Origin of the sequence: Paracoccus sulfuroxidans, assembly GCF_007830335.1 — a bacterium.
In the GTDB taxonomy this organism is placed as follows: Bacteria; Pseudomonadota; Alphaproteobacteria; order Rhodobacterales; family Rhodobacteraceae; genus Paracoccus; species Paracoccus sulfuroxidans.
Map to the genome: position 1 here is coordinate 1 of NZ_VLKU01000010.1, position 113,389 is coordinate 113,389.

Genomic DNA, 113,389 nt, shown 5'->3' on the forward strand with positions numbered 1-113,389 from the left:
TGAACCGCGCCGGGTTTACCGGAGGCTTCAACTCCTGAGTAGGATGGAGCATCATGAGCAAGACAACGAACAAGCTTTCCCCCGAAGTGCGCGAACGTGCGGTGCGCTTGGTCCTCGACAATGAGGGTCAGCATGGATCGCGCTGGCAGGCAGCCATGTCGATCGCGGCGAAGATTGGCGATGCGCCCCAGACCCTGAACGATTGGGTCAAGAAGGCCGAGGTCGATAGCGGCAAGCGGCCGGGAGTTTCGAGTGAGATGTCGGATCGCATGAAGGCCCTGGAATGTGAGAACCGGGAACTGCGCCAAGTCGAGCCATGGGAACGCCACTGGTCCGAGAGACCATGGCGAGGGAGATCCTGCGCAAGGCGAGCGCATATTTTGCGCTGGCGGAGCTCGACCGCCGGTCGAAGTGATGGTGTCGTTCATCGACGCGCACCGGGGAATGCATGGGGTCGAAGCGCCCATAGATTCAGCGCCAGCGCGGCGGCACTGAACCCTGCCATCGCCCCGAAAGCCGTGCGCCAGCCGAGGAAATCTCCCATCATCGTGCCCACCGGCACGCCCAGAACCGACGCCGCCGCGACCCCACCAAAGATGAGCGCCGTGGCAGGGCCGATGGATTGCTCGGGGACCAGCCGTGGTGCAAGGCTGCCTGCAATGGCCCAGATGCCGCCGATGCAAAGCCCGACGGTCACCCGAGCGGCAAGAAGCAATCCGATGGAGGGGGCAAGCGCCGAGGCGAGATTCGCAAGGACCAACAGTCCCAACAGCCCCGCCAGAATGCGCCTGCGGTCGATGTTCCCCGCAAGGATGATGACGACGGGCGCAAAGAAAGCCGCAAGGATCGCGGGAAGCGAGATCATCAGGCCCGCCGTTCCCACCGAGGTGCCCAGCTCACTGGCGATTGCGGCCATCAATCCGACCGGCAGCATCTCGGTCGTGACGACCGCAAAGGTGGATGCGGCGATTGTAAGTACGGGGACGAATGCCCTGCGGTCGGTCGCGGGGATGGTCACGGAGATGGAGGTCACGGGCTGTCCTTTGTCTTGGGTCAGACAGGCTATTTACTCGGGCAATATTGGAGTTAAACAGTCAATATCGGGCATCATATGGAACGGATTGGACCCAATGCTGGATCACTTTGGCGATGTGCTGGCCTTCGTTCGCGTGGCCGACACGGCAAGCTTCACGAAGGCTGCCGACGGGTTGGGCATGACACGCTCTGCCGTCGGGAAATGTATCACCCGGCTCGAAGAGGGGCTGAACACGCGACTTGTCCATCGCACCACCCGCAGCGTGAGCCTGACCGAGGAGGGGCGGCTCTTCTACGACCACGCCCTGCGCATTCTGGACGAGGTCGAGGATGCCGAAGCGATGCTGGACGAGCGCCGGTACGAACCGAAAGGGCGGCTGCGCATCGATCTGCCGGTGGCGTTTGGTCGCATCCATGTCATGCCGGTGGTGCGCCGCTTTCTGGCACAATGGCCCGATCTGGAGGCTGACGTCACCTTCTCGGACGACTATCGCGATCTGGTCTGCGAGGGGATCGACATCGCGATCCGCATTGGCGGCCCGACAGAAAGTGGCCTGATCCGCCGGGTTCTTGCGCCGCACCGCTTCGTCATCTGCGCCGCCCCTGAATATCTCGAGCGGAAGGGCGTTCCCCGAACGCTCGAAGATCTTCAGCACCACGACAAGGTCGTGTTTACTCAGGTCAATTGCGGGGTGCCGTGGCGAGTGCGTATCGGCGCGACCCCGCGTGACGTCGAGGTGCGCGGCACCCTGCGCTTGAGCAACTCCGAGGCGATACGCGATGCGGCGCTGGCAGGCTTCGGCCTCGTACAGCTTGGCGCGTTTCTGGTCGGCGAGGACATCCGGCATGGTCGCCTCATACCTGTTCTTGAGCAGTTCGCCGCAGAACAGCCACCTATCTGTGCAGTCTATCCGACCCGCCGCCATGTCTCGCCCAAGGTGCGTCGGTTCGTCGAAATGCTCTGCGCGGAATGGTCAGGTGAGAGGCCGTGGGGGTGAAGATTATCACACACCTTCACTTTACATAGGCCTAGGCGTCAGCTTCGTGCTGCATCGATGTCAGGCTGTGCACGAGATCAACGCACTGAGCCCGTCGCCGACATTTCTGCTCAGGCCGTCAGCCTATCAATCAGCAGTTGGCTCGCGGCTGCATAACCTGCGCGAAGCTCGCGGAGCACCGCCGGGTCCTTTTGCGCAACACCTGCGAGAAGGTATCCATGGGCATGGTCAACGACGATATCCCTCATCAGCACGGCATCGTCTGCACTGCGTCCGGCCCTGAGCAATGCTTCCAGCATCTGCTGCGACAGCTTCACCGCCTCATCACTCTTGGCATCGGGTTCGCTGAGAAACGCCATGAAGACCTGTGGGTTATGCGTCACCAAATCCCCGTAGAAATACGCGAGATCAGCAAAAGAGCGACCCTGCAGGCCGATGCTCGCTCTATTGTCGCGTTCGATCAAGACCATATCCAGCACCAGACCCAACAGGTTCGCGCGATCCCCCGTGTGACGATAGAGCGCCATCGGGCTTACCCCTAAGGCCTTTGAGAGGCTGCGCATGCTGAAGCTCTGCGCCCCCTGCGTCTCGATGAGGTCGCGTGCCGCCTCAATGATCTTCCTTTTGTTAAGTCGGCTGGCCTTTGCCTCGTCCGCGTCACTCACGGCGCAATCTGATAGTGGGATTGCACGAGCCCCGAGGGGAAGCTTTCGCTGCGCAAGTGCTTCAAGGGCAATGCTTTTGGAAGACTGCCGAAAAGCGGCAGGCCAGAGCCCAGCAAAACCGGTATCCTTGTCAGGATCATGTCCTGGACCAACCCTTCGGCCAATGCGGATTGGATGAGCTTGCCACCGTCAATATAGGCTCTCGACCAGCCCTCAGCCGAGACCCTGCTCATGGTCTCGGGAAGTGACGCGTTCCAGATGCGCACAGCCTTTTGCTGCGCGGCGGGAACATGCGCTTGCGTCAGCGATCCGGACAGCACGATGACCGGCTTGTCGAATGGCCATGGGTCAAAGCGCGAGACGACCTCCCATGTGCCGCGCCCCATGATGATACCGTCAACGCTGTCATAGAAGCTGTTGTAGCCGTGGTCTTCATTTTCGGCACCGTTTGGTGTCAGCCAGCTTACGTCCCCATCGCGCGTTGCAATGAAGCCATCAAGGCTGGCTGCGATAAAGACATGCGCTGTAGTCACAGCATTCTCCTAAAAAATATACGCCGTATACTTTCATGGGAGTGCCTGCAGATCAACGGCGACTTTGTCCCGCATACCTGCCGAAGCTGGTTCTGCTGCGCAGGAGGTCGGTGTGACCGTAGCGAGATCGATACGAAGAGCCCTAAGCGGTCGGTCGCCTTGCTGCTGCGAGAAGCGCGCCGAATGCAATCATGGTGCTGCCGCTGACACGGTTGATCCAGCGCAGGCCACCCGCATTCCGGATCAGCCCTGAAAGCCGGGTTCCGGCATAGGCGTAGAGGGCGATGGCCAGCATTTCCAGAACGAGGAAAATGACCCCGAGGATCATAAAGCTGCCCCAGTAATTCGTCGCATCCACAAATTGCGGAAAGAAGGCCGTGAAGATCAGGATCGCTTTCGGGTTTCCAATGGCGACCAGAAATTCCTGTCGGATAAACCCACGCACCCCAGACCTGCCAAATTCCGGATCTTCCGCAGGCAGTTTCGCCTCGGAGCGCAGGATCTTGATGCCAAGCCAGACCAGATAGGCTGCGCCCAGAAACTTCACGACTGTAAATGCGATTTCGGAAGCCATCAGCAATGCGCCCATGCCAAGCGCTGTAACGACGATCATCATGGTGAACGCGACGAGGCGACCCACCGCAGCGAACAAGGCGGTCGGCAGACCATTGCGCGCGCCGATTGTTATTGAGAGCAGGTTGTTCGGCCCGAACGCCATGTTCAGGGCAAAACATGCGGGCACAAACAGAAGAAGGGTTTCCAGGGGCATCGCGTTTCCGTCAGCTTTTGACGATCATTCCTAAAATTTCTTCGATTTGTCCACGTCGCTGTGTCCCGCATAGCAGTCATCATGGCCAGGATTTGCGAGGCCTAGCCTCAGGACCCATAGCCAGTAGATGACGAGTGCGGCGAGTGCGATGGCTGAGAGGAAGACCTTCGGGCATCTGTCGTATCGGGTTGCCACACGCCGCCAATCTTTCAGCCTGCCGAACATGATCTCGATCCGATTGCGGCGTTCGTAGCGGCGCTTGTCGTATCTGATCGGTTTTTTCCGCTGTTTCCGACCGAGAATACACGCGCGTATCCCTTTGTCTTTCAATGCTTCCCTGAACCCGCCGGCGTCATAGCCGCGGTCCCCGAGGAGCCAGTCAGCATTCGGCAGGCTGCTCAGCAACGCCCGTGCCCCGATGTCATCGCTGACCTAACCCGCAGTGACGAACAAATTGAGTGGCCGGCCCTGGCTGTCGCAGATGGCATGCAGTTTGGTGTTCATGCTGCTTTTGGTACGGCCAATCAGACGTCCACGCCCCCCTTTTTAACGCCCATGCTGGTCGCGGTGCGGTGTGCCTTCAGGTACTTGCGCAGGCTCACTCGAACGCATGGCGTTCGCCTGCTCACTTCGATCATCACGGTCTTCTCTTTGCCGTGGTCGGCGGCCAGACCGGTCATCATCCGGGCGAAGATGCCCTTGTTCGCGGCTGCGCTCCAACCGATGGCGCGCGGCCGCTCACCTCCAGCGTTTCCAACGATTGTACAGCCTTTCCGGGGCCACGGTCCCCTTCAAGCGTGCGGGCCATATTCCTTCGGCGCATCTCGCCAGCGCAAGCCATTGCGATTGACGTCAATTATCCCATTCAGAACCCGTCGGCCGCCGACGCGCGGCTTACCATGGCTTTGGTGAAAGAGGGCCCCGAGCCGCGCGTCGGCCTGCCCGAAAAGATTGCTCATCGATCGGTCTTCTTACGGAGCATGAGGTGCGCAACCAGGCAGATATCAATGGGTCCTGACCTTCATCTCGGTCGTCCATGCCTCCGCTTTCGGGCCTGCAAGGTACTCGGCCGGTCGCCCCCAATCGCCGCGAAAGCCAAGTTGAACTCTACGGAAGAGCACACGCACTACGAGAAAAATCATCTTACCGAGCGGTGTTTCGCGTGATAAATGTAACTTTAAGCATTCCCCTCCTCGAATCATAAATCAACGGACGGTGCACGTGGCAGTCGGTTACCTGGTCTCGCTTGGAAGCGATCTTTCGGCCTGGAATGGCGATACCATCGCCTTGACTCAGACGACATTTACGCCCGTACGCGCCCTAGGGACAGACACCGCGACCGTTGGTTCCGGCACCTGGTCGGTGACCGGCGTCCTCAGCGACGGGACACAAGTCACCAATCAGATTCTGGGCGGAACCTATCAGACTGATTCGGCTGGAAATCTGTATTTCGTGCCGGATGTTTCCATGACCAGCATCACCAGTGCGACCGTGGGAACCTCGCCGATCTACAACGGTCCGACCACGTTGCAGCAGGGGAATAGCTTTTCCAACATCATGACTGGAGGCACTACTCCCAATACCCTTGATGGGCTTGGCGGCAACGATTCCCTTCTCGGTAGTTCTGACTTCTTGCCTGGCGGGGGGGACGACAGAGACGTGTTGAACGGCGGGGCGGGCAACGACACCCTGCGCGGCGGCAACGGCAATGACCGCCTGACCGGCGGGACAGGAAACGACTCGCTGCAGGGCGGCGCGGGTGCGGATATTGCGGATTATTCCGGCGCGACCTCGGGCGTGAATATTACCCTGCCTTCGGGCGGCGCGGCGCAAACTCTGACCAACACCCAGACAGGCGGAATGGGTCAGGACACCCTTCAGGGCATGGATGGTCTGATTGGTTCGGCCTTCGCCGATACGCTGATCGGTTATGACGGGCACGGCACCGATCCTGACGGCAACACCTATACCAACCATCTGGATGGCGGAGCAGGCAACGACTACATCGACGGCAAGACCGGTGGCGACTATCTTTTCGGGGGCTCGGGCGATGACACGGTCATCGGCGGTCTGGCGAACGGGACCCAAATTGGTGCCTATGACGATCAGATTTTCGGCGGCGACGGCAATGATGTCCTGTATGGCGATGACACGCTTGGCACGGATCCGGGTGGTGGCAACGACCTGATCCAGGGCGGCGCGGGCAATGACTCGATCATTGCCGGTGCAGGGAACGATCTGGTCTTTGGTGACGCTGACAACGATACGATCCGTGGTGGAGCGGGCAACGACACGATCTATGGCGGGACCGGCAACGACTCGCTGTTTGGTGACGCGGGCAATGACGTCATTCATGGCGGCGACGGGGCCGATACCATCCAAAGCGGCTTGGGCGATGACCTTGTCCATGGTGGGGCGGGCGGCGACCACATCACCAACGAGGGCGGCCGGGATACCATCTACGGCGAAGCCGGCAATGATACCATCCTGTCCGGAGGCTCGGGCGCGGCTTATGGCGGCGACGGCGATGACGAGCTTCAGGTGGCGCCGGGTGGAAGTGCGACGCTTTTCGGAGACGCCGGCAACGACCGCATGATCGGCCATGACACCACCAACGACCTGATGTACGGCGGCGACGGCGACGACGGCATGGTCGGCAATGGTGGCGATGACAGCCTGTATGGCGACGCCGGAAACGACACGATCAATGGTTTTTCTGGCAATGACTTCCTTTACGGCGGTAGCGGCAATGACCTGATCGGCGGCGGGATTGGCAATGACAGCATCGAAGGCGGGACCGGCGACGACACCCTGTATGGCGACAGTTATCTGGGGCCTGACACCGTCAGCGGTGGCGATGACACGATCCGCGGAGACGAAGGCAACGACCTGATCTATGGTGGCGCGGGTCAGGATCTGATCTATGGCGGTGCCGACAACGACACCATCCATGGCGGCGACGGCAACGATACCCTGCATGGTGACGCGGGCAATGACAGCATCCTGGGCGGCGCCGGGAATGACAGCATCCTCGGTGGTGCCGGGAATGACTATATCGAGGGCGGCACTGGCCGCGATACGATCGACGGCGGGGCTGGCAACGACGTGATCAGCGGCGGCGCCCCCGGTGCGGATGACAATCAGGCGGATATGCTGACAGGCGGTGAGGGTTTTGACACCTTCATCGCGGGCAATGGCGACACCATCCTGGACTTCAACACTGGTGCTGGTCAGAATATTTCCGACAACTCCCAGACCAACAACGATTTCGTCAACCTCTCGGGCTATTACAACACCCAGAATCTGGCGATCTATAACGCTTGGGCGCAGGCGAACGGGCAGAAGGTCTATGCCACTCCGCTTGGCTGGCTGCGTGGCGACCAAAGCGACGGGGTTCTGAACGACATCTCGACCGGGCATGGGTTCGGTCAGAACTTCACCTTCACGATTCAGACAAACGGAACGCAAACCGCAGGTAACAACCTCACCTGGGACAACACCAGCGTAGTTTGCTTCGGCTCGGACGCGCTGATCGAGACGCAAAACGGGCCGGTTCCGGCCGGTAAGCTGCAAGTCGGTGATCTGGTGCGCACCCAGGACGCGGGCCTTCAGCCGATCCGCTGGATCGGCAAGCGCAGCCTGGATGAGGCCGCGTTGAGCGAAGCGGCGCGTCTGCGCCCCATCCGCATCCGCGCGGGCGCGCTTGGCGACGGCCTGCCCTCCAGCGATCTGATCGTGTCGCCGCAACACCGGATGCTGGTGCGCTCGAAAATCACGCGCCGCATGTTCGGCTGCGATGAGGTGCTGATCGCGGCCAAGCAATTGCTGCAGATCGACGGGATCGAGGTGGCCGAGGATCTGACCGGGGTGACCTATGTCCACTTCCTGTTCGACGCCCATCAGATCGTCTTCGCCAATGGTGCGGCAAGCGAGTCGATGCATACCGGCGAACAAGCGCTGAAATCGATCGGCCCCTCTGCGGTCGCCGAAATCCATGAGCTGTTCCCGGAGCTGCGCAATGATGAGCGCCAGACTGCCCGATTGGTTGTGCAGGGCCGCACTGCCCGGAAACTGGCCGAGCGGCATAGCATCAACCGGAAGTGTCTGGTCAGTTAGACCAGCAGATTCTCGGGGCTTTCAGCTACGGCGGCGCGGATGCTTGCATGCGAGCTGCTTCAGCAGCGGTCATCCTACCCCTAATATGTAGCGTCGCGAACCGGACCTTCTGCGGGAGGGGAGCCCCAGCCCGTTTGATGTCCTTCTTTTGAAGGAAGGAATCCGGGGATGTCACCAAGGGCGAGTTGGAAAGGTGAGCCGAAGGTTCCTGCGCGGCCACCACCGGCGATTGCGGGCCGAAGATCCGCGCATTCAGGAACAAACCGCGCCCTGCGCGGTTGGTCCCGGATTACGCCACATGCATTAAAGAGGTTCAAATGAAGCAGTTTTCGATGATTTTTACCGCTGCGCTTTTCCCTATCGCAGCTCTGGCCCAAGACGCCACGGCCAAATTCGTGAACACCGACGGCGCCGAGATCGGCAGCGCCAGCCTGACGCAAACCGCAGCGGGCGTGCTGATCAAGGCCGAGATCGGAGAGCTTCCGCCCGACAGCTGGGTGGCGTTCCATATCCATGAAACCGGCAGCTGCGATCCCGCGACCAAACATGACTCGGCGGGCGGTCATTTCAATCCGACCGGGGTCGAGCACGGCTATCTGTCCGAGACTGGTCCTCATGCCGGTGACATGCCCAATCAGCGCGTCGATGCGACCGGCATGGCCCGGTTCGAGGTATTCAACCCGTCGGTGACCCTGACCGAGGGAGACAAGAGCATTACATCCCGCGCCTTGATGATCCACGCCAAGGCCGACGACTACTCCAGCCAACCTTCGGGGGCGGCTGGTGACCGCCTGGCCTGCGCGGTCATCGAGTAGCGCCTTGCCGGCACCGCTTCACAGGCCAGCATGAACAATCGGCGCTCCGAGCAGTTTTCCTCATGTGATTTCCAGAGGAATAGCGGCATGGAGCGCCTGCTCACCCGCGTCGCTGGTCAAATCGCTTATTGGGCCTGTTCGCCTATCGGACGTGTCACGAGCAGGGCGCAGGGCGGCAATCATACTGCACGATATCAATATGCCCGCCCGGTTCTGCGATCATATCGCCGCAATCAGGGGTGGCAGGCTGGCCATGCAGGGTGTACCCCTGCCAATCTGATGCGCCCCGAGACGCTTGAGCAGATCTATGGCCTGCCGATGCAAGGACTGACCCACGATGACGGACGGCACGTCGCCAGCCCCGTCGAACCGCAGAACCCACAAGGACGACCATGCTACGCCAGTTTTTCTCCTATTACCGCCCGTTCATGGGGTTGTTCTGGCTTGATTTCGGATGTGCCGTTCTGTCGGGCCTGCTTGAGTTGGCGTTTCCTCTGGCGATCACGGCCTTCATCGATCATCTGCTGCCACAGGGCGATTGGACGCTGACGGTCGCCGCCGCCATCGGGTTGCTGATCCTTTACGCCGTAAATTCAGGGCTGCTGGTCATCGTGATCTATTGGGGCCACAAGCTGGGCATCAACATCGAAACCGTCATGCGGGCGAAGGCGTTCGATCACCTGACCCGGCTGTCCTGGCGCTGGTACGACCGCGCCCGCACAGGCAAGCTCGTCGCGCGCGTGACGCGAGATCTGGAAGAGATCGGCGAGGTCGCCCATCATGGCCCCGAGGACGCCTTCATCGCCATCATGACGTTTTTCGGTGCCTTCGCGCTGATGTTCTGGGTCAACCCGCAGCTTGCGGTGATCGTGGCGCTGATCGTTCCGGCCATGCTCGCGCTGGTCATCATCTATGGCGGCCGGATGACTCGGACCTGGCGCAACATCTATTCCCGGGTCGGCGATTTCAACGTCCGCCTGGAAGAGACCCTTGGCGGCGTCCGCGTCGTCCAGGCCTTCGGCAACGAGGCACATGAAAACCACCTATTTGCCGCAGACAATGCCCGCTACCGTCAGGCCAAGCTTGACGCCTATCGCGTCATGGCGGCCTCGAACGCGCTGCAATACATGGGTCTGCGGCTGGTGCAGGTCATCGTGATGGTTGTCGGGGCGGGCTTTGTCCTGAACGGGAAGCTGACAACTGGTGGCTTTGTGGGGTTCCTGCTGCTCGTCGGCGTGTTTTACCGGCCGCTTGAAAAGATCGCTGCGGTGATTGAGACCTATCCGCGCGGTATCGCCGGATTTCGACGCTATCAGGAACTGCTCGCGACCGAGCCAGAGATCGCGGATTCCCCCGATGCCGTCGAGGCCCCTGCCCTGCGCGGCAATATCAGCTTTGAAGGCGTAAGCTTTGAATATGATGCCGATCGCCCGATCATTCGTGACATCGATCTGACGATCCGCGCCGGTGAGACAATCGCTTTTGTCGGCCCGTCGGGCGCGGGCAAGACGACATTGTTGGCGCTGCTGCCGCGCTTTTATGAGCCGACCTCCGGCCGCATCACGGTGGACGGAATGGAGCTGTCGCATATGCGGCTGAACAGCCTGCGCAAGCAGATCGGCTTGGTCTCGCAGGACGTCTTCCTGTTCGGGGGGACGCTGCGCGAAAATATCGCCTATGGTCGGCTCGGCGCAACCGATAGTGAAATCCGCAGCGCTGCGGCGCAAGCGCAATTGACAGCCCTGATAGACAGCCTGCCCGAGGGGCTGGACACAATCGTCGGAGAGCGTGGCGTGATGCTGTCAGGGGGGCAAAAGCAGCGCGTGGCCATCGCAAGGGCGTTTCTCAAGAACCCGCCGATCCTGATCCTGGACGAGGCGACCAGCGCGCTCGACAGCCACACCGAGCGCGAAATTCAGGATTCGCTGGATCGTCTTGCCGTGGGTCGCACCACGCTGATCATCGCCCATCGACTTGGCACGATCCGCAATGCCGACCGCATCGTTGTGCTGAATCAGGGCAGCATTGCCGAAATCGGCAATCATGAGGAGCTGCTTGGTCGCGGCGGAATCTACGCGCAGCTTGCCAGCTAGGAGGTCCGGTTCATCCAGCGCGGGGCAAACGCGTAGTTCAGCGAAAGTTCTGCTGCCTGCGGGCGTTCAGCTCCAATAGGCAGAGGCCCCCTGCCCCAACAGGTGCGAACAGGCAGCGCTGTCTCATCACCGCGCGACATCGCCAGAGCCCGAACCTCGCTCGGATCTACCGGGCTCCCGCGCGAGGCTGTTCAGAAATGCCAGCGCCTTGCGAAAGCGGCAGGCCACTATATCTCAACGCCTGATCAAAGGGTCACGCCGTGGCGGTCTGATAGCTCTGCAGCATCTGGATCCAGCTGTCGAAGTCGATGTCATTCCCGGCCGTATAAGGGGCAAAGCGGGTGACATATCCCACGGCAAACGAGCCGTTCCGCACCTCGACAGTCCTGCCTTTTCCGGGTCGGCAGAGACATAAAGGAAACGGGATTTTCCCCTCGACGAAATCGCGGAAGCAAGTCGCTCGACAAGCGCGTCAGACACACCCACGTTGCACTTGTAAATGAACGTCTTTTCGCCACTCTCCAAAAGGCTGTTGAGCTTGTCGCGCAGGTAAGCGATCTTTCCGACTTCAGCTTCGTGTATTTCACGACGCGCGCTCTCGTCATGGTCGAACACGCCATCTGTTGAGGTCATCTTGCTGTGAAATTCAAGCCCGCTTTTGCGGTCGTCGACCATCTTTGGCGCGAATGGTGTGAGATTGTCGAATTCATAGATCCCCTCGAACCGCTGCTCCAACGCGTCAGCAAGCACCTCGGGCGGAGAGACTGTCCAGCGCAAAAGCCCGCCCGGCTCGACGCCTGAGTGGCGCTGGACAAAGCCGAACTCGCAATTGTCCCCAAGGCTTTCAAACTGGCTGAGCAGATCGCCATTAGTTCATCGACTTTGACTCCATCTCAGGCTCGCTTGCTTGATCCTCCCCGGACAGTGCCGGTGATGACGCCAGGGCGGCGCGATCCCTCCGAAAGAAGGCGGCCCATCACCGGTGCCCGCCTGCGAGGTTTACTTGCTCCGACACTGCTTCCTATACCAATATCTGCCAGAATTCTTCATCCACGACGACCATGCCGCACCCTGCCATCACCGCCTATCCCCTCATCCCAGCCCGCGTCCATGAAGCATGCGGCCCTGCAGCGGCCAGCTTTGCGCTGCGGACCGCGCATCAACTCGGGGTGGATCTGCTATGGGTGCGCGAGGATTGGCAGCCGGAAAAGCTGAACCCTCGCGGGTTCGAGGGGCTTGATCCCGCAAGGCTGATCATGGCGCGGACCAAGGGACAGGTCGATACGCTGGCCGTGGCCGAGGAGGCGTTGCGGGACGGCGCCCTTGGCCTTGTGGTGCTGGAGATCACCTCGCCGTTGTCTCTGACCGCCGGGCGGCGCTTGCAGCTTGCGGCCAGGGCGGGCGGGTCGACCGGGCTGTGCCTGATCCCCGAGGACATGGGCAGTCCCGCCGCCGAGACGCGCTGGCACTGCGCGCCTGTGTTCGACATGGGCGACTCGACTCTGCAACGTTGGCAGCTTATCAAGAACAAATCAGGAACACTTGGGGTCTGGAATGTTCGATGGGATCCAGAGACGCGTCGTGTCGCTGTGGTTCCCCCGGCTGGCCACCGACCGGGTTCTGCGGACGCGCCCGGTTGATGGCCCCTTTGTTCTGACGCTGAAGGAAAGCAACGCCAATCGCGTGCATTGCCTGAATGACGCGGCCGAGCGGCAGGGCCTCTATCGCGGCATGAGCTTTTCAGATGCGCGGGCCTTCTGCCCCGATCTGATCAGCCTGCCCGCGCGCCCGGATCAGGAAATGCGCTTTCTGGCCAGCCTGCGTCGCTGGGCCATGCGCTGGTGTCCCTGGGTCGGCTTCGAGGGGCGAGACGGGCTGGTTCTGGACATCACCGGCTCGGCGCATCTTTTCGGGGGTGAGGCGGCGATGCTGGGGGCCATGCGCCAGCGTCTGAGCCGCGCGGGACTGTCGGTGCGGGTGGGCCTTGGCCAGACGCGCGGGGCTGCCTGGGCACGGGCGCATTACGGCGAGGGGGCGGCTTTGGCCGATCTGCCGGTGGCTGCGTTGCGGCTGGACCCCGATACCGTTACCGGGCTGGAACGGATGGGGCTGCGGCGCATCGGCCAGTTGCGCGACACGCCGCGCGGGCCCTTGGCGCGGCGCTTCGGGGCGGGGCTGCTGATGCGCCTCGATCAGGCGCTTGGCGATCAGCCCGAACAGATCAGCCCGGAAACCGAGCCGCCCCATTATGCCGTGCGCCTGACCCTGCCCGAACCGATCGGGCTGGAGACGGATGTGATGGCGGCAACGGACCGGCTGCTGGCCCGCCTCTGCGAGAAGCTGGCCGACCGTCAGGCGGGCGCGCGAATCCTGTGCCTCAGCCTGCGCCGGGTCGATGCCGCCTCGCAGCAGGTCGAGCTGCGTTTGGCCCGCCCCATGCGCGACCCGGCCCGCATCCTGCCACTGTTCCAGCGCGGCGTCTCCGAGGTCGATGCGGGCTTCGGCATCGATCAGTTGCGGCTTGAGGCGGTGCAGGTCGAGCCCTTGCCCGCCCAGCAGCTGGCCCATTCCGGCCCGCGTGATCCAAGGCGTCTGGACGATCTGATCACCCGGATCGGCACAAGGATCGGGCTGGAAAACGTCCAGCGTTTCCTGCCCGCCGACAGCCACATTCCCGAACGCAGCTTTCTGATCGCGCCTGCCGCCTATTCGCAACCCGAGGGCGGTTGGGTCAATCTCAGCCCCCGACCGGTGCGGATTTTTGCGCCCGAGCCGATCACGGCCGCAGGCTCATCCCCGCCCGAACGGTTCCGCTGGCGGCGCATGGAGCTGACCCTTGGGCGCGCCACCGGGCCGGAACGGATCGCGCCGGAATGGTGGCTGGACGATCCGAACTGGCGCAGCGGGCTGCGCGATTACTGGCGGGTCGAGACGCGGCAGGGACGGCGGCTTTGGATGTTCTACACGCCGCAAAACCCCGGCTGGTTCGTGCAGGGGGAGTTCGCATGAGCCCCGACCCGCATCTGCCGCGCTATGCCGAGCTTTGCGTGACGACGAATTTCACCTTCCTGACGGGGGCCTCGCATCCCGAGGAACTGATGACGCGGGCTGCCGAACTGGGGCTGTCGGCCATCGCCATTACCGATCGCAATTCGCTGGCGGGCGTCGTTCGCGCCTATCGTGCCTTGCAGATTCTGCGCGAAGAGGCCGAGAAGAGCGTCGCTATCCGCTCGCAGCACCGAACCGACACTTGCTCGCGGCAAGAGATCGGTAATCCCGAGGATATTCCCCGGCCCTTGGTGCCGCATCTGCCGAAGCTGATCGTGGGCACGCGGCTGGTTCTGCGCGACAGCGGGGTCGAGTGGGTGGCGCTGCCGACTGACAAGGCGGCCTATCAGCGGCTGACCCGGCTTTTGACCTTGGGCAAGCGCCGCGCGGACAAGGGCGAATGTCATCTGGACAGGGCCGATCTGCTGGAAGGGTGCCGTGGCATGATCCTGATCGCGCTGCCAGGCGATATGGTCCGCGCTGTTCCCGATATCCAGCAGATGCGGCGCTGCTATCCCGGCCATATCTTTGTCGGGGCCGCGCCGCGCTATGACGGCTCGGACCAGCAATATCTGGCGGCCTGCGCAGAGCTGGCGCAGCGGACCAGCGCGCCGATGGTGGCCGTGGGCGATGTGCTGATGCACCGCGCAGCGCGTCGGCAACTGGCCGATGTGCTGACCTGCATGCGCCTTGGCTGCACCATCGACCAGATCGGCCGCAATGCCCTGCCGAATGGCGAACGCCGTCTGAAGGGGGCGGCGGATATGGGGCGCCTTTTTCACCATCACCCCGCCGCCCTGCGCCGCACGGTCGAGATCGCCAATCGCTGCGCCTTCGATCTGAGCCAGCTCAGCTATGACTACCCCGATGAGATCGCGGATGGGGAAGCGCCGATGGCCCGCCTGACCCGTCTGGCCGAGGAAGGGCTGGCGCGGCGCTATCCGGCGGGGGCCACCGGCCGAGCGCGGGAATTGATGGCCAAGGAATTGGCCGTCGTAGAGGAACTGAACTATCCGGCCTATTTCCTGACCGTCCACGACATCGTGCAATACGCCCGCAGTCAGGGGATACTCTGCCAAGGCCGCGGCTCGGCGGCGAATTCGATCCTGTGCTATCTGCTGGGCATCACCGATGTGAAACCCGAGATGATCGGCATGGTCTTTGAGCGTTTCATCTCGCGCCATCGCGGCGAGCCTCCCGATATCGACGTAGATTTCGAACATGAGCGGCGCGAGGAGGTGATCCAGTGGATCTATCAGAAATACGGCCGCCACCGCGCCGGGCTCTGCGCGACGGTGATCCATTTCCGCTCTCGCGCGGCGATCCGCGAGGTCGGCAAGGTCATGGGCCTGTCGCAGGACGTCACCGCCGGTTTGTCGGGGCAGATCTGGGGCTATTCCAATGAGGACCCGGACCTCGACCGCGTCCGCGAGCTGGGGCTGGACCCGACCGACCGCCGCCTTGCGCAGACCCTGCGCCTGATCGGTGAGATCATCGGTTTTCCCCGCCACCTTTCGCAGCATGTCGGCGGCTTTGTCATCACCAAGGGCCGGCTGGATGAGCTGGCGCCGATTGAAAATGCCGCGATGGAAGATCGCACGCTGATCGAATGGGACAAGGATGACATCGACACGCTGAAGATCCTCAAGGTCGATGTTCTGGGGCTTGGGATGCTGACCTGCATCCGCAAGGCCTTTGACCTTCTTGAGGATCATGAGCGTCTGGCCCTGACGCTGGCCAGCGTTCCGGCTGAGGACGCCACGACCTACCAGATGCTGCAAATCGCCGATGCGGTCGGCGTCTTTCAGGTCGAAAGCCGGGCGCAGATGAATTTCCTGCCCCGGATGAAGCCGAAGGAATTTTATGATCTGGTGATCGAGGTCGCCATTGTCCGCCCCGGTCCCATTCAGGGCGGCATGGTCCAGCCCTATATCCGCCGCCGTCAGGGACTTGAGAAACCCGAACCTTTTGGCCCTGCGTTGGAGGCCGTCACCAAGCGTACCCTCGGCGTGCCGCTTTTTCAGGAACAGGCCCTGCAAATCGCCGAGGTCGGCGCGGGCTATACCGCCGAAGAGGCCGACAAGCTGCGCCGTTCTCTGGCCAGTTTTCGCCGCATGGGCACGATTGGCGAGCATCGGGACAAGTTCATCGCGGGCATGATCGCCAATGGCTACAGCCCCGAAATTGCCGCCCGCTGTTTCGGCCAGATCGAAGGTTTTGCCGATTACGGCTTCCCCGAAAGCCATGCGGCGGCATTCGCGCTGCTGGTCTATGTCTCGGCCTGGCTGAAATGCCACCACCCGGCGGTCTTTGCCTGCGCGCTTCTGAACAGCCAGCCGATGGGCTTTTACGCGCCAGCGCAGATCGTGCGGGACGCGCGCGATCATCAGGTCGAGGTGCGGCCGATCTGCGTGAACCACAGCGCGTGGGACAATCAGCTGGAACGCCGCGCCGATGGGGCGCTGGCCCTGCGGCTGGGCTTTCGTCAGATCAAAGGCTTCAAGGAAGAGGACGCGACCTGGATCACCGCTGCCCGTGGCAACGGCTATCGCGACCCCGAAGCGGTCTGGCTATGCGCGGGGGTGGCACCCGCTGTGCTGGAACGTCTGGCCGAGGCTGACGGCTTTGCCGGGATCGGCCTGACGCGGCGGGACGCCTTGTGGCAGATCCGCGCCATCCGCGCGCCGGGGGTGCTGCCGCTCTTCAACGACCCGATCGACGGCGAGGCGATTGCCGAACCCGCCGTCACCCTGCCCCCCATGCAGATGGGCGAAGAGGTGGTCGAGGATTACGTCGCCACCCGCCTGACCCTGCGCGCCCATCCGATGGAGCTGCTGCGCCTCTCGCTGCCCGGTCTGACCCGCCATGATGCGCTGGTCGACGCGCCGCTGCGTCGCACCACAGTCTGCGGCCTCGTCATCACCCGCCAGCGACCCGGCACCGCCTCGGGCGTGGTCTTCCTGACGCTTGAGGATGAGACCGGCGTCAGCAATATCGTCGTCTGGAGGAAGATCTTCGAACAGAACCGCCGCGCGGTCATGGGCGGGCGGCTGTTGCAGGTCACGGGCAGGTTGCAGCGAGAGGGCATCGTCACCCATCTGATCGCCGAGACGATCACCGATGTCTCGCACCGCCTGTCCGATCTGGGCCACCCGATGGAAAGCGCCATCGGCCAGACCACCCCGCAAACCGACAACGCCCCCCGCCCGCTTCCCGCCCCCCGGGCCATGCACCCCCGGGATCAGGCGAAACGCCTGTTCCCCAGCAGGGATTTCCATTGAGGCGGGTCACAGCAGGCCATTGGCCAGAACCAGAGGTCGCAATGGATATCGCGTTCCTCAGCCCAGCCAGTTGCTGAAACTCCGCTCACCCTCTGGCGTGAAGCTGATGACCCGCGACTGCGGCACGCGCCGCGCCCAGGAGAGGGCGAGGATGCGGTCAAGGATCGCCTTGCCCGCGCGCCCCGCCAGATGCTGGCGTCGCTGGCTCCAGTCAAGGCAGGCGCGGCACATCGGACGGTTCGAGAGTGGCAAATCCGCCAGATCCAATCCGATGCGGGACAGCCTGTCGCGGCCTCGGTCCGTCAAGGTCAGATCATCCTGCAGCCACTGATCCTGCTGCATGCGCTCGAACAGTTGCACCCCCATCTCACCGGCCAGATGATCGTAACAGATACGGGCCTTGCGCAGCGCCGGATCGCGCGGACCGGTGCGCAAAGGCGGCGCCGCGTCGCTGGAAAAGACCATCAGCGCCTCCAACAGGCTGGCGACATGGGGACCGGCCAGACGGAAATAGCGGTGCCGCCCCTGCGCCTCGACGACAAGCACCTCGCCATCGACGAGCTTTGCCAGATGGCTGCTGGCGGTCTGCTTGGTGATCCCGCCCAATCCAGCAAGCTCGGTCGCGGTCAGCGCGCGCCCATCCATCAGCGCGATCAGCATGGCGCTGCGGGCGGGATCGGCGACAAGGGCGGCCACGCGGGCGATATCTGGACCTTCTCTCATGGTTCGAGCTTAATCGAACCATTCGCGCGCTCCAATCGGCTATTCCGGGGGGAGCAAGAAAGGCCACAGACATGATCACCTGCGTCATCACCTATGACATTGACCCGAACCGGCGCGAATTGTTCGCGCAATATGCCCGAAACTGGGGCGAGTGCATCCCACGCAGCGGCGCCGATCTGATCGGCTATTTCGCGCCGCATGAAGGCTGCGCCTCTACCGCCTACGGAATCTATTCGCTGCCATCGCTGGCCGATTATGAGGCCTACCGCGCCCGGCTGGCCGCCGATCCGCTGGGTCGCGAGAATTACGAATTCGCCAAGCGCGAAGGCTTTATCCGCCGCGAGAGCCGCCTTTTCGTCAAGCTGGCCTCGGCCCCGCATGGAGACCCTGCATGATCGCCGTCATCTTTGAAGCCTGGGTGCCCGGTGAGGCGCAGGCGGAATATCTTGATCTGGCGGCTGAACTGCGGCCTTTGCTGGCCGATATCGACGGCTTCATCTCGATCGAGAGATTCCAGAGCCTGACCACGCCCGGCAAGGTCCTGTCGCTGTCCTTCTGGCGCGATGAGGCCGCAGTCGCGGCATGGCGCAACCTGCCGGAGCACCGGCGCGTGCAATCCGCTGGCCGCAATCATGTCTTTTCCGACTACCGCCTGCGCATCGCAGAGGTGGCGCGGGACTATGGCATGACTGCCCGGGACGAGGCCCCAAGCGACAGCCGCAGGGCTCATGAAGGGAATGCCAGTGATGGTTGATCTGGAAGTTCCTCTGACCAACCGTCTCGGCTGCGGCGACCCGGTCACGTTTCACCGCAGGCGGCTGAACCGAGGGCTGCCGGGCTTCTAATCGTTCAAGGGCAGCTTGCAGCCCGCCGGATTGGATGCCGATGTGTAGAAGACCGTCTCATAAGCCAGTGAAGGCCCTTGAAAGACCGTATACCAGACATTGTCGCTGTTGTTCTTATCAATCCAGCACCGGTCCCGACGCCCCACGCCATCAAGCGCGGCAACCGGCTCGCCGTAGGCTGCGGCAAGGTTCTTCAGGGTCTTATCCGGGTCGTAATCGGGGAATGTGTCGAGAACCGCTGTCAGAAGACCATCTTCAAAGATGAGCTCAACCAGGCCCTCATACCCTGGATGATCTGGCAACTCATGTGGCGCCGTTGCCATGACCTTGCCCATCACCGGATCATCCTGCTGATCTTCCTCGGGAGTGAGCTGGACGCTCAACGCTGCGTTGGCGCCAAGCTCTTCGGGCGTCATGCCCCAACGCGTGGATTTCCAGTCGGCCCGCGCGGCATTCGCAATCGAGAGAGCGACAACGGCTGTGAGGCTCGCTCGAACGAACGGAGACATGGCGGCACTCCATGGTTGGGGGCACGGGTGGAGATCAGGCCAACGGAGGATAACACGGCGCGAAGAGGCCTTCACCCGCGACGGCGTTTGACTGCCCGTTGAGGGCCGGGAGCCACGGTATTTTGATTGAATCCAGCGCCCGGCAAGCCGCAATGGTTCATGTAAGATTGAGGCCGCCGTCCGAAAGAAGGATTTCGCCTGTGATGTAATCTCCCGTCAGCAGCAGCATGACCGCCTGAGCGATATCTTCGGGACGCGCGGCCCGCTTCATCGGGGCTTGTCTTTGCCACAGCGCCTGCGCCTCGGTCCAGTCAGCGGCCAGCGGCGTGTCCACAAGCCCCGGCGCGACGGCGTTTGAATAACCCCATGTTTCCTGGACGCCTTCTTTGCTAATTTTGAGGCAAGGAGGCCATGATGGACACAGGCACTTTCAGCGACGACTTCAAGCGCGACGAGGTCGCTCAGATCACAGAGCGGGGTTACCCGGTCGGAGCACCCCGGGGTCAGCAAGCACTCGCTCTCTGCGTGGACGCGCAAGTCCGCGAAAGCAGTATCCGGCGACACGGAAAGAGACGCTGAGACCCGGCGGCTGAAGCGCGAGCTGGTCCGGGTGTCGGAGGAGCGTGACATCCTAAAAAGAGGGGAGCCTTGGCGAACGCGTATTTCGCTCGGGATGCAAAGTGAGTGGAGTCAGCGAGGCGCCACCAGTTCAAGCCCGCTGGCGACGGCGTTCGTGGCCGAGCATCGGGGACAGCTTTCCGTTCGCGCGATGTGCCGGTGCCTGCGCATCCAGCCGAGCGGGTTCTATACGTGGCTGAAGGCACCGCTGAGCGCACGGGCGCAGGAAGACAGGGTCAGACTGAACTGCTGCACAAAGCCTGGGCCGAGAGCGGCAATGTCTATGGCTATCGCAAGCTTCATGATGACCTGATTGACCAGGGTGTGAGGGTTTGCCCCAACCGGGTTGCCCGGGCTGGCACAGCTTGAGGGGATCAAGTGTAGATCGGCTACAAGCGCCGCCCTGGGCGGCTATGGCGCAAGCCATCGTTCATGGTCGAGAACATATTCGACTGGCAGTTCGACGTCGAAGCCCCAGACAAAGTCTGGGGCGAGACCATGTCCGCCATTGGTCCGATGACAATGGTCGAGTGACATCAGCTACATCCGAACTCAGGAGGGCTTTGCCTGCGTCGTGGTGGTCATTGATCTCTATTCCCGGCGCGTGATCGGTTGGTCGATGCAAAGCAGGCAGACAACGGATGTCGTTCTGCAGGCTCTTCTGATGGCCGTCTGGCGGCGCAAGCCGAAGGGCAAGGTGTTAATCCACTCGGATCAGGCAGCCAGTTCGCCAGCATCGACTGGGCGGCATTCCTGCGGGTTCGCAATCTAGAGCATTCCATGAGCCGTCGTGGCAACTGTCATGACAACGCAGTCGCCGAAAGCTTCCTCAACCTCCTCAAGCGCGAACGGATCAGGCACAGAACCTGTCGGACGCACGAAGACGCAAGGCAGGACGTGTTCGATTACATCGAGATGTTCTATAACCCAGAGCGCAAACATGTGAGAAACGGGATGCTGTCGCCCGCAGAGTTCGAACGGCAGCAGAAGATGAGACGGGCAGCAGAAGATGAGACGGGCAGGCGTCTAAGAAACTCGAGGCTATTCAATCGTGGCCCACTGTCGGCATAGATCGTGCCGCTTCCGGATCCTCCGACCAGATAGTCATTGCCCGAGGCACCAGACAGGTAGTCGTTTCCGTCATCGCCCCATGCGGTATCGCTTCCGTCCATCCCGTAAGGGCGATCATTCCTGTCATGGCCATTGAGCCAGTCATCGCCCGCATAGGCATAAATGGTGTCTGCCTCAACCGTCCCGTATCGGGTGTCGTTCCCGATTGTCAGATAAAATACCGGCATTTCCTCCTCCCGAGGTTGATGCTTGATCATTCACACTGCGAGTATTTTTCCGCTGCGGCTATCCTGCTCCCTGAGATGTGAATGGGTGGTGAAACGATTGTTCTGGAGCGGCGGGAGCTGGTGAGGGCGAGCTGACAGCGGCAAGTTTCGATGCAGGACCCGTGACCCCGTTCATACCACATATCCGGGTCGCGAAGCCACGCTGTTCACTTGGTCGAACCGATACCGGAGGTCCCGAAGCGGTATCCGCGGCCCGGAGGTTCTTTCGACATCGCCGATGTCCCAGCTTGACGGGTATCTCGGTTGCGGCTGTCTGTCATGAGCAGTTTCCCTTGCTCAATCCCGGAGGTCGTCTGAACGCCTTTGGCACAGGCACTGTTTTGCAGGACAGCGGTGAACCGCCGCAGAATTAGGCTAACCTGTTTTCCCCTGTCGGCGCGCGCCCCAGGCGCGACGAGCGGGCAGCCTCGAAAAAGTCTGCCCTACCCGCCTGAAGGCACCGCTTCGCCCTACCTCATAGGGCACGGGCCACGCGGAAGCGCGCGATGCCGTCATTGGCCAATTGAGCGACCAGCTTCAGCTCCCACGCGATATAGCCTTCCATCTTTTCGCGTGCGTTGTCAGTGCCTTCGTAGGGGCGTTTGTAGGCATCGATGGGCGGGGAGAGATGGCGGCTTTCGGTCTCCAATGGCAGACCGGCGGCGCGCCATCCGTCAGTGCCTCCTTCCAACAGCAAGACAGATCGCGGCGTCGCAGCTTCTGCGACAGCAAGGTTCGCGGCGGCAACAACCCCGTCGGGCGATGTCAGAACAATGGGACCATCACCTGGGACCTTCAGAAGATCACGCGCCAGTTCGGGACCAGAGGCAAGCCATGCGCCCGGCACATGGCCGCGGGCATAGCTGGCCGCGCGGGCAAGGTCGATCACGGAGGCATCCGGAATGGCGGCCAGTTCAGCGGGTGTAATCGTCGGCCTATTCGGCAAAGACAGTCGTGCCAAATCCCGAGGCGCAAAGTCGTCAGACAGGTCGGCATCCTGATCCAGAACATGCACATCCCAGCCCATCTGGAACAGCCAGCTTGCCGCCATGCGCGCGCGGACGGCATCGTCGTCATAAAGGACGACACGCGCGCCGCGCACCCCCAGCCATTCATCCGTCGCCTGCACCAGCTGGCCGCCGGGTGCGGAAGCAAACCCCGCAGGGTGACCGGCGGCGTATTCAACAGGGTCGCGCACATCCAGCGTGTACAGCGTCCGCTCATCGGCCTCGCGGCGAAAGCGGGACAGCGTCTCGCCATCGATGACCGGAACGCCTACATGGTCTGCCCAGCGCGCGGCATTGGCGTGCGCTCGGGCCAGCCCCTCATCCGAGGGTCTGGCGCCCTGCGCATCCGCGCCATTGGCCAGCGGAAGCCCTTCCAGAACCCAGCCGATGGTGCCGTTGCGCAGGGCGACCACGCGATTGGGAATCCCCGCATTCACAAGGCTTTGCGTGCCGATGATGCTGCGCGTGCGACCCGCACAGTTGACGATCACCAAGGTCTCTGGCGAGGGCGCAATGTCGTGAATACGGTAAACCAGTTCGCCGCCCGGAACGGATTGGCCGCCGGGAATGCTCATGGTCGTGAACTCTTCATAGCGGCGGGCGTCCAGAACGACGTGATCACCGCCCGCATCCAGAATGCGCTTCACCTCGGGCGCGGGCAGCGACGGGGTGTCGCGGATGGATTCCACCAGCTCGCCAAAGGCCTTTGACGGCACGTTCACGTCGCTATAGACCTCACCCAGACGCGCATAGGCGGCCAGTCCGCCCTCCAGCACAGCGACATCGGTGTAGCCAAGGGCGGCGATGCGCGCGGCAGCCGGTGCGGCATAACCCTCGCCATTGTCATAGACGACGATGGGCGCGCCAAGGCGGGGAACGAGATCTGGAACCTTGACCTCAACCTCTGAGACCGGAACAGTCAGCGCAAACAGGGGATGCGCCTCGGCATAGGGTCCTTCTTCGCGCACATCGAGGAGGGCAACCTCGGCCCCGCTGATCCACAGATGGCGGAGGTCCTGCGCGGAAATGGTTTTCGTCATTGTCGTGCCTTTCAGAAGAACGCGCCGGTGGGCGGGGCCGTGCCGTTCAGATAGTGGTCGCCCAGCACCCGCTCTTTGTAGACGCGGGGGTTATGGGCCGAGATCACCTTGATGTTGCGCCAATGCCGGTCGAGCGCGCGGCTGGTGCTGACGCCGCTGCCCGAGGAGACGTCGATCAGCAAGCCCGCCAGCGTGGCGGCGGTCTCATCCGTGACGACCTTGGCCTCTGCCGCAGCGATCGAGGCTGCGATCGAGAAAGCCTCGGCCTCGGGCCCATCCGCCTCGGCCCACGCCCGGTCGAGCGCGGTGATGGCGCGGTCCGTCACGCCATGAATGGCGGCACGATGGGCGGCGATGCGACCGATCACCGCTTGCAGCTCTGGCTCTTGCGACGGGTGGTCGTGCAGGGCGTGATAATAGTTGCGGCTGCGCCCCCGGATCACCTGCAGGGCGTCGCGCAGAATGCGCCCGACGATGCCCGAGATGATCGTGGTCAGATAGACCTGATGGAAGGTGAAGCCGTAGAGGAACGGCTGATCCGCCCCGCGCTGCGGGATGTCGAACAGGTCGGCCGCTTCAATGCGCACCTGATCGAACACGGTCTTGCCCGATCCGGTCAGCTTCTGCCCGAACCCGTCCCAATCATCCTCCAGCCCCACGCCCGGTGCCTTGGTCGAGATGAAGAACTGCCGCGCCTTGCCCTGCTCATCCACCGCAGAGGCAAAGAGGTGGTCCGCATACATGTTCCCGGTGGAATAGATCTTGGTGCCCGAGATGCGGAACCCGTTGCCGTCAGGCTGCAGCGTGGCGGCGGGGATGTAGCCCTGCCCACCGGCCGGATCCTTCGAGACCTCGCTGAAGGCGACGCCGAACATCGCGCCGTCGCGGGCAAGGTCCAGGATATGGGCCGAGAAGGTTTCCTCCGGCGTTTTCAGATGCGTTTCGACGGCAAAGAAGTGGTTGCGGAAGACATGGGCGATGTTGGAATCTGCGGTGCCAAGGTCGCGCACGACGTCAAAGAAATCGGCCAGAGGCAGGCCGCCCGGCGCCAGTCGCAAGGCGCCAAAGCCATGCGATTTTAGCTGGGCGACCTCGTCGAAGGCGGGGCGGCGCTGGACGTCGCGCTGCGCGGCACCCTCGGCGATGCGGTCGAAGAGGGGGGCATAGCCCAGGCGGTGGGTGGCGGCTGACCAGTCAACCGGGGAAAGCCCGGTCGGCTGGGGTTGCGGGAAATTCTCGTGCAGCATGTTCAGTTCCTCGTCCCGGTGCGCAGATCGGCCAGACCCCGAGGGTCCACATAGGGGCTGAGGCCCAGATGATCGCGCAGGGTGGTGCCTTCGTATTCGGTGCGGAAGCGGCCTGCCTTTTGCAGGACCGGGATCAGGCCATCAACGATCCTTTCCAACCCTTCGGTGAACACGTCGATGTTCAGGTTGAAGCCGTCGGCCGCATCGGTATCGATCCATTCGATGATATTTGCCGCCACTTGTTCCGGTGTCCCGACGATCATCCGATGGCCGCCGATGATGTTCGACAAAGCCGCCTGACGCGCGGTCCAGCCGGAGGGGATTGCCTCGGACAGGATCTGTTTTCGCGGCCAGCGTGCGGCGATGGGCACATGCGCCTCGCGCTCGGCGATCAGATCGAAAGGCAGCACCTCGTCCAGCGGCAGATCATCGGGCGTCAGCGCAAAGATCTGCGCCAGTTCGACATGCAGGAAGGCGATATCAAGGCCCGCATCCAGATCGGCCTTGCGCTGCAGCGCCTCTTCCTCGGTCCCGCCCAGAATGGGAAAAAGGCCCGGCATGACCAGAAGCTGCGAGGGATCGCGGCCGTTGGCCCGGGCCAGCGATTTGACATCTGCAAAGAACTTGCGCCCGCCCTCGATGGTCCGCTGCCCGGTGAAAAGCGCATCGGCCCATTTCGCGCCAAACGCCTTGCTGTCCTCAGACTGGCCCGCCTGAAAGATCACCGGACGCCCCTGCGGGCCGACCGTGGCCGACAGACTGCCCCGGCTGCGGAAATGCGTGCCCTGAACGTCGATGGGACGGGTCCGGGACGCATCGACAAAGACGTTTCTTTCCTGATCGGCAACCACCGCATCCTGCGGGACCGAGGACCAGAGGCCGGTCACGATCTCGGCGAACTCATCGGCGCGCTGATAGCGCTCCTCTTGCCCGAAACCTTGCTCCAGCCCGTAAGCTGCGAGCGCCACGGGCGTCTGGCTGGTGATGATGTTCCACGCGGCCCGCCCCTTGGAGATATGATCCAGCGAGGCGATCTGGCGCGCCACAGCATAGGGGTGACCGAAAATGGTCGAGGTGGTGGCGACCAGCCCGATATGGCTGGTTTGCTGCGACAGGGCCGAGAGCATCGCCACCGGCTCGAGCGCGCGCCAGGGCCGGGTGAAGGATTCCTCGACTAGGCCCCCAGGCCCGTCGGCCAAAAACAGCGCGTCGATCTTGCCCCGCTCGGCCGTTTTGGCGATACGGACAAAGGCATCAATGTCGGTGGAAAGGGTCGCCGCATCCGGCAGCACCTTCCACGCCGCGTCATGCCGCCCCGAGGCCAGCACGTTCACGCCAAGACGAACTTGTCTGCTCATGGATCACACCCCCGGAACGCGCAGAACATGGTCGGACACCGCAATCGACTGCGGCAGGATTCCCCGCTCGGCCAGCCAGTCGGCCGCCTTCTGGAAATCGGTCAGGAAATTGGCGTCATCGGCCTCGTAGAAGTTGTTCTTGCGGCCAAGGCTGACGAGGTGATCGCGTACCGAGTCGTCGTATTTCGCCTCATTCTGGATCAGCTTTTCCGATTCCAGCGGGTTCTGGCTCATCCAGTTGCCCTCGATCTTGAAGGCATCGATGACGGCGCGGACCAGATCGCCGTTCTCTTCAGCAAATTTGCGCTGCGTGACCAGCGAGGAATAGTCGATCAGGAAGTCGAGGTCCGTGCCCTCGAAGAAGATGTCCTTGGCATCGAATTGCTGGCGCGCGATGTCGACGGCGGGCGACCACATCGACCAGGCGTCCACCTTGCCCTGCCCAAAGGCGGGGGCGGCATCCGGCGGGTTCAGATAGACGAATTCCACCGCATCCCTCGGGACGTCGTTCTTTTCAAGCGCGGCGACGACAAGGAACTCACCCAAGCCCGAGCGGTTCACGGCGACCCGCTTGCCGACCAGATCCTTGACGCTGTCGATGCCGCTGTCCTTCTTGACGATGATCGCGGTCGAGCGTGGCGCGTAGACCAGAAACTGGGTGAACACCAAGGGCGATCCGGCAAGGATCGCGGCCAGCGCGGGCGTGGTCGAGCCCCAGAAGCCGAAATCGGCGCTGCCGCCCACAACCGCCTGAAGCGACGGCGCGTGGTTCGGGAAGGGCCCCACCCATTCCACCTTGATGTCTTGCGCGGCGAGGTTCTTTTCAAACTCACCCCGTTGCTTGGAAATCTGGGTGATGCTGCCCTTGCCCCAGCCAACGCGAACGGTGTCGGTCGTGCGGGAAAGTGCCACGCCAGGCAGCAGGCTGGCCGCGCCAAGGGCAGCACCTGCTTGCAGCAGGCGGCGGCGGTTGAGGTTCGTCATGTCTTCTCTCCATCAGGCAAGCCGCGATCCGTCGCCCGAAAGGCGCTTTGCGGCAGTGTTTGGTTGTTCGGTCTGGCTCAGGCGGCGCGGCTGTCGCTCTCGACGCCCAGTTCTTTCAGCAGCTGTTCCCGCAGCGTGGTGGCGCTGGCGGCATCGGTCAGATAGCTGGCCGCGATCTCGCCGCCGCGCATCACCAGAATGCGGTCGGCGATAGCAACGGCCTCATCCACATCATGCGTCACCAGCAGAACACCGGGCTGATGACGCGCCACCAGCTTGCGGATCAGGACGTGCATCTTGATCCGGGTCAGCGCGTCGAGCGCGGCAAAGGGTTCATCGAGCAGCAGCAGGCGCGGCTCACGCACCAAGGCCCGGGCCAGCGCCACCCGCTGCGACTGACCGCCTGAGAGGTTTCGCGGCCAGTCGTCCTCGCGCCCCGCCAGGCCCACCTCTTGCAGCGCGGCCTCGGCCTTGGCCCGGCCTTCGGCGGTTTCCATGCCCAGGGCCACGTTCTGCCACAGGGGCGCCCAGGGCAGCAGCCGGTGTTCCTGAAACACCACGGCGGGCTGCGTCGGGCCGTCGATATGGCCGCCGTCCACAGGATCAAGGCCCGCCAATGCGCGCAAAAGTGTGGTCTTGCCGCAGCCGCTTTCCCCCAGCAGAGCGACGAATTCGCCCTTGCGGATGGTCAGATCCAGCCCGTTGATCACGACCCGGTCTCCATAGCGGCGGCGCAGATTGCGAACGGCCACCGCGATCTCGGTCGAACTCATTTGCGGGCCTCTTTCGTATAATTCGGGTGCCATTCCAGCAACCGCCGCTCCAGATAGCGGGCGAGGCTGTCGGCAAAGACGCCGATCGCGGCATAGATCAGCACGGTCAGGACGATCACATTGGTCTGCAGGAATTCCCGTGCATCCATGGCGAGAAAGCCGATGCCGCGGGTGGTCGCGATGGTTTCGGCAATCACCAGAGCCAGCCAGGCCGTCGCCAGCGAATAGCGCACGCCGGTCAGGATCGAGGGCATCGCGCCGGGCAGGATGATCCGCCGGACGGTCTCGAGCCGCGTGAGGCCCGTGACGCGGGCAAGCTCCAGCAGTTTCGGATCGACCTGCCGGATGCCCAGCACCGTGTTGATGTAGATCGGGAACAGAACCGCCAGCGACACAAGGAAGATCTTGCCGCTTTCATCGACGCCGAACCACACGATTACCAAAGGCAGCAGCGCCAGAAACGGGATCGCCCGGATCATCTGGATCGAGCGGTCCAGCAGCGCCTCGGCCACGCGGGAAAAGCCCACGAAGATACCAAGAAGGAAGCCGATGCTGCCGCCGATGGCAAAGCCGATGACCGCGCGCGCCAGACTTGCGCCAAGATGCTTGGGCAATTCGCCCGACACGATCAGCTCCCACGAGGTCCGGGCAACCGCACTTGGCGCGGGCAGGACCTGCGCCGAAATCAGACCGGCGCGGCTCGCGGCTTCCCAAACCAGCAGGATCCCGAGCGGAGCGATCCATGACAGCGCCAGAAGCTGCCGTTCGCGATTGACCGCGCGAGATGGCGTCGGTGCGGATGGCTCGGGAAGCGCCCGGCGATCCGTCAAATCCATTGTCATTGTGCCTCATTTCCGCCGCTCGCCTCGTCTCGAGAGGCGAGCACCATATCACGATCAGTATTGTCGTTATTATTCACGGCGGCTCGGCAGTGGCCATTCCAAAGACAAGAGGCACAGGAGAAGAGGTTTCTATCCAGCTCAGCCGAAACAGGATGAAAAATGCTTCGCAAAAAGAGCGCTGCCGCTGAGGTCTCGAGGGTGCGCTCCCCTGGTTGCGCCTGTGCTCGGGAACCCATTACGCGGGGAATAGCGCAAATGCAGGGCAAGGTCGCGGGCTTTGCGGGTCCACTTGCCGGTGCATTGACTGTTGCGGTCACGACACCCGCACCGGCCATTCTGGAAGTCTCCATCGGAGTCGGCGTATCTATTGCAGTTGGATGTGTGCTCGACAAACTTGACTGGAGGAGTTCGGGGGCCGGGGCACTAGACATGACTTCAAAGAAAGACCTCACTCCGCTTGAAGAGCATACGAACTTGTTTCGCTTCAGCGGATGGGTCTTCCTTGGGATCCCCGTGATTGTCTCGTTCCTCGCCTATTTTGCGCCGAACTCGCGCGGCGTCGTGATCGGGCTGTTGTTCCTGTTGCCCCTGATCCTTCATCTTCCGCTTTGGCTTAAGCTACGCGACCCGACAAAACTGCGCCCTTCCCTGCTTGCCGGTCTGCTGCTGGAAACTGTTGTCCTGACAGGATTGGCCTTCGTGTCACTGACTATCGCCTATCTGTCACCCTCAGACCCGTTTTTCTGGCGGCTTCTGCTGCTGCAAATGACGCTGATTGGTGCGGGGCTCCTCTCTGGCCTGATCAAGCACGACGCCAAGGCTTTGCAGAAAAACCAGCGCGCCCGTCACAAGATTGAACCGGGTCACGTGCTGATCCGGAAAAGGCCCAGTGCAATCTATGGGTTCCGTAAGGCGACAGGATCGTTTCTGTTCGATTGGGGGGCCAAAGTGATCTATGGGGTCTATGCCGTGCTGGCCGTCGTTGGCGCGATTTTCGGCGGCGCGACGGGCCTCATCCTCGTGCGGCTGATCGGACCGATGCCGGGCACGGGACTCGACCGTCACATGACGGGAATGACCTTGTTGGGGCTGCTGGCCCTGCCCTTCATCGGCTATGTCCTGCCCGCATTCTATCGCACCTGGATCGGCCTGTGCCGGATCGAGCGCGCGGCCGGTCACCCCAGCGCAAAGGTCACCTACACGTGGGAGCGGTGATAGATCCTGATCGAGCAATACGCCCCATTTTTGGGCGGCACCGATAAAATTTGGTAGCGGCGCTGGCGCTGAACGTGAACAACGTCTTCGACAAGGCCTATTATTCGACCATCGGCACGCCCGGCGGCGGGAACTGGTATGGTGAGCCGCGCAATGCCACTTTGACGCTGCGCGGGCTGTTCTGATCAGATCGCCATCGCGAGTTTCGCCTAGTCCAGTGGAACAAGAGTGACGGCGCACTCGTCATTCGTATTCAGCCCGCTTTGCAGGCATTGCGGGGCCGTCAGGTTGAAGAAAAACACATCCGACCCTTTTCCCCAGGGTCGGATATTGCGCCGGAACGGCCCTGTTTCATTCAGAAACACATCGGCGGGAAAGGCTTTTGTGCGGCCCTCGACATGTTCGGGTTTCACGACGATATAGCGCGGCAGAAACTCTTCCTTGCGAAGAACTCTGGTCTTGAAGCTCGTCTTTTGGGCGCTCATGGCGACATCACCATCATCTATTTTCGAAGCGCTATTCGGCAAAGGCGACTAAATCCTTTGCCGCCCCACGTTGCAACAATGTTGCAGTTTCCGCCCGGGCAAAAGAATTTCGCTTGATCTGAAACCCTTGGCGCGGCATAGCGCATCAATTCGCCAGCGCATCGCAAGCAATTCCACAACCTGAAAACGGGATTGCGACATGATGGTGCGACCATTTTCCCCTGCCGCGCTGATGCGGCTTACGACGGCGATCGGCTCGGGCATTGTCCTTCTGGCGACCTCGGCCCATGCACAGGACACCACTGACAGCGAGACGATCACGCTGGATACCGTGGTCATCACCGCCGCCCCCGCCACCACAACCGAAGGCAGCGACAGCTGGACGACCGAGTGGATGCGCTCGGCCACGGGGCTGGTTCTAAGCCAGAAGGAAACGCCGCAATCGACCAGCGTGCTGACCTATGAGCAGATGAAGGACCGCAACATCACGACCGTCGCGCAGACGATGAGCGCGGCGACCGGGATCACGGTTCAGGCCTTCGAAAGCGACCGCATCAACTATTACTCGCGCGGCTTCAACATCGACGCCTATCAATATGACGGCGTGCCGATCCCGCGCGATGGCGTCTGGCAATTCGGCGACAACAACCCGGACATGGCGCTTTATGACCATGTCGAGATCGTGCGCGGCGCGACCGGCCTGATGCAGGGCGCGGGTGAGCCCGGGGCCTCGATCAACTTCATCCGCAAACGCCCGACCGAGGAGGCGCAGAACGAGGTCTCTGTCTCGCTGGCCTCTCCCAAGGGTGGGCGGGTGCAGTCCGACATGTCGGGTCCGCTGAACGAAAACGGCACGATCCGCGGGCGGCTGATCGGCGTGTATGACAGCCGCGATGGCTCGCTCGACGGTTATCACAAGGACAAATATGTCCTCTATGGCACGCTGGAAGCGGATCTGACCGAAAACACCCTGCTGCGCACCGGGCTCAGCTATCAGAAGACCAAGGGCGACGGCGTGACCTGGGGCGGCCTGCCCCCCTTCTATGCCGATGGCGGCTTGATCGACTGGCCCGAGGGAACCTCGAACGGGACCGACTGGACCTATATCGACACCAAACGGACCGAGGCCTTCGCCTCGCTGGAGCATGTGTTCCAGAACAACTGGACCGGACGGCTGGTGCTGACCCATGTGCGCAACGACATGGATTCGCAGCTCGCCTGGATTTATGGCGCGCCTGACCGCGTCACCGGCGAAGGCATGCAGGGCTACGGCACGCGCTATGACGGCGGCTATCGCCAGACCAACCTGAATGCTATGCTGAATGGCGATTTCGAAGCCTTCGGCCAGACCCATCAATTCGTGCTGGGCGCCATGGCCTCGCGCGGCAAGGGCACCTATTACGGCTATGGCTCGGGCGCGACCTTCCCGGTCAACATCCACAACCTGAACGGCAACTACCCGCGACCGCAGCTGTCGGATGAGGCGCAATTCACCTCGGAAAGCGAAGCGCGGCAATATGCAATCTACGGCACCGGGCAGTTCAGCGTCAGCGACCGGCTGAAGCTGCTGGCAGGCGCGCGCGTCAACTGGTGGGACGGCAGCGAGGGCGACGGTCAGACGACGTCGGCCTCTTACAAGCTGTCGGGCGAGGTGTCGCCCTATGTGGGTTTCACCTATGACATCAACCCGACCTACACCGCCTATGGCAGCATCGCGACCATCTACAAGCCGCAGTTGGTGCAGGACGCGGACCGGCAATATCTGCCGCCGACCTATGGCTATAACTATGAGCTGGGGGTGAAGGGCGATCTGCTGGATGGCGGGTTGTTCGCCTCGGCCGCGATCTTCTACACCAAGCAGAAGGATGTCGCCGAATATGTCGAATATATCCCAGCCGAGAATCGCAGCATCTATCGCAGCATCGACGGCACCGAGACCCGTGGCTTCGAGCTTGAGGTCGCAGGCGCAATCAATGACCGCTGGAACGTCTCTGGCGGCTATACCTTCCGCATCTCGAAGGACAAGGACGGGGTCGAGCTTTACACCGACCAGCCGCGCCATACGCTGAAGCTGGCGACCGACTATCGCGTGGCTGGCCTCTTGGACGACAAGCTGACCGTCGGCGGCGCGATGCGCTGGCAGAGCGCGACCGAAAGCATGAAGTTCGCATCCGAGGTCGAGCTGCCCAGCGTCCATCAGGGCTCTTACACCGTGTTCGACCTGAACGCCTCTTATGAGCTGAACGACAAGACCGAGCTGTCGCTGAGCGTGAACAATATCCTCGACAAGAAATACTATGCGACCACCGGCTTCTACGACACCGTCGTCTATGGCGAGGGCCGCACCGCCGATCTGACGCTGCGCGCCAAGTTCTGATCCCATCTGGGCCCGCGGCAGGTGTCGCGGGCCCGGCTTCGCCCAATGGTCGGACCTGTCGAAAAACGGTCGACGAATCTTTATCCGACTATTATTGTCAGTTAAATTTCACCGCATGTGAACTCGACCGGGAAGATGCTCATGTCCGATGCAGCAGCAAGGCCTGAGGCCACCAAGGCCAAGACGCGCAAGAAGGGCGGGATGGCCCGTTTGTGGCTGTTGCTGCACGGCTGGCTGGCGCTGCCGATCTGGGCCTATGTCTTCTTCATCTGCGTGACCGGCACGATTGCCACCATCACGCATGAGATCCAGTGGCTCTCGAACCCCGAGATCCGCGCGACCCGCCCGGCGGGCGTCGAGGAACGGCTTGGCGCGGATGCGTTGGCGGCTGCGGTGATGGAACAGCAGCCGGGGGCGCGGCTGCAAAGCATCTCCTGGCCGGTCGAGCGTCACTTCGCGACCAATGTGCGCGTGACCGATCAGAACGGCGAAAGCCGCAGCCTTTACGTCAATCCCTATGATGGCAAGGTGCAGGGCGAGCAGCCGACGGTCGATCTGCGCTATTTCACCCGTGCGCTGCATGGCTGGCTGTTTGCGCCCTGGACCAGCGGCTATTCTTGGGGCTGGTATGCGGTGACGATCCTTGGCATCCCGATGCTGGGATCGCTGATCACCGGCATCCTCGTATACAAGAAATTCTGGCGCGCCTATTTCAAGCCGCGCCTGCGCATCGGCAAAGGTGCGCGCACCTTCTGGGGCGATTTCCACCGCTTGGCCGGGATCTGGTCCATCCCCTTCATCTTCATCATCGGCCTTAGCGCGACCTGGTTTCTGGTCGAGGCGATCCTGTCGGACAGCGGCGTCACGCTGTCGACGGCGGGCATTCCGACCGTGCTGGAGCGCAATGTCATCCCCGAGGTTTCGCTGCAAAGCGACCTGCCCCCGCTCAGCCTTGATGCGACGATTGCCGCCGCGCAGGCCGCCCATCCGGGGCTGCGGGTCGACAGCATCTTCCTGCCCTCGAACGCCTTCTCTCCGGTTGATCTCTTCGGCCGCGCCTCGATCCCGCTGTTTTCCGAAAGCGCCTCGGTCAACCCCTACAGCGGCGAGGTCGTGAAAGTGCGCGGCATGGGCGATCAGACCGTGGTCGAACTGGTCACCGGCTCGATGTATCCGCTTCATTTCGGCGATTTCATGGGCGTCTGGCTGAAGGTGATCTATTTCCTCTTCGGCCTGCTTCTGTCGATGATGGTGCTGTCGGGCATGCTGATCTGGACCAAGCGCACCACCAAGGAAACCAAGGCCTTCGTGCAGGAACGCCGCGCCCCGCAGCTGGAGCCGGGGGAATGAGCGCGGGCGTCGCGCGCGGCAATGCGCAGACCCGCATCGGGCGCTGGTGGCAGGACTGGCGCTTCCACCTTAGCGCGGTTGCGGTGATCGTGCCGATCCTCTGCTTCCCGCCCTTCTACACTCTGGCCATGCAGGCCAGCGGCAAGGCGGGCCTTGGCGCGCGCGAGGCCAGCGAGCTTCAGGTCGGCCCCTTCCCCCTGAAGATCGCCGAGTTCAACACCGATGCGCCCATCGGCCAGGGCGTCGCGGGCGACCGCAAGGTCTTCAGCCTCGCGCTGTGCAAAGGCTGCGAAGACCGCATCCGCGCCGTCTATCTGCGCGTCGGCAAGCCACGCTCGATCCGGGCGGCGGGGGCGCTCTTCAACGGCCCGCCCTCGCGCATGACGACCGACGTGCAACTGCCGGGCAGCATCAGCGTCAACGACGGGTTGTGGGTCACGGTCGAGGAATGGGACGGCACCGTCCACAAGGGCGACATCGCCATCGAAACCGCATCGCCCGCCACCGCCCAGTGGCTGCGCCGGAAAGAGGGAAGCCAGAAATGATCCGCAACCTGCTGACCGCGACCGCCCTGTTGGCGGCGACCGCCCTGCCCGCTTTCGCGCATTACCCCTTCTGCACCTGCACCGCCAAGGATGGCGCGATCACCTGCGAGGGCGGTTTCTCTGACGGAACCAGCGCCGAGGGCGTGAAGCTGGACGTGATTTCCTATGACGAGGACGTGCTGGTCCCGGCCAAGTTCGACGCCACCTCGAAGATCAGCTTCCCGAAGCCGGATGGCGAATTTTACATCCTCTTTGACGCAGGCCCCGGCCATATCGTCGAGGTCGATTATCAGGACGTCGAGGGGCTGGCCCCTTGAGTTCTGCCACCCGCATCATCGTCCCGCCCGCATCCGGGCGGCGGGAAAGCCTTGCCGTCCTGCTGCTGGTCACGGCCATTCTGATCCTGTCCTCGGGCGTCGTGCTGCTGCATCGCGACCGCAGCGAGACCTTGGCGCTGTCCGAATGGCAGGTCGATCTGCGCAGCGGCTTGAACGCCGCCGAACAGGGGCTGACGGCCGATCTGCTGAACGCCGTCCCCGAGATGCCGCACCTGCCCGACACCTCGCCCGAGGCGCTGGCGGACGAAGGCCTGCCCCCCTTCGTGGCCGACGTCACCGCGCAGGCGCGCGGTCAGCATTCATGGCAGCGCCTGCAACCCGGCATGGCACAAGCATGGCTCGGCCTGCCCGCCCTGCCCGAGATCGCGCGGCCCATCCTGCTGCGCGTGGCGGGTGACACGCCCACCATCTGGATCACGGATCAGGCAAACCCCGGCACCGGCGATCTGACCGACGCCGCCCTGATCGCGGCAGGTTGGAAACAGGTCGCGACACGCTTCGACGCCAGCGTGACGCGGGAGGACAGGCATTGAAGATCACTCGACGCAGCCTTCTGGCCGCAAGCCTCGCGCTGCCCTTCGCGCGCTCTGCACATGCGGCAGACCCCATCCGCATCGGCGTGACCCTGCACCCCTATTATTCCTGGGTCGCGAATGTCGCGGGCGATGCTGGTGCCCCGGTGCCGCTGGTCCCGGTGGGCTTCAACCCCCATGCCTATGAGCCCCGCGCCGAGGATATCCGCCGCATCGGCGCGCTGGACGCGGTGGTGCTAAACGGCATCGGCCATGACGATTTCGCCGACCGCATGATCACCGCCTCGGCCCGCCCCGATGTCCCGGTGATCGAGGCCAATCGCAACGTCCCCCTGCTGCCCGCCGTCGGCGCCATGGCGCGCGGCCTTGGCAATACAGTCGAGGGGCGCGTGGTGAACTCGCATACTTTCATCTCGATTGCCGGGGCGATTTCGCAGGTCCAGACCATCGCGGCGGATCTGGGTGCACTTTACCCCGACCGCGCGCAGGTCTTCGCCGACAACGCCCGCGCCTATAACCGCCGCCTGCGCAAGCTGCGCGCAGATGCCTTGGCGCAGGTGGTCGAAGCGCCCTCGCCCGACTTCAAGGTCGCGACGATCCATGGAGCCTATGACTACCTGCTGCGCGAATTCGGGCTTGAGGTCAGCGCGGTGGTCGAGCCCGCTCACGGGATTGAGCCCTCGCCCTCGCAACTCGCGCAGACGATCCGGAAGATCCGGGGCATGAATGTCGGGGTTATCTTCTCGGAATCGAACTTCCCCTCGGCCTATGTCGAGACCATCGAGCGCGAGACCGGCGTGACCATGTACCCCCTGTCGCACATCATCCACGGCGAATACACGCCCGAGAAATTCGAGGTCGAGATGGCGCAGAACCTCGCCACCATCGTCCGCGCCATCCGCGAAGGGGCCAAGGCATGAGCGGCCCCGCCATCCGCACGCAGGACCTGTCGCTGACCCTTGGCCGGACCGAGGTGCTGGAGGGCATCACCCTGACCGTCGCCCCCGGCAGCATCCACGCGATTGTCGGGCCGAATGGCGGCGGCAAATCCTCGCTGATCCGCTGCCTGCTGGGTCAGATGCCGTTTCGCGGCACGGTCGAACTGGACTGGCCCGGCGCGCCGGGGCGGTTGGCCTATGTGCCGCAGGCGCTGCAATTCGACGCGGGCCTGCCGATGACGGTGCTGGATTTCCTGAACGCGCTCGACAGTCGCCGCCCGGCCTTCCTGCGTCCGCGCGCCGCAACGCGCGCCCATCTGCTGCGCCAGCTGGAGATCGTCGGCATGGCGGGCAAGGCCGACCGCCGCATGGGCGCACTCTCGGGAGGCGAGCGTCAGCGCGTTCTGATGGCACAGGCGCTGGACCCGGCGCCCGACCTTCTGATCCTTGACGAGCCCATGGCCGCGCTGGACGAAGCCGGGGCTGCGCTCTTCGAGACGATCCTGACCGACCTGCGCGCCAAGGGCGTGACGATCCTCTGGATCGAGCACGACCTTGATGCCGTGCGCCGCATCGCCGATCATGTGACCGCCCTGAACCGTCGCGTGCGTTTCGACGGCGCGCCCTCACACGGCCTGACGCCCGATCGGGTGCTGGACCTGTTCTCGCATCGGGGGATCGCCGCATGACGTTCGAGGCATTTCGCCAATGGGTGCAATCGCTGGCCGAAACCGGCTGGCTGCCCTCGGCGCTTGGCTGGGGCTTTGCGGTCAACGCGCTGCTGGCGGGGCTGATCGTCGGGCCGATGCTCGGCAGTCTTGGCACGCTGGTCGTCGTGCGCCGCCATGCCTTCTTCGCCGAGGCCGTGGGTCACGCCGCCCTGACCGGCGTCGCCATCGGCATCCTCGCAGGTGAGCCCTATACCGGCCCCTATGGCGCGCTCTTCGGCTATTGCCTGCTCTTCGCGATCGGCCTCGAATATCTGCGCGGCCGCACCGGGCTGTCGGCGGATACGCTGATCGGCGTGTTCTTGTCGACGTCGCTGGCGCTTGGTGCCTCGGTCCTTCTGATCCTCGCGGGCCGGATCAACGTGCATATTCTTGAAAACGTGCTCTTTGGCTCGATCCTGACGGTCAACGGCACCGACCTTGCGGTGCTGGCGGTGGTCGCCGTCGTCGTGACCGCGCTGACCGGCTGGCTTTACAACCGCTTCATGCTGGCGAGCTTCCATCCGGCGCTGGCGCTGGTCCGGGGCGTGCCCGTCCGAACGCTCGACTACCTCTTCGTCATGCTGGTGACCGTCGTCACCGTCGCCTCGCTGAAGATCGTGGGGGCGGTTCTGGTCGGTGCGCTGCTGGTCATCCCGGCCGCTGCCGCGCGGACAGTCGCGCGTTCGCTGCGCGGGTTCTGGTGGCTGTCGGTCGGCATCGCGACCTTCTCGACGCTGGCCGGAATCCTGCTGCCGATGCAATACGACCTGCCGGTGCCCTCGGGCGCGGCGATCATCCTTGTTGCCGGAAGCTGCTTCCTGATCTGCACCGCCCTGCGCGCGCTGGTCCCCGCCCTGAAAGGAGACGCCGCATGAAATGGCTTCCCGCCCTTCTGCTTCTCCTGGCCCCCGCCGCCCATGCCGAGACCATCCTGACCGCCCATCCCGCAGCCGAGGCCTTGGCGCGCCGCCTGACCGAAGGCACCGCCATCGAGATCGTCGCGGTCCAGCCCGACAAACTGCCCGCCTCGCGTCTGGCCTCCTTCCTCGCGGGCCGAGGTCGTGCGGGGCTTGAGGACGCCGCAAAAGATGCCGATGCCGTCCTCACCTTCCGTTCGTTCTGGCCGGACGATCCGCTCTATCCCGCCGCCCGCCGCGCCAATATCCGCATCGTCGAGATCGACGCGGCCCAACCCCTGGATGAACGCATGCCCGGCATGGCGGTCATGGAGACACCCAGTTCCGACACCGCACTTTACGCCGAACTCGGGCTGGAGCCGATGCCGCCCGAGGGCGAGGAAACCGCCCCCTGGCTCGCCCCCTCGCGCCTTGGCGAAATGGCCGAGGTGACCGCAGGCGACCTCTCGCGTCTGGCCCCCACCGAAGCCGAGAAGATCGCCGCGAACCTGTCCGGCCTCAAGCGCGATCTGCTGGCGATCAAGGCGGATGCCGACACCACGCTCGCCGCGCGCGAGAGTGTCGACGTGGTCGCGCTATCGCCGCAATTCGGATATCTCGCCGCCGATCTGGGCCTCGACCTGCGCGCCCGCATCATCGCCGCCCCGAACGAATGGACGCCCGAGCGCGCCGCGAAGCTGACCGACTGGCTGAAGGCGGAGGGCATCCAGACCGTCCTTACGGCCCGAGAACTGCCCGAGCCGTTGGGTGAGAGGCTGGAGAATGAGGGGATTGAGGCGGTACAGCTTTCGATCTCCAACGCCGGCAACCCTGTTGAGCTGATCAAGAACAATATGGATCTGTTCAAGCGCTGAACGCGGCAGTGTTCAGCGAGGCTGCGAGCTGATCGTTTTTCTCAGGTCGCCGCACAGTGATAGGCTGTCAGGCGCGCCTGCCCGCAATCGTAGTCCGTGCAATCCGCCGCCATCTCTCGAGTTTTCATCCGCGCCCGCAAAGCCTGATCAACAGGTTCTCCCGCATCGGCCCGGATGGTCTTTCAACTTTTCGAACGTCCCAAACTTCGAAATCCGAGCGCGCGCCATTTCGCTCCCGCTCGCGACAATCATCATTTCTCACTCAGCCATTGTTTTTGCGCAGCAATCCAAGCACAGTTCCGGCGTCCCAACACTCGGACCCAACCGCATGAGCAATACCCCCATCGCCTCTGAAGGCTGGCGCATCGGCGTGCTGTTTTCGCGCAGCGGCCTCAGTGCGCTGACAGAATGCGAACACCTGCGCGGCACCACACTGGCCATCGAAGAGATCAACCAGGCCGGAGGCGTGCGCGGCCTTCCCCTTGTTCCGGTCACGCGGGATCCGCAATCCAGCCCCACGATCTATCGCCAGATGGCGCGGCAGCTGATCGTCGATGAAGGCGTCACGACCATCTTCGGTTGCTCGCATTCGGCCTCGCGCAAGGCGGTGCTGCCGCTGGTCGAGCGGCATGATGCGTTGCTCTTCTACCCCTCGGTTTACGAAGGGTTTGAATATTCGGAAAATGTTATCTATGCGGGGCCGACGCTGAACCAATGCGCCTTCCCGCTGGCCGATTTCCTGATCCGCCGCTATGGCAAGCGCATCGGCTTTGTCGGCGCGGATTACATCTTCCCGCGCGAGTCGAACCGGGCGATGCGCGACATTCTGGAAAGCAAAGGGGCGACGATCACGGGCGAGGTTTACGCGCCGCTCGACGCATCGACGGCCGAGGTCGCGGGGCTGATCGGCCATATCCGCGATTGGCAGGCCGATGCGATCTTCAGCACGGTGATCGGCGGCCCGGCGCGCCAGCTTTACCGGATGTATGCCGAGGCGGGCTTTGAGACCGAACAGCGCCCCATCGCCAGCCTGACCATGGCGGAAACCGAGATCGCCGAGATCGGGACCGAATACTGCCGTGGCCATGTGCTATCGGCCAGCTATTTCCAAAGCCTGCCCTCCGACCAGAACCAGCGTTTCGTTGCGGCCTACAAGGCCCGCTTCGGCGCTGAGGCGACGACAAGCGTCTGGTCGCAGACCGCCTATCTGCAGGTCTATCTTCTCGCTCATGCGCTTGAACGCGCGGGCAGTCTTGAGCCGTCGGCGCTGGCCCCGCACCTGCTGGGCCAAAGCATGCCTGCACCCGAAGGCACCGTCACCGTCGATCAGGAAAACCGGCATCTGTGGCTGACGCCGCGCATCGGCACCATGCGTGCGGACGGGCAATTCGATGTCGCGTGGCAGGCCAGCGGCTCGGTGCGACCTGACCCCTATCTGGCGACCGCCCGTTTTGATGAGGTCTGGGTTTGACCGGCGCGCAGGCTGATCGCAACCGACGCCCCGGCGCGCGCCGCATCCTGGACGACCTGCGTCAGGCCCGGGTTCTGGTCCTGCATCCGCAGGATGAGGACGGGGCCATCTTGACCGAACATCTGAAACGTTTGGGCTGCGCGGTGACCGCCCTTTGGCCCCTGCCCGCTGTGCTGCCGCCTGAAACCGACACGATCTTCGTTCAGGTCGACGACCTGCCCGGAGAGGCGCTGTCGGCGCTGCTTCAGGACCGGACGCCCGCCATCATCGCCATCATGACCTATGAAACGCCCACCGCGCTGCAGGCCATCACCGATCTGAACGCGCATGGCGTGATCTCAAAGCCGCTGCGCCCCTTCGGCATTCTCGCGCAATTCGTGCTGGCGCGCTATCGTCGCGGATATGAGGGGCGGCTGGCCGGAAAGATCCAGAAGCTTGAAGAGACGATGAAAAGCCGTCGTCTGGTCGATCGCGCCGTGAAGCTGATGGCCGAGCTGCGCGGCATTTCCGACGATGAGGCTTACCGCCTGCTGCGCGATCAGGCGACGGCGCAGCGCACCTCGCTGACCTCGATTGCCGAAGGGCTGCTCGCGGCCGAGGCCACGTTGCGCGGCATAGGCCTGACGACCACCGGAAAATAGCGCCACTCGCGCCCTCCCCAAAGCGGGTATCAGCCGCGTAAAATTTTTCGTTGACTTTTAAACGAGCCTTGGCAGAGTTGTATTCGAGCAAGGTTGCTCGCTCGGCAGGATTGCCGACATGAAATAAAGGCTGGGTAGCCCATGGTGTGCGGATCTTTCCGCAACCGTGGGCTTTTTTCATTTCTGGAGGGCGCTTTGACGCAAAAGGTCCAAGAGAAGCAAACGGTTGCGGTCGCTTGCCTACAATTCGAACCTCAATTCGGCCAGGTGGAGGCCAATCTGGCCGAAATTGACCGGCTGGTGCGCGACGCCGCAGCGAAGGGGGCGAAAATCCTTGTCCTGCCTGAACTCGCCGACACCGGCTATGTGTTCGAAAGCGCCGAAGAACTGCGCGAACTGGCCGCCCCCATCCCCGAGGGCCGCCCGTCGCAGGTGCTGATGGCGCTGGCGGCAGAACTCGGCGTCTATATCGCTGCGGGGCTTTGCGAAAAGGCGGGGGATACCTTCTACAACGCGGCGATCTTCTGCGGGCCCGAGGGGTATCTCGGCACCTTCCGCAAGCTGCATCTCTGGAACAAGGAAAAACTGTTCTTCCGGTCCGGGGATCTGGGCATGCCGGTCTTCGACACGGCTTATGGCAAGGTCGGCGTCGCGATCTGTTATGACGGCTGGTTTCCCGAAACCTTCCGGGGGCTGGTTGCGGGCGGTGCCGAACTGATCTGCGTCCCGACCAATTGGGTGCCGATCCCGGACCAACCCGCCGGAGGTGAGCCGATGGCCAATATCCTTCACAAAGCCGCCGCCCATTCGAATGGCGTCGCCATTGCCTGCGCTGATCGCGTGGGCGTCGAACGCGGTCAGCTTTTTCTGGGATGCAGCCTGATTGTTGGGCCGCGCGGCTGGCCTTTGGCCGGTCCGGCATCCCCCACCAACCCCGAGATTCTGATCGCCGATGTCCTCTTCGGCGATCTGGAAAACCAGAGACGCGTCAGCGAACGCAATAACGTCTGGGAAGACCGTCGGACCGATCTTTACACCTGATCGCCCGCGCTGAACCAACTGATCCAACAGGGAAATAAACAAATGAAACAGATGAAATCCATGCGCTTCGGCCTGCTTCTTGCCTCGGCACTCGCCACCACTCCCGCCTTTGCCCAAGGGGACGCGACCCCGATCACCATCGGCGTGCCGGTGGGCCTTTCGGGCGCAAACAGCGTCGTCGCGCCCGCTGTGGTTCAGGCCACAGAACTCGCCGTCGACCAGATCAATGCGGCGGGCGGCATCTTGGGTCGCCCGGTCAAGATCGCCGTCGCGGATGATGCCTCGGGCGCTGCGGGCGCGCAAACGGCCTATAATACGCTGGTTTTTCAGGACGATGTTGACGTGGTGATCACGATGGAAACATCGGCTGCGCGGAACGCCGGTATTCCCATCGTGGAAGAGGGCGAGAAGCCCTTTATCTATTCGTCCTTCTACGAAGGCCGGTCCTGTTCGCCCAATATGTTCGTCAATGGCTGGGTGCCTGAACAGCAGGTGCCGCCGGTCGTCGAAAAGCTGTTGGCGGATGGGGCGAAGAACTTCTTCCTGATCGGTTCGGACTATGCCTTCGGGCGCGGCATGCTGGAATTCTCGCGCAAGTATATCGAGGAGAAAGGCGGCAAGATCGTTGGTGAGGAATATCTGCCGATGGACGGTTCGGACTGGACCGCGATCCTGTCGAACCTGCGCAGTGCGGGCGCCGATGCCGTCATCACCTCGACCGCGGGGGGCACGCCGAACGTGACGCTGACGAAACAGCTTCGCGCCTCCGGCATCTCGATTCCCTATGCGAACCTTGCCGTCGATGAAGGCACCGCCAAGGCGATGGGCGCGGATGCGGCGGGCATCCTGATTTCAGCCTCCTACCTCACGGCCATCGACACCCCGGAGAACAAGGATTTCATGGCCGCACTTCAGAAGAAATTCGGGGCCGAGATGCGGACGCCGAATGATCTGTCGACGCCGCAATACGAGGCCGTCTATCTCTACAAGGCCGCCGTCGAAAAGGCCGGGTCGACCAAGACCGAAGACGTTCTGGCCGCCCTCCCCCAAGTCTCGTTCAAAGGGCCGCGCGGCGAAGTTTCGATGTCGAAACAGCATCACGCGCCCCTGACGATGTATCTGGGCGAGGTGCAGGCCGATGGGTCGGTCAAGGTTGTCGCCGACTTCCCGAATGTCGATCCGGGTGAGCAGTGTCCTGATCTCTGATCCATCCCGAAGCCGCGACCGCACCCCGCAGTCGCGGCCTGCCCGTCCATCACCGAGGGAACCCCATGGCCCTTCTGCTTGACATCGCGACGACCGCCGCACTGCTTTTCATCGTCTCTGCCGGTCTCTTCGTCATCTTCGGCGTGCTGAAGATCATCAATTTCGCCCATGCCGCATGGCTGACCATCGGCGCCTATACCACCGTCGTCGCAACCAAGATGGGGCTCAGCCCCTGGCTGTCTTTGCCGCTTGCCGTGCTGGTCGGCGGCCTTTTGGGCGCGGTTACCGAAATCGCCATCGTGCGCCCGCTTTACCGTCGGTCGCTGGACGCGATCCTTGCCACCTGGGGTCTTGGCGTCGTGATTGTGCAGGTCATCACCCTGACCTTCGGGCGCGACATGCAGATGCCGCCTGCGCTGATCACCGGAACCGTGGACGTGTTGGGCCTGCCTTATTCCAGCTACCGGCTGTTCCTGCTGGTCGCGGCGGTCATCATGGCGCTGGCCTTCGTTCTTGTGCTGGAACGCACGCGCCTTGGCCTGAACGCGCAGGCCGTCATCATGAACGAAACACTGGCCCGCGCCTTGGGCATCAACACCTCGCGGGTGCGGCTGGTCACCTTCATGCTCGGTTCGGCGATCGCGGCGCTGGCGGGGGTTCTGCTGACCCCTCTGTCCAGCGTCGATCCGACGATGGGCATTTCCTGGCTGATCGGAGCTTTCATGCTGGTCATGGTGTCGGGCACCTCGGTCACGGCGCTGGCCCTTGCCTGCTTGTGCTTCGGGGCCGCGCAGGTGCTGGTTTCGACATGGATCAGCCCCATCCTTGGCAGCGTGACCGTCGCCGTCCTGTGCGCCGTCATGCTGCGGCTTCATCCGAAAGGTTTCGCCCGTGGCTGATCGCGTGCATTCTTCCCCCAAACGCGGCCGCCTGTTGACCCGCCACGGGACCGGGCTCGCGCTGCTCGGTCTTTTGACCCTAGCGCTGGTGCTGCTCGGGCCGCTGTTTCTCGACCGCTTCACGCAGAACGTCCTGACCCGCTCGATGATCTACGCGATGATGGCGATCACTGTGGACTTGCTTTGGGGCTATACCGGCATTCTGACCTTCGGGCAGTCGGCCTTTTTCGGAGCCGGAGCCTATGCGACCGCCCTGATCTTGACCCATGTGGGCGGCGGCGCGCAGAACTTTGCGCTGGCGCTGGTCCTGTCGGTGATCCTGCCAATGGCTTTGGCCGCGCTGGTGGGTTGGCTGTCCTTCTATCACAAATCGACGCCGCTTTACGCCTCGGTCATTTCGCTGGTCGTGCCCATCGTGCTGTCGCAGGCGATCTTTGCGGGGGGCAGCTTTACCGGCTCGTCCAGCGGGCTGGTCGGCTATCCGGTGATGAAGCTCGGCGCGGCGAATTATTTTCGTCTGGCGGGCGTCGCGCTGATCCTGTTTGCCGGATTGGCGTGGATCATCGTGCGGTCCGACGCCGGGCGGGTGCTGATCGCCATTCGCGACAACCCGCTCCGCGCTGCTTATCTGGGCATCCGCACGCAAAGGGTGCAGATCATCCTGATGACCGTGCTCGGCGGTGTCGCCGGGCTCTGCGGCTTCCTTTACGCCAATGCCGGGCGCATCGTCGCGCCTGAGATCGCGGGCTTCGGCTTCGGCACGCAGATGATCGTCTGGACCGCTTTGGGCGGCAGAGCCTCGATCTTCGGGCCCGCCCTTGGCGCCATCGGCATCGACTATCTTGGCGCGCAGCTTTCGGGCAGCATGCCCTATGTCTGGCAGCTGATCATCGGCGTCCTCTTCGTGGTGATGATCCTGTTCATGCCGCGCGGGCTGGCCGGGCTTCTGCCCCGCCGCCAACGCACCGCAGCCGCACCGACACTGGCCACCCTGCCCGACCGACCGCAGGAAAGCAGCAAGGATGCCCTGCTATCGGTCACCGGGTTGCGCAAGGCCTACGGCAATTTCGTCGTGCTGGACGGGATCGAGCTGGAGGTCAGGCCGGGTGAGCTGATCTCGGTCGTCGGGCCGAACGGCGCGGGCAAGACGACCTTCCTGCGTTGCCTTTCGGACGGAACCGAGACCATTCAGGGCACCATCACTCTGGCCGGACAGAACATCGCCGGTCGCCCGCCCGAAGACGTCGTGGCCCTTGGCATTGGCCGCAAGTTTCAGGTCGCGAGCGTCTTCGAAAGCATGACCGTCGCCGAATGCCTGCGCCTTGCGCGGGCGACGCATGAACGCCCGACCCTGTGGAACCGCGCGTCCGGCATCCATCTGCCATCGGCGGCACTCGACATCCTTGCGCTGACCGGGCTCGACAAGAAGCTGGCCGAGCCGGTCAGCGGCCTCTCGCACGGGATGCGGCAGAGCCTCGAACTGGCCATGGTCGTCGCCATGCTGCCCCGGCTGATCCTGCTGGATGAACCGACCGCAGGCCTGACCAAGGCCGAACGGACCCTGATCGGTGAGGTCTTGAAGCGCCTGACGCAAGAGCTTGGCTATGCCGCGATCCTGATCGAACATGACCTTGATTTCGTGAAGGAAATCTCTCAACGGATCGTCGTTCTGCATCAAGGGCGGCTGGTCATGGATGGACCTGTCGAAGAGGTCGTGAACTCCGAGCTTGTACGCTCGATCTATTCGGGGATGGCCCATGACTGACGACCGGCTGGTGATCGAGGCCCTGACCTCGGGCTATGGTGAGACCGATATCCTGCAAGGCGCGACGCTGACCCTGCGACGCGGCGAAATCCTTGCGCTGATGGGGCGCAACGGCATGGGCAAGACCACGCTTCTGAAAACGGTGATGGGCTTGATCCCCACGCGTGGCGGGCGTGTCTCGCTGGACGGCGTGCCGATCAACGGCAAGCCCCCCGCCTGGCTTCTGGCGCAGGGGGTGGGTTATGCGCCGCAGGAATTGCCGCTCTTTCAAGACCTTTCGATCCGCGACAACCTGCGACTTGCCCTGCGCGGTGACCGCGATCTCGCCACGGCGCTGAAGATTGTCGAGCGGAACTTCCCCTTCCTGCTGGAACGGCTGGATCAACTGGCGGGCACCCTGTCCGGGGGCGAACAAAAGATGCTGATCCTGTCGCGCGCGCTGATGACCGAACCCGATATTCTTCTCATCGACGAAATCTCCGAGGGCATCCAGCCGAGCGTGGTTCAGCGCATCGAAACCGCCTTGAAGGCCGAGCGTGAACAGCGTGGGGTCAGCATTCTGGTGGTCGAACAGAACCTCGGCTTCGCTTTGGGCGTCGCGGATCGTTGGGCGGTCATGAAGCTTGGACAGATCGTCGATGAGGGGGCTTGTGACGCCGCATCCCGAGAGACGGTGTTGAAGCATCTGAGCATCTGAGGGCGCGGACCCACCGGGATCGTCGAGCCCTACCCACCTGCTGGGGAGGCCCCGCGGCAGTTGACCAACTGGATCGACAGTGTCGATCTCGATGGCCTCCGTGACACCAAAGCTTGCCCTCACGACCAGAGGTGCTGACGCAATTATTCAGCCAGGGCGAAATGCCCGGGACTGGAAGGGGCACGACACCAGCCCGCAAACGCGTCATGGCCAAAAGGCTCGGACCGCATCTCGCCCCGAATAGCGCAACAAGTCCGCCAAAATGATGGGGCCAGGCCGACCCCGGCATTTGTCTAAATGACCTAAGGTTCTTGTTTGCGAAACAGGCCCGCTTGGCATATCGGATTCCTGACAAGGCGCCCAATTGTCGAAGCGCACATCAAGCCAGTTCCAATCGAGTGAAAACGCCAAGATGTCCCTTACTCTTGACTATGATGCCACGAACAAGGTCGCGCATTTTTCACAGACGATCTCGCCGAACCCGGGCGTAGCGAACAGCGGGTTGACGGTTGGGTCAGGTCAGTTCTCGATCATCGGCCTCGCGGATCCGATCACCTATACAATCACTTTCGATCCGCAAAACCCCGGGTTGGTCATCGACAATCCACTGCTTTCGCTGACCAGGAACGCGGACGGCAGCTATACGATCTCTGGAAGCACGCCGCTGTCGGTCACCGAAAATGGTCACAATGTCAGCGTCGGGGCGGTCGCCCCCACGGGGCTGTATCCGGAACTTCGTAACCTGGTGGGCGTGGCCCGAGATGGAAGCCCGCATTCGGTTGAAAGCTGGCTCATGCCGGGGAACAGCGTGTCAACAATCTCGGGCTTTCGACCGGGCAGCACCGTCACCGAATACGACAGCGCCGGGAATCAAATCACCGCCTACGTGGTGAGAGCAAATGGCGCTCTTGTCATCTCGCGCAGCAATCCAGCAAGCACGTTCTCCGAGGGGGCCGATTTCATCGTGGACGGAATCCCCTGCTTCACGCGCGGCACGATGATGGAAACTGCGCATGGCCCGCTTGCCATCGAGCTTCTGAAGGCGGGCGATCTGGTCTACACCCGTGACAATGGCCTGCAGCCGATCCGCTGGATCGGTCGTCGTCTTCTGGATCACCGGGATCTGAGCCATAACGCCCATCTGCGCCCGATCCGCATCAAGACCGATGCTTTGGGTCAGGGCCTGCCGTCGCAGGATCTTCTGGTCTCGCCCCAGCATCGGATCCTGCTCCGCTCAGAGATCGCGCGTCAGATGTTCGGAGCGGACGAGGTTCTGATTGCGGCAAAGCAATTGCTGGCGCTCGATGGTTTCGAATGGGCGGCAGATCTGGTCGAGGTCGAATATGTCCACCTTCTCTTCGACCGGCATGAAATCGTGATCGCGAACGGAGCCGAGACGGAATCGCTCTATACCGGTCCGCAGGCACTGAAGTCGCTTGGCACGGCGGCGCGCGACGAAATCTTCGCGATCTTCCCGGAACTCGCGGCCGAAACGCAGCTTCCCGCTTCGGCGCGGACCATCCTGACGGGTCGGCAATCGAAAGAGCTGGCAGAGGTGCTTTGCCGGTCCTGAACCCGAGGCGTTGGCGAGGCGATTAGGGTTGAGTTCAGACTTCACGAAGGGGGCCTGGCTTGCCCCATTCCTAAGTTCATAGGATGAACTGCTTTTCCACCAAACCACGGCTATCGCTGCGGGCATACGCGACGCCGCTGAACAGATAGCTTCAAGGCTCAAACAACAGCGGCCGCGTCGTACTGGCGCGGCCGCTTGAAACTGCCAGGTTTCGGCATAAAAATCGGACCGCCGGGTCAGGACAGGCTGTTCCGCAGATCGAGGACAGGCCTCGTCACATCCCCATCACACTCGGCAGCCACAGCACCGTCGCCGGAACGAAGGTGATCAGCAGCAGGATCGCCAGCATGATCCCCAGCAGCGGAATGCTCTCCTTCAGGATCGCGCCCATCGGTTCTTTGGCGATGGCCTGTGTGATCAGAAGGTTCAGCCCCATCGGCGGGTGGATCAGGCCGATCATCAGGTTGACGACGACGATCAGGCCGAAATGCACCGGGTCGATGCCAAGCGCCAGCGCCGAGGGCAGCACGATCGGCACGATGATGATCGTCGCGGGGGTGGAGTCCAGAAAGGCACCGGCCAGAAGCAGGATCACGTTGATCAGCAGCAGGAAGACCACCGGCGAAAGATGCGCCTCCTGGATCCAGCGAGAGAGGTCCTTCGGCACGCCATGGACCACCATCAGATAGGCCACGAAGGACGAGGTCGCGACCACCAGCATGATATTGGCGGTCTGCATCCCGGCATCCAGCAAGATCGCGGGCAGCTTGGTCCAGCGGAACTCGCGATGGATGATCCAGCCGACGAAAAGCGCATAGACGACAAGGACAGCGCCGATCTCGGTGATGGTGAAGAAGCCGCCGCGCGCGCCGATCAGCAGCAGGACCGGCATGGACATCGCCCAGACCGCGCCCTTGAACTTGCGCCAGATCTCGGAGCCCGTCGAGCGGCCGCGCCGGGGCAGACCCTTCTTCACGGCGTAAAGGTTGACGTAGAAGATCAGCGCGAAGGCCACCATCAGCGCGGGCAGATAGCCCCCGACGAACAGCTTCATGATCGAGACATCGGCGATAACGCCATAGATCACCAGCGGGATCGAGGGCGGCAGGATCGGCCCCAGCAGGGCGGCCGTCGCGGTCAGGGCGGCGGCGAAAGCGCCGCTATAGCCCTCTTTCTTCATTTCGGGGATCATCAGCGCGCCGGTGGCCGAGGCATCCGCGACCGACGAGCCCGAAATCCCGGCGAGGAAGATATTCGTGCCGACGTTGACGGTCCCCGAACTGCCACGCAGCCGCCCCATGAGCGAGCCCAGAAGGTCGACGATGCGCGTGGTGATGCCGCCCGAATTCATGATCGCGGCGGCCAGGATGAAGAAGGGCACGGCCAGAAGCGGAAAGGAATCGATCCCGTTCACCATCTTCTGCGCCAGCACGAAGCCGGGCGTGCCCCAAATCAGGATGATCGCGACCGAGGCGATGCCAAGCGCAATCGCAATCGGCACGGCCAGAAACATCAGCGCAAATAGAACGACCGCAAGTGTCAGAAGCATCAGCATGGGTCAGTCTCCGGCTTTGGCTGAGAGGGCATCCGGGCGGGCGAACAGGCCCGTGGTCACCAGCCGCTCAATCACGAAGAACAGACCCGAGGCGGCAAAGAACGGCAGCGCCAGATAAACCCAGCGATAGGGAATGCCGGTGGCGGGCGCATGCTTGATCGCCACGACGTCCAGAAGCTTGCCGGAGTAGGCGATCAGCGCGACAAGAAAGGCAGCGGTGCACAGATCGGCAAAGACCTTCAGCGCACGTTTCCCGCCCCTGCCCGCCTGCGCCGAAAAGAAGTCGATGGCGATCAGTTCGCCCCGGCTGATCAGCCAGGCCGCGCCCGAAAAGACCAGCCAGATGAACAGAAAGCGCGCGATCTCGGCCAGTTCCGGGGTCGCTGTGCCGGTCACATAACGGGTGACGACCTGATAAAAGACCAGCACGACGATGAAAAACAGCGCGCAGATGACGATTGCGGCCAGAAGGCCACGCAAGGCGCTGCCGATAAGGGTCAGGGCTTTGGACAAGGGGGTTCTCCGGCGGAAAGAGATGCGCCCCTGCAAGGCAGGGGCGCGTTTGGGGGGTCACTCGACGGCGCGAACCTTGTCGATGATCGGCTGCAGCGCCGGATCGTAGGAGGCCGTGGCCGCCTTGGCGATGAAGGGCGCAAGATCCGGGCGGGTGATGGTCACACCATCCGCCTCAAGCTCGGCCAGTAGCTTCGCCTGGCTTTCGGCGGTATAGCCGCGATACCAGTCCGCGCTGTCGGTGGCGGCGGCCTCGATGGCGGTGCGATCAGCCTCGTCCAGAGCGTTGAACCAATCGGCATTGCACATGAAGCCCATGGTTTCGGCCATGTGATTGGTCAGGGCGAGGTTCTTCACCACCTCATAGAAGCGCTTGTCCTTGATCGCGGTCAGCGGCTGCTCAACCCCGTCGACGACATGGCTTTGCAGCGCGGCATAGACCTCTTCAAAGGCGACGGTCGCGGGGTTGGCCCCAAGCGCGCGGATCGATTCGATATAGGCGGGAATGCCCGGCGCGCGGATTTTCAGCCCCTCAAGATCCTCAACCTTGTTCACCGGCACATTGGTCAGCGTGTCGCGGAAGCCGTGGAACGCGGGGCCGATGACGCGGAAACCGGCCTCATTGGCAATGGAATCGAGGATTTCCTGCCCGACCGGACCGCGCCAGATGCGGAAGAAATGGTCCTCGTCGCGGTAGATGTAGGCCACGCCTTCGATATTGGCGGCCGGATGGAACGAGCCCAGCACGCCCACGCTTTCATACATGCATTCCAGCACGCCGCCCTTCACCTGCTCGACCATCTCGTCGACGGTGCCCAGATGCGAATTCGGGAAAAGCTCGACCGCGATCTTGTCGCCCGCGCGCTCTTTCAGCTTTTCGGCAAAGACCTCCATCGCCTTGGTGTCGGGGCTGGCATCCGAGCCCGCGCCGCCAATGCGCATGGTCACCTCTGCCTGTGCCGCACCGGCGGCAAGAAGGGCAAGAAGCGATGCTGTCAGTATTTTTTTCATTTCTGCATCTCCTGTTGGTTGGTGGGTCGTTTTTCTTAAGGCATGGGCCGCCTATTCGGCGGCCAGCATCCGCGGCTCTTGTCCAAGAACAGTCAGAACCTCGTCAAGGGCGCCCGTCAGTGTGTCGATCTCGGCCTCCGAGATGATGAAGGGCGGGCTGATCTGGATATGGTCGCCGCCCTTGCCATAATTCGCGCCCGGCACGCCCGCGCCGACGATCACGCCACGCTCGCGCATCATCGCGACCAGACGGCTGGTGATCTGCTGGTCGGGGGCGAAGGGCGCGCGGCTGTGACGGTCGGCGACGAATTCCAGGCCTGCGTAGAGCCCGCGCCCGCGCAGATCGCCGATCATTTCATGGCGCTGCTGAAGCGCGCCCAGTCGTTCGTGCAGATAGGCGCCGATCTCGGCCGGGCGGCGGAACAGATCTTCGCGCTGCATGATCTCGAAGACCTTCTGGCCGACGAAACAGGACATGGCATGGCCGCTATAGGTGAAGCCGTGCACGAAGCGGCGACGGCCCTCGCGGAAGAACCCGGCGATCTTTTCTGAGACGATCACCGCGCCCAAGGGCGCATAGCCCGAGCCGATGGCCTTGCCGCAGGTGATCATGTCGGGGGTGACGCCCCAATCCTCGATGGCGAAGGGCCGCCCGACCCGGCCATAGCCCATCAGCACCTCGTCGCAGATGAACAGGATGCCGTAGCGGTCGCAGATCTCGCGCACGCGGCGGTAATACTCCGGCCCCGGCGTCACGCCCGAGGCGGTGGTTCCGACGATGGTTTCGGCGAAGAAGCAGGAAATCGTTTCCGGCCCTTCCAGCAGGATCGTGCGCTCCAGTTCCTCGATGCAATGATCGGTGCAATCGCCGTCCGGCCCGCAGATCGCGCAGCGGTAGCTATAGGGCGGCGAGACATGGACCACCGGCAGCATATAGGGGTCATAGGGCGCGCGCCACGAGGTCCGACCGGAGAGCGACAGCGTCGCAATCGTCACGCCGTGATAGCTCTGCCAGCGGGCCAGCATCTTGTGGCGCGTGGGCTCGCCACGCTCGACATGATACTGGCGGGCCAGCTTCAACGCGGTCTCATTGGCCTCGGACCCGCCCGAGACGAAATAGACCGCCGACATGCCTTCGGGCGCGACCGAAAGCACGGATTTCGACAGCTCTTCCTGCCAGGGATGGGTGAAAGAGGCGGTATAAACATAGGACACTTTGCTGCCCTGCCCCGCCAAGGCCTCATAGATCTCGGTCCGGCCATGACCGATGCCGATCACCCCCGCGCTGCCCATTCCGTCCAGATAGCGCTGGCCGTCGGCGGTATGGATCCAGACCCCTTCGGCATGATCCACCAGCGGCGTCCTTGCCGCGAAATCTCTGGAAAACACGCCGCTCATTTTCGTCCTCTTGGGTCGTCTGTTGTTCTTTTCTCGATTAATGATTATCAATAATAAATGCAACGGGTCCTTTCTGTTCGTTTTGAGGCCCGACTTCGCAAGAAAATTTATCCCGGTGACAAGTGACAGCCTGTCCGGCTGGCCTTAATCAGACGCCGGAGCAGCAAGAGGAATGCCGATGCCGTCCGATGAGGGCTTCAGCCTGACCCGCCCCAGCCTTGAGGCGGAAGCCGCAGCCACCTTGCAGGATGCGATCCTGACCGGCGTGTTCAAACCGGGTGAGCGGCTGGTGGAAATGGAACTGGCCGAGCGCTTCGGCGTCTCGCAGGGCACAATCCGGGGGGCGCTGAAATATCTGCAGGCGGACGGGCTGGTCGAGCATCGGCCACGGCGCGGCAATTTCGTCATCTCGGTGACCGAGGAGGACGTCAGCGACATCTCGATCCTGCGCGACACGTTGGAATCGCTGGGCGCCGAGCTTGCAGCGCAGCGCATCGACGATGAGGGCAAGGCGCGGCTTTCAGGCGTGATGGAGCAGATGCGGCAGGCCGCCACCGCCCGCCAGCGCCGCAAGCTGCTGGAGCTTGATCTGCTGTTTCACCGCACGGTCATTGCCCTGTCGGGAAGCCGTCGCCTGCAGGATCTTTACCGGCGGCTGGAGGGCCCGGCGCTTCTGTTCCTGCGCATGGCGGATGATTTCTACGAAGAGCCGCAGGCCATCATCGACCTGCACGAACCCCTGCTGGCCGCGATCTGTTCAGGCGATGCCCTGCGCGCGCATGAGATCGCGCGCCGTCATACCGTGCCCGATGCCGATCGCATCACCGGGAAGGGTCGCGGCTGACGCCCTGCCCTACAGCGGCCAGGTTTCGTGCATCAAGGACCTCTGCGCCTGCGGACCCGAGCGGTCCTCGACATCCGGCCCCATCGACAGGCTGCGCTGGCTTTTGGAAATAGCGATCAGCCAGCTGCGCAACTCACCCGCGAAAGGTTTCGAAAGGGCTGAGCGGTCCCAGGCAAGGAAATAGGGCTGCGACAGCTGCATGCGCAGATCGAAGGGGCTGACCAGACGCCCGGTCTCAAGGTCATCCTCGACCATTGAGATCTGCGCAAGGACGAAGCCGCGCCCGTTGATCGCGGCATCAATCGCAAGGCTCGACAGCGAAAACGCCATCTCGCCGCGATGCGGCCGGGGCTCGGCGCCGATGTGGCGTGCCCAGTCCGACCAGGTTGGCGCGGCGCGGTGATTGCGGTCCCACTCGATTCCCAGAAGCGAATGGTCCAGAATCTCGTTGGGCGTGGCGACCGGGTGATCGCGCAGGAAATCGGGCGAGCAGACCGGCACCACCCAATCGGTGAACAGCTCGACGAAATGGTCGTATTTGCGGATATGGTCGCCGTAGGAGATGCGGAAGTCATAGCCCTCGACCCGCTCCATCGGCTCGGCCCCCTTTCCGACCAGCCGGACGTTGGCGTCGCGATGCGACATCTGCCAATCGGCCAGTCGCGGTGCCAGCCACTTGCCCGCCAGCGAAGGCAGGCAGCTGATGACGATGCCGCCACCGCTTTTCAGCCGGTCCAGCTTTTGCTGCGCCTGCCGCAGCTGCTCGAAGGCCGGGCGGATCTCGGCGTGATAGATGCGCCCCCAGCTGGTCAGCAACAGCGCGTTTCCGCGCCGCTCGGTCAGGCGCAGGCTCAGCGCCTCTTCGGCCTTGCGCAGCTGCTGGCTGACCGCGCCGGGGGTCACGCCCAACTCATCCGCCGCCTCGGCCACGCTGCCAAGCCGTCCGAAGGCATCAAAGGCTTCCAGCGCTTTCAAAGGGGGTCGCTTGCTCATGTCCTGCTCTCCCTCAGGATGCGCGCAGTTTAGCAAAGCTAAATCGCAAAGCAATTCTAATCGCTCGTGTCGCGAACCGCACCGGCGCTACGCTGACCCGGCAAGGACAGCCCTTGCGATCCAATAAATGCATCGGAGAATACGGAATGGTGGATGTCAGAAATGTACGCGGCGGCGACGGGCTTGTCGGGATCAGCGACGAAGTGGATGAGATCCTTGATTCCGTCGTGGAATCCACGCGGCAGGCCACCGAAGCCTTTTTTGCCACCTATGATGAGAACCCTGACCCCAAGGTTCTGGCCGCATGGCTGGCCCCCCGCGCCTGGCGCGAGATCGACTATGTCTTCCTGCTGAACGAACAGATCCGCCGCTATGGCTTTGGCTTTTCGCGCACGCATATCACACTGCTGGCCAAGCAATCCTTCCAGGAAGCCGAGCATTACGAGGCGGTCGGCAAGGCGATTGAATCGCTTGGCGGCACGGTGCCGACCTCGGTTCCGGCCGAAGCCAAACCCTGGAGCGATTTTCTGTGGGACTGCCTTGAGCGTCATCCTCTGGCCGCGATCGCTGCGTGGAACGTCTCGGAAACCTCGGCCTCGGGCAGTTTCGAGCCGACCTTCCGCGCAGGCGAGCGGCACAAGTTCGATGAGGTCGTGCGGGTCTACAAGCAGATCGAGATCGACGAGAAATTCCACGTCGGCCTCGGACGGCAGATCCTGTCGAGCTATGCAAAAACGGACGAGGACCGGGCGGAAATTCTGCGCGCCATGCGCGGCATGCGCGACATCGCGTGGAAGACCTTCACGCCGGAATCCGTCCGGCAGGCCCAGATCGCCTGAGCCACGCATTGCCCCGGCACCGGAGAACAGGTCCGAAGCCGGGGCCATCACCCCAGCAGCAGGTGAGCATATGGAAGACATCATCAATCATTTTGGCATCGGCACGGCGCGGGACAGTGGCATGATCGAAGTTGTCGTTCGCGACATCACCCTGGTGGCCGAAGGCGTCGCGGCCCTGACGCTTCAGGACCCGACCGGCCTGCCGCTGCCCCTCTGGACGCCCGGCGCGCATATCGATGTGACCCTGCCCGGCGGGCTGGTCCGTCAATACTCACTTTGCGGAAAGCCCGAGGATCAGGCGAGCTGGCGCATCGCTGTCCTGCGCCAGCCCGAGGGACGCGGAGGGTCTGAGCAGGTGCATCAACTGGCTGCAGGGGATCGCCTGACCGTTTCGGCCCCGCGCAACAATTTCGCGCTGGTCGACGCTGGGCGATACCTGTTCATCGCGGGGGGCATCGGGATCACGCCGATCCTGCCGATGCTGCACCAGGTCGCCGCCTCGGGGAAGCCATGGACCTTGCTCTATGGCGGCCGCACCCGCGCCTCGATGGCCTATCTGGATGAGATTGCGTTGCTGGACCCGGACGCGGCGCAGATCGTGCCGCAGGATGAATTCGGCCTGCTGGACCTGCCCCGATATCTGGACGCACCCTGCAACCAGACCGCGATCTATTGCTGCGGCCCTGCCCCGTTGATCGACGCGGTCGAGGCGAAATGCCAGCACTGGCCCAAGGGCGCGCTGCATCGCGAACGCTTCGAGGCGCGCGAGAAGCCCGCCCTTCCCGAGGGCGCGTTCGAGGTCGAACTCGCGCGCTCGGGTCAGCGGTTGGTGGTGCCACCCCATACCAGCCTTTTGCAGGTGCTGGAGGAGGCCGGGCACAAGATCACCAACTCCTGCCGGGCCGGCATCTGCGGGACCTGTCTGGTCAAGGTGCTGGCAGGAACGCCCCAGCACAATGACGACGTGCTGTCGGATGCCGAGCGTGAGGCCGGGCAATCCATGCTGGTCTGCGTTTCTCGCGCGCAGTCCGGGCGGCTTGTCCTTGATATCTGACGGGGGGCCGAGCCGGAGATCATGGCCTCGGAGAAACGGGCGTGGCCGCGCCCCGACCGAAGGGCCTGCGCCCCTCTGACGGTCCGGATATCGCGGTGCCCGTCCACGCGCGCCGCGGTATCCGGATAAAGACCCATGGACCTGCAATTCAGGGCTGCGAGAGCCATCAGGCAATCACCTTGAACGAGATCGACCTCATCGATACCAGCGGAGAAAAAACGCCACGCAGCCAGCACAGCCCCAGCCAAAGGTCAGCCACCAATACGCCGCATCGTTCCTGCCGGGCCTGAGAGCCCGCCGGAACACCGGGGGCAAGCAGCGCAGGAAAAGCACTGCCGCCCCGACACACACAGGGAGGAACTGTCATGTCAAAATCCGGGGAAGTCACCCGGACCAGGGTTGCCATCGCAAGTCTGGTCGGGACGACGATCGAGTTTTATGATTTCTACATCTACGGAATTGCCGCTGCTCTGGTCTTCAAGACCATCTTCTTTCCCACGCTGGACCCCGTCACGGGCACCATCGCATCCTTCGCGACCTTCGCCGTGGGCTTCGTGTCACGACCGCTGGGTGCTGTGGTCTTCGGGCATTTCGGGGACCGGATCGGGCGCAAGGCGATGCTGGTGGCCTCGCTTTTGACCATGGGGGTGGCGACGGTCCTGATCGGGCTTCTGCCGACCTACGACTCCATCGGCTTGATGGCCCCCGTTGCCCTTTGCGCGCTGCGCTTTGCCCAGGGCTTCGGCCTTGGCGGCGAATGGGGCGGCGCGGCGCTTCTGGCGACGGAATATGCGCCCAAGGGCAAGCGCGGCCTTTATGGCGCCCTGCCGCAGCTGGGCAGCGCGCCGGGCTTTCTGCTGTCGAACGGGATCTTCCTCTTGCTGACCATCACGCTCAGCGATCAGCAGTTCTTCTCATGGGGGTGGCGCATTCCCTTCCTGCTTAGCAGCGTGCTGATCATGTTCGGGCTGTATATCCGCCTGACGATTGCAGAAACGCCTGTTTTCCAGAAGGTCCTGAACCAGGAAAAACAGTCAAAATCACCGATGATCGACGTGATGCGGACGCAGGCGCTGCAGGTTGTCCTGGGAGGGATGGCCACGGCGATCACCTATGTGCTGTTCTTCACCACCGGCACCTTCGGGCTGAGCTACGGCGTCGATGTGCTGGGCTATGACCGCTCGACCATGCTGGCGCTGACCATGTTCGCGGTGTTGGCGATGGGTGCCTCGACGCTTTACTGCGGCATGCTGAGCGATCGTTTCGGCCGGTCGCAGGTCATCATCACATCGGCTCTGGTCGCTGCGGTCTGGTCGCTGTTCTTCTTCCAGATGCTCGACACCCGCAACACGCTGATCATCGCATTGGCCATGTCGGGGACGCTGGCCATCATGGGTGGCATCTTCGGCCCGATGGGTGCCTACCTGCCCGAGCTGTTCAAGCCCAATGTCCGCTACACCGGCGCAGCGCTGTCCTATAGCCTCGGCGGCATCTTCGGCGGCGCGCTGGCCCCCATCGTCGCGACCGAGCTGAAGGCCAGTTATGGCGCCCATGCCATCGGTTGGTACATGGCTGGCATGGCCTTGCTGAGCGTCTGCTCGGTCCTGATCCTGCGCGGACGGATGCCCGCCTCCTTCGATGAGAGTGGCCACGATCCCCTACCCTCGTCGTCCTTCCTGCCGGAGGCCGACGAGCCGGTGAAGACCGCCACGATCTCACGCTGATCCGGCGATCTGTGAAAGCAGAGCTGCATCTTGGGGAGGTTCTCCAAGGTGCAGCTTTTCGGTTGAGGCTGGGGGAGCACGGGTTCGACAAAAAAGAGCCAAGCCCGTCATCTGCAATGGTTTGGCTGCGGACGTCTGTGATGTCCCGTCTGCGATCAGCAGCAAGCACGGCGGACAGGTAATCGCGCCGTGCTTGGAGTCGTCATCCATTAATGGTTTATAACATGCTCATGAAAGCGGGGGCTACTTGGACTTCGAGATATTGCCGCTCTCATCGTAGAGCAGGCCTTCGGAAATTACCTGACCGCCAGCCCGCTGGAATTCCATATTTCCGCCGAACGCGACAGCGCCGCCCTGACAAGTCGCGGTAAAAGCGGTCAGCCCGTCGCTCGTTTTTTCAGAGTAACCTGCAAGTTTCTTTCCCTTGCAATTGGACGCCAGAAGATCGCGCACTTCAGCGGTCTTGAATCCTGCGGGATTGTAAGTGCCGCTCAGCCCACTCGTAGAAATGTCCGCCTTAAAATAATTGGGGTTCGATCGGGCGAGATCGGAACTGGAGGCACAAGCGCCGAGCGTCAGGGTTGCGACTGAAAAAGCGATTGCTACGCGGATGCGTGCCGACGCGCTGGAGGACGGCATGTAATTCATCATTCTGGAAATTCCGATAAGGTGGGCGTGAGGCCCCAATAGAGATGAGAAGAAGGCTCCGTTCAAGCGCTCTCTTCACCCTAGGTTCGATAGATATTTACGTGCCAGACGAATAACAGCTTCGCCCCACAAGCGGACGTTCACTATCTGGCGCAGCAAGTAAGCCTTAGTTGGTGCTTGGGGCGGATATGCCCGACGTTCGCACCAGTTTGAGCCACCAGTTGGCGCCTCTCGAGACAAAAATCTCTGGCGTAATTCATCTGCCCGTTCCGCAAACACCTGACCCTGCGGGCCAGGTCAACGCTCGGAGAACTTCGCGCGGGGCAATCCCGCCCTAAAAAAAAGACGCGCCAGAGGCGCGTCATTTCTTTCAGATCTCGGTCAATTCAGGCGCGGCCGAACATCCGGCCCAGCTTGCGGCGCAGCATGCGCCAGATGATCTGGACCATGTTCAACTCGCTGCTTTGCGCGCGGCGCGCCACCGGACGCTCGACCGCCGGTTCGGCAGGCTCACCCTCGGCGGATGCCGCGACGGGGGCCGCCGCCTCTGCATTGGCCTGGATCTCGGCCTCAAGATTCGCGGCGAAGTCCATGCAGATCTGCTCGGCCACTGCCTCGACGATGCCGCCGCGCGCGACCTGAGCCAGCGATCCTGACAGCGTATACTCGACCTCGACCACCACGGTCGTCACATCCGGCGACGGACTTTCCAGATGATAGGTCACATCCCCCTTGGCGCGCGAGGCATGACTCTTGTCCATCCCCACACCCGCGATCTTGCCCGCGAATGCGGACGGATCCATGGCAATGGTCGCCTCGCCCCCGAAATCGGCCTTGACCGGCCCCAGCTTGACGGTGACGCGGCCCTTGGCCTTGTCCTCGACGACCGGACCATCAAGCGACGCGCCGGGCACGCAGGACACCACAAGCGGAATGTCCTGCATCGTGTCCCAGACGACCGCGCGCGGGTGCCTGACGTTGAATTTCTGCTGGATCTTGGCCATCCTCAACTCCTCCCTTCCAGATATCAAGGCAGGCGCCCACATCCGCGCGAACGCCTGCCGGTTTGCTTATTCCTCGACGCCGCACCAATCGCAGATGCAAAGCGCCATGACCTTGATTGCCGTGACATAATCGTCAATCGAGACATATTCATCGTTCGAATGCATCACCGCGGTCGAACCGGGGCCATAGATGACCGTCGGCGTCTGGCCGTAGGAATTCAGAAAGCGCGTATCCGCCGCCCCCTGCCGTCCGCTGATGACGGGCTGCTGCCCGGTGATCTCGGTATGGACCTGCGACAGCAGCGTCACGATGGGATGGGCCACGTCGATTTCCGAGGCCTCGGCATCATAACCCACGAACCGCACGACCGGCGGGTGGTCCTTCATCCAGGGGTCGCTTTCGGCCAGCGCGGCAATCTTGTCGCGCAGGCTTTGCTTGACGCCCTCATGATCCTCGCCCGGGACGGTGCCGATGCTGCCTTTCAGCAGCGCGGTGTCCGGGAAGGCACTGGGATAGTTGCCCGCCTGGAAGCTGCCGATCATGCAGGGAAGCGAGTCCAGCGCATTGGGGTAAAGCGGGTGACGGACGGTCGCCACGCGGTGATCCTCCAGCTCCTTGACCGCCGCCACGACCTTGTTGCCAAGATCGATGGCCGAGATCCCCAGATAGCGCTGCTGGATGCCTGCGGGCTTGCCTTGCACCGCGATCTCGAACCAGATGCGACCGATGCAGGCGGGCTGGACGGCCAGATCGCTGGTCTCGCCCGAGATGCCCGCATCCGCCTTGTAGCCCCGGATCACCGTGTCGAGGGTGCCGTGGCCGGACACTTCCTCATCGATGACCACGTTGATCATCACATCGCCCTTCAGCGTGATCCCGGCGTCGCGGATGTATTCCAGCGCCAGAATATGCGCCGCGACCCCGCTTTTCATGTCGCATGCGCCTCGACCATAGATGCGCCCCTCGCGGATCAGGCCCGACCAGGGGTCGTCCGACCAGCCCTCGCCATTGCCGACGGGGATGACGTCGGTGTGCCCGTTCAAGAGCAGCGAGCGGCCCCCGCCCGAACCCTTGCGGGTCGCGACGATGTTCGGGCGGCCTTCATATCCGCGCGCCACGGGGCGATAGCCGGGATGCGCCTTCAGCTCTTCCCAGTCCGTCTCCCACATGTCGACGTCAAGGCCGATCCGGCTCATGTATTCGGACACGAATTTCTGGATCGCGGCCTCGTCACCGGTCACGCTGGGGATGCGCACCATATCCTGGAGGAAGCCAATCGCATGATCGCGCTTCTCGTCGATCTTGGACAGGACCTTCTCTCTGACGGTCGTGGACATGTTATCAGGACTCCTTGATGTTATTCAGTCAGTTACATTTTCGATGGCAGCCACAGCGCGATCTGCGGGAAGGCGATCATGATGGCCATCAGAAGGATGTTGATGAGGATGAAGGGCAGCGCCGCGCGGTAGATGTCGCCCATGGTCGTGTCTGGAGGGGCCACCCCCTTCATCACGAACAGCGACAGGCCTGCCGGCGGAGTGATCGTCGCCAGCTCGAGGTTGACCATCATCACCACCGCGAACCAGATCGGGTCCCAGCCCATCGCATGGATGATCGGCAGGAAGATCGGCATGGTGACCAGCACGATCGAGGTCTGTTCGATGAACATGCCGATGACCAGCACCAGGAACATCATCATCATCATCAGCGTGATGCTGGAGACATCCAGCGCCGTCGCCCATGAGGTGATCGCCGAGGTCGCGCCCGAGAAGCTGAGAAGCTGGCTGAAGCTGGCCGAGCCGGTCAGGATGATCAGGATCATCACCGTCAGCTTGGTCGCCGACAAGAGCGACAGCTTCAGCTTGGCCGGGCTGAGTTCGCCATAGCAGGCCGCAAGAACGAAGGCGGCAAAGGTGCCAAGCGCGGCGGATTCGGTGGGCGTGGCGACGCCCGAGAAGATGCCCGCAATGATCAGCACAATGATCGACAGGGGCGGCAGCAGGTAAAGGAAGGTGTCGCGGATCTTCACGCTCAGCGAAACCTGCTCAACCTCATATTGCGGCGCATCCTGCGGGCGCAGCTTCACGCGGATGACGATATAGGTGACATACATCAGCGCCAGCAGGATGCCCGGCACGACAATCGCGACCAGCGTCTTCGCCACCGAGAACCCGCCGACCGAGGCCAAAACAATCGCCAGCGTGCTGGGCGGGATCAGGATCGCCAGCGCGCCGCTGCCCAGCACCGGCCCGATGGCCAGCGAACGGGCATAGCCGCGCTTCTCCATCTCGGGCGTCAGGGTCGAGCCCAGCATCGCGACCGAGCCCATGGCGACACCGGTCAGCGTCGCAAGCACCGCGCCCGCACCGACGGTCAGCACCGCCAGACGGCCCGAGATGAACCCCAGCCATTGGTCGATCACCTTGATCATCCGCATGGCCACGCCCGAGTGGAACATGATCGACCCCATCAGGATGAACATCGGGATCGGGACAAGGATAAAGGTCGAGATGGAGCTGTCGATGGACAGCACAAGCTGGTTGAAGCCGCCGAAACCGCCCCAGAGCAGATAGACCCCGACCATATTGACCAAGAGGAAGGCGATGGCGACCGGAATGCCGATCAGCATCAGCGTGGTCAGGCCGACGAAGAAGCCAGAGAGAAATACCCACCATTCCATATCAGTGCGCTCCTGCGGTTACGGGGATCTCTCCACGGCAGATGTTGATGGCCTGCCGCATGAACTCGAGCCCCATCAGCAGGGCGCCGAAGGGAATGGGGATCAGGTTGACGGCACGCGGGATCTCAAGCTCGGCCGCGACGACGACGCCACGGCGCAGCGAGGTGATCACCGCCTGAAAGCCGAACCAGGCGACCGCCAGACAGACGATCGTGCCGGTGACCGCCGCAATCAGCGCGGCTACGCGCGCGGTGTTGCCGGTCAGGTTCGAGGTCAGGATGTCGACGGCGACATGTCCGCCCTCGCGCAGCACCCAGGCCGCGCCCAGGAAGGTCATCCAGACCATCATGATGCCGCTGATCTGGTCGATGCCCAGAAGCCCGTGACCGAAGAACAGCCGCAATGCGACCTTCAGCACGGTCGCCAGCATTAGAAGAATCAGGATCGACCCTGCGATCCATCCCATTGTATTGATGAGCCTGTCATAGGCCCGCTCGAGTCCACGCATGATGTGTTCCTGACGAGAGTTGCCTTGGCGGCCGCCGTGGCATGGCCGTGTCACGGCGGCCTTGCGGTTCACTGGGCTGCTGCCGCGTCGAACATCGCCTTGATCTGGGCGATCTGCTCACCCGAATAGATCGTGCCGTAATAATCCCACAGCGCCGAGACCGCCGTGTCGTTCCAGCGTTTCGCCTCTTCGGGGGAAAGTGCGACGACCTCCATCCCGGCCTTCTTCATCAGATCCACCTGCTCGGCCTGATTGTCTGCAAACCAGGTCTGGGCGAATTCCTGCGTCTCGCCGACGGCTTTCAGCAGGATCTCCTGCACGTCAGGTTCGAGGCTGTCCCATTTGTCGAGGTTCATCGCCAGCCCCCCGCCCGAGCGGTACATGGGCTGGTCGATCATGTATTTGGTGACGTCCTGCCAGCCGTAGCGGGTGAAGGCATCGGCAATCGGCCAGGTCATCGCCCTGACGGTGCCCCGGTCCAGCGCAAGGAAGATCTCGGCGGGCGGCAGGGTCACGGATTCAGCCTTGGCGGCCTGCACGAAATGGCGCGACAGCGGCGTGACGCGGACCGGCTTGCCGCTCAGATCGTCAATCGAGCTGACCGGGAAGGTCGTGACCATGTAATGAGAGCCGACGCCGACATCGCCCGCGGCATGGCCCAGATAGCGCACGCCCTTGGCGGCAAAGGCCTTGACCAGAAATTCATAGATCTCCGAACCCGGCCCGCCATCGGGGATGCGCGCGGGCGAAAGCTCGGTCACATCACCGCCCGGCACCACGCCCGCCCAATAGTTCGGTGCGCCGAACCAGACGTCGAAGACGCCGTTCACCAAGGCCTCGGGCTGGTCCAGCGGCGGCAGGATGTCATCGGCGCCAAGATAGTTGATCTTGACCTTGCCTTCGCCCAGTCGATTGACGTTTTCCATGAAGTTCTTGCCGATCTCGGCGGTGGGCGAAAAGCCCGGCGCCCAGGCCCCGACCATCCGCAACTGAACCTCGGCAAGCGATGAAGTGGTTGAAAACAAAAGCGCAAGGCCGCCGGCCATCGCGATTTTCGACCAGGTCATAAGATGATTCCTCCCCAATAAATCCGCCACTCCTCTGGCGTATTGAGGGGGATCGTAATACTTGAACTTCATTTCTGTCTACAAAGTTTTTTATCTTGCATACAATTTTGATGCCTCATAGTTTTGATCTCATGTGCTACTGAGCATCCGAACGTCACAGCCGAAGGAGGAGCGGTATGCGACCGACAGAGTTCGCCTATCACCGCGCGGAAACGATCGAGCACGCGCTTGCGCTGCTGGCCGAACATGGCGAGGATGGCCGCCCGATCTCGGGCGGGCAAAGCCTTGTTCCGATGATGAATCTTCGCCTTGCCCGCCCGGCCCATCTGGTCGACGTGAACCATCTGGACATGGCCCGGATCGAAGAGGACGCGGACACAATCCGCATCGGCGCGCTGGTCCGGCACGAGACCTATCTGACCCATCCGCTGATCGCGCGACACCTGCCCGCGATGCTTGAGGCGGTGCACTGGATCGGCCATCCGACGATCCGGCGGAACGGCTCGATCGGCGGCAGCCTCTGCCACGCCGACCCCACGGCCGAGCTGGCCGCGATGGCGGTGCTGCATGACGCGCGCATTGTTCTGGCCTCGACCGGGGGGCGGCGCGAGGTTGCGGCGGTGGACTTCCTGAAAGGCGCCTATGTCACCGATGTTCAGCCCGGTGAGCTGCTGGTCGAGGTGATCTTTCCCAAACCCACCGGCCCCCATGTCGGCACCTTCGACGAAGTGGGCGAACGCCTTGGCGATTTCGCCATCGGCTCATTCGGGGTGCGGCTGGAACATGACGGCACGCGCGTCAGGCGTCTGGCCACCGTCTGCGGCGGTGCAAGGATGGTGCCGATCCGCATGACCGAACTGGAGGCCGGGGCGGCAGGTCAGCCGCTGTCGGCGCTGGACCCGGTGGCTTTCGGGCAGAAGGTGACGGCCATGGTCTCGCCCTCGGGCGATTTCCGCGCCAGCGCCGAATACCGCCGCAACCTGATCGGAGAGCTGGCCAGCCGCACGCTGCAGCGCGCACGCGACCAAGCGATGGGAATGAAATGAAGAACAAGATCGAACTGACCGTCAACGGCAAGGGCCACGCCCTCGCGGTCGAGCCGCGCCGCCTTCTGGCCGATGTCCTGCGCGAGGATTGCGGGCTGCATGGCGTCCATATCGGCTGTGCGCATGGCGCCTGCGGCTGCTGCACCGTGCATGTCGACGGCGCGCCCCGCCTGTCCTGCCTGACCTTCGCCGTGCAATGCGACGGCAAGACCATCGAGACGGTGGAATCGCTGGGCGGCACCGATGCCACCCATCCCCTGCAACAGGCTTTCCGCAAGCATCACGGACTGCAATGCGGCTATTGCACGCCGGGCTTCCTGATGGCGCTGGTGCCCTTCGTCGACGCCAAGGTCCGCGAAGGCACCATGCCCCCCGAAGCCGAGATCCGCGACGCGATGAGCGGCAATATCTGCCGCTGCACCGGCTATCAGGGCATTGTCGAGGCCGTGCAGGACACCATCGGCCAGGGCCTCCGCTCGCAGGGGACAGGCCAATGAAACCCGAAAATCCCCGCCACCTCGGCGCCCGCATCCAGCGGCTGGAAGATCCGCGCCTGCTGTCGGGCCGTGCCCGCTATATCGACGACATCCGGCCCAACAACTGCCTGCATCTGAAATTCGTCCGCTCTCAGGTGGCGCATGCGAAGCTTCTGGAGGTCGATACCTCGATGGTCGAGGACATGTTCCCCGGCACCATCGTCTTTACCGGCAAGGACACCGGCGCGCTGTCGATGAAGGCGCATCAGGACTACCCCGAGATGCAATATGCCGAGCAACCCCTGCTCGCGACCGACCGCGTGCGTTTCGTGGGCGAACCCATCGCCGCCGTGCTGGCCGAGGACGCCTATCAGGCCGAGGACGCGGCCGAGATGGTGTTCCCCGATTTCGACTTCCTGCCCGTCATCGCGACAATGGAGCAGGCCCAGGACCCTGCCCTGCCGCCGCTGTTCGACGGCTGGAAAAGCAACGTCTGGGTCGAACGCCAGATGGCCGGGGGCGATCTGGCGGCAGCGCGTGCCGGTGCTGCGCATGTGATCCGCCGCACCTATCGCAACCAGCGCCAGACCGGCGTGCCGATGGAAGGGCGCGGCGTCATCGCCGAATACGACCAGTCGATGCGCGTGCTGACCGTCTGGTCCTCGACCCAGATGCCGCATCTGGTGCGCACCTATATCGCCGAGGAGCTGGGCCTGCCCGAAAGCCGCATCCGGGTCATCGCCCCGGATGTCGGCGGCGGCTTCGGCGTCAAGGGCCAGGTCTTTGGCGAGGAGGTGCTGCTGGCCTGGTGCGCCATGAAGACTGGTCGCCCCGTCAAATGGATCGAGGACCGGCGCGAGAACCTGCTGGCCTCGATCCACGCGCGCGATCACCTGCACACGCTGGAGGCCTATGTCTCGGCCGAGGGGCGTCTGCTGGGGCTCTGGGCCGATATCACGGTCGATGTCGGGGCCTATTCGACCTATCCCTTCACCGCCGCGGGCGATCCCGGCATGGCGGCGAAAGTGATGCCCGGCCCCTATGATTTTCAGGCCTATGAGGCGACGTTCCGGGGCCTTGCCTCGAACAAATGCCCGCTGGGCACCTATCGCGGCGTCGCGCGCCCCTCGGCCGTTTTCTCGCAAGAGCGGCTGATGGACGACATCGCGCGCGAGATCGGCATGGATCCCATCGAGTTCCGGCTGAAGAACATCATCCGCGAATTCCCCTATCGCAACGTGCTGGGCTTTACCTATGACCCGGGTTCCTACGAGGAATCGCTCCTGCGGATGCGCGATCTGCTGCAGGATGACATCGCGGCGGCGAAGGCCAGCCGGACCGATCCCAAGACCCGGATCGGCGTCGGCGTCGCCTGCTTCATCGAGCAGACCGCGCATGGCACGCCCGATTTTACCCGTCGTCGCGTGCCCATCGAGACAGGCTATGTCGCCGCCCGGATCGAGATGATGCCGGATGGCGAGGTGCTGATCGACCTTGGCCTGCAAAGCCACGGTCAGGGGATGGAGACGACCATGGCGCAGGTCGCCGCCGATGCGCTTGGCGTGACGCCCGACCGGGTCTTCGTGCGCCATGGCGACACCAGCGCGCCTTATTCCGTCGGCACATGGGGCAGCCGCGGCGGCCCTCTGGGCGGCGGGGCCGTGCATGTCGCCGCGACCGAGATCGGCACCAAGCTGAAGCTGATCGCAGCCAATCTGCTGCAGGCTTCGCCCGAGCATGTCGAGCTGGCCGACAACCGTGCCTTCCTGCGCGACCGGCCGGAAACCGGCGTCGACATCGGCTATGTCGCGCGCTCGGCCTTGCGCAACATCGACCGCCTGCCCGAAGGCATGTCCCCCGGCCTTGCCGCCGAGGCCAGCGTCGACGGGCCGAAGGACGGCACCTATTCGAACGCGGTCCATGCCGCCGTGGTCGAGATCGACGTGCCGACCGGCAAGATGAAGATCCGCCGCTTCGTCGTGGTCGAGGATTGCGGCACGATCATCAACCCGCTGGTCGTCGACGGTCAGGTGCGGGGTGGCGTCGTGCAGGGCATCGGCTCGGCGCTGTGCGAGCATTTCGTCTATGACGAGGAAGGCCAGCCGCTGACCACCAGCTTTGCCGATTACCTGATGCCGCAGGCCCCCGAGATGCCCATGATCGAGGTGCATCACATCGAGACCCCGACCCCGCTGACGCCCCTTGGGGCCAAGGGGCTTGGCGAGGGCGGGGCCATCGGCCCGCCTGCGGCGCTGGCCAATGCCGTGACCAATGCGCTGGATTTTGAGGTCCGCGAGACGCCCCTGACCGCCAGTGCGATCTGGCACATGGCGCAGGACGCAAAGGGCGTCTGAGCCCCGACTGTCTAAACGCCACATGGAAAACGCCGGAGCAATCCGGCGTTTTTTGTTGCGATCCCGTTCCGGTGCGCACAAAAAAGCCCGGCACCTTGGGTGCCGGGCAAGTTCCCTCAGGGGGTTCCGTCGGGATCAGGCGTCTTCTTTCAGAAGCGCCTCGTAAACGGCCTTGTCGGTCGCGCCCTCGGTCCCGATCAACAGGACGCGCGAATTCTGGTCGAGGCCCAGCGTCGCCCGCAGCGTCGGATCCTTCGCCGCCACCACCAGCGCGGCAAAGCCCGAGGCTCCGGATTCGCCGATCACCAGCCCGCGCGCGCCGTCTCGCTGTTGCGCCAGCGACCGCAGACCGGCCAGCGCCTCATCCTCGGAAATCAGCATGAAGTGATCGGCCGTTTTCTCAAGGATGCGCCAGGCGGCCAGCGACGGCTCATAGCATTCCAGCATCGCCATGATGGTGGACGCGCCTGCCGGAACGGCGATGGGCTTGCCCGCCTTGGCGCTTTCCTGAATGCAGGGCGCAAGATCAGGCTCGACGACCACGCTGACCGGGCGCTTACCGCCCAGAACGTCATGCAGATAACCGCAAACGACGCCCGCAAGACCGCCCACACCCGCCTGCACGAAGACATGGGTGAAGGGCTGATCGGCAGCCGCCAGGATCTCATCCATCATGATCGTGTAGCCCTGCATCACAAGGCCCGGAATCTCCTCATAGCCCTCGGACGAGAAGTCCGAGACCAGAAGCCAGCCCTCGCGAGCAGCAACGTCGCGCGCCTCGGCGACCGAGTCGTCATAGTTGCCCTTGATGCGGCGCATTTCGGCGCCGAAGCTGGCAATCGCCTCTTCCCGGCCCTTGCTGACGCCTGCGTGGATATAGATCACACATTTGCAGCCAAAGGCCCGCGCACCTGACGCGACCGAACGGCCGTGGTTGCCGTCCGTCGCGCAGCAGACGGTCAGCTCAGCGGCCATTGCCCGCATCTCGGGCGTCAACAGCTCGGCCGGGGCGACATCGCGGCCCAGCCGCTTCGACAGTTCCGCGCGCAGCAACCGCGCGACCGCATAGGCCCCGCCAAGCGCCTTGAAGCTGCCCAGCCCGTAGCGCCCGCTTTCGTCCTTGATCTGGACCGAGGCAAGGCCCAGTTCCGCCGCCGGTCCCGCCAGCGACACCAGCGGCGTCGGCCCATAATCGGGGAAGGCATCCAGCATGGCGCGAACCTGCGCCGGGCCGGTCTTTCCGGCGATCAGCTGTTCGGTTTCGGTCAGGGCCTTTCCATGGCCCGCCATGGCATTCGATACCAGTCGGGAAGCAGTCATGTCGTCTCCTCCTTGGACATGCGTGAGATGTCGCCGGATCGCTCCGGCGGGATGATTTCTGATGGATCGGCAGGTCCTAGCGCGTGGCGCTGAGCGGGGCCGCGTTCGCCTCAAGCGCAAGGACGATGTCGGCGGCAGAACCAGCGATCACGTCCACATGGGTCCGCATCGCGGCCTGCGCCACATCCTCTTCGCCCTGAGAGATGGCGGCGATGATGCGCTGATGCTCGGCATGCGAACTCATCATCTGGCGGGGATGGGTGATGACCCGGCGATAGGCCGCCAGCCTGCGGCCAAGGCGCGCGGCCTCGGTCGCAAGATAGGCGCTGCGGGTGCCGCGCAAAAGCACGTCGTGAAAGGCATTGTTCGCTTCCAGAAACGCAACCTGATCGCCGGTTTCAGCCGCCCGCAGACAGTCGTCGTTGCGCGCCTTCGCCTCATCGATCTCGGCCATGGTCATCCGGCGCGCGCAAAGTCGCGCGGCCAGACCCTCAAGCTCGGCCAGAACCATGAACATGTCGACGACCTCGCCCGCGGTCAGCTGCCGGACCGTCGCGCCCATATTCCGGCGGATCTCGATCAGGCCATTCGCGGCCAACTGCCGGATCGCCTCGCGCACCGGGGTCCGCGAGACGCTGAACCTGTTCGCCAGGCTCTGTTCGTCAAGCTTTTCGCCGGGGCGCAGCGTTCCGCCCAGAATGTCATCTTCAAGGATCTGGACGATCTTCTCGGAGGAAACCTTAGCTTCTGCTTTCTGCCGCAAAATCACTGCCTTATCAATACGGTACATTGCTTTCAGGTGCCCGCGCCGGTCCGGTCCTATTGCTGGACCGTAATCACCAGACTGACCGAGTCCTGATCCGCCTCATTGATGGTGTAATGCGGATCTGTCGGTTCGAAAAGCACCGCCTCGCCCGCCTTGAGGGTAAAGCGTTCGCTGCCCGTGTCAAAGGTCAGTTCCCCCTGCATCACGAAAAACACCTGCGACCAGTCGTCGTGGCTGTGAAGCTCGCCGCCGCCCCCCTTGGGGGCACGCGACACCTGCACGGCGAAATTGTTGCCTTTGAAGGGCACCACATCCAGCGTCTTGAGATTGCCGAAATGGTTCGGAGGGGTGAAGCCTTCAGCAGCTCCGTCTTTCCAGATTTGCATGATTTTCCTGTCCTTACGAGATGAATTTCATGTAGGGGCTGATGACGCTGCGCACCGGAACCTGCACGACGGCAGGCTTGCCCGAGGCGATGGCGTCCTTGATCGCCTGACCGATTTCCTCGGCCGTGCTGGCGTGATAGCCCTTGCCGCCCAGAGCCTCGGCCACCGCCGCCCAGTCGCGGCGCGGCAGCTTCATTTCCCAGGTTTCGCCATAGGTCATTTCCTGCGGAAGCGAGATCGCGGCCCACATTTCATCATCCAGAACGACGGTGATGAAGGGCGCGTCATAGCGCGCGGCGGTGTCGAGTTCGGTCGCGTGGAAACCCACGCCGCCATCGCCCACAAAGACGATGACCGGAGCCTTGCCATCGGCAAGCCGTGCGCCGGGGCCATAGGGAAGCTCGGCCCCCAGCGTGCCCGACTGGCCCGCGCGAAGGTAGCGCCCCGGTGCCTTGACCTGAATGCGCGCATCCGCCCAGAAATCGACGTTGCCATGCGAGGTAACGAAGATCGTGTCATCGGGCGCGACCGCCGTCACCGCATCGATGGCGTTGATCGGATGCAGCCCTTCGGCCGCATCCTCGCCCGCCTGGGCGGCGTGCTCGGCCCGCCATTCGGCGACCAACCCCTTCGCCCAGGTCTGATCGACCGGCGCGGCCTTTGCCTCGGCCAGCACCCACAGGAAATGGAAGGCCGAGGTGTTGAAGGCGATATCCGCCCGGCGGTTGCGGTGCAGGATCGCGGCATCGGTCGCGATCTGGACCACCTTGGTCGCCTTGCCGATGCTGTCACCGAAACCAAGGTCGAACTCGAAATGATGCCCGACCAGGATCACGCAATCCGCCTCTTCCAGCGCGCGGCGCAGGGCGGCGTTGCAGGGCACATAGCCCGGACCCGCGCAAAGCGGATGGCGTTCATCGACCGCGCCGCGTGCCAGACGCAGGGTGAAGAACGGGATGCTGTGCTTTTCGATGGCTTCCTGCAGACGGTCGCTGCGGTTGAAGAAGACATCATCGCCCAGCAGCAGCACCGGCCGCTTCGATTGCGCCAGCAGCGTCTCGAAGGCCGCACGGTCGCCTGCGCAGATCCCCGGCAGGCCGGGATTGGCAGGCGCGGCAGGCAGCTGGTCGCGGTAATGTTCTTCGACGGGCGCATGCAGGATGTCGGTCGGCACTTCCAGAAAGACCGGACCCGGACGGCCTGCCCAGATGTGGCGCCATGCCATGTCCAGATATTCCTGCAACCGCCGTGGATCGGTGCAGCGCGCGGCCCATTTCGTCACCGCCCGCATGGCGGGCAGCACGTCATAGGTCATGCCCGCGCCGCGATCGGTGACCGCCGTGCTGGACTGCGCCCCGATGATCAGCAGCGGCGTGCCTCCCAGATGCGACACGATGGCCGGGGTCGCGGCATTGGTCACGCCCGGCCCAAGGGTCACCATGGCGACGCCCAGCTTTCCCGTCACCCGAGAGCGCGCCTCGGCCATATAGCAGGCGGCGGCCTCGTGCCGGCAATGGACCAGCTGCACGCCCAGTTCGGCGCAGGCGCGATAGACCGGATTGATCGGCCCGCCCGAGACCGAGAACACATGTTCGGTGCCCGCAGCCTTCAGCCATGCGACCAGCGCGGTCCCGCCATCGGCCTGTCTTGTGTTATCAAGCATCTTGCTTTTCCCCGTTGTCAGTAGGCGCGCGACTTGCCGCCGTCGAGAGCGATCGCCGTGCCGGTGATGAATGAGCCTCGATCCGAGGCAAGAAGCGCAACCATGGCGCCGAAGTCCTTGGGATCGCCGAATTTTCCGACCGGAACCTCGCTAAGCCACAGGGCTTCGGCTTCGGTCCGGCTCAGCCCGTCCCGCTCCATCGAGGAGGTGACCAGATACTCCATCCGGTCGGTGCCGAAGGGTCCGGGGCAGAGGCAGTTGACGGTGACGCCTTCCTCGGCAAATTCGATCGACAGCGACTTGGCCATGCCGACCATGGCAAGGCGGATCGAATCCGACAGCACCATGTTCGGCTGCACGATCTTGACGCCCACCGTGGTCACGAAAATGATCCGCCCCCGGCCCGAGACGCGCAGCGACGGCAGCGCCGCATGGCAGAGGTCAATGAGCGGCAGGAAGGTCTCATCCAGCGCCGATTGCCACGCGCCGCGATCAAAATCGAGGAACGGCCCCGAGGACGGCCCGCCGGTATTGGCGACCAGAACATCCAGCCCGCCGAAGGCATCGACGACCTGCCGCACCCCTGCGGTGATGGTCTCGGGCTCGGCCAGATCGATCCGGACCAGCAGCACCTCGCTGGCACCTGCCCCGCGCAGTTCGTCGGCAAGGTCCGACATGGTGTCAAGGTTGCGCCCCGCCACCGCGACCCGTGCGCCTTCGGCGGCCAGCGCCAGTGCCGAGGCTCTCCCAAGCCCACGCGCCCCGGCAGTCACCAGCGCCCGCGTCCCATTCAGTCCGGTTTCCATTTTCTCTCCCTCGCTTCGGCCTTCCAACACGGTCAGTTAACACAGTAATTCAATTCTTGTCTACAGCATTTCAGTTTGTGTATACAATAATGGAAATCGACAGGAGGAACACTCAGATGCATCACGCACCACTCGTGATTGGCGGAAAAACACTGGCGGAGGCGTCCGATGGAATCGGCGAATCCCGCGATCCCTCGACCGGCGAGGTCATCGGCACCTTTGCCCGCGCGGGCCTGACCGAGGTCGACCAGGTGGTCGCCGCCGCGCGCCACGCCTTCGACAATGGCCCTTGGACACGCATGCGCCCGTTCGAGCGCGGCCGCATCCTGCGCCGCATCGGAGAGCTGATGCTGGAGCGCCGGGACGACATCGCGCGCCTTGAAAGCCGCGACAGCGGCAAGCCCCTGCGCGATGCCTATTGGGAGGTCGACTGCTCGGCCCGCTTCTTCGAATATTACGCGGGCGTGGCCGACAAGCAGCACGGCACCTCGATCCCGCTGGGGCGCGGCATCGTGGACTGGACGGTCAAGGATGCGATTGGCGTCTCGCTGCAGATCATTCCGTGGAACTATCCCTTCCAGCTGATCGCGCGCGGCGTGGCCCCTGCCCTGACCGCAGGCTGTGCCGTGGTCATCAAACCGGCCAGCGACACCCCGCTGAGCGCCTATGAGTTCCTGAAGATCTGCCAGGAGGCGGGCCTGCCCGACGGTCAGGTGAACCTGGTGAATGGGCGCGGGTCGCTGATCGGCGACGCGCTGGCGCGGCACCGGGGCGTCGATCAGATCACCTTCACCGGCTCGGTCCCGACGGGGCAGCGCGTGCTTGAAGCAGCCGCCTCCCATGCCATCCCCTGCAATATGGAGCTGGGCGGCAAATCCCCGCAGATCCTGTTCGCCGATGCCGATATGGAAAAGGCCCTGCCGATCATTGCGGGTGGCTTCCTGACGCATGCCGGGCAGGTCTGCAACGCAGGCACCCGCCTGTTGGTCGAGCGCAAGGCGCATGACGACATCGTCTCGCGCCTGCATGACCACATCCGCAAGATCAACATCGGTCGCGCGCTTGACGATCCGGACATGGGCCCGGTCATCAACGCCGGCCACAAGGCCGAGGTCGAGGGCTTCTATGAGTTGGCCGAGTCCGAGGGCCAGCTTCTGATGGGTGGCAACCTGCCCCTTGAGGCGGGTCTGGCGGGCGGCGCCTTCGTGCGCCCGGCGCTGGTCACCGGCATCAGCAACACCGCCCGGATCGCGCGGGAGGAGGTCTTCGGCCCGATCCTCAGCGTCATCCCCTTCGACACCGCCGAAGAGGCCGTCGCCATCGCCAATGATTCGGACTTCGGCCTTGTCGCGGGCGTGCATACGGCCTCGATCGATCACGCCATGCACATGGCGCAGGACCTGCGCGTCGGTCAGGTCTGGGTGAATTCGTTCGGGATCGGGCTCGACGTCGAGTTTCCCTTTGGCGGCTACAAGCTTTCGGGCTTTGGCCGCGAAAAGGGCCTCGAGGCGATTGGCGCCTATCAGCAGATCAAGAACGTCTGCGTCCGGTTCGGCTGACCCTCTCGGCATGGCCCTGCTTCGGGGCCATGCCTTTCCCGTAGGAGATTGCGCATGCTGACAGACCTGCTTCAACCTCAGACCTCCGAGCATCCGGCCATCCGCGACCCGTGGGAGGCCGCGCTGACCTTTGGCCAGGGCACCATCGTCGCCCTGCTGGTCGCGACCGAAGGCCCGGCCTATCGCAACGCCGGGACGATGATGGCCATCGCCGCCGATGGCCGCTTCGCGGGCGCAATCAGCTCGGGTTGCATCGAGGCCGACCTGATCGTGCAGGCCGCCGACCTGCGGGCCAGCACCGGGCATTGCCGCAGGCTGCGCTATGGCAAGGGCTCACCCTTCATGGATCTGGTGCTGCCCTGCGGCGGTGCCATCGAGCTGATGCTGTTTCGCCTGCGCGATCTGGACGTGCTGCGCCAGCTTCAGAACCGGCGGACAGCACGCCACGCCACCAGCCTGAGCATCGACCCGCAGGGGCGTCTGGCGCTGACCGACCCCCTGCCCGCGACACCCTTCACCCTTTGCCCCGATGGCAGCGCGCGAATCAGTTTCTCGCCCCGACTGAAGTTCCTGATCTTTGGCGCAGGCCCCGAAGTCTCGGTCTTTTCCGCTTTGGTTCAGGGCTTGGGATATGATCACCTGATGCTCTCGCATGAGGCGCGCAGCCTGTCTGTCGCCGCCGCCATGGGTTGCCGGACCAGCCGCCTTGACCATCTGACGGGGCTGAACGGGCTGAAGATCGACGCGGCAACCGCCTGCGTGCTTTTCTATCACGACCATGATTATGAACCCGCGATCCTGAACCGGCTTCTGGCCACGCCCAGCTTCTATATCGGCGCTCAGGGCAGCCGCGCGACGCAAGTGATGCGGCTTGAGCGGCTGCGCGAACAGGGCGCGGACCCGGCCGCGCTTGAGCGGGTCCGAGGGCCGATTGGCCTCATCCCCTCGTCCCGCAACCCGCGCACGCTGGCGATCTCGGTGCTCGCAGAGATCGTGGCCGAAGCCGCGCATCATCCCATCGAACTGTGCTGACAGCACCTGCGGGCGTCCAATCCCGGCACGGGCGCCCTATTCCTCTGGCGTGCCGGGAATGCAGAAACTGTTGCCGGTCTCGGGATTGCGCTGACAGGTCGAAAGACCGTCGTCGCTGACGTAAAATGCGGAGGGCCGACCGTTCAACAGCGCCGGGTGGCTGTCGCGCACGACGGTCCGGTCGCCGTCCGGCCACAGGAACATGCGTTCGGGATGCATGTTCCCGGCCTCGTACTCGACCCGCTCCGGCACCACATAGGCGATCATCCGGCAAGATTTCTCTGACTGCAGAACCCCCGCCGCATCGCGGATCTGACAGGTCGCGGCTTCCTGCGGATAGGTCCCCGCGACCCAGTCCTTCAGCAGCGCCTCATTCGCCGCGCAGGCGGCATCCCAGCGGTTGAGGCAACCGCTCGAGAAAGCTTGCGAGGCCGTGTTTGCCGTGAGGATCAGCCCTTGATCATCCGAAACCGCATCAGGGTTGATCTCGGGGAAACGCGCGCCATCCTGCCAGACAAGTGCATCTCGCTGATCCAGCAGCATACGGCCAAGATAGAGGCATGCCTCGCCATCCCCCATGAACTCGCCCTCGGGATAGCAGCCCTGTTCCAGCAGCCGCATCCGGGCCACGGGCTCATTATCCGGGGTCATCAGCGCAAGATGCTTGCAGGCATAGGGGCGGTTGCTGTCGTGCGGGCTCTTGCAGACATAGTCGAAATCCGCCTTCGCCGTGGCCCGGTCGTTCAGCTTGCGCAGCGCATGAAGCCCGGCGTTGAAGCAGCCGCCATCGCCTTTGACGTCCCATGACCTGCCCTGATCGTCGCGGATCGTGTCACAGGCCATGCGGTAGCTGGCCTGCGCGCCGGTCTGATCGCCCGCCTCGGCCAGCATCTCGCCCATCTGGTTGCAACTCGCCAACCCCATCACGCCCGGGTGGCAACCCGTGCGCAATGCGGCCAGCCTTTTCTCAGGCTGGTTGCGCCCCTGAAAGAACAGATCCTCACCCGTCATGTCCGAGGGGCCGTAAAAGAAGGCCAGCATATTGCAGCCCGACTGGATCTCAGGCGTGCAGGCGGCCTGAAGTGTTGCCTCGACCGGTGCCATCTTGGTCGCAGAGATCTCTCGCGCAAAATAGACAAGAACCTCGGAACAGGAATTGGCGGCCTCGGGCGTGTTTCCGGCCCGACATGCCGCCGCAAGCTCATCGAACGCGGCCAGACGGCGGCGCATCGTTTCGGGCAGCGCGGTGCCAAGATGCTGATCGAGCTTGGCGCAGGTGGCATTGCCGCTGATCCCCTGACAGGCGGCCACGGCCTGCGCGGCCGCCCGGTCGCGCGCGGCGTCATCCAGATGCCCCGCCTGCCTGCTGGCGATGGCGCAGGCATCGGGGTCATTGCCGTTGCATCGGCTTTGCAGATAGCTGAGGGCGACGCTGGCCTGATCGGGCGTGATATCGGGACGGCTCAGCAATGCCTCATAGGTCAGGGTCAGGTCGAGGCAGGATTCGTCGGTCTGGGTCGTCGGCACCCTGCAGGACGGCGCGCGCAGCCCGGCCAGATGAAACAGCAAATCGGCACTGGCGGGCGTACTCATGGCCTTCTCGAGCTTCTGCAACAACCGGAACATGTCGCGGCAGGCATATTGGTCCTGCGAGGCCACGCAGCCCGCCGCCAGCGCCTGCAGCGCGCTGAGGTATTTGCCCGGATCGCCGCTGATGCTGACCAGCTCGCTATCGGCAAGGATCTGACAACTGGTCAGCAGCCCGGCATCGCAGCCGATCCGCGCCAGTTCAATCTTGGGGGACGAAAACTGACCCGCTCCGGCCGGCCATGTCGTCACCAAGGGATGGGCCGCGATGCGGGTGGGAACGTTGAGCGCCGCGTCGCAGGCAAGGACATCCCCGGCCCCGCAACCGATCAGCCGCAAGCGCCACAGGTCCGCGTAGTCGCCATCCGCAAGCTCAGGCCTTCCCGCAATCGCCCCGGCCTCGTCCCTGCAGGCAGAGGCATTGCCGCCCAGGCAGGCCCCCCGAAGCGAGGTCCCGTCCGGCTCGACGAACTGGCCGTTCTGCAGGTCCATCATGGCGACATAGCCTGCCCCGTCCGAGCAATAGGCATCCGCCGGGATGTTCTCCGAATTGGCAAGGATCGAGGGCGCGGCGGCCAGAGTGACCTGCCCAAGCGAGATCGCCAGCCAACCGTTCTCCGCCCGAAAGACAGCCATGCCGGTCAGGAAGTCGGGGTTCTGGGCCGCGAAGCTGTTCACCTCGTCCAGTGTCTTGCGCGAGGCGGCGATCAGGTGGCAGGCGTTGGGCAGGGCACGGAACCGTCGCAGTTCCGCCTGCCGTTCCCCGACAAATCCGCAAAAATGCGGCGCGTCGCCTGTCGCCACAAAGGCCCGATCGGCCCCGGCTAGCCGGTAGTAAAGCCTGCCGTCCTTGCCAGAAACCAGATCAGTGATGCTGACCTTGGTGCCGGAAGCCTCCTGCCGCAGCACTGCGCCGCCGGGTTCGGACAGGATCTGTCCTGCATTGCAAACCTGTCGCTCAGCCAGCGTCTGGTAGGGTGGCAGCGTGTCAGCACTGGCCGCTTGCCCGATGATCGCGGCGAAAAGCAAAGGGGCGGCACGGCGCAAAAGAACTGACAACACCCACTCACCCCTGACGAAACCTGTTCTTCGGGTTTTGCTAACCGGCGCGTCCTGATCGGTCAACGACCCTTGGTGTGTAAGGAATTGGTTCGGATGAGATTCTGCGCAATATCAATCCCGAAGATCCAGCATCGAGATCAGTCTTCCTGAGCAGCCATGTTGCCTCGAGCTTGCTATGACAGGGCTATGCCGTTCGTGGCAGTCTGCGTGATCCGCAGCGAGCCGTGCGGCGTTGCAACACGCCGGGTCCGATGGTCCTTCTGGACGAACCCGGCTGGGCAGAGGTGACCGAGAGCTGCGATTTCACCCAGTATGTCGCATCGCCCTTTCCCTAGTAAAGGTGGCCGGAACTGAACGTCCCGGCCACCTTCTAGCAAAACTGTGACGGCTTAGCCGTTGGCCCCGTCGGAACCCGATCCGCCGCCGTCCGAACCCTCGGAACCGCCGTCGGAATCACCGCCACCATCAGAACCGCTGCCGTCTGAATCCGACCCGGAATCGCCACCACCGGAGTCGCCGTCACCCGTGTCCCCGCCGTCTGTCGACGATCCGTCACTCGCGCCAGATCCATCCGTGCCGGTATCACCTGCATCCGTGCCGCTGCCGTCAGTCTCATCGTCGCCAGCATCCGTCGAGGGATCGCTGGAGGCTTGCCCCACGGTGGCCTGATCTTCACTGCCAAGCTGCGCCTTTTCGGCTTCGCTCAGGATACGCTCACCATTCACCTTGATCAGACGACCTTCCACCAGATTGTAGACAAGGTTGATATCCTGTCCGTCCTTGGTACCCGTGACCGTCATCAGCGAGCCTTCGCGCAGGATATGGATATCCTTGAAGCCCTGCCCCAGCAGCGTGCTTGAGATGGCATCGTTGTTCATGGTCTGGTTGAATGCCGGGTACTCGGACACGACCTCGGTCGCAATCGGAGAGACGCCTTTTTCTGCCGTCGCAGCTTCCGGCACGACCGCCGTCTGGCCATTCCCGGTCACGACCTCGGTCGATTGGGCGTAGACATGGCCGACCGAGCTGGCTGTCAGCAGAGCCGCCGTCAGGATCCCTTTAGCAAGCATTGTGCAATCTCCAGTAGTTGTCTGACGAGGCAACGCGCGGCTGAACGAAGGGGTTCGCCCCTGTCACCGGAACGTCAGAGACCGTGAGTTTGCGCCCTGCGCCGGGTTCAGGGGGCTTCCCCGTCATCGCCATCGGTGGTCTCGATGCTGACCGTAGGGACGACCGAGCGGCAGGCCTGCCCGAAGTGGAACATCCCCTGCGCCTCCCGGGGCGTGAAGCCAAAGGTGCGCTTGAAGGCGACGCCGAAGGCGGAAACGCTGGCAAAGCAGCCAAGCGCGGCGACGACTTTCGGCGACACCCCTTCGGCCAGCGCATTGAGCGAACAGATCAGGCGGATCTGCTGGCGCCATTGCGCGAAACTCATTCCCGTCTCGCGCTGGAAAATCCGCGTCAGGGTGCGGCTGGAGAGATGGGCGATCTCGGCGCAGCTTTCGAGCTCCATGTCCACCGAGGGCTGTGCGAGCACCTGCTGGACCAGATTTTCCACCCGCTGATCCACCGGCAAGCGCAACGAAAACTCCCTTTGCCCGGCATGTGCAAATTCATGCAGGATCAGCGCGGTGATCCACTCGCTCCGTGGTGTCCTCTCGCCATCCAGTGGCAGGGTGGTGCATTCTGCGATCAGCTCCCGCATCAGGGGCGACACGCCGATGACGCGGGGCCCCTCGGGCATTCCGGCAATCGTGCTTTCGCGCAGGAACAGGCTGTTGAGAAGCGCCGCGCGGCTGAAGATGATCTCATGCTCCAGACCCGCAGGAAGAAATAGGGCGGTGTTCGGCAGCACGAAATAGGTTTGCGAGCCCAGTTCGACCCGCATGAAGCCATCCACCACATGAAGAAGATGCGCCCGGGCATGGGTATGACGTCCCGTGCGATGCCCCGGAGCCAAAGCTTGCGCAAACCCCGCAAGCGCCGTTTCTGTCGCCTCCACCTGATCAATCGTGCGCTGTCCGTCTGACGACATGAGTTGTCCTGTTGATGCTGGAAGGGGGGATCTAGGCTTTTTCATGGCCCGCTGAGCCTTCGGTTGCAAAGGACACTGGAAGCTGAATCGTGGCCTGCCTCCCTCCAAGGTTTCCTTGGATCTATCGAAATCGCAAGGCATTGCAGAAGAGCGAGAGAAAGATGTCCGACAGCATTTTCACCTTCACCGAAGACATCATCTATGTCCGCAAAGAGGATATGATCGACGGTCCGCACACCCCCGGTCAGCCCCGTCAGACGGCCTATGAGGCCGAGGGGATCTGGACTGGGGTGACGACGATCACCGCCATCGACGCGCCCAGCCAGTGGCATCACCACAAGGACCACGACAGCATCATGTATATGCTGAACGGGGAAATCCGCGTGGACTGGGGCGTCGAGGGGGAAAAAAGCTTCACGCTCAAACCCGGCGACTTCGCCTTTTTCCGGCGCGGCGTCATCCATCGCGCACAGGCGCTGTCGACCGACGGGGCCTGCAATTTCGCCGTGGTCCGTCTGGGCGCGGGCGAGACGGTGGAAGCCGTCGACGGGCCGGGCCCGAATGTGATCGACGCGGCGCATTAGGCGTAGTGGCAGGCGGGGGAGCCTTCGGGCGCCCCCGTTTTTCCGCCATTCCGCACCATCCGCGCGGGCAAGCTGTCGCGGCGGCCTGCAAAGGACAAGGGAATGGCAAGGACCCATGCTGTGATCTTGCATAGCGGCGGGCCTTGCTCAACGTCCATGACGCGCAAAAATCGCTCTGCGGGTCAGAGGGTCTGCGCCCGGATCACATCCGCGATGAACCTTTCGCCCCGCTGCAGCTCTTCGACGGTGATGAACTCATTGGGCTGATGCGCCTGCGCGATCGAGCCCGGGCCGCAAACGATGGTCGCAAGCCCGGCGCGCTGAAAGAACCCGGCTTCGGTCGCATAGGAAACGGCCTCGGTCTTTGAAAGGTCCAGCACCAGTCCGGGAAAGTTCGGGATCGCCGGTGAAAGCGAAGGCACGTCGATGAATTGCGTGACTTCGACCTGGCAGTCCCGATGCTGACGCCGCATCCGGTCCGATATCTCGGTCGCCTTGGCCAGATAGGCGGCGCGCCAGAACTCATCCTCGCCCGGAAGCGGACGGATTTCCGAGGTGAAGGCGCAATGATGGGCGGTGGTGTTGATCGCATTGCCCCCCTCGATCATGCCGACATGCAGCGAGGTGAAGGGGACGTCAAAGCCGCCCGCATGCGTGGCAGCGTGAAGGGCGTTCCCCTCGTTCTGGCGGTTGTGCCAGGCGATCAGCTCGGCCGCGCTCATCACCGCAGAAACGCCGCGATTGATCAGCGAGGAATGGGTGGGATGGCCGCGCAGGACGGTGCGAAAGCCCAGCATTCCCTTATGGGCCGTCACCACGCGCGTCATCGTCGGTTCGCCCACGATGACCCCGGCAACCGGAGGCAGCGCCAGCATCATCGCGCGAACCAGCGCCTCGGCCCCGGCGCAGCCCAGTTCCTCATCATGTGACAGCGCCAGATGGATGGGACGCTTCAGCCCCGCCCCGATCATCCGGGGCAGCAACCCCAGAACCACGGCCAGAAAGCCCTTCATGTCGCAGGTGCCCCGGCCGATCAGCCGCCCGTCGCGATGCGTCAGACGCCATGGGTCAGAGTGCCAGTCTTGCCCCTCGACCGGCACCACATCGGTATGGCCCGAGAGGATGACACCGCCCGGAACCCCGGGGCCGATACTGGCATAGAGGCTGGCCTTTTCGCCGCAGGGGCTGGGCACCCGGGTCGAGGCAATGCCAAGCCCGGCCAGGTGGCTTTCAAGAAAGCCGACTAGCGGCAGGTTGCTGTCCCGCGAGATCGATGGAAAGCCGACCAGCCGTTCAAGAAGCGCGACGGTCTCACTGGTCATCTGCGCCTCCCGCTTGCAGGCGCAGGGGCAGCGGACGGAAATTCCGGAAATCCCAGCCTCGCCCCGGTGCGGCCTCGATCAGCGCGCGGGTATAGGCGTGCTCGGGCGCGCCCAGCACTTTGGCCGCCGCGCCATACTCGACGGCCTCGCCTTGCTTCATCACCAGCACCTCATCGCAGATCTGCGCGGCGACCCGCAGGTCATGGGTGATGAACAGAATGCCAAGCCCCAGTTCCGCCTGCAGATCGTCAAACAGCTGCAGCACCTGCGCCTGAACCGAGACATCCAGCGCCGAAACCGCCTCATCTGCGATCAGCACATCGGGCTTCATCATCACGGCGCGGGCAATCGCGATCCTCTGACGCTGCCCGCCCGAGAACATATGCGGATAGCGGTTCAGCGCATCGCGGGGCAGCCCCACGATCTCGATCATCCGGGCAGCCTCTTTCAAGGCGTCCCCGCGCGAGCTGCCGTAATTGACCGGACCTTCGACGAGGCAATCCCCGATCGTCCAGCGCGGGTTCAGGGACCGCATCGGGTCCTGAAACACCACCTGCAGCTTTCGGCGATGGGGTCTGAAGGCCTTTGGCGAAAGCGTGGCGATATCCGTCCCCATCAGGTCGATCTGGCCCGCGCTGGGCGCGATCAGGCGCATGATGCAGCGGGCAAGCGTGGACTTCCCCGAACCGGATTCGCCCACGATCCCCACAGTACGACCGCGAGACAGGGTGAAGCCGACGTCCTTCACCGCATAGGTGCGCCGGTCACCCGTGCGGCCGTAGCTTTTGCTGAGCCCCTCGACGCGCAGGACGATATTTTCGCTGGCCGATCTTGCCGGGCGCGGGGCAAGACTGGGCACGGCCGCCAGCAGGTGACGGGTATAGTCCTGCCGAGGGGCGCTCAGCAGCGGGCGCACGGCCCCATGCTCGACCATCTGGCCGTGGCGCATGACATGGACGGTATCGGCAATCTCGGCGACGACGCCCATGTCATGGGTGATGAACAGGACGGCGGTGCCGTATTTCTGCTGCAGTTCATCGATCAGCGACAGGATCTGCTTCTGCGTCGTGACATCCAGCGCGGTCGTCGGCTCATCGGCGATCAGCAGAACGGGCTCCAGAACCAGCGCCATGGCAATCATGATGCGCTGTCGCTGACCGCCGGAAAGCTGGTGGGGATAGCTGCGTGAGATGCGCTCGACATCGGGCAGATGGACCTGTTCGAGGATCGAGAGCACACGCCTACGACGCTGGCTGGCCGAAAGCGCGGTGTGGATCGCTAGCACCTCGGCGATCTGGTCGCCCACGCGAAGCACCGGATTGAGCGCGGTCATCGGCTCTTGAAAGATCATCGCTACGCGGGCCGCGCGCAGGGCGCGCATCTGCCCGGGGGCAAGGGCGCGAAGGTTCTGTCCTTGCAGGTTGATCTGGCCCGCAGCCACGGAAAGCGAGGCGGGCAAAAGCTGCATCACCGCCAGAGAGGTGACGGATTTGCCCGATCCGGATTCGCCGACCAGACAGACGGTTTCCCCTTTCCGGATCCGCAGGTCGATGCCGTGAAGGACCGGTCGTACACCTGCCGCATCGGCGGTTGCGACTTCCAGCCCCTTGATCTCGACGGCGATCTCGGCCGCGTCGAAGGAACGTGATTTGAACTGCATGACTTACCTCGCGGATTTGCGCAGCCGGGGGTCCAGCATGTCGCGGGCGGCATCGCCAAGAAGGTTGACCGACAGAATGCAAAGCGACAGCACCAGCCCCGGAAACAGGATGAGTTCCGGCTTGATACGGAAGAACATCCGCCCCTCGGCCATAATATTGCCCCAGGTCGGGGTCTCGGTGCTGACGCCTGCGCCCAGAAAGGACAGGACGGCCTCGGCCAGGATCGCCGAGGCGAGGATGTAGGTGCCCTGCACGATCAGCGGTGCCAGCGTGTTGGGCAGAAGGTGGCGAAAGAGGATCAGGGGCGTGCGCGATCCCAGCGAGATCGCCGCCTCGACATAGGGCTCCTCGCGCGCACTGAGGATCACGGCGCGGACGACCCGCACCACGCGGGGGATCTCGGGCAGTGTGATCGCCGCAATCACCGATCCGACCGAGGCGCCATTCAGCGCGACCAGCGCGATGGCCAGAAGGATCGAGGGGATCGCCATCAGCGCATCCATCAGCCGCATGATAACGGCATCTGCCCGCCGAAAGAACCCCGCAACCAGCCCGAGGATCAGCCCCAGCCCGACCGAGACACAGGCCGTCGCCACCCCGATCATCAGCGACAGACGTCCGCCGATCATGATCCGGCTCAGCAGATCACGGCCGAAATTGTCGGTGCCCAACAGATGGTCAAGGCTCGGCCCTTTCAGCCTCGCAAGCGGGTCCATCTGCAAAGGGTCATGCGGCACGATCCAGGGCGCGATCACGGTCAGGATCACGATCACCATCAGGATCGTCAGCGCGATCTTCGCCGTCATGCCCATCTGCGGAATACGGCGGGTGCGGCCCGGCGGTGCGGCCTCCACCAGAGTTTTCAGGATCTCTGTCATCAGTAACGTATCCTCGGATCAAAGAGGCTGTAGCTCAGGTCGATGATCAGGTTGATCAGGACGTAGAGAAAGCTGGTCAGCAGGATCACCGCCTGAATGACCGGATAGTCCCGGGCCAGGATCGCATCGACGGTCAGGCGACCGATGCCGGGGATGTTGAACACCGTCTCGGTAACGACCACGCCGCCGATCAACAGCGCAAATCCGGTGCCGATGACGGTCAGGATGGGCACAGCGGCGTTCTTCAGCGCATGGCGGAACAGCACCCGCATCTCTGATCCGCCCTTGGCGCGGGCGGTGCGGATGTAATCCTCTCCCAGCACATCCAGCATATTGGCCCGCGTCATTCGGGCGATCAGCGCCACATAGATGGTCGTCAGCGTCAGGGCGGGCAGAAGCGCGGTTTTCAGAAACGACCACAGCCCCGCGCTGATCGGCGTGAAGCCCTGAACCGGAAACCAGCCAAGCTTCAGTGAAAAGACCAGCACGAAGACATAGCCGGTGACGAAAACCGGGACCGAGAAGCCAAGCACCGAAAAGGTCATGACCAGATGATCGACCAGTTTCCGGTGCCGCCATGCTGCCAGAATGCCCATCGGGATGGCCACCGTGACCGAGATCAACATGGTCAGCAGCGCAATCGACAGCGTCGGCCCGATGCGGTCGGCAATCATGCCGGCAACCGGAGTGTGCGAGATCAGCGAGACGCCCAGATCTCCGCGCAGCAGATCGCCCAGCCAGATAAAGAATTGCAGGTAAAGCGGCTGGTTGAGCCCCATCAGCTCTCGGATCTGCTCAGGCTGGGCGGGCGTCGCCATATCCCCCGCGATGATCGCAGCCGGATCACCGGGGGAAAGGCGAAGCAGCAGAAAGACGAACAGCGCGACAAGCGTCATCACCGGCAGCGTCGCCAGCGCGCGCCTCAACATATATCCAGACATCGGGATTTCCTTGCAGGTTGGGCGAAGCAAGGGCACCAAGCACCCCTGCTCGATCAGGCTATTCGGCCTTGTTCAGGTTCCAGAACACCGGCGTCGGGGCGTCGATCATATCGGTGATCGTGGCACGACGTGCCTGCGGCAACGTGTACTGGCCCAAGGGAACTTCCAGCACATTGTCGATGGCATGGCTTTGGATCTGCGCCCCGATCTTCTGCCGATCCTCAACGGCTTCCGTATCGGTGAAATTCGCCTTGAGCGCCTCGATCACCTCATCGTCGGGCCAGCCGAACCAGGCATCATTGCCATTGCCGTTCAGCATGGCATTGGTGATCGGGTTGGCGATGTCGATGACCATCCAGTTGGTGACGAACATGTTCCAGCCGCCATCGGCTGGCGCGGCCTGACTGGCCCGACGCGAGACCAGCGTCTGCCAGTCCATCGACTGCAATTCGACTGTGAAGCCCGCATTGCGCAGCATCTGCGCGACCGTCACCGGCTGGGTCGCCAGGGACGCATTGTCGGTCGGGGCCAGAAAGACGACGGGTGTCCCGTCATAGCCCGCCTCTTTCAGCAAATCCTTGGCGTATTGCAGCCCATTGCCCTCGGTCAGGCTGGCGCTGTCGTCTTCGCTGCCATAGGTCGTATTGCAGCCAAGCACCGCCCCGCAGGTCCGGTAATAGCGCTGGTCCCCGACGATGGCCGCAAGGACCGGAGCCTGAGAGACCGCCGCAAGCGCGGCCTTGCGGATTTGCGGGTTGTCGAAGGGCGGATGGGTGAAGTTCATCCGCGCCATGGTCTGCATCTCGGAATTGGCACGGTTTTCGACGATGATATTCGGATCGCCTTCGACCAGAGGCAGAAGATCGACGGGCATCTGTTCGATATAGTCGATATAGTCGATCTCGCCGCTGGAGATCGCGCCGACCGCCGTCTGGATATCCGGCATATTGATCCATTTGACCCGGTCCACATGGACGACCTTGCCCCCGGCCAGCCCATCGGCGGGCTCGGGCCGTGGCACGTAATCGGCGAATTTCTCATAGGTGACGCTGACGCCGGGCTGGAATTCCGAGGTGACCAGCCGGAACGGCCCCGAACCGGTGTAATCCGTGATCGCCTCATCGGCGGGCGTGGCCGCCACCCGTGCGGGCATGATGAACAGCGGCAGCGAGGATTGCTTTGACAGGATCGCCAGCATCGAGGGCATGGGCCGCTGCAGGGTCCAGACGATCGTGCGCGCGTCCGGGGCATCCAGCGTCTCGGTCCGCTCGAAGATCACCTGACCGCCCGCGTCCTTCTGCGCCCACCGCCGGATCGAGGCCACCACATCTGCCGATGTGACCTCGGCCCCGTCATGAAACTTCAAGCCGTCGCGCAGGTGGAAGGTGTAGACGCGGCCATCCTCGGAAACCGTCCAGTCGGCCATCTGCGGACGCGGCTGAAGCGCCGCATCCTGCGCGATCAACGTGTCATAGATAACGTGTCATAGATCATGAAGCCATGATAGCGCGTGATGAAGGTCGTGGTGATGACCGGGTCCAGAATGCGCAGGCCCGATTGCATGACCGAATTGACGGTGACCTCGGCAAAACCGGTCGTCCCCCACAGACCTGCCGCGATCGCGACAGACAATAGTCGTTGCATCCCCATCCTCCCTGATGTGGTTGTGTTCTTTGGATTTGGTGGCGGCTTCAGCTCTCGCAGTAGGCCCGGATTGCGCCAAGCAGTGCCGGATCGACGCGCACCTCAGTCACGCTGGCGCGGTTCTGGTGGCGTCGGGCGCCGGGCAGTCGCAGGCCCGGCTGGTTTTCAAGGCGGCCAAACAGCCGCTCGGCCTCGGCCTGCCATTCGCCGCCCGAAAGGATCTCGGGGTCGAATGCCAGGATCAACTCACCCCGAGGGGGCGGGCCGCCGTCGCGATTGTCGCTCTCGGCCGTCGAGGCGCTGGTTTTCTGACCCAGAAGCGCCCCTGCAATCAGCTCGATCATCAGGGACAGCGCGGCCCCCTTGTAGCCGCCGAAGGGCAAAAGGCAGCCCGCCAGCACCTCATTCGGATCGCAGGTCGGATCGCCTGCCGCCGTCAGCCCGACGCCGGGCTCAAGCCGATGCCCCTCGCGCGCTGCGATCTGGACATCGCCCAGGGCGCGCGCCGAGGTTGCCATATCAAAGACCATCGGCGCCTTGCCCGCGCGCGGCCAGGCAAAGGCCAGGGGATTGGTGCCAAAGAGCTTTTCCCTGGCACCGAAGGGCACCACCGCGGGCAGGTAGGTCGTGCAGGCGAGAGCGACCAGACCCGCATCGGCCAGCATCTCGACCTCGGGCCAGAGCGCGGCAAAATGCGCCGAGTTGCGCATCACCAGGGCCGCAACTCCGCATTCCCGGGTGATCTCGATCAGCTCAGGGATGGCCAGTTCCAGCGCATGGGGCGCGGGTGCGTTTTGCGCATCGCACAGCAGAACCGACGTTCCAAGACGCGAAAGGCGCGGCACGGCATGGCCGCTGACCTTGCCGCTTTGCAGCGACGCGATGAAACCCGACAGCCGGAAGAAGCCATGCGAGGTCGAACCGTCCCGCTCGGCATGCGTGATCGAGCGGGCCACCGCTTCGGCAACTGTTTGCGTGGCCCCGGCCTTGCTGAGCGCCCGAACGCAAAGCGCCGCCATATCCTCCAGCGTCAGGGTATGCATCGGCTCATCAGCATTGACAGAGACATCCATGAAATCGGCCTTCCAACTCTTTTCGAGGTGACATTCCTGGAAGCGACATTGGCGTCTGGCCTTCCTTTCAACGGAAAGTGGCCGAGCGGAGGCACAAGGAACAGGACAAGGTTTGTCGAGAGATGGACAGATGGCAGCGGCTGGCCGGTGGTGACCAACCCGCCGCGTCCCCCGATAATATGGCGTAGTCCCGCCAATAGGCCGGGAATGTATAGAAATGCCCGTCGACGGGGCATAGGTTGGGCCGGAAAATTGCTTAAGGGCTTTAACCAGTGACGGCTTCCTCCGGCAGCCAGACAGGAGACGACATGACGCTTCCGCCTTCCCGATCAGCCGCGCCGGAAAACGGGCTTTCGCATGTGAGGGGCCCGCAAGATGCCCCGCTGAAGCACGCAACGATCCCGCAACTGCTGGCCGAGGCGGTCGCCGCGCATGGGAGCAATGATGCGCTGATCTTTCGTGAAAGCGGCGACCGGCTCAGCTACGTTGAATTCGCCAAGACCGTCGACCGGATCGCGGCGGGCTTGCTGTCGCTTGGCGTCAAGAAGGGCGATCGCGTCGGCATCTGGTCTCCGAACCGTCTGGAATGGGTCCTGACGCAGTTCGCGACCGCGCGGATCGGCTCGATTCTGGTCAATATCAACCCAGCTTATCGCCTGTCAGAGCTGGAATATGCGCTGAACAAGGTCGGCTGCAGCGTGCTGGTCGCCGCCAGCAAGTTCAAAAGCTCGGATTACAAGGGCATGCTGCGTGAGCTGATGCCCGACCTGGCCGAGGGCAAGCCAAGCCCCCGCTTTCCCGACCTCAACCATGTCGTGATGATGGAGGCCGATCCCGGCCCCGGCATGATCCCCTTTGCTGATCTCGCCGGTCTGGCGACGCCCGAATTGCTGGCGCAGCTGGAGGATGTCACCCTGACCCCGGAGGAGCCGATCAACATCCAGTTCACCTCGGGCACCACCGGCCAGCCCAAGGGCGCGACGCTGTCGCATCTGAACATCGTCAACAATGGCAGCTTCGTCACTGACCGGATCAACCTGACCGCGCAGGACCGCATGGTGATCCCGGTGCCGCTTTACCACTGCTTCGGCATGGTGATGGGGGTGCTTGGCGCGGTCAGCAAGGGCGCGACGATGATCTTCCCGGGCGAGGCTTTTGACCCGGCGCAGACGCTCGACGCCGTGGCGACCGAGCGGGCGACCGCGCTTTACGGCGTGCCCACCATGTTCGTCGCCATGCTGCAGGAGCTCGACACCGCGCATCGCGATCTTTCCAGCCTGCGGACGGGCATCATGGCCGGCGCGCTTTGCCCCATCGAAGTCATGAAGCGCGTCAACAAGGACATGAACATGAAAGAGGTGACGATCTGCTACGGCATGACCGAAACCTCGCCCGTGTCCTTCCAAAGCTTCACCGACGACCCTACCGAAAAGCGCTGCGAGACAGTCGGCCGCATCCACCCGCATCTTGAGGTGCGGATCGTCGATGGCCATGGCAAAACCGTTCCCATCGGTGAAAAGGGCGAGATCTGGACCAAGGGCTATTCCGTCATGTCCGGCTATTGGGGCGACCAACCCGCAACCGAGCGCGCCGTTCTGGACGGCTGGATGCAGACGGGCGACCTCGGCGTTCTGGACGAAGAGGGCTTTTGCACCATCGTCGGCCGCGTCAAGGACATGATCATCCGCGGCGGCGAGAACATCTATCCGCGCGAGATCGAGGAATTCCTGATCCGCCACCCCAAGGTCCGCGACGTGCAGGTCTTCGGCATCCCCGATGAACGCTTCGGCGAAGAGGTCTGCGCATGGGTCGTGGCCCGCAACGGCGAGGATCTGACGCCCGAGGCACTGCGCGACCATTGCAAGGGCCAGATCGCGCATTTCAAGATCCCGCGCCATTTCCGCATCGTCGCGGACCTGCCGATGACGGTGACCGGCAAGCCGCAGAAATTCGTCATGCGCGACCAGATGGTCGAAATTCTGGCGAATGACAGCGGCGCGTCTGCCTAGGCAGGGCCGGGATTAGGCGCGGCCTCCCGCCGCGCCTCAACCGATCTGCCGCGCGCGTCCCGCGCCCAGTCCCAGCAGCGCAGTCACCCCCGCAACGGCAAGGCAAGCCGCCAGCGGCACGGTCCAACCGCCCGTGCGATCATGCAGAAAGCCGATCAACGGCGGCGCGCCTGCCGCGATCAGATAGCCCACGCTTTGCGCCATGGCCGACAGCGCGGCAGCCTGCTCGACCGTCGAAACCCGCATGCTGATGAAGGCCAGCGCAAGGATGAAGGTCGCCCCGCAGCCAAAGCCGAACATCGCCGCCCAGACGGTCGCCCAACCCGGTGCTAGCATCAGCCCCGCCAGCGCGATCGCGGTGATCGCCACCACCCCGAAGGCGATCGTGCGCTGGTCCTTCAGCCGCGCGATCAGCGGCCCGATCAACAGCCCCGGCACCGCCGTCGCCAGCTGCGACACGCCATGGATCGAGCCTGCGGCAGCGGGCGTATACCCGGCCTCGATCAGGATCTGCGGCATCCAGGTGACGATCACATAATAGACCAGCGAGTTCAGCCCGAAGAACAGCGTGACCTGCCAGGCCAGCGCCGAACGCCAGATCTTGCCACCCGTGGAAGCGCTGACGGCGGCAGCCTCGGGCGCGCTGTGCTGGCCCATCTGCGGCAGCCAGACCACCATCGCCAGCACCGGGATCACGACATAGCCGCCAAGCGCGATGTTCCAGCTGGACCCGGGCAGTTCGGCAATCGGCACCGCCATGATCGAGACGGCCGAGGCGACCAGCCCTGCCGTCAGCGCATAGGCGCTGGTCAGGCTGGCGATCCGGTCGGGAAAGTCGCGTTTGATCAGGCTCGGCAGCAGCACATTGGCAATCGCGATGCCCATGCCGATGACGGCGGTGCCCGCAAACAGCATCCACTCGGACCCGCCCGAGCGCAGCAGCCCGCCCCCGGCGATCAGGATCAGCGACAGGAACAGGCTGCGCTCCAGCCCACAACGCCGCGCGGCCAGCACGCAGAAGGGCGAGGCGACAGCAAAGACCAGCAGCGGCAGCGTGGTCAGCGCCCCGGCCTCGGCCGTGCCCATGGCGAAGGCATCACGGACCTGACCAAGGATGGGCGCGACCCCGGTGATGGGCGCGCGCAGGTTCGCGGCAATCAGCAGGATCCCCGCAAGCAGCAGGGCGGGTCGGGCGGTGCGGCCCGAAAGCGTGGCATAGGTCATCTCTCAATCGTCATTTTGATTTCGCATGCCCGTTGGATAGCCGGGTTGGCGGCGCAATAATTTCGATATAATGTCAATCTATCTTCAAATCCGGACAGACCGATGCTGACTCCGCTGCATGTCGCCAATGAATGCTACGATCCGGACATCATGGACCTGCCGGCCCTCGCGCTGCGTCTGGATTTCGCACAATACCAGGCCGAGGTTCCGGTCCATTCCCATCGCAAATGCCAGCTTGTTCTGGCGCTGCATGGCGCGGTCACCTGCAACGTGGCGGGTCATCTGTGGCTGGTGCCGCCGAATTGCGGCGTCTGGATCCCCAGCGGCGTGCCGCATAGCAACCGGGCCACGCCGAACGCACGCCTGACCTATCTGTTCGTCGATCCCGACGCCCATCCCCTGCCCCACGATTGCTGCATCCTGTCGATCTCACCCATGATCCGCGAGATGACCCATCGTCTGGCCGAGTTCGACCTGCCCTATCCGCCCGACGGGCATCAGCGCCGCCTAGTGCAGGTGCTGCTGGAGGAGCTGGGCCAGATGCCCAAGCAAAGCTTTGGCTTGCCTGTGTCGGATCATCCGAAGATCGCGCAGATCGTCCGGGGCCTGATTACTGACCCCGCCAACCGCAGCACCATCGGCGATTGGGCGGATCGTCTGGCGATGAGCGAACGCAGCCTGACGCGGCTGTTTCTGGCCGAAACGGGCCTCACCTGCGGACGCTGGCGTCAGCAGTTTCACCTGCAGCACGCGCTGCGCGAACTGGCGGCGGGAGCCTCGGTGCAGCAGGTCTCGCTGGATCTGGGTTACAGCTCGGTCACGGCCTTCATCACCATGTTCAAGAAAGCCGTCGGCACCTCGCCCTCACGCTATTTCGCGGATCGCGGCTAGGGCGCCTGAATGTGGAACGCGCCGGGCCACTGGACCCGGCGCGTTAATTGTTCTTGCGAGGTTCGGGGGCAATACCCCCACCTCGGCTCAGAAGTCCATCTTCACGCCAAGGGTGATCGTGCGGCCCGGGGCATAGAGGGGGTCGATGTCGCGCGCAAGGACACCACCGCGCACCACGTCACGCTCACCATAGCTGGAACGCTCATAATAGGTGCGGTCGAACAGGTTATCGACGCCCAGGTGGACGGCCACGTTCTGATAGTTCTCGGGGCGCCATTCGCCATAGAGGTTGACGACGGTATAGCCGCTGTCGTCATAGAACCCGGCCTCCGTCATGTCGCTGCTGGACAGCTTGTTCGCCCATTCCAGCGACGCGCCGACCTTCAGGTTGTACTGCGCCAGCTCCTGATCGACGAAAAGGGTCGCCATCTTGCCGATCGGGACAGCGGTGCCGCCTGCGGGCAGCATGTCGATGCCGTTTTGCGTGACATCCGCCTTGGTGAAGCTGCCGCCGACACGACCCGAACCCCAGCTGTAGGTGCCCTGAAGCGTGAAGCCCTTGCTGCGGTATTCATCGACATTGCCCAGATAGGGCGTAGCACCTTCGGGGAAGATGAACTCGCCCATGCCTTTCAGGCGCGTGTCGAAGAAGGTCAGGTTGCCTGACCAGTTGTCCTGGCTGGCGCTGAGGCCAAGCTTGATGTTGCGCGCCTCGGAGGGATCGAAGTCGCTGGCGGTGTAAAGATCAGAGCCGCGCGCATGCAGCAGGGCGTATTCGCCGAACCGATAGCCCAGCCAGGTGTGCGAGGCACCCGCGAAGACCTCGTAGCCGGGCGAGAACTCATAGGACAGCGTGCCGTTGACGCTGGCGCCGGTATCGCTGCGGCGCTTGCCGTTCCAGTCGGTGAAGCGCTGGTGATCGACGCGGGCACCGGTCGACAGGTCGATCCCGTTGTCCCATTCGAACCGGCCCTGAACGAAGGCACCGACCTGCATGGTTTCCATGGTCCAGTAGCGCCGGTCGGTGTCGCCGTAGTTGTCGACGTCATAGTCATTATACGCCCAATCGACGCCGGACGTGATGCTGCCCGCGCCCAGCGTGTAGGTGTTCTTGATATGCCCGCCGATGGTACGGTTCTGCAGGTTCATGTCGCCGTTGGTGCCACCGATCAGATAGTTCGGACGCTCATATTTGTTGTCCGTGACGTAAAGCATCGCCTCGGGATCCCAGCTGTCGGTCGGCGCGGTCGAGCTGTATTTCAGGCTGACCGAATTGCGCGCGACCTTCATCGGAAAGACCAGCTTGTCCGCATTCAGGTCCATGTTCATCTTGACGGTGCGGTCGGCGTCATCCTCGGTATGGTCCAGCGCCAGCTCAATCCGGTGGCCTTCGGCCTCATAGCCCAGCTTGACCAGAGCGCCGGACGCGCCCGGCTCGGTTCCGGCGATCTCATAGCCGTCGCCGTTCTTGTAATTCTTGCCATCGGTGGCATGGATCATCGCGAACCAGTCGAAGCCGCCATAAGCACCATAGCCCGCCAGCGAGCCCGAAACGCCGCGACCGTTCGAGCCATAGGACAGACCGACCCGACCGCCCTGGGTCTTGCCATCGGTCAGCATGTCCCGGGCGCCGACGGTCGTATAGCGCACGGCACCCGCGGCCGCGCTGAAGCCCGCATCGGCGGGGGCGGCGCCTGCGTCCACCTCGACCGATTGCAGGAAGGCGGGATCAACCACGTTCGAGCCGGTGTGGTGCCAGCCGGTCGGCCCCTGCGGCACGCCGTCAATGCTGACGGCCAGGTTCGACTGTTCCAGACCGAAGACATGGACCCGTTTCGACGGACCTGCACCGCCCGAAACCGCGACCGCCGAATTGCGAGAGAACAGTTCGGACACATCGGCGGGCTGCAGTGCCTCGATGTCTTCTTTGCTGATGGCCACGCCGCCCGTCGCCTCGACGCTTTCGCGACCGTCCGAGATCAGGGTGATCGTATCCAGCACGATCGGAGCCTGCGTCGCTTCCTGAGCAGAGAGCCCAGTGGCCAGTGCGAGTGTGGATACGCCGGTCAAGGCGAAGAGCAGTTTGTGTCCCATGGGTCCCTCGGATTCGCTTTTTCCGGGCCATCTGGGGGATTCGATAATTGCTTAGCAAGTGTTTTTGTCAGGAATCAGGAATAAATCTGACAAAAATAGTATTATATGTAGCGCAGGCATCTCATTCGCCCGAGAAATGCCCCGCAGACACGCCAAGAAATGCGCCGCGCAGGTCATTCAGCCTGCTGCGCGGCGGGCCGCAGTCGGGCCCGCTGCGGGCAGATCAGGATGCCTGCGTCATCAGCTCGGTCAGCGGCAGCGTCAGGCTTTCGGGTTGCAGGGCGCGGTCCAGAAAGGCGCGCAGATCGCGGCAGTGGCGGTCGAATTCGTCGCGCGCCATCAGCGCCGGGTCCGCGTCAATCTGCAGGATCATGCCGCTGCCGTCATGCTCGGCCCGGATGGTGACGTTGAGGCCGTCGTTCGGCCCGCTGGACATCACGTGCCGGGTGGCGTGGCAGCCCTGAAACTGCGGCTGATCAAAGGGCAACACGTTGATGAGGGGAGAGAAGAAGAAGCGGCTGCCCGCGCCCACGCCGCAATCCTCGGCGATCTGTTCTATCCGGTAGCGGCCGTGACGGCGCAGCTTGCGCAGACCTTTCGCGGTCTCGGCCAGAAACCCCGACAGCGTACCCTCTGAGGGCACGCGGACGTTCAACGGCAGGATATTGACCACCATCGCGGGGATATGCGCGCTGACGCTGCCCAGCCTGCTCATGAAGGGAAGCCAGACCGGCAGGGCCGCAGCCGGCGCGCCAGCGGGCGTCCGATGCGGCCCGTCCAGATGGCCCAACAGATAGGCCGAGACCAGCGCCGTGGACAGATCGGCCCAGTTCAACCCGGAGATATCGGCCAGCGCCGCGATCCGGCCATCCGGACCGGGCAGGTCGAATTCGAAGGCATAGCCCGCCTCGGCATAGTTTTCCTCACCCTTGCGGATGGTGGGAAGCGTGCCCGCCTCGGCCGCACGTTCGGCCCAATAGGCGCGGGCCGCCTCATGCGGGGGGCTGCGGCGATAGGCCTCTTCCTCGGCCAGATAGGCGGCGAAGGGCTTGAAGGGCTGGCCCTCGGGCGTGCCGAAGCGGAAATGGGCGTAAAGCTCGGCGCAGCGCGTCTCCAAGAGGCCCATGCTGAACCCGTCCAGAATGATGTGATGGCCGCGATTGTACCAGAGCCAGCGATCCGCCCCCAGCCGCAGCAGCCACTCTGCCGCCAACGGGTCGCGGCGCAGGTCGGTCGGGGTGGCGATATCGTCCTGAAACATCTGCAGCGCAGCGGCCAAGGGGTCGGGCTGATCGCTCAGATCGAAGCGGACCAACTGTGGCGCGCGGGCCGGGTCGCAGCTTTGCAGGGGCGGGCCGCCCTCGACCGGGTGGAAGCGGATCGACAGCACCTCGGCCTCCACCACGGTCTGAGTGATCGCGCGCGACAGCGCCTCGGCGTCGACGGGCGTGCCGTCCCTGCCCCGGATCTCGATCGCATGGGCCACGGATGAAACCGCCTCATCGGGGTGATGGCGAAACTCCTCCCAGAAATCCAGCTGGGCCAAGGTCAGGGCAAGCATGTTCCGAGTAGGGTTGTGCTGGTTCATTCTGTCTCCAACGGTTCAGGCGTCCGGGCAGGTGCCGGGCCAAAACCTCTTGCGCATCGAGATATTGCTGATAGAAATACTCAACATTCAGACGGGGTCAATAGAGCAAGCGACCATCAGGTCAGCCAGCGCCGAATTTCAAAAGAACGGAACGCCAGGATGATCGAATTTACCCGCTGGCCGGATCAGTTTGCCCGCCACTACCGCGCCGCTGGGCATTGGATCGACGCGCCTTTGACGCGCGGGTTTCAGGCGCAGGTCGCCGCCCGCCCCGATGCCACCGCCATCATCTGCGGCGCGCGTCAGCTGTCTTACGCCGAGGCCGACCGGCTGGCCACGAATCTTGCCGCGCGGCTTTCGGCGCATGGGTTCGGCCATGGCGATACGGCGCTTGTGCAGCTTCCGAATCTGGCCGAATTTTACCTGATCTTTCTGGCGCTTCTGAAAATCGGCGTCGCGCCGGTCAATGCGCTTTTCAGCCATCGCCTGTTGGAAATGTCATCCTACGCCAGCCAGATCTCGCCCGCTCTGCTGATCGGCGCGCGCGGGCATGAGCTCTTCCGCGATGACGCGTTTCTGGATCGCTGCGAGGGGCTGCGGCTGGCGCTTTTTCTGGGCGACGGCGGCCCGCAGGATCTGAAGGATTGGCTGAACACCCCGGCCACCCTGCCAGCGGACGCCCGCCCGACGCCCCCGGATGAGGTCGCATTTTTTCAGCTCTCCGGCGGCAGCACCGGGACGCCCAAGCTGATCCCGCGCACACATAATGACTATGATTACAGCATCCGCGAAAGCGTCCGGATCTGCGGCTTTACCGAGGCCACGCGCTATCTGTCCGCCCTGCCCGCGCCGCATAATTTCGCCATGAGCTCGCCCGGCGCGCTTGGGGTCTTTGACGCGGGCGGCACGGTGGTGATCGCGGACAATCCCGACCCGACGCTGTGCTTTCCCCTGATCCAGCAGCACCGCGTCACCACGGTTGCACTGGTCCCGCCCGCCGTTGCGCTGTGGCAATCGGCGGTACTGGCCGATCCGGGCGCGGGCGCGCAGATCGCCTCGCTGGACCTGATGCTGGTCGGTGGCGCAAATTTCGCCGAGGCGCAGGCGCGGCGCGTTCCCGAACTGCTGGGCTGCCGGTTACAGCAGGTCTTTGGCATGGCCGAAGGACTGGTCAACTACACCCGCGCGGGCGACAGCGAGGCCGTGACCTTCACCACCCAAGGCCGCCCCATCAGCCCCGATGATGAGATCCGCATTCTGGACGCCTCGGGCGCGCCCGTGCCTGATGGCACGCCCGGCCATCTGGCGGTGCGCGGACCCTATACCTTCCGCGGCTACTACCGCGCGCCGGCCCATAACACGACCGCCTTTGACGCCGAGGGGTTCTACATCACCGGCGACATCGTCGAGCGGGTCCATGGTGGCAATCTGCGCGTCGTCGGTCGGGTGAAGGACCAGATCAATCGCGGCGGCGAAAAGATCGCGGCCGAGGAAATCGAGAACCTGCTTCTGCGTCACCCCGCCGTCCAGCAGGCCGCGCTGGTCGCGGTCGCGGATGAGACGCTGGGCGAGAAAAGCAATGCCATCATCGTCCTGCGCGACGGCGAGGCCGCGACCGCGATGGTGCTGCGCCGCCATCTGCTGGCGCTTGGCATCGCCGAATACAAGCTTCCCGACCGGTTCCGCTTCGTGGCGGACCTGCCCCTGACGGCCGTTGGCAAGATCGACAAGCTGCGCCTGCGTCAGGCCGAATTCGACCTCCAACAAAGCAGAAGGATGACCCTATGAGCGACGCGCTGCTGACCGAAAGCGCCACGGTGCTGGACCCCGCGCAGATCACCCGTGACTGGCTGGAGGCGCGGGTGTCGAAGATGATCGACGATGAGGAAGAGATCGACCCCGAGGAGAATTTGCTGCTCTACGGGCTCGACTCGATTTCGGTCATGCAGTTGATCTCTGACCTGCGCGGCGCGGGCGTCGGGCTGAGCTTTGCCGAGCTGGGACAGCAGCCGACACTGAACAAATGGTGGAACCTGATCGCGGCGAAGCTGCCGCGCTGAGGCAGGGATCGCTGCGGGTCAGGCCCGCAGCGTCGCCCCGCCGTCGACATAAAGGTCGGACATGGTGATATGCCCGGCCTGATCCGACAGCAGGTAAAGCACAGAGGCCGCAATATCCTCGGGCACCGCCAGCTTTCCCAAGGGAATGCCAGTGCGGTAGGTGGCAAGGTCGCCTGCGATGACCTTCTCCTGCCCCTCGGGCCCGTCCCACATACCGGTCTGCATGGGTGTCAGGGTCGAGCCGGGCGCGACGATGTTGCAGCGGATGTTCTGCGCGGCAAGCTCCAACCCAAGGCAGCGCGTCAGCATCGCCGCCGCTGCTTTCGAGGCCGCATAGGCCCCCATCCCGATCCGGGGAATCCCCCCGGCATTCGAGCCGACGACCGCAATCGCGCCGCCACCGTGGTGCCGCATCTCACGGCCAAGGGCGGTGATCACGCGGAAGGTGCCGCCTGCGTTGACGGCCATCACGCGATCCCATTCGGCAGTCGCGCAGTCCAGAAGCGAGCCGACCGACAGGATGCCCGCCGCATGCACGCCCAGGGTCACCGGGCCGAAGCTGGCCGATGCTTCAGCGACCAAAGCGTCAGCGTCATCTTCCGCCACATCGAAGGCCCGCCAGCGCAGCCGCGCGCCCTCGCGGCAGTCTGCGGTGATCGCCTCGGCCCGGTCGCTTGCCAGCACATTTGCACCCGCCTCGGTCAGCGCGGCCACGACCGCCCGGCCGATCCCGCCCGCAGCCCCCGTGACCAGCGCCGTCTTGCCGTCAAATCCGGTCAGGCGCATTTCTGATCCTTTCCGACCCCGCCAAGGGTGGCCAGCATGGCCTCGGTCGTCATCGGCACGCCGCAGGTCGAGGCGATCATCCCCATCGCCGTTTCATGCTCGGCCAAAGTGAAATCGGCCTGCGCGTCGATGACGGGAAAGGGCTCGATCTCCAGCTGGAAGGCCTCGAACGCGGTCGCAAGGCAGCCGATATGCGCATAGACCCCGGCGATGATCAGCTGATCGCGGCCCCGCGCGCGCATCAGCCGCTCAAGGTTCGAGCGCTGGAAGGCGCTGTAGCGATGCTTGACCAGCACATGATCGCCCGGCACCGGGGCAAGGTTCGGCAGAATGTCCTGATGCTCAGGGGTGGCCGACATCCCCGGCCCCCACAGATCGGCCTGCAGGCCCCGGTCAGGGCGGAACTGATTGCCAACCTGCGCGGTAAAAAAGACCGGCATCTCTGCCGCCCGCGCGAAAGTCAGAAGCCGGGCGATATTGGCAATGAGCGGCTTCAAGGGCGAGGCGTCTGCGTTGAAACTGCGGGTGAAATAGCGCTGCATGTCATGGACCAGCAGGGCCGCTCGCGCGCGTTCCGGCACCCAGTTGGCGCGCGTCTTCACCGGGGTCGAGACCGGAAGATCATAGTCTGAAATCGTGGGAATGGACATTTTTGCCTTCTCAATTGCCTTGAACAAGCCCAGCGACGACGGCATCGGCCGGGATGCCAAGTGCCGCCAGCAGCGCGCCGAACTTTGCCCCGGTCTCGATGGCCTCGGACATCGGGTCCGAGCCCAGAACGATGCCCGCCCCGGCGAAAAGACGCGCGGTCGCGCCCATCACATCGGCGCAGCGGATGGCGACATACCAGGTGCCGTCCCCCGCCGCATCGCTCCAGCCGACGGTGCCCGCGTAGAATTCACGCGGCACCGGCTCAAGCTCGCCGATCAGCTGCGTCGCCGCCGCCACCGGCACCCCGCAGATCGCTGGCGTCGGATGCAGGATCGAGGCGAGGACCGCCGCAGGCAGGTCGCTGTCGCACAATGTCCCGACGATCTCGGTCCCCAGATGCCACATATTCGCGGTATGGGTGACCTCGATCCCGCGCGGGGCCGAAAGGTCGGTGCAATAGGGGGCGAGCGTGTCCAGAATATAGTCGACGACATAGCCGTGCTCGCGCCGGTCCTTTTCCGAGCCGGAGAGCGTCTGGGCGATCCGCCGGTCCTCGGCCGCGTCACGGGCGCGCCGCGCCGATCCGGCCAGCGGATGAGAGCTGACGCGGGTGCCGCGCTTGCGCAGCAAAAGCTCGGGCGTCGCGCCGACCAGATGGCGGCTTTGCATCTCGGGCCCCTCTGCGGCACCCTCTGCATCCCCCGACAGGCGCACGCGAAAGGCTGTTGCTGCCGGGTCGTGGCCCAGACGGGCCAGCAGCGCATTGACCGCAATCGGTGCCGGGCTTTGGATCAGCAAGCTGCGGGCCAGAACGATCTTCTGCAAGGCATCGGGTCTCTCTGCGCCAAGATGGCCCAGAGCCTCGCGCACCTGCGCCGCATAATCCTCGGCCCAGGGCTCGGGCAGCAGGGAAAACTCGCGCAAGGGGGCGGGTTGCGACGCAACCGGGCGCGCGGCCTTGCTGCGGATCGAACCGGCGCGCCAGAGGCAATCGTCGCGGGTTTTGTCGAAGGGCATCGCACCGCCGATGATCTCTCCGGGTTGAAGCGCAAGCGCGGACAACCGGTCGGCAAGGCTTGCGGCGGGTCCGGGCGGCACCGCCACCGCATCACCCCGCCCGGCCACGAATCCGTCCGGGCCGTTGAACGAGAAGGCGTCAATCTGGCTGCTGTCGTCGAACTTTCCGGTTGCCGGGAATTCAGCAAGGAAACTCATCGCACATCCTTTTTCACATTCGGACGGCCAATGCCGCGAAGTTTCGGAAGTGCTGGCCACAGGCTGGCAGTTTGTTTTCTTGAACGAGGGGCGCACGGCCCGCTCGGGTTCTGGTCACGAATACATGGACCAAAGGTTAGCAATATTGTCGCGCGATACCTGACAGATTCACTTTATTGACTCAAGCACAGATTGTGCGATGTGCGAGAGTACGCCGATGGCGGACGCGGCGGCTTAATCCCGCGCCATCAGATAATTCGCCACCGCTATATAGGCCGGCAGCGAGGTCGGATCGATGCCGCCATTCGCCGCCGTCGGGAAAGAGGCGAAACGGACGAGGACCATCTCGGCCACGGGATCGACATAGATGGTCTGCCCATGCACGCCTCGCGCGGCGAAGGCTTCATGTTCATTGTGAAGAAGCCACCACTGGCTGGAATAGCTGCCGTTGGGGATGGTGGGATAGCCCGCGAACTTTGCCTGATCTCCGCCCGCCCGGATCCGGTCCACGACCTCTGCCGGAAACAGCCGCTTGCCATTGATCTGACCCTTGTCCAGCATCAGCTGGCCCAGCCGCGCCAGATCCCGCAGGCCGAGGCTCAGGCCGCCACCGGCGAAGGGAACGCCCTTGCCGTCCACGGTCTGATAGGCGTCCTGTTCGGCCCCCATGCGCCGCCAGAGCCGGGTCGAGGCCAGATCGCTGACCGATTGCCCCGATACCCTGCTGATGATCCAGCCCAGCATGTCCGAATTGACGGTCTTGTAGTGAAACGCTTCGCCATGCTGGCCCTCGGGCTGAACCTGCGCCAGATATTCCCAATAGCCGTCGGGGCCCACATAGCCCTCGGGCTTCGGGAAGGGGCTGGCGGCGGCGGAATAGGTCCAGATATCGGCGTCGGGATCGGCGTAATCCTCGGAATATTTGATCCCGGTCGTCATATCCATGACCTGCCGGACCGTCGCGCTGCCGAAGGCGCTGGCCGAGACCTCGGGGATGATGTCCGAGACCAGCAGGCTGTCGTCGAGCACGCCTTCGACCACCAGAATTTCGGCCAAGAGCCCTGTGACCGATTTGGTCATCGACATGGCCGCATGTTTGCCGCCTTCATCAAGGCAGCCGAAATAGCGTTCATAGACCACCCGCCCCTTGTGCAGGATCAGGATGCCGTCGGTGTAATTGGCGTAAAGCGAGGCCTCCCAGGTCATCTCGGGCCCGCCGCCCAGGGGGGTGAAGGCGAGGGCGTCGATCTCGGCGCGCAGATCTGCGAAGGCGGCGGGCTCGGGATAGGTCAGGGGCACCGGCGCGCCAAGGCCGCGGCTGATCTCCGTCGTCGGAAGGAATTCGCGCAGATGGCAGACCGACCAGCGCAGCTTTGGAAAGCTGAAATAGACGGAATCCGGTTGCGTGATGATCTTGTCCGCAGGCGGTGGAAAGCCCTGCATCCACCCCATGACGCGGGGATCGGAGTCCTTTGCCGATAGCGGTGTCTGCTGGCTCAACGCGGCGCTCCCTGTGAGGGTCAGTGCAAGTCCGGCGGCAAGGCTTGCCGAGCGAAGGCGTGATGGCACCATGTTTCGGCTCCTCATTCTGATTTGCTACGGCCATTCCGGCAACGGCCGGGCTGCCGGATCCGCCACACCGTAGCATACCCGGCGGGTGTGCGGGACTGCAATCGCGCCCAGGTTGCGCGTCAGAAGACAGCACCTTGGCTGCTCGCGCTTTCGTGTCCCACGCCTGCCGAAACCCTTAAGGCAGGGTTAAGCTAGGCCCGGGAACAGGGCCGGATGATGGATGATCTCTGCTCACGCTCCCGCCTGTCTCTGCGTTTTTTCATGGTCATGGCGCTGTCGCTGCTGATGGCCGCGCCGCTCATCGCCCAGCAATTCAGCCTTCCCGGTCAGGCCGGTCAGCCGATGAAGCCCGAGGACGCGTTCCGGATCGAGCTGCTCGACACAGTGGACGGGCGCATCGAGATCGGCTGGACCATCGAGCCGGGCTATTACCTCTATCGCGACTGCATCCGCGCCGAGACCGCCGAGGGTGCGCCGCTTGAGGTCGAGACCTTCCCCGGCCACCAAAAGGACGATCCGAATTTCGGCGCGGTCGAGGTCTATTACGACAGCGCGACCGCCGTTCTGCCGAAAGCTGGCGGAGAGGTCCGGGTCATCTGGCAGGGCTGTCAGGAAGACGGCATCTGCTATGCGCCGGTGACCAGCATGCTGACGCTTCCCACCCTGTCCGAAACCGCCTCAGCCGTAGCCCCTGCCCCTGCCCCGGCGACAGGCCCGCTGCAGCTGGCCGAAGAGCCTAGCCTTCTTGAGCGGCTGTCGGCGCGCGGCGGCGTGGCGCTGGTCCTGCTGGCCTTTCTGGGCTTCGGCCTGATGCTCGCGCTTACGCCCTGCGTTTTCCCGATGGTGCCGATCCTCGCCGGGATGCTGGCGCGTCAGGGTGAGAAACTGACGCCTGCCCGAGGTGCTGCGCTTTCCGGCGCCTATGTCCTTGCCATGGCCAGCGCCTTTGCGGCCCTTGGCGCGGTCGCGGGCTGGTCGGGCCAGAACCTTCAGATGCTCTTGCAATCGCCCTGGGCCATTGGCGGAGTGACCGCGCTTTTCGTGGCCCTCGCCCTCTCCAGCTTTGGCCTTTTCGACCTGCAGCTGCCTGCTGGCCTGACCGCGCGGCTGTCCTCGGCCCAGCGAGGGCGCGGCTCGCTCGGCGGAGCTGCAGCCCTTGGCTTCACCTCGGCGCTGATTGTCGGGCCCTGCGTGACGGCACCGCTGGCCGGCGCCTTCCTTTACATCGCGCAGACGGGCGATATCGCGCTTGGGGCGGCGGCGCTTTTCATGCTGGGTCTGGGTCAGGGGGTGCCGCTGTTTCTGGCCGGAACCTTCGGCGCGAAGATCCTGCCGAAGGCCGGGGCCTGGATGGAGGCGATGCGGCGCATCTTTGGCGTGGTCTTTCTGGGTATGGCGATCTGGCTTCTGGAGCGGCTGCTGCCCGGCCCCTTCATTCTGGCGCTCTGGGCGATCCTGCTGGCGGGCGTGGCGGTCTTTCTGGGCGCTCTTGACCGGTCCGATGCCGATACGAGACCGGGCCAGCGGCTTCAGCGCACAGGTGGTGTCGTTGCTCTTTTCGCTGCAGCTTTGCTGGGGATCGGCGCGGCCCTTGGCGGGTCCGAGCCGCTGCGTCCGCTGGCCCCTCTGCTGACGGCGGGCCGCGCGTCCGAGGCGACGCCGGGCCTGAATTTCACCGAAGTGACCACCGCCGACAGCCTGACCAATGCGCTTGGCGGCAGCGATGGCCCGGCCATGGTCTATCTGACAGCCGACTGGTGCGTCACCTGCAAGGGGATCGAGCGCAGCGTCCTGCCCGACCCGGTCGTGACTGCCGCCCTTGCCGATCTGCGCCTGATCAAGGCAGACGTTAGCAAGACTGGCACGGAGGCCACTGAATTGATGCAGATGATCGGTGCGGCAGGCCCGCCCACGATGATCTTTCTGGACCGCGCGCGCCGCGAGGCCGCAGGCAGCCGCCTGATCGGGTCCATCGCGGCGGGTGACATCCAGCGCTCGGTCGCGCAGATCGGGACGACAGAGTGATGGGTGGGATCTCGCTGGGACCGCTGGTCCTCTCGGCCGATCGCGCGCCGGTTCTGGCCGGGCTGGTCGTTCTGATGCTGGTGACATGGCTGATCACCCGCAAGACCGGCCCCGCGATCAGCCATTGGGCGAGCGCCGCCGTGATCGCCTCCGCCATCGCCGCAAGACTGGGCTTTGTGGCCTCGCACGCCTCGGTCTATCTGGCAGAGCCGCTGACCATTCTGGCCTTCTGGCAGGGCGGCTTCAGCCCGTTGTCGGGGATGGTTGGATTCGCGCTGGTCAGCGCCTGGCATCTGTGGCGCAGGCCTGCATTGCTGTTGCCGGTGGCGGCCAGTGCAGCCATGGCTTTTGCCGGGTGGAACGTGGTGCATCAACTGGCCCGTGGCGCCGACGCGGCCCTGCCCGAGGAGGCGCTTCTTCTCTCGCTGAGCGGAGACCCGGTCGCGATCAAGGACTGGCACGGGCGTCCTATGGTGATCAATCTTTGGGCCACATGGTGTCCGCCCTGTCGGCGCGAGATGCCGATGATGGCAGAGGTGGCCGCCTCGGAAACCGGTGCCGATCTGCATTTCGTCAATCAAGGAGAGGGTGCGGAGGCCGTGCGCGGCTATCTTTCCCAAACCGGAATCGTCGTCGCGCCGGTCATGGACCCGGGGTCGCAGATGATGCAGCATTTCGGCGCAATGGGCCTGCCGACGACATTGTTCATCGACGCCAGAGGGAAGCTTCGCGCGGCGCATATGGGAGAGATATCCCGTGCGCAACTGTTGGCGGGCATTGAAAATATCAAGAAACCAGATTGATGCGGGATGTTTCTATAGAAAATCTAGGATCAGATGGGCGCGGCACTGTCGTGACTTGATCACGATCAGCGCCTTCCGAGCAACCTCACCGACAGCAGGTTCCACCACGCCACCGGCCCATGTCAAAGCTGGGACACCGCTGAAAGAGCAAGCTCATCCTCCACGCCGTACACGGTCGGATTGCGCAATTTTTGCCCGAAACCTTCGGCAGAGATTTCAAAGACGTCACTCTGCTTGACCTCGATGCCATCGGCGAATGACAGCGTAGCAGTCCCGAACATGTGGACATGAACGTCCCCCGGCTGCCGGAACAGCCCGTATTTGAAATGATGATGCTCAAGATTTGCGATGCTGTGGGACATGTTCTCCTCACCCGAGAAGAACGGCTTTTCCCAGATCACAGCGCCGTCGCGAAGGACGCGGCTGGTGCCCCGGACATCCTGCGGCAGAGCCCCCAGCCGGATTTCGGGGCCAAGGCTCGCGGGGCGCAGCTTGGAATGGGCCAGCCACAGGTAATTATGCCGCTCGGTCACGTGGTCGGAAAACTCGTTGGCGACGGCATAGCCCAGCCGATAGGGACGCCCGTTCGGACCGATCACATAGATACCCGCGATTTCGGGCTCCTCGCCCAGATCCTGACTGAAGGACGGGGCGCGAAGCGGCGCGCCGGGGGCCACCAGCGCGTGCCCGTTGCCCTTATAGAACCACTCTGGCTGCACCCCGACCTGACCCGGTGCCGGTTTTCCACCCTCAAGACCCATGCGAAACATCCGCATCGAATCCGTCAACTGCGCCTCATCGCCCGCCTTGGCATGCATGTTGTCCCGCGTCGCGGCAGAGCCGGTATGGGTCAGTCCGGTGCCGGTCAGATGCAGGTGGCACGGATCGGGATGCGTGATCGGCGGCAGATAGCGGCCCTCTGCCTCCAGCGCCTCAGGGTCATATTCCGCGCCGAAGGACACCTCAGCGATCATCGCCGACAGGGGTTTCCCCGCAGCGATGGCCGCAAGCGCCAGAGCATGGGTGCTTTCGAAGCCCAACAACTGGCGGGCAGGCTCGCCCTCATTCCGGGCCAGAACCTCGATACCGCCTGAGGGCGTGGAGATTTGCGAGATCAGCATGTTATGTCCTTGAATGGGTCAGAGAAGGCCGCGCAGGGCAAGGTTGCGCATCAGATCGGTAATGCCGAATTTCCACTCGGGGATCACATCGGAATAATCGACACGGTTGATCAGGCGCCCCAGTTCGGGCGCGTGGATGGTCACGATATCGCCGGGCTTATGCGTGAAGCCGCGTCCGGGGGCGTCGCGATCCTGAACCGGCGCGAACATCGTTCCCAGAAACAGCATGAAGCCATCGGGGTATTGGTGGCTGCGGTTCATCGCCTGCCCTGCCAGATCAGCGGGACTGCGCGAAATCAGGTCCATCCTGCTGGCGGCTTCAAGGTGAAATCCGTCCTCGCCAAGCACGGTCAGCGAGACCTTCAGACGCGCGACATCCTCAAGCCCGAAGCCCGCATCGAACAGCCGGATGAACGGGCCAATCGCGCAGGATCCGTTGTTGTCCTTGGCCTTGCCCAGCAGCAAGGCCGAGCGCCCCTCGACGTCGCGCAGGTTCACGTCATTGCCAAGCGTCGCGCCCCGGATCACACCCTGACCGTTGACGGCCAGCACGACCTCGGGCTCAGGGTTGTTCCAATCCGAGATCCTGTTGATCCCGACATCCGCGCCCGCTCCGACGCTGGCAAGCACAGGCGCCTTGGTGAAAATCTCGGCCTCTGGGCCGATCCCGACCTCCAGATATTGCGACCAGTAGCCCAGTCGCTGAAGCAAGGCCTTGACGCTTTGCGCCTCAGCCGATCCCGGCACGACGCTTTCCAGCTGCCCACCGACCGCCTGCCGCAGATCCTCGCGCAGGGCCGCAGCGCGGGTGGCGTCGCCCCCTGTCCGCTCATCAATGACACGCTCCAGCATCGAGGCGACGAAGGTCACGCCCGCCGCCTTGACGACCTGCAGATCGTTCGGTGCCAGCAGATGGCCCGCCGCGCCACCCGAAAGATAATCCGCAAGCGGGCCAAGATCCGGCAGGTGCCCAGCCTCCGGCAAAGCGTCGGTCATATTGAGCAGTTCGGCGACCGTTGGCGCGATCTGCGACAGGTCGCGCAGCCGGTCGCCGTCGACCATGACCGGCACGGGGCCACCTGCCCGGTTCGACCACACCCGGCCCAACAGCTGCGCCGAGGGGTCGGCGGGCAGCAGCGTCTCGCTTGTAAGTTCGATCATCACGTCTTCCTGTCCCTTGTCGCTGCATCACATCTGCAGGACGATCTTTCCGAAATTCTCTGCCGCCTCGAGCATGCGATGCGCCTCGACCGCCTGCTGGAATGGCAGAACGGCGTGCATCTCCGGGGCGATGCGTCCGGCGGTCAGTTCCGGCAGCCAGCGCTGGCGAAAACGCGCGACGACCGCCGCCTTTTCGTCAGCGGAATGCGGCCGCAGGGTGAACCCTCTGAGCTGGATCATCTTGGTCAGGACCGCCGCGACATTGATCTCGGCCGTCCCGGCCGAGAGCAGGCCGACAAAGGCCATCCGCCCGCGCCAGCGCAGCAGGTCGACATGCCGGGCCAGATAGGCGGGACCGACGAAATCCTCGATCACATCGACCCCTTCGGGCCAGAACTCCCGCACAGTTTCCGCGAAATCCTGCGTGCGATAGTTGACGACATGCCTGACGCCCATGCTCTGCAACCGCCGGGCCTTCCCTTCGCTTCCGGTGGTCGTCGCGATCTCGGCCCCGACGGCCTGAGCCATGCGGATCGCGGTGCTGCCGACCGCACTGCCGCCCGCATGGATCAAGACACGCTCGCCCGCCGACAGCCGCGAGAGTTCGAACAACGTCTCATGCGCGGTGCAAAAGGTCTCGATGACAGATGCGGCCTGAACGTCGCTCCAATCGCGGGGCACCTCGACGACATGGCGGTGATCGGCAACGGCATATTCGGCATAACCGCCGCCCGCCAGCAGTGCCGCGACGCGCATGCCCGGACGGATGGTGGCGACATCGCGTCCGACCTCGATCACCTCGCCGCCGCATTCGACGCCCAGGATCGGGTTCACGCCCGGCGGCAAGGGATAGGCCCCGGCCCGCTGCATGGCGTCCAGCCGGTTGACCCCGACGGCGCCGACGCGGATCAGCACTTCGCCCGGAGCGGGAGCCGGTCGCGGAGCCGACAGAAAGCGCAACGCTTCGGGGCCGCCCGGTTCGGGGGCATGGCAGATCATCATGGTCATGTCGCTGAAACCTTCCTGGGCGTGGGCCAGACGCCGGGCTGATGGCCGTGGTTCGGGGCGTGGAACCATTGCTCCTGCACGAACCGATAGGCACCCGCATATCCCGGACGGATACGGGCGAAGCCGGGGAAATGGATGTGCATGCCCGCGACCAGCAGATCCTCATCGACGCAGCGCTGCAGGATGCGCCGACGCGAAGCCGCCGCCACCCCGCTTTCGGTATCGAAGATCATGCCGACATCGGGATCGCCCAGCTGCACCTCGGGGACATGGACCGTATCGCCCCAGACGATCATCGCCTCACCGCGCGAGCGGAGGATGTAACAGCTATGACCGGGCGTATGCCCGACCGAGGGCAACGCCGTGATCCCCGGCAAGACCTCATGTTCATGGTCAAACGGGATCAGGCTGCCATCCGCGATCCAGGGCCGCAACTGGATGCGGCCCGCGTCGAAATAGACGCGCTTCTGACGTTCGGTCGCGCGGGCACGGGCGGCGTCATCGAACCAATGGTCGATCTCGGCCTGATGGACATGGGCGCGGGCGTTCGGAAACAGTTTACGCCCGGTTTCGGGATCGGTCAGCCCGTTCGAGTGATCGGGATGGACATGGGTCAGCAGAATGTCGGTCACATCCTCGGGCCTGACGCCAAGATGCGCCATCAGACCCGGAAGCCGCCCACAGGTCGGCCCCATGATGTCGCCAGAGCCGCAATCGACCAGAACCGTCCGCTGCCCGTCGCGGATCAGGAAGGTGTTGATCGACACGACCGGGGGGCAGACGCGAGTCTCATCCTCCAGCAGGTGCCTCAGCTTTGCGTGATCGGGGTCGCGCATGATCTCAAGCGTGTCATAGGCCATGTAGCCATCGCAGATCGTCGTCACCAGACAATCGCCGACCTCGCGGTGATAGACCGCTGGCACCTGCTCAAAGCCCGTCATCCCCGCACCTCGCGGATCGGGATCAGCTGCGGACGCGGCTGTTCGACCAGATCGTGGCTGTCCTGCAACCAGCGCCGCAACTGCAACCGCGAGACCTTGCCGATGCTGTTGCGGGGCAGTGCCCCGATGCTGGCAAAAAGGCGCGGCCGCTTGTAGCCGGTCATCCCCGCCAGCGCGGGCTGAAGCCGGTCCTGCCAGTCGTCAGGCGGGCTTTCCGCGATCACGGTCACGATGTCGCCCCAGTAGTCCGAGGGATAGCCCAGCACGACCATCTGCGTCTCGGGCAGCGCGGCGGCCAACTGCCGCTCGACCTCATCGGGAGAGACCTTGTAGCCGCCGGTCTTCATCATGTCCGATTGGCGCGAGACCAGAAACAACCGTCCCCGCGCGTCGATCCGGCCCAGATCGCCGGTGTCGTGATATTCGCCGGGGGCAAGCATCTTCAGCCCGTCGACCGTCATATAGCCCGCCGAGAGATGGGGGCTTTGCAGCTGGATCTGGCCGACCTCGCCCGGCGGCAGCCGATCCCCGTCATCGCCCCTGATCTGCACCCGGACACCGGTCGCGGGCCAGCCGACGCAAAGACCGTCAGAGGCCGCCTCGCCATAGGCCTGCGCGGTCTCGGTCGGATCCAGCACGGTGATCGGGTTGAAGATTTCGCTTTTGCCATAAGTGACGCGGAGGATCTCTCCAAAGCGCGCAACGGCCTTGCGATAGACCGTCGGCGACAGCGGGGCGGTGCCGGTCAGGATGGTCCGCAGCGGATAGATCTCGGCGGCATGTTCGGGCGACGTGGCTGCGTCGGTCATCTTCGCCAGCACCGTTGGCGGCGCGAAAACCTCGGTGATGGCGCCAGAGGCCAGCAGCGGCAGCACCACCCCGGTTTCGACACCGCGCAGCAGATGGACGCTTGCCCCCTCGGACAGAAAGGCAAAGGTCAGAAGCGAGGTCCCATGCGAAAACGGCGTCATCAGCAGGATGCGGTTCGAGGCATCTGGCAGAATGGGCAAGGCCGCACGCAGAAGCAGCGCGCCCGCCCAGCGCCCGCCATGCGTATGGATCGCGCCCTTGGCGGGCCCGGTCGTGCCACTGGTGAAGACGATGCGTGAGGGCGCGTCAGCCGCGACCTCGGGCCAACCCGCCGCATCAAAGGGACGCGCAGGGATGTCGCGCACATCCGCAACCGGGGTCGAGACCGGCGGAAGCGGATCGCCCCCGTCGACCAGCACCAGCCGCGCGCCCGAGCAGGCCAGCGCATGGGCAAGCTCGGCCGCGCTCAGCAACGGGTTGATCGGCACCTCAGCCGCGCCAGACAGGGCCACGCCATAGCTGGCCGCGACCGCCTGCGCCGAATTGTGAAACACCGTCGCGACGAAATCGCCGGGGCCAAGGCCCAGCGCCGCCAGCCGGTCTGCGATGCCTGCCGCGTGATCGATGATCTTGCCGATCAGGTGCTGACCCTCGGCATCGATGACGCCGAGGCGGTGACCGTAGCGGTGATAGGTGGACGCAAGCTCCTCGCCCCAGTTCATGGCATCACCTCAGATGATTTCGGGAAACCGCTCGGGACCAAGCGGGTCCTCGCCATTGGCCGCAAGCGAGCGCGCCCATTTGTCCAGCCACCAGCCGTAGGGTGCGGGCCAATCCTCGAAAGAGGGATCGACGCCCATCTCCCAGGCGGCATGACGCGCCCAGAAGGGGTTGAAGAGCATCTGCCGCCCGATGCAGATCAGGTCGGCGCGATCCTCTTGCAGGATCTTTTCCGCATGGGCAGCCGTGCGGATCATGCCCACGGCAGCCGTGGGGACCCCCGCCTCGCGGCGCAGCCGGTCAGAGAGCGCCACCTGATATCCCGGCCCGCGCGCGAGGTTCGAATTCGTGGCCCCCGCCCGCATGTTCCCGCCGGAGGAGCAGTCGATCAGGTCGACGCCTGCCGCCTGCAGCTCGCGGGCAAGGATGATGCTGTCATCCTCGGTCCAGCCGCCGTCGATCCAGTCGGTGACCGAAAGCCGCGCGAAAAGCGGCATCGAGGACGGCATCGCCCCGCGCATCGCCCGCACCACAGCCAGCGGCAAGCGCATCCGGTTTTCCAGACTGCCGCCCCAGCGGTCCTTGCGATGGTTCGCAATCGGCGACAGAAAGCTTTGCAGCAGATAGCCATGCGCCAGATGCAGCTCCAGCAGGTCAAAGCCCGCCAACAGCGCCCGCCGCGTCCCGGCGGTGAAGGCGTCGATCACACCCTCGATCTGCGCCTCGGACATTTCGACCGGCACCAGCCACCCGTCCGAAAGCGGCACGGCAGAGGCGCCCATCGGATAAAGCTGCTCATTCCCTGCGGCCAGATCGCGCGGCCCGATCGGACCGTTGCCCTCATAGGCGCGCTGCTGACCGCCCTTGCGACCGCCGTGGCTGATCTGGATCGCGGTCTTCGCGCCATAGCGCTTCATCTCGCTGACCAGCCGGGCCATGGGCGCGATCTGGCTGTCGGCCCAGAGCCCCGGATCGCCGTTCGAGACACGTCCGGCCCGCGTCACGAAGGTCTGCTCCATGATGACCAGCCCCGCGCCGCCCATGGCCATGCGCTGGTAATGGGCGAGTTGGAACGGCGTCAGATTGCCGTCCTCGGCGCCATAGGTGCCCATGGGCGACACGACGATGCGGTTTTTCAGCGTCACGCCGCGCACCGTCCAGGGCTGAAAGAGCATCGGGATTTCAGGGGCATCGATCATGATTGCACCCCCAACCCGTGCAGCTCGGTCAGGACAGCGCTGATCGAGGGCGAGGCCCCCTGATCCAGACCGTCGAACAGCGCGGCCCCGAAAGCAGTCGCCGCGCCCGGCGCCGCGCCAAGCCGCGACAGACGCGCCTCGAACACCTTCAAGGTCCGCTCTCGCGTGAGGAAAATCAGGTCGCGGGGCACGTCCTTGGTCACGGCCTCACGCAGGCTGCCGTCCTTCATCCGCAGAACCACCCGCGAATCCAGCGCGCCAATCGGGTCGTCGGGAATGACGGTCGTGCGAGAGACCAGGTTCAGGATCGCCGGATCGTCCCGCAGCGTGTTGCCCATGTCATAGGTGATGTCGCCCTGCGTCAGCATGGTGCCCACCGCGAAAGCCGTGCTGGCCTGCGTCTGGACCAGCCGCGTATAGGGGCCCTTGAAATTCGTGCCGGGATAGTTGGTGAAGGGCTCCCACAGGGTGACCTCGATGGCCTCGATCAGCGCGGGATCAACGCCATCCTGATAAAGCTTCTGCGCCGCCATCGCGGCGGGCATGTTGTCGCCCAGCGTCGCATAGGGCTTGCAGATCACCTCGCGCATGATCGCGGGATCGGGCGGCGTGGCCCAGACATCGGGGGTCTCGTCCAGTCCCGCCAGCGTCGACAGGAAGCCCTTCGGCCCGTCCAGTGCCTCGGGCGCGCCGTTCACCCCCGCCTGCGCCAGAAGCGCCGCGATGACGCCCCCCTGCGCGGCACGGCCATTCTGCACCCGCCATTCGTCGGCCCCTGCCCGCACCGGCTCCAAAGTGCCGCCGGTGGTCGAGGCCGCGATGGACACCGCCGAGGCCGCCTGTGCCGCGTCCAGCCCCAGCAGCGCCGCACAGCCCGCCGCCGCCGCGATGGTGCCGAAGGTCGGGCTGGTCCGGAACCCGCGCCCGATCAGCCGCCGCGAGACGATTTCGTCGCGGCCCAGCCAGTTGATGCTGCTGTACCCCGCGACGATGGCGCGCAGCACGTCATCGAGGCTCGCGTTCTGGCGTTCGGCCAGCGCCACCACTGCGGGCGGCACCAGCGATCCCGGATGGGTCCATGAGGGAATATCGGTGTCATCCTGAAAATGGGCATGCGCCGCGACACCATTGGCGAAGGCCGCTTCGGTCGCGGACAGCCGCTGACCCGAGATCCAGGCCTGCGCGGTTCCGGAGGCCGCATCACCCAGCTTTTGCGACAGCGCCAGCGCGGCCTGCGCCGTTGGCTCGGTCCGTGCCGAGACGGCAAGGCCCAGCGTATCCAGAAG

General features: G+C 63.7%; 100 protein-coding genes, 4 pseudogenes and 1 other annotated feature (1 of these 105 cut by a window edge). Of the genes and pseudogenes, 47 read left to right on the forward strand and 57 right to left on the reverse strand.

Translation table 11 applies throughout. The annotated features are described in order from the left end of the window. Positions 1-53: 53 nt before the first annotated feature. Positions 54-459, forward strand: a pseudogene (locus IQ24_RS15170) (transposase); the annotation flags it as partial. Then, positions 373-512, forward strand: a sequence feature (AL1L pseudoknot). It overlaps the preceding pseudogene by 87 nt. Here the strand turns inward: IQ24_RS15170 and IQ24_RS15175 are convergent. Further along, positions 425-934, reverse strand: a complete 510-nt coding sequence (locus tag IQ24_RS15175; RefSeq protein WP_338419479.1) for an MFS transporter — start codon at positions 932-934, stop codon at positions 425-427. (Overlaps the previous feature by 88 nt.) The pseudogene IQ24_RS15170 and the gene IQ24_RS15175 sit on opposite strands and share 35 nt — an antisense overlap. Positions 935-1,130: 196 nt before the next feature. Between IQ24_RS15175 and IQ24_RS15180 the strand changes: the two genes are divergently transcribed. After that, positions 1,131-2,033 carry a LysR family transcriptional regulator gene (locus IQ24_RS15180; protein ID WP_145399139.1) on the forward strand — a complete coding sequence of 301 codons (903 nt, stop codon included), beginning with the start codon at positions 1,131-1,133 and terminating at the stop codon, positions 2,031-2,033. Between the two features lie 110 nt (positions 2,034-2,143). Here IQ24_RS15180 and IQ24_RS15185 read toward each other — a convergent pair whose 3' ends face one another. The 4 genes and pseudogenes from IQ24_RS15185 to IQ24_RS15200 form a co-directional block, all read right to left on the reverse strand. Further along, a complete protein-coding gene (locus IQ24_RS15185; RefSeq protein WP_158637537.1) occupies positions 2,144-2,698 on the reverse strand; it encodes a TetR/AcrR family transcriptional regulator in 555 nt (184 codons plus the stop codon). After that, positions 2,695-3,231, reverse strand: coding sequence for a dihydrofolate reductase family protein (locus IQ24_RS15190; RefSeq protein ID WP_145399141.1), 537 nt, complete (start codon positions 3,229-3,231; stop codon positions 2,695-2,697). Before IQ24_RS15190 ends, IQ24_RS15185 begins: the two co-directional genes overlap by 4 nt. Before the next feature lie 142 nt (positions 3,232-3,373). Then, on the reverse strand, positions 3,374-4,000 hold the full coding sequence (locus tag IQ24_RS15195; RefSeq protein WP_145399142.1) for a LysE family translocator: 627 nt from the start codon (positions 3,998-4,000) through the stop codon (positions 3,374-3,376). Positions 4,001-4,117: 117 nt separating this feature from the next. Then, positions 4,118-4,959 (reverse strand): annotated as a pseudogene (locus IQ24_RS15200) (IS5 family transposase); the annotation flags it as partial. A 262-nt stretch (positions 4,960-5,221) separates the two neighbouring features. Here IQ24_RS15200 and IQ24_RS15205 point away from each other — a divergent pair. The 3 genes from IQ24_RS15205 to IQ24_RS15220 all read left to right on the forward strand — a co-directional run bounded on the left by IQ24_RS15205 (position 5,222) and on the right by IQ24_RS15220 (position 11,024). Beyond that, on the forward strand, positions 5,222-8,116 hold the full coding sequence (locus IQ24_RS15205; RefSeq protein ID WP_145399143.1) for a Hint domain-containing protein: 2,895 nt from the start codon (positions 5,222-5,224) through the stop codon (positions 8,114-8,116). A 317-nt stretch (positions 8,117-8,433) separates the two neighbouring features. Then, positions 8,434-8,931 (forward strand): superoxide dismutase family protein, encoded by a 498-nt coding sequence (locus IQ24_RS15210; RefSeq protein WP_145399144.1) that lies wholly within the window; start codon positions 8,434-8,436, stop codon positions 8,929-8,931. Between the two features lie 392 nt (positions 8,932-9,323). Next, the gene (locus IQ24_RS15220) at positions 9,324-11,024 is read left to right on the forward strand and encodes an ABC transporter ATP-binding protein (protein WP_145399145.1); all 1,701 of its coding nucleotides are present in this window, start codon (positions 9,324-9,326) and stop codon (positions 11,022-11,024) included. A gap of 253 nt (positions 11,025-11,277) precedes the next feature. Here IQ24_RS15220 and IQ24_RS20525 read toward each other — a convergent pair whose 3' ends face one another. After that, the gene (locus IQ24_RS20525; protein ID WP_277872904.1) at positions 11,278-11,400 is read right to left on the reverse strand and encodes a hypothetical protein; all 123 of its coding nucleotides are present in this window, start codon (positions 11,398-11,400) and stop codon (positions 11,278-11,280) included. 685 nt (positions 11,401-12,085) lie between these two features. Between IQ24_RS20525 and IQ24_RS15225 the strand changes: the two genes are divergently transcribed. Genes IQ24_RS15225 through IQ24_RS15235 form a run of 3 tightly spaced genes read left to right on the forward strand, consistent with a single transcriptional unit; the run spans position 12,086 to position 17,353 of the window. Further along, on the forward strand, positions 12,086-12,664 hold the full coding sequence (locus IQ24_RS15225) for an ImuA family protein (protein ID WP_145399146.1): 579 nt from the start codon (positions 12,086-12,088) through the stop codon (positions 12,662-12,664). Continuing rightward, on the forward strand, positions 12,579-14,033 hold the full coding sequence (locus IQ24_RS15230) for a Y-family DNA polymerase (protein WP_145399147.1): 1,455 nt from the start codon (positions 12,579-12,581) through the stop codon (positions 14,031-14,033). Before IQ24_RS15225 ends, IQ24_RS15230 begins: the two co-directional genes overlap by 86 nt. Beyond that, complete coding sequence (locus tag IQ24_RS15235) at positions 14,030-17,353, forward strand: error-prone DNA polymerase (protein WP_145399148.1); 3,324 nt, start codon at positions 14,030-14,032, stop codon at positions 17,351-17,353. Before IQ24_RS15230 ends, IQ24_RS15235 begins: the two co-directional genes overlap by 4 nt. 57 nt (positions 17,354-17,410) lie before the next feature. On the opposite strand, the gene IQ24_RS15240 is transcribed toward IQ24_RS15235, so the two are convergent. Beyond that, a complete protein-coding gene (locus tag IQ24_RS15240; protein ID WP_145399149.1) occupies positions 17,411-18,076 on the reverse strand; it encodes an ArsR/SmtB family transcription factor in 666 nt (221 codons plus the stop codon). 71 nt (positions 18,077-18,147) lie between these two features. Here IQ24_RS15240 and IQ24_RS15245 point away from each other — a divergent pair, with 71 nt between their 5' ends. Then, a complete protein-coding gene (locus IQ24_RS15245) occupies positions 18,148-18,471 on the forward strand; it encodes an NIPSNAP family protein (protein ID WP_145399150.1) in 324 nt (107 codons plus the stop codon). Next, a complete protein-coding gene (locus tag IQ24_RS15250) occupies positions 18,468-18,830 on the forward strand; it encodes an antibiotic biosynthesis monooxygenase family protein (RefSeq protein ID WP_145399151.1) in 363 nt (120 codons plus the stop codon). Before IQ24_RS15245 ends, IQ24_RS15250 begins: the two co-directional genes overlap by 4 nt. 87 nt (positions 18,831-18,917) lie before the next feature. On the opposite strand, the gene IQ24_RS15255 is transcribed toward IQ24_RS15250, so the two are convergent. Continuing rightward, the gene (locus tag IQ24_RS15255; RefSeq protein ID WP_145399152.1) at positions 18,918-19,430 is read right to left on the reverse strand and encodes a hypothetical protein; all 513 of its coding nucleotides are present in this window, start codon (positions 19,428-19,430) and stop codon (positions 18,918-18,920) included. 157 nt (positions 19,431-19,587) lie between these two features. Then, complete coding sequence (locus tag IQ24_RS15260; protein ID WP_145399153.1) at positions 19,588-19,854, reverse strand: SDR family oxidoreductase; 267 nt, start codon at positions 19,852-19,854, stop codon at positions 19,588-19,590. Here IQ24_RS15260 and IQ24_RS15265 point away from each other — a divergent pair. After that, a pseudogene (locus IQ24_RS15265) lies at positions 19,845-21,038 on the forward strand (IS3 family transposase); the annotation flags it as partial. The gene IQ24_RS15260 and the pseudogene IQ24_RS15265 overlap by 10 nt on opposite strands. Here the strand turns inward: IQ24_RS15265 and IQ24_RS15270 are convergent. The 7 genes from IQ24_RS15270 to IQ24_RS15300 all read right to left on the reverse strand — a co-directional run bounded on the left by IQ24_RS15270 (position 20,969) and on the right by IQ24_RS15300 (position 28,636). After that, positions 20,969-21,376, reverse strand: coding sequence for a calcium-binding protein (locus tag IQ24_RS15270; protein ID WP_145399154.1), 408 nt, complete (start codon positions 21,374-21,376; stop codon positions 20,969-20,971). The pseudogene IQ24_RS15265 and the gene IQ24_RS15270 overlap by 70 nt on opposite strands. 484 nt (positions 21,377-21,860) lie before the next feature. After that, positions 21,861-23,432 (reverse strand): rhodanese-like domain-containing protein, encoded by a 1,572-nt coding sequence (locus tag IQ24_RS15275; RefSeq protein WP_145399155.1) that lies wholly within the window; start codon positions 23,430-23,432, stop codon positions 21,861-21,863. Between the two features lie 11 nt (positions 23,433-23,443). Beyond that, positions 23,444-24,679: an acyl-CoA dehydrogenase family protein gene (locus IQ24_RS15280; RefSeq protein ID WP_145399156.1), complete on the reverse strand. Its 1,236-nt coding sequence runs from the start codon at positions 24,677-24,679 to the stop codon at positions 23,444-23,446. A gap of 2 nt (positions 24,680-24,681) precedes the next feature. Further along, positions 24,682-26,037 carry an NtaA/DmoA family FMN-dependent monooxygenase gene (locus IQ24_RS15285; RefSeq protein WP_145399157.1) on the reverse strand — a complete coding sequence of 452 codons (1,356 nt, stop codon included), beginning with the start codon at positions 26,035-26,037 and terminating at the stop codon, positions 24,682-24,684. Between the two features lie 3 nt (positions 26,038-26,040). Then, the gene (locus IQ24_RS15290) at positions 26,041-27,021 is read right to left on the reverse strand and encodes an NrtA/SsuA/CpmA family ABC transporter substrate-binding protein (protein WP_145399158.1); all 981 of its coding nucleotides are present in this window, start codon (positions 27,019-27,021) and stop codon (positions 26,041-26,043) included. 77 nt (positions 27,022-27,098) lie between these two features. Then, a complete protein-coding gene (locus IQ24_RS15295) occupies positions 27,099-27,794 on the reverse strand; it encodes an ABC transporter ATP-binding protein (protein ID WP_199756598.1) in 696 nt (231 codons plus the stop codon). Beyond that, entirely contained in the window at positions 27,791-28,636 is an 846-nt protein-coding gene (locus IQ24_RS15300; RefSeq protein ID WP_242008226.1) for an ABC transporter permease subunit, read from the reverse strand. Before IQ24_RS15300 ends, IQ24_RS15295 begins: the two co-directional genes overlap by 4 nt. 255 nt (positions 28,637-28,891) lie before the next feature. On the opposite strand from IQ24_RS15300, the gene IQ24_RS15305 reads away from it, so the two are divergent. Both IQ24_RS15305 and IQ24_RS15310 read left to right on the forward strand, forming a co-directional pair. Continuing rightward, positions 28,892-29,851 carry a hypothetical protein gene (locus IQ24_RS15305; RefSeq protein ID WP_145399160.1) on the forward strand — a complete coding sequence of 320 codons (960 nt, stop codon included), beginning with the start codon at positions 28,892-28,894 and terminating at the stop codon, positions 29,849-29,851. A 50-nt stretch (positions 29,852-29,901) separates the two neighbouring features. Continuing rightward, positions 29,902-30,036, forward strand: a complete 135-nt coding sequence (locus tag IQ24_RS15310; RefSeq protein WP_145399161.1) for a TonB-dependent receptor — start codon at positions 29,902-29,904, stop codon at positions 30,034-30,036. A gap of 24 nt (positions 30,037-30,060) precedes the next feature. On the opposite strand, the gene IQ24_RS15315 is transcribed toward IQ24_RS15310, so the two are convergent. After that, positions 30,061-30,336: a hypothetical protein gene (locus IQ24_RS15315; RefSeq protein ID WP_158637538.1), complete on the reverse strand. Its 276-nt coding sequence runs from the start codon at positions 30,334-30,336 to the stop codon at positions 30,061-30,063. A 199-nt stretch (positions 30,337-30,535) separates the two neighbouring features. Between IQ24_RS15315 and IQ24_RS15320 the strand changes: the two genes are divergently transcribed. The 18 genes and pseudogenes from IQ24_RS15320 (at position 30,536) to IQ24_RS15400 (ending at position 48,191) form a co-directional block, all read left to right on the forward strand. After that, positions 30,536-32,713, forward strand: coding sequence for a TonB-dependent siderophore receptor (locus tag IQ24_RS15320; RefSeq protein ID WP_145399163.1), 2,178 nt, complete (start codon positions 30,536-30,538; stop codon positions 32,711-32,713). A gap of 141 nt (positions 32,714-32,854) precedes the next feature. Next, a complete protein-coding gene (locus IQ24_RS15325) occupies positions 32,855-34,063 on the forward strand; it encodes a PepSY-associated TM helix domain-containing protein (RefSeq protein ID WP_242008229.1) in 1,209 nt (402 codons plus the stop codon). Continuing rightward, on the forward strand, positions 34,060-34,608 hold the full coding sequence (locus tag IQ24_RS15330; RefSeq protein WP_145399165.1) for a thiamine pyrophosphate-binding protein: 549 nt from the start codon (positions 34,060-34,062) through the stop codon (positions 34,606-34,608). Before IQ24_RS15325 ends, IQ24_RS15330 begins: the two co-directional genes overlap by 4 nt. Beyond that, entirely contained in the window at positions 34,605-34,925 is a 321-nt protein-coding gene (locus IQ24_RS15335; RefSeq protein WP_145399166.1) for a hypothetical protein, read from the forward strand. Before IQ24_RS15330 ends, IQ24_RS15335 begins: the two co-directional genes overlap by 4 nt. Next, the gene (locus IQ24_RS15340) at positions 34,922-35,479 is read left to right on the forward strand and encodes a DUF6162 family protein (RefSeq protein WP_145399167.1); all 558 of its coding nucleotides are present in this window, start codon (positions 34,922-34,924) and stop codon (positions 35,477-35,479) included. Before IQ24_RS15335 ends, IQ24_RS15340 begins: the two co-directional genes overlap by 4 nt. Further along, the gene (locus tag IQ24_RS15345; protein WP_145399168.1) at positions 35,476-36,399 is read left to right on the forward strand and encodes a metal ABC transporter solute-binding protein, Zn/Mn family; all 924 of its coding nucleotides are present in this window, start codon (positions 35,476-35,478) and stop codon (positions 36,397-36,399) included. Before IQ24_RS15340 ends, IQ24_RS15345 begins: the two co-directional genes overlap by 4 nt. After that, entirely contained in the window at positions 36,396-37,106 is a 711-nt protein-coding gene (locus tag IQ24_RS15350) for a metal ABC transporter ATP-binding protein (protein WP_145399169.1), read from the forward strand. The genes IQ24_RS15345 and IQ24_RS15350 overlap by 4 nt, the downstream gene beginning before the upstream one ends. Further along, entirely contained in the window at positions 37,103-38,002 is a 900-nt protein-coding gene (locus IQ24_RS15355) for a metal ABC transporter permease (RefSeq protein WP_145399170.1), read from the forward strand. Before IQ24_RS15350 ends, IQ24_RS15355 begins: the two co-directional genes overlap by 4 nt. After that, a complete protein-coding gene (locus IQ24_RS15360) occupies positions 37,999-38,898 on the forward strand; it encodes a metal ABC transporter solute-binding protein, Zn/Mn family (protein WP_145399171.1) in 900 nt (299 codons plus the stop codon). Before IQ24_RS15355 ends, IQ24_RS15360 begins: the two co-directional genes overlap by 4 nt. A gap of 328 nt (positions 38,899-39,226) precedes the next feature. Beyond that, positions 39,227-40,369, forward strand: coding sequence for a transporter substrate-binding domain-containing protein (locus IQ24_RS15365; protein WP_199756599.1), 1,143 nt, complete (start codon positions 39,227-39,229; stop codon positions 40,367-40,369). Further along, complete coding sequence (locus IQ24_RS15370; protein ID WP_145399172.1) at positions 40,366-41,010, forward strand: ANTAR domain-containing response regulator; 645 nt, start codon at positions 40,366-40,368, stop codon at positions 41,008-41,010. Before IQ24_RS15365 ends, IQ24_RS15370 begins: the two co-directional genes overlap by 4 nt. A gap of 141 nt (positions 41,011-41,151) precedes the next feature. Further along, a complete protein-coding gene (locus IQ24_RS15375) occupies positions 41,152-42,051 on the forward strand; it encodes a nitrilase family protein (protein ID WP_242008231.1) in 900 nt (299 codons plus the stop codon). Between the two features lie 42 nt (positions 42,052-42,093). Beyond that, a complete protein-coding gene (locus IQ24_RS15380) occupies positions 42,094-43,257 on the forward strand; it encodes a substrate-binding protein (protein WP_145399174.1) in 1,164 nt (387 codons plus the stop codon). Between the two features lie 65 nt (positions 43,258-43,322). After that, positions 43,323-44,156, forward strand: a complete 834-nt coding sequence (locus IQ24_RS15385) for a branched-chain amino acid ABC transporter permease (RefSeq protein ID WP_145399175.1) — start codon at positions 43,323-43,325, stop codon at positions 44,154-44,156. Continuing rightward, complete coding sequence (locus IQ24_RS15390) at positions 44,149-45,921, forward strand: branched-chain amino acid ABC transporter ATP-binding protein/permease (RefSeq protein WP_199756600.1); 1,773 nt, start codon at positions 44,149-44,151, stop codon at positions 45,919-45,921. The genes IQ24_RS15385 and IQ24_RS15390 overlap by 8 nt, the downstream gene beginning before the upstream one ends. After that, on the forward strand, positions 45,914-46,618 hold the full coding sequence (locus IQ24_RS15395; RefSeq protein ID WP_145399177.1) for an ABC transporter ATP-binding protein: 705 nt from the start codon (positions 45,914-45,916) through the stop codon (positions 46,616-46,618). The genes IQ24_RS15390 and IQ24_RS15395 overlap by 8 nt, the downstream gene beginning before the upstream one ends. 72 nt (positions 46,619-46,690) lie before the next feature. Beyond that, positions 46,691-46,826 (forward strand): annotated as a pseudogene (locus IQ24_RS20440) (IS5/IS1182 family transposase); the annotation flags it as partial. 204 nt (positions 46,827-47,030) lie between these two features. Next, a complete protein-coding gene (locus tag IQ24_RS15400; protein ID WP_242008232.1) occupies positions 47,031-48,191 on the forward strand; it encodes a Hint domain-containing protein in 1,161 nt (386 codons plus the stop codon). A 274-nt stretch (positions 48,192-48,465) separates the two neighbouring features. Here the strand turns inward: IQ24_RS15400 and IQ24_RS15405 are convergent, their stop codons facing one another. The 4 genes from IQ24_RS15405 to IQ24_RS15420 are packed head-to-tail and all read right to left on the reverse strand — an operon-like array spanning position 48,466 to position 52,623. Then, the gene (locus IQ24_RS15405; RefSeq protein ID WP_145399178.1) at positions 48,466-49,746 is read right to left on the reverse strand and encodes a TRAP transporter large permease; all 1,281 of its coding nucleotides are present in this window, start codon (positions 49,744-49,746) and stop codon (positions 48,466-48,468) included. A 3-nt stretch (positions 49,747-49,749) separates the two neighbouring features. Further along, complete coding sequence (locus IQ24_RS15410; RefSeq protein ID WP_158637539.1) at positions 49,750-50,259, reverse strand: TRAP transporter small permease; 510 nt, start codon at positions 50,257-50,259, stop codon at positions 49,750-49,752. A gap of 57 nt (positions 50,260-50,316) precedes the next feature. Continuing rightward, entirely contained in the window at positions 50,317-51,270 is a 954-nt protein-coding gene (locus tag IQ24_RS15415) for a TRAP transporter substrate-binding protein (RefSeq protein ID WP_145399180.1), read from the reverse strand. 51 nt (positions 51,271-51,321) lie between these two features. Next, entirely contained in the window at positions 51,322-52,623 is a 1,302-nt protein-coding gene (locus tag IQ24_RS15420; RefSeq protein ID WP_158637540.1) for an aminotransferase family protein, read from the reverse strand. A gap of 223 nt (positions 52,624-52,846) precedes the next feature. On the opposite strand from IQ24_RS15420, the gene IQ24_RS15425 reads away from it, so the two are divergent. Next, positions 52,847-53,512, forward strand: a complete 666-nt coding sequence (locus IQ24_RS15425; RefSeq protein ID WP_158637541.1) for a GntR family transcriptional regulator — start codon at positions 52,847-52,849, stop codon at positions 53,510-53,512. 9 nt (positions 53,513-53,521) lie between these two features. On the opposite strand, the gene IQ24_RS15430 is transcribed toward IQ24_RS15425, so the two are convergent. After that, positions 53,522-54,505, reverse strand: a complete 984-nt coding sequence (locus tag IQ24_RS15430; protein ID WP_199756601.1) for a LysR substrate-binding domain-containing protein — start codon at positions 54,503-54,505, stop codon at positions 53,522-53,524. Between the two features lie 146 nt (positions 54,506-54,651). Between IQ24_RS15430 and IQ24_RS15435 the strand changes: the two genes are divergently transcribed. From IQ24_RS15435 to IQ24_RS15445, 3 genes are all read left to right on the forward strand, one after another. Beyond that, positions 54,652-55,344, forward strand: a complete 693-nt coding sequence (locus IQ24_RS15435; RefSeq protein WP_145399183.1) for a hypothetical protein — start codon at positions 54,652-54,654, stop codon at positions 55,342-55,344. Between the two features lie 70 nt (positions 55,345-55,414). Beyond that, a complete protein-coding gene (locus IQ24_RS15440) occupies positions 55,415-56,398 on the forward strand; it encodes a PDR/VanB family oxidoreductase (RefSeq protein WP_199756602.1) in 984 nt (327 codons plus the stop codon). Between the two features lie 365 nt (positions 56,399-56,763). Further along, positions 56,764-58,122: an MFS transporter gene (locus tag IQ24_RS15445; protein ID WP_145399184.1), complete on the forward strand. Its 1,359-nt coding sequence runs from the start codon at positions 56,764-56,766 to the stop codon at positions 58,120-58,122. Between the two features lie 243 nt (positions 58,123-58,365). On the opposite strand, the gene IQ24_RS15450 is transcribed toward IQ24_RS15445, so the two are convergent. The 6 genes from IQ24_RS15450 to IQ24_RS15475 all read right to left on the reverse strand — a co-directional run bounded on the left by IQ24_RS15450 (position 58,366) and on the right by IQ24_RS15475 (position 64,030). Beyond that, positions 58,366-58,773 carry a hypothetical protein gene (locus tag IQ24_RS15450; protein WP_145399185.1) on the reverse strand — a complete coding sequence of 136 codons (408 nt, stop codon included), beginning with the start codon at positions 58,771-58,773 and terminating at the stop codon, positions 58,366-58,368. Between the two features lie 383 nt (positions 58,774-59,156). Then, the gene (locus IQ24_RS15455; RefSeq protein WP_158637542.1) at positions 59,157-59,774 is read right to left on the reverse strand and encodes an SRPBCC domain-containing protein; all 618 of its coding nucleotides are present in this window, start codon (positions 59,772-59,774) and stop codon (positions 59,157-59,159) included. 66 nt (positions 59,775-59,840) lie between these two features. After that, positions 59,841-61,112: an ArgE/DapE family deacylase gene (locus IQ24_RS15460; protein WP_145399187.1), complete on the reverse strand. Its 1,272-nt coding sequence runs from the start codon at positions 61,110-61,112 to the stop codon at positions 59,841-59,843. A 32-nt stretch (positions 61,113-61,144) separates the two neighbouring features. Beyond that, positions 61,145-62,455, reverse strand: a complete 1,311-nt coding sequence (locus tag IQ24_RS15465; RefSeq protein ID WP_145399188.1) for a TRAP transporter large permease — start codon at positions 62,453-62,455, stop codon at positions 61,145-61,147. Position 62,456: 1 nt separating this feature from the next. Beyond that, positions 62,457-62,963, reverse strand: a complete 507-nt coding sequence (locus IQ24_RS15470) for a TRAP transporter small permease (protein WP_145399189.1) — start codon at positions 62,961-62,963, stop codon at positions 62,457-62,459. A gap of 68 nt (positions 62,964-63,031) precedes the next feature. Then, complete coding sequence (locus tag IQ24_RS15475; protein WP_158637543.1) at positions 63,032-64,030, reverse strand: TRAP transporter substrate-binding protein; 999 nt, start codon at positions 64,028-64,030, stop codon at positions 63,032-63,034. A 176-nt stretch (positions 64,031-64,206) separates the two neighbouring features. Here IQ24_RS15475 and IQ24_RS15480 point away from each other — a divergent pair, with 176 nt between their 5' ends. Genes IQ24_RS15480 through IQ24_RS15490 form a run of 3 tightly spaced genes read left to right on the forward strand, consistent with a single transcriptional unit; the run spans position 64,207 to position 67,906 of the window. Beyond that, entirely contained in the window at positions 64,207-65,076 is an 870-nt protein-coding gene (locus IQ24_RS15480; protein ID WP_145399191.1) for an FAD binding domain-containing protein, read from the forward strand. Continuing rightward, entirely contained in the window at positions 65,073-65,573 is a 501-nt protein-coding gene (locus IQ24_RS15485) for a (2Fe-2S)-binding protein (RefSeq protein WP_145399192.1), read from the forward strand. The genes IQ24_RS15480 and IQ24_RS15485 overlap by 4 nt, the downstream gene beginning before the upstream one ends. After that, positions 65,570-67,906: a xanthine dehydrogenase family protein molybdopterin-binding subunit gene (locus tag IQ24_RS15490; protein ID WP_145399193.1), complete on the forward strand. Its 2,337-nt coding sequence runs from the start codon at positions 65,570-65,572 to the stop codon at positions 67,904-67,906. The genes IQ24_RS15485 and IQ24_RS15490 overlap by 4 nt, the downstream gene beginning before the upstream one ends. 135 nt (positions 67,907-68,041) lie before the next feature. Here the strand turns inward: IQ24_RS15490 and IQ24_RS15495 are convergent, their stop codons facing one another. From IQ24_RS15495 to IQ24_RS15515, 5 genes are all read right to left on the reverse strand, one after another. Beyond that, a complete protein-coding gene (locus IQ24_RS15495) occupies positions 68,042-69,226 on the reverse strand; it encodes a diaminopropionate ammonia-lyase (RefSeq protein WP_145399194.1) in 1,185 nt (394 codons plus the stop codon). A 76-nt stretch (positions 69,227-69,302) separates the two neighbouring features. Beyond that, entirely contained in the window at positions 69,303-69,989 is a 687-nt protein-coding gene (locus tag IQ24_RS15500) for a GntR family transcriptional regulator (protein ID WP_158637544.1), read from the reverse strand. 56 nt (positions 69,990-70,045) lie between these two features. Next, positions 70,046-70,378 carry a cupin domain-containing protein gene (locus IQ24_RS15505; RefSeq protein ID WP_145399196.1) on the reverse strand — a complete coding sequence of 111 codons (333 nt, stop codon included), beginning with the start codon at positions 70,376-70,378 and terminating at the stop codon, positions 70,046-70,048. Between the two features lie 13 nt (positions 70,379-70,391). Next, on the reverse strand, positions 70,392-72,041 hold the full coding sequence (locus IQ24_RS15510) for a thiamine pyrophosphate-binding protein (protein WP_145399197.1): 1,650 nt from the start codon (positions 72,039-72,041) through the stop codon (positions 70,392-70,394). A gap of 17 nt (positions 72,042-72,058) precedes the next feature. Then, positions 72,059-72,847 (reverse strand): SDR family oxidoreductase, encoded by a 789-nt coding sequence (locus IQ24_RS15515; protein WP_145399198.1) that lies wholly within the window; start codon positions 72,845-72,847, stop codon positions 72,059-72,061. 116 nt (positions 72,848-72,963) lie between these two features. Here IQ24_RS15515 and IQ24_RS15520 point away from each other — a divergent pair, with 116 nt between their 5' ends. Together IQ24_RS15520 and IQ24_RS15525 are read left to right on the forward strand one after the other, a co-directional pair. Beyond that, a complete protein-coding gene (locus IQ24_RS15520) occupies positions 72,964-74,406 on the forward strand; it encodes an aldehyde dehydrogenase family protein (protein WP_158637545.1) in 1,443 nt (480 codons plus the stop codon). Positions 74,407-74,460: 54 nt separating this feature from the next. Further along, the gene (locus IQ24_RS15525) at positions 74,461-75,438 is read left to right on the forward strand and encodes an XdhC family protein (protein ID WP_145399200.1); all 978 of its coding nucleotides are present in this window, start codon (positions 74,461-74,463) and stop codon (positions 75,436-75,438) included. 36 nt (positions 75,439-75,474) lie between these two features. On the opposite strand, the gene IQ24_RS15530 is transcribed toward IQ24_RS15525, so the two are convergent. The 3 genes from IQ24_RS15530 to IQ24_RS15540 all read right to left on the reverse strand — a co-directional run bounded on the left by IQ24_RS15530 (position 75,475) and on the right by IQ24_RS15540 (position 80,122). Continuing rightward, positions 75,475-78,084, reverse strand: a complete 2,610-nt coding sequence (locus IQ24_RS15530) for a hypothetical protein (RefSeq protein WP_145399201.1) — start codon at positions 78,082-78,084, stop codon at positions 75,475-75,477. Between the two features lie 392 nt (positions 78,085-78,476). Beyond that, entirely contained in the window at positions 78,477-79,157 is a 681-nt protein-coding gene (locus IQ24_RS15535) for a hypothetical protein (RefSeq protein ID WP_145399202.1), read from the reverse strand. Between the two features lie 107 nt (positions 79,158-79,264). Next, on the reverse strand, positions 79,265-80,122 hold the full coding sequence (locus IQ24_RS15540) for an AraC family transcriptional regulator (RefSeq protein WP_158637547.1): 858 nt from the start codon (positions 80,120-80,122) through the stop codon (positions 79,265-79,267). A gap of 161 nt (positions 80,123-80,283) precedes the next feature. On the opposite strand from IQ24_RS15540, the gene IQ24_RS15545 reads away from it, so the two are divergent. Then, complete coding sequence (locus IQ24_RS15545) at positions 80,284-80,706, forward strand: cupin domain-containing protein (RefSeq protein ID WP_145399204.1); 423 nt, start codon at positions 80,284-80,286, stop codon at positions 80,704-80,706. A 182-nt stretch (positions 80,707-80,888) separates the two neighbouring features. Here IQ24_RS15545 and argE read toward each other — a convergent pair whose 3' ends face one another. The 7 genes from argE to IQ24_RS15575 all read right to left on the reverse strand — a co-directional run bounded on the left by argE (position 80,889) and on the right by IQ24_RS15575 (position 88,225). Further along, positions 80,889-82,028 carry an acetylornithine deacetylase gene (argE, locus tag IQ24_RS15550; protein WP_145399205.1) on the reverse strand — a complete coding sequence of 380 codons (1,140 nt, stop codon included), beginning with the start codon at positions 82,026-82,028 and terminating at the stop codon, positions 80,889-80,891. Next, positions 82,018-83,688: an ABC transporter ATP-binding protein gene (locus IQ24_RS15555; RefSeq protein WP_145399206.1), complete on the reverse strand. Its 1,671-nt coding sequence runs from the start codon at positions 83,686-83,688 to the stop codon at positions 82,018-82,020. The genes argE and IQ24_RS15555 overlap by 11 nt, the downstream gene beginning before the upstream one ends. Positions 83,689-83,691: 3 nt before the next feature. Next, positions 83,692-84,495, reverse strand: coding sequence for an ABC transporter permease (locus IQ24_RS15560; RefSeq protein ID WP_422386284.1), 804 nt, complete (start codon positions 84,493-84,495; stop codon positions 83,692-83,694). Positions 84,496-84,566: 71 nt separating this feature from the next. Further along, complete coding sequence (locus tag IQ24_RS15565; protein ID WP_145399208.1) at positions 84,567-85,508, reverse strand: ABC transporter permease; 942 nt, start codon at positions 85,506-85,508, stop codon at positions 84,567-84,569. A 58-nt stretch (positions 85,509-85,566) separates the two neighbouring features. Next, the gene (locus IQ24_RS15570; protein ID WP_199756603.1) at positions 85,567-86,973 is read right to left on the reverse strand and encodes an ABC transporter substrate-binding protein; all 1,407 of its coding nucleotides are present in this window, start codon (positions 86,971-86,973) and stop codon (positions 85,567-85,569) included. Next, positions 86,970-87,152 carry a hypothetical protein gene (locus IQ24_RS20280; RefSeq protein WP_199756604.1) on the reverse strand — a complete coding sequence of 61 codons (183 nt, stop codon included), beginning with the start codon at positions 87,150-87,152 and terminating at the stop codon, positions 86,970-86,972. The genes IQ24_RS15570 and IQ24_RS20280 overlap by 4 nt, the downstream gene beginning before the upstream one ends. A 47-nt stretch (positions 87,153-87,199) precedes the next feature. After that, positions 87,200-88,225: an Ldh family oxidoreductase gene (locus IQ24_RS15575; protein ID WP_145399209.1), complete on the reverse strand. Its 1,026-nt coding sequence runs from the start codon at positions 88,223-88,225 to the stop codon at positions 87,200-87,202. 308 nt (positions 88,226-88,533) lie between these two features. On the opposite strand from IQ24_RS15575, the gene IQ24_RS15580 reads away from it, so the two are divergent. Further along, on the forward strand, positions 88,534-90,234 hold the full coding sequence (locus IQ24_RS15580; RefSeq protein ID WP_145399210.1) for an AMP-binding protein: 1,701 nt from the start codon (positions 88,534-88,536) through the stop codon (positions 90,232-90,234). Between the two features lie 36 nt (positions 90,235-90,270). Here IQ24_RS15580 and IQ24_RS15585 read toward each other — a convergent pair whose 3' ends face one another. Continuing rightward, positions 90,271-91,458, reverse strand: a complete 1,188-nt coding sequence (locus tag IQ24_RS15585; protein ID WP_145399211.1) for an MFS transporter — start codon at positions 91,456-91,458, stop codon at positions 90,271-90,273. Positions 91,459-91,560: 102 nt separating this feature from the next. Here IQ24_RS15585 and IQ24_RS15590 point away from each other — a divergent pair, with 102 nt between their 5' ends. Then, positions 91,561-92,349: an AraC family transcriptional regulator gene (locus tag IQ24_RS15590; protein WP_145399212.1), complete on the forward strand. Its 789-nt coding sequence runs from the start codon at positions 91,561-91,563 to the stop codon at positions 92,347-92,349. A gap of 87 nt (positions 92,350-92,436) precedes the next feature. Here IQ24_RS15590 and IQ24_RS15595 read toward each other — a convergent pair whose 3' ends face one another. Together IQ24_RS15595 and IQ24_RS15600 are read right to left on the reverse strand one after the other, a co-directional pair. Further along, complete coding sequence (locus tag IQ24_RS15595) at positions 92,437-94,443, reverse strand: TonB-dependent receptor domain-containing protein (RefSeq protein ID WP_145399213.1); 2,007 nt, start codon at positions 94,441-94,443, stop codon at positions 92,437-92,439. A 223-nt stretch (positions 94,444-94,666) separates the two neighbouring features. After that, positions 94,667-96,031: a condensation domain-containing protein gene (locus IQ24_RS15600; RefSeq protein ID WP_145399214.1), complete on the reverse strand. Its 1,365-nt coding sequence runs from the start codon at positions 96,029-96,031 to the stop codon at positions 94,667-94,669. A gap of 159 nt (positions 96,032-96,190) precedes the next feature. Here IQ24_RS15600 and IQ24_RS15605 point away from each other — a divergent pair, with 159 nt between their 5' ends. Then, complete coding sequence (locus tag IQ24_RS15605; RefSeq protein WP_145399215.1) at positions 96,191-97,819, forward strand: (2,3-dihydroxybenzoyl)adenylate synthase; 1,629 nt, start codon at positions 96,191-96,193, stop codon at positions 97,817-97,819. Continuing rightward, positions 97,816-98,091 carry a phosphopantetheine-binding protein gene (locus IQ24_RS15610; protein WP_242008234.1) on the forward strand — a complete coding sequence of 92 codons (276 nt, stop codon included), beginning with the start codon at positions 97,816-97,818 and terminating at the stop codon, positions 98,089-98,091. Before IQ24_RS15605 ends, IQ24_RS15610 begins: the two co-directional genes overlap by 4 nt. A gap of 18 nt (positions 98,092-98,109) precedes the next feature. Here the strand turns inward: IQ24_RS15610 and IQ24_RS15615 are convergent, their stop codons facing one another. From IQ24_RS15615 to IQ24_RS15630, 4 genes are all read right to left on the reverse strand, one after another. Then, positions 98,110-98,877 (reverse strand): SDR family oxidoreductase, encoded by a 768-nt coding sequence (locus IQ24_RS15615; protein WP_145399216.1) that lies wholly within the window; start codon positions 98,875-98,877, stop codon positions 98,110-98,112. Next, positions 98,868-99,527, reverse strand: a complete 660-nt coding sequence (locus tag IQ24_RS15620) for an isochorismatase family protein (protein ID WP_145399217.1) — start codon at positions 99,525-99,527, stop codon at positions 98,868-98,870. The genes IQ24_RS15615 and IQ24_RS15620 overlap by 10 nt, the downstream gene beginning before the upstream one ends. A 10-nt stretch (positions 99,528-99,537) precedes the next feature. Next, the gene (locus tag IQ24_RS15625) at positions 99,538-100,743 is read right to left on the reverse strand and encodes an isochorismate synthase (protein ID WP_145399218.1); all 1,206 of its coding nucleotides are present in this window, start codon (positions 100,741-100,743) and stop codon (positions 99,538-99,540) included. Between the two features lie 234 nt (positions 100,744-100,977). Then, the gene (locus IQ24_RS15630) at positions 100,978-102,243 is read right to left on the reverse strand and encodes a serine hydrolase domain-containing protein (RefSeq protein ID WP_242008236.1); all 1,266 of its coding nucleotides are present in this window, start codon (positions 102,241-102,243) and stop codon (positions 100,978-100,980) included. A gap of 288 nt (positions 102,244-102,531) precedes the next feature. Here IQ24_RS15630 and dsbD point away from each other — a divergent pair, with 288 nt between their 5' ends. Both dsbD and IQ24_RS15640 read left to right on the forward strand, forming a co-directional pair. Then, positions 102,532-104,340 (forward strand): protein-disulfide reductase DsbD, encoded by a 1,809-nt coding sequence (gene dsbD, locus IQ24_RS15635; protein ID WP_145399219.1) that lies wholly within the window; start codon positions 102,532-102,534, stop codon positions 104,338-104,340. Then, positions 104,340-105,143, forward strand: a complete 804-nt coding sequence (locus IQ24_RS15640; protein WP_145399220.1) for a TlpA family protein disulfide reductase — start codon at positions 104,340-104,342, stop codon at positions 105,141-105,143. Before dsbD ends, IQ24_RS15640 begins: the two co-directional genes overlap by 1 nt. A gap of 122 nt (positions 105,144-105,265) precedes the next feature. Here IQ24_RS15640 and araD1 read toward each other — a convergent pair whose 3' ends face one another. The 7 genes in view from araD1 to IQ24_RS15670 are tightly spaced (at most 27 nt apart) and all read right to left on the reverse strand, a layout consistent with a single transcriptional unit that may run on beyond the window. Beyond that, entirely contained in the window at positions 105,266-106,264 is a 999-nt protein-coding gene (gene araD1, locus IQ24_RS20285; protein WP_199756607.1) for an AraD1 family protein, read from the reverse strand. 18 nt (positions 106,265-106,282) lie between these two features. Then, entirely contained in the window at positions 106,283-107,425 is a 1,143-nt protein-coding gene (locus IQ24_RS20290) for a fumarylacetoacetate hydrolase family protein (protein WP_199756608.1), read from the reverse strand. 27 nt (positions 107,426-107,452) lie between these two features. Continuing rightward, complete coding sequence (locus IQ24_RS15650) at positions 107,453-108,433, reverse strand: NAD(P)H-quinone oxidoreductase (protein WP_158637548.1); 981 nt, start codon at positions 108,431-108,433, stop codon at positions 107,453-107,455. Beyond that, positions 108,430-109,374, reverse strand: coding sequence for an MBL fold metallo-hydrolase (locus IQ24_RS15655; protein ID WP_145399222.1), 945 nt, complete (start codon positions 109,372-109,374; stop codon positions 108,430-108,432). Before IQ24_RS15655 ends, IQ24_RS15650 begins: the two co-directional genes overlap by 4 nt. After that, complete coding sequence (locus tag IQ24_RS15660) at positions 109,371-110,906, reverse strand: class I adenylate-forming enzyme family protein (RefSeq protein ID WP_145399223.1); 1,536 nt, start codon at positions 110,904-110,906, stop codon at positions 109,371-109,373. The genes IQ24_RS15655 and IQ24_RS15660 overlap by 4 nt, the downstream gene beginning before the upstream one ends. Positions 110,907-110,915: 9 nt before the next feature. Then, entirely contained in the window at positions 110,916-112,103 is a 1,188-nt protein-coding gene (locus tag IQ24_RS15665; RefSeq protein ID WP_199756609.1) for an NADH:flavin oxidoreductase/NADH oxidase, read from the reverse strand. Beyond that, a protein-coding gene (locus tag IQ24_RS15670) for an MmgE/PrpD family protein (protein ID WP_145399224.1) crosses the window boundary here: on the reverse strand, positions 112,100-113,389 show its 3' portion. It continues 93 nt past the right edge of the window; 1,290 of the gene's 1,383 nt are visible here — the last part of the coding sequence; the start codon falls outside the window, past its right edge; it ends in the stop codon at positions 112,100-112,102. The genes IQ24_RS15665 and IQ24_RS15670 overlap by 4 nt, the downstream gene beginning before the upstream one ends.

What these genes read in the sequence shown, in the direction of transcription:
- IQ24_RS15175 (WP_338419479.1), bottom strand. Translation starts at nt 934, where the DNA reads ATGCTGCCGGTCGGATTGATGGCCGCAATCGCCAGTGAGCTGGGCACC.
- IQ24_RS15180 (WP_145399139.1), top strand. Translation starts at nt 1,131, where the DNA reads ATGCTGGATCACTTTGGCGATGTGCTGGCCTTCGTTCGCGTGGCCGAC.
- IQ24_RS15195 (WP_145399142.1), bottom strand. Translation starts at nt 4,000, where the DNA reads ATGCCCCTGGAAACCCTTCTTCTGTTTGTGCCCGCATGTTTTGCCCTG.
- IQ24_RS15210 (WP_145399144.1), top strand. Translation starts at nt 8,434, where the DNA reads ATGAAGCAGTTTTCGATGATTTTTACCGCTGCGCTTTTCCCTATCGCA.
- IQ24_RS15220 (WP_145399145.1), top strand. Translation starts at nt 9,324, where the DNA reads ATGCTACGCCAGTTTTTCTCCTATTACCGCCCGTTCATGGGGTTGTTC.
- IQ24_RS15225 (WP_145399146.1), top strand. Translation starts at nt 12,086, where the DNA reads ATGCCGCACCCTGCCATCACCGCCTATCCCCTCATCCCAGCCCGCGTC.
- IQ24_RS15230 (WP_145399147.1), top strand. Translation starts at nt 12,579, where the DNA reads ATGTTCGATGGGATCCAGAGACGCGTCGTGTCGCTGTGGTTCCCCCGG.
- IQ24_RS15235 (WP_145399148.1), top strand. Translation starts at nt 14,030, where the DNA reads ATGAGCCCCGACCCGCATCTGCCGCGCTATGCCGAGCTTTGCGTGACG.
- IQ24_RS15240 (WP_145399149.1), bottom strand. Translation starts at nt 18,076, where the DNA reads ATGAGAGAAGGTCCAGATATCGCCCGCGTGGCCGCCCTTGTCGCCGAT.
- IQ24_RS15245 (WP_145399150.1), top strand. Translation starts at nt 18,148, where the DNA reads ATGATCACCTGCGTCATCACCTATGACATTGACCCGAACCGGCGCGAA.
- IQ24_RS15250 (WP_145399151.1), top strand. Translation starts at nt 18,468, where the DNA reads ATGATCGCCGTCATCTTTGAAGCCTGGGTGCCCGGTGAGGCGCAGGCG.
- IQ24_RS15255 (WP_145399152.1), bottom strand. Translation starts at nt 19,430, where the DNA reads ATGTCTCCGTTCGTTCGAGCGAGCCTCACAGCCGTTGTCGCTCTCTCG.
- IQ24_RS15270 (WP_145399154.1), bottom strand. Translation starts at nt 21,376, where the DNA reads ATGATCAAGCATCAACCTCGGGAGGAGGAAATGCCGGTATTTTATCTG.
- IQ24_RS15275 (WP_145399155.1), bottom strand. Translation starts at nt 23,432, where the DNA reads ATGACGAAAACCATTTCCGCGCAGGACCTCCGCCATCTGTGGATCAGC.
- IQ24_RS15280 (WP_145399156.1), bottom strand. Translation starts at nt 24,679, where the DNA reads ATGCTGCACGAGAATTTCCCGCAACCCCAGCCGACCGGGCTTTCCCCG.
- IQ24_RS15285 (WP_145399157.1), bottom strand. Translation starts at nt 26,037, where the DNA reads ATGAGCAGACAAGTTCGTCTTGGCGTGAACGTGCTGGCCTCGGGGCGG.
- IQ24_RS15290 (WP_145399158.1), bottom strand. Translation starts at nt 27,021, where the DNA reads ATGACGAACCTCAACCGCCGCCGCCTGCTGCAAGCAGGTGCTGCCCTT.
- IQ24_RS15295 (WP_199756598.1), bottom strand. Translation starts at nt 27,794, where the DNA reads ATGAGTTCGACCGAGATCGCGGTGGCCGTTCGCAATCTGCGCCGCCGC.
- IQ24_RS15300 (WP_242008226.1), bottom strand. Translation starts at nt 28,636, where the DNA reads ATGACAATGGATTTGACGGATCGCCGGGCGCTTCCCGAGCCATCCGCA.
- IQ24_RS15305 (WP_145399160.1), top strand. Translation starts at nt 28,892, where the DNA reads ATGCAGGGCAAGGTCGCGGGCTTTGCGGGTCCACTTGCCGGTGCATTG.
- IQ24_RS15315 (WP_158637538.1), bottom strand. Translation starts at nt 30,336, where the DNA reads ATGAGCGCCCAAAAGACGAGCTTCAAGACCAGAGTTCTTCGCAAGGAA.
- IQ24_RS15320 (WP_145399163.1), top strand. Translation starts at nt 30,536, where the DNA reads ATGATGGTGCGACCATTTTCCCCTGCCGCGCTGATGCGGCTTACGACG.
- IQ24_RS15325 (WP_242008229.1), top strand. Translation starts at nt 32,855, where the DNA reads ATGTCCGATGCAGCAGCAAGGCCTGAGGCCACCAAGGCCAAGACGCGC.
- IQ24_RS15330 (WP_145399165.1), top strand. Translation starts at nt 34,060, where the DNA reads ATGAGCGCGGGCGTCGCGCGCGGCAATGCGCAGACCCGCATCGGGCGC.
- IQ24_RS15335 (WP_145399166.1), top strand. Translation starts at nt 34,605, where the DNA reads ATGATCCGCAACCTGCTGACCGCGACCGCCCTGTTGGCGGCGACCGCC.
- IQ24_RS15350 (WP_145399169.1), top strand. Translation starts at nt 36,396, where the DNA reads ATGAGCGGCCCCGCCATCCGCACGCAGGACCTGTCGCTGACCCTTGGC.
- IQ24_RS15355 (WP_145399170.1), top strand. Translation starts at nt 37,103, where the DNA reads ATGACGTTCGAGGCATTTCGCCAATGGGTGCAATCGCTGGCCGAAACC.
- IQ24_RS15360 (WP_145399171.1), top strand. Translation starts at nt 37,999, where the DNA reads ATGAAATGGCTTCCCGCCCTTCTGCTTCTCCTGGCCCCCGCCGCCCAT.
- IQ24_RS15365 (WP_199756599.1), top strand. Translation starts at nt 39,227, where the DNA reads ATGAGCAATACCCCCATCGCCTCTGAAGGCTGGCGCATCGGCGTGCTG.
- IQ24_RS15375 (WP_242008231.1), top strand. Translation starts at nt 41,152, where the DNA reads ATGGTGTGCGGATCTTTCCGCAACCGTGGGCTTTTTTCATTTCTGGAG.
- IQ24_RS15380 (WP_145399174.1), top strand. Translation starts at nt 42,094, where the DNA reads ATGAAACAGATGAAATCCATGCGCTTCGGCCTGCTTCTTGCCTCGGCA.
- IQ24_RS15385 (WP_145399175.1), top strand. Translation starts at nt 43,323, where the DNA reads ATGGCCCTTCTGCTTGACATCGCGACGACCGCCGCACTGCTTTTCATC.
- IQ24_RS15395 (WP_145399177.1), top strand. Translation starts at nt 45,914, where the DNA reads ATGACTGACGACCGGCTGGTGATCGAGGCCCTGACCTCGGGCTATGGT.
- IQ24_RS15400 (WP_242008232.1), top strand. Translation starts at nt 47,031, where the DNA reads ATGTCCCTTACTCTTGACTATGATGCCACGAACAAGGTCGCGCATTTT.
- IQ24_RS15405 (WP_145399178.1), bottom strand. Translation starts at nt 49,746, where the DNA reads ATGCTGATGCTTCTGACACTTGCGGTCGTTCTATTTGCGCTGATGTTT.
- IQ24_RS15415 (WP_145399180.1), bottom strand. Translation starts at nt 51,270, where the DNA reads ATGAAAAAAATACTGACAGCATCGCTTCTTGCCCTTCTTGCCGCCGGT.
- IQ24_RS15425 (WP_158637541.1), top strand. Translation starts at nt 52,847, where the DNA reads ATGCCGTCCGATGAGGGCTTCAGCCTGACCCGCCCCAGCCTTGAGGCG.
- IQ24_RS15430 (WP_199756601.1), bottom strand. Translation starts at nt 54,505, where the DNA reads ATGAGCAAGCGACCCCCTTTGAAAGCGCTGGAAGCCTTTGATGCCTTC.
- IQ24_RS15435 (WP_145399183.1), top strand. Translation starts at nt 54,652, where the DNA reads ATGGTGGATGTCAGAAATGTACGCGGCGGCGACGGGCTTGTCGGGATC.
- IQ24_RS15440 (WP_199756602.1), top strand. Translation starts at nt 55,415, where the DNA reads ATGGAAGACATCATCAATCATTTTGGCATCGGCACGGCGCGGGACAGT.
- IQ24_RS15445 (WP_145399184.1), top strand. Translation starts at nt 56,764, where the DNA reads ATGTCAAAATCCGGGGAAGTCACCCGGACCAGGGTTGCCATCGCAAGT.
- IQ24_RS15450 (WP_145399185.1), bottom strand. Translation starts at nt 58,773, where the DNA reads ATGATGAATTACATGCCGTCCTCCAGCGCGTCGGCACGCATCCGCGTA.
- IQ24_RS15455 (WP_158637542.1), bottom strand. Translation starts at nt 59,774, where the DNA reads ATGGCCAAGATCCAGCAGAAATTCAACGTCAGGCACCCGCGCGCGGTC.
- IQ24_RS15460 (WP_145399187.1), bottom strand. Translation starts at nt 61,112, where the DNA reads ATGTCCACGACCGTCAGAGAGAAGGTCCTGTCCAAGATCGACGAGAAG.
- IQ24_RS15465 (WP_145399188.1), bottom strand. Translation starts at nt 62,455, where the DNA reads ATGGAATGGTGGGTATTTCTCTCTGGCTTCTTCGTCGGCCTGACCACG.
- IQ24_RS15470 (WP_145399189.1), bottom strand. Translation starts at nt 62,963, where the DNA reads ATGCGTGGACTCGAGCGGGCCTATGACAGGCTCATCAATACAATGGGA.
- IQ24_RS15475 (WP_158637543.1), bottom strand. Translation starts at nt 64,030, where the DNA reads ATGACCTGGTCGAAAATCGCGATGGCCGGCGGCCTTGCGCTTTTGTTT.
- IQ24_RS15480 (WP_145399191.1), top strand. Translation starts at nt 64,207, where the DNA reads ATGCGACCGACAGAGTTCGCCTATCACCGCGCGGAAACGATCGAGCAC.
- IQ24_RS15485 (WP_145399192.1), top strand. Translation starts at nt 65,073, where the DNA reads ATGAAGAACAAGATCGAACTGACCGTCAACGGCAAGGGCCACGCCCTC.
- IQ24_RS15490 (WP_145399193.1), top strand. Translation starts at nt 65,570, where the DNA reads ATGAAACCCGAAAATCCCCGCCACCTCGGCGCCCGCATCCAGCGGCTG.
- IQ24_RS15495 (WP_145399194.1), bottom strand. Translation starts at nt 69,226, where the DNA reads ATGACTGCTTCCCGACTGGTATCGAATGCCATGGCGGGCCATGGAAAG.
- IQ24_RS15505 (WP_145399196.1), bottom strand. Translation starts at nt 70,378, where the DNA reads ATGCAAATCTGGAAAGACGGAGCTGCTGAAGGCTTCACCCCTCCGAAC.
- IQ24_RS15510 (WP_145399197.1), bottom strand. Translation starts at nt 72,041, where the DNA reads ATGCTTGATAACACAAGACAGGCCGATGGCGGGACCGCGCTGGTCGCA.
- IQ24_RS15515 (WP_145399198.1), bottom strand. Translation starts at nt 72,847, where the DNA reads ATGGAAACCGGACTGAATGGGACGCGGGCGCTGGTGACTGCCGGGGCG.
- IQ24_RS15520 (WP_158637545.1), top strand. Translation starts at nt 72,964, where the DNA reads ATGCATCACGCACCACTCGTGATTGGCGGAAAAACACTGGCGGAGGCG.
- IQ24_RS15525 (WP_145399200.1), top strand. Translation starts at nt 74,461, where the DNA reads ATGCTGACAGACCTGCTTCAACCTCAGACCTCCGAGCATCCGGCCATC.
- IQ24_RS15535 (WP_145399202.1), bottom strand. Translation starts at nt 79,157, where the DNA reads ATGCTTGCTAAAGGGATCCTGACGGCGGCTCTGCTGACAGCCAGCTCG.
- IQ24_RS15540 (WP_158637547.1), bottom strand. Translation starts at nt 80,122, where the DNA reads ATGTCGTCAGACGGACAGCGCACGATTGATCAGGTGGAGGCGACAGAA.
- IQ24_RS15545 (WP_145399204.1), top strand. Translation starts at nt 80,284, where the DNA reads ATGTCCGACAGCATTTTCACCTTCACCGAAGACATCATCTATGTCCGC.
- argE (WP_145399205.1), bottom strand. Translation starts at nt 82,028, where the DNA reads ATGACCAGTGAGACCGTCGCGCTTCTTGAACGGCTGGTCGGCTTTCCA.
- IQ24_RS15555 (WP_145399206.1), bottom strand. Translation starts at nt 83,688, where the DNA reads ATGCAGTTCAAATCACGTTCCTTCGACGCGGCCGAGATCGCCGTCGAG.
- IQ24_RS15560 (WP_422386284.1), bottom strand. Translation starts at nt 84,495, where the DNA reads ATGACGGCGAAGATCGCGCTGACGATCCTGATGGTGATCGTGATCCTG.
- IQ24_RS15565 (WP_145399208.1), bottom strand. Translation starts at nt 85,508, where the DNA reads ATGTCTGGATATATGTTGAGGCGCGCGCTGGCGACGCTGCCGGTGATG.
- IQ24_RS20280 (WP_199756604.1), bottom strand. Translation starts at nt 87,152, where the DNA reads ATGCAACGACTATTGTCTGTCGCGATCGCGGCAGGTCTGTGGGGGACG.
- IQ24_RS15575 (WP_145399209.1), bottom strand. Translation starts at nt 88,225, where the DNA reads ATGGATGTCTCTGTCAATGCTGATGAGCCGATGCATACCCTGACGCTG.
- IQ24_RS15580 (WP_145399210.1), top strand. Translation starts at nt 88,534, where the DNA reads ATGACGCTTCCGCCTTCCCGATCAGCCGCGCCGGAAAACGGGCTTTCG.
- IQ24_RS15585 (WP_145399211.1), bottom strand. Translation starts at nt 91,458, where the DNA reads ATGACCTATGCCACGCTTTCGGGCCGCACCGCCCGACCCGCCCTGCTG.
- IQ24_RS15590 (WP_145399212.1), top strand. Translation starts at nt 91,561, where the DNA reads ATGCTGACTCCGCTGCATGTCGCCAATGAATGCTACGATCCGGACATC.
- IQ24_RS15595 (WP_145399213.1), bottom strand. Translation starts at nt 94,443, where the DNA reads ATGGGACACAAACTGCTCTTCGCCTTGACCGGCGTATCCACACTCGCA.
- IQ24_RS15600 (WP_145399214.1), bottom strand. Translation starts at nt 96,031, where the DNA reads ATGAACCAGCACAACCCTACTCGGAACATGCTTGCCCTGACCTTGGCC.
- IQ24_RS15605 (WP_145399215.1), top strand. Translation starts at nt 96,191, where the DNA reads ATGATCGAATTTACCCGCTGGCCGGATCAGTTTGCCCGCCACTACCGC.
- IQ24_RS15610 (WP_242008234.1), top strand. Translation starts at nt 97,816, where the DNA reads ATGAGCGACGCGCTGCTGACCGAAAGCGCCACGGTGCTGGACCCCGCG.
- IQ24_RS15615 (WP_145399216.1), bottom strand. Translation starts at nt 98,877, where the DNA reads ATGCGCCTGACCGGATTTGACGGCAAGACGGCGCTGGTCACGGGGGCT.
- IQ24_RS15620 (WP_145399217.1), bottom strand. Translation starts at nt 99,527, where the DNA reads ATGTCCATTCCCACGATTTCAGACTATGATCTTCCGGTCTCGACCCCG.
- IQ24_RS15625 (WP_145399218.1), bottom strand. Translation starts at nt 100,743, where the DNA reads ATGAGTTTCCTTGCTGAATTCCCGGCAACCGGAAAGTTCGACGACAGC.
- dsbD (WP_145399219.1), top strand. Translation starts at nt 102,532, where the DNA reads ATGGATGATCTCTGCTCACGCTCCCGCCTGTCTCTGCGTTTTTTCATG.
- IQ24_RS15640 (WP_145399220.1), top strand. Translation starts at nt 104,340, where the DNA reads ATGGGTGGGATCTCGCTGGGACCGCTGGTCCTCTCGGCCGATCGCGCG.
- araD1 (WP_199756607.1), bottom strand. Translation starts at nt 106,264, where the DNA reads ATGCTGATCTCGCAAATCTCCACGCCCTCAGGCGGTATCGAGGTTCTG.
- IQ24_RS20290 (WP_199756608.1), bottom strand. Translation starts at nt 107,425, where the DNA reads ATGATCGAACTTACAAGCGAGACGCTGCTGCCCGCCGACCCCTCGGCG.
- IQ24_RS15650 (WP_158637548.1), bottom strand. Translation starts at nt 108,433, where the DNA reads ATGACCATGATGATCTGCCATGCCCCCGAACCGGGCGGCCCCGAAGCG.
- IQ24_RS15655 (WP_145399222.1), bottom strand. Translation starts at nt 109,374, where the DNA reads ATGACGGGCTTTGAGCAGGTGCCAGCGGTCTATCACCGCGAGGTCGGC.
- IQ24_RS15660 (WP_145399223.1), bottom strand. Translation starts at nt 110,906, where the DNA reads ATGAACTGGGGCGAGGAGCTTGCGTCCACCTATCACCGCTACGGTCAC.
- IQ24_RS15665 (WP_199756609.1), bottom strand. Translation starts at nt 112,103, where the DNA reads ATGATCGATGCCCCTGAAATCCCGATGCTCTTTCAGCCCTGGACGGTG.